General features: G+C 44.8%; 105 protein-coding genes, 1 tRNA gene and 1 pseudogene (1 of these 107 running past the window's edge). 62 read left to right on the top strand and 45 right to left on the bottom strand.

Features of this window, described 5'->3' with window-relative positions; all coding sequences use genetic code 11:
• Positions 1 to 450 carry the 3' end of an N-acetylglucosamine-specific PTS transporter subunit IIBC gene (nagE, locus tag R7Q41_RS18770; RefSeq protein ID WP_318144626.1) on the top strand. The gene continues 1044 nt to the left of window position 1, outside the view, so 450 of the gene's 1494 nt are visible here — the last part of the coding sequence; the start codon falls outside the window, past its left edge; its stop codon occupies positions 448 to 450.
• A gap of 276 nt (positions 451 to 726) precedes the next feature.
• A complete protein-coding gene (glnS, locus tag R7Q41_RS18765; RefSeq protein WP_005382124.1) occupies positions 727 to 2397 on the top strand; it encodes a glutamine--tRNA ligase in 1671 nt (556 codons plus the stop codon).
• 222 nt (positions 2398 to 2619) lie between these two features.
• On the opposite strand, the gene fcrX is transcribed toward glnS, so the two are convergent.
• Positions 2620 to 3069 carry a ferric iron uptake transcriptional regulator FcrX gene (gene fcrX, locus R7Q41_RS18760; protein WP_005382141.1) on the bottom strand — a complete coding sequence of 150 codons (450 nt, stop codon included), beginning with the start codon at positions 3067 to 3069 and terminating at the stop codon, positions 2620 to 2622.
• A 200-nt stretch (positions 3070 to 3269) separates the two neighbouring features.
• Between fcrX and R7Q41_RS18755 the strand changes: the two genes are divergently transcribed.
• The gene (locus R7Q41_RS18755) at positions 3270 to 3773 is read left to right on the top strand and encodes a DUF4442 domain-containing protein (protein WP_047102889.1); all 504 of its coding nucleotides are present in this window, start codon (positions 3270 to 3272) and stop codon (positions 3771 to 3773) included.
• A 52-nt stretch (positions 3774 to 3825) separates the two neighbouring features.
• Here R7Q41_RS18755 and fldA read toward each other — a convergent pair whose 3' ends face one another.
• From fldA to R7Q41_RS18740, 3 genes are all read right to left on the bottom strand, one after another.
• Positions 3826 to 4359: a flavodoxin FldA gene (fldA, locus tag R7Q41_RS18750; protein ID WP_005382146.1), complete on the bottom strand. Its 534-nt coding sequence runs from the start codon at positions 4357 to 4359 to the stop codon at positions 3826 to 3828.
• A gap of 48 nt (positions 4360 to 4407) precedes the next feature.
• Entirely contained in the window at positions 4408 to 4629 is a 222-nt protein-coding gene (locus R7Q41_RS18745; RefSeq protein WP_005393038.1) for a DUF2788 domain-containing protein, read from the bottom strand.
• Positions 4630 to 4741: 112 nt separating this feature from the next.
• Complete coding sequence (locus tag R7Q41_RS18740; protein WP_017819953.1) at positions 4742 to 5509, bottom strand: alpha/beta fold hydrolase; 768 nt, start codon at positions 5507 to 5509, stop codon at positions 4742 to 4744.
• Positions 5510 to 5601: 92 nt separating this feature from the next.
• Here R7Q41_RS18740 and seqA point away from each other — a divergent pair, with 92 nt between their 5' ends.
• Positions 5602 to 6144: a replication initiation negative regulator SeqA gene (seqA, locus tag R7Q41_RS18735; protein ID WP_005382149.1), complete on the top strand. Its 543-nt coding sequence runs from the start codon at positions 5602 to 5604 to the stop codon at positions 6142 to 6144.
• A 92-nt stretch (positions 6145 to 6236) separates the two neighbouring features.
• Positions 6237 to 7883 carry a phosphoglucomutase (alpha-D-glucose-1,6-bisphosphate-dependent) gene (gene pgm, locus R7Q41_RS18730; protein ID WP_318144625.1) on the top strand — a complete coding sequence of 549 codons (1647 nt, stop codon included), beginning with the start codon at positions 6237 to 6239 and terminating at the stop codon, positions 7881 to 7883.
• 61 nt (positions 7884 to 7944) lie between these two features.
• Here the strand turns inward: pgm and R7Q41_RS18725 are convergent, their stop codons facing one another.
• Positions 7945 to 8718 (bottom strand): DUF1853 family protein, encoded by a 774-nt coding sequence (locus tag R7Q41_RS18725; RefSeq protein ID WP_047102887.1) that lies wholly within the window; start codon positions 8716 to 8718, stop codon positions 7945 to 7947.
• A gap of 232 nt (positions 8719 to 8950) precedes the next feature.
• Here R7Q41_RS18725 and R7Q41_RS18720 point away from each other — a divergent pair, with 232 nt between their 5' ends.
• Entirely contained in the window at positions 8951 to 9709 is a 759-nt protein-coding gene (locus R7Q41_RS18720) for a Nif3-like dinuclear metal center hexameric protein (protein ID WP_005382162.1), read from the top strand.
• A gap of 92 nt (positions 9710 to 9801) precedes the next feature.
• Here R7Q41_RS18720 and R7Q41_RS18715 read toward each other — a convergent pair whose 3' ends face one another.
• On the bottom strand, positions 9802 to 11091 hold the full coding sequence (locus R7Q41_RS18715) for a citrate synthase (RefSeq protein WP_005382163.1): 1290 nt from the start codon (positions 11089 to 11091) through the stop codon (positions 9802 to 9804).
• Between the two features lie 396 nt (positions 11092 to 11487).
• Here R7Q41_RS18715 and sdhC point away from each other — a divergent pair, with 396 nt between their 5' ends.
• The 8 genes from sdhC (at position 11488) to sucD (ending at position 21197) form a co-directional block, all read left to right on the top strand.
• A complete protein-coding gene (sdhC, locus tag R7Q41_RS18710) occupies positions 11488 to 11880 on the top strand; it encodes a succinate dehydrogenase cytochrome b556 subunit (protein ID WP_017634811.1) in 393 nt (130 codons plus the stop codon).
• Positions 11874 to 12218 (top strand): succinate dehydrogenase, hydrophobic membrane anchor protein, encoded by a 345-nt coding sequence (sdhD, locus tag R7Q41_RS18705; protein WP_005382169.1) that lies wholly within the window; start codon positions 11874 to 11876, stop codon positions 12216 to 12218. Before sdhC ends, sdhD begins: the two co-directional genes overlap by 7 nt.
• A complete protein-coding gene (gene sdhA, locus R7Q41_RS18700) occupies positions 12219 to 13985 on the top strand; it encodes a succinate dehydrogenase flavoprotein subunit (protein WP_005382172.1) in 1767 nt (588 codons plus the stop codon).
• A 15-nt stretch (positions 13986 to 14000) separates the two neighbouring features.
• On the top strand, positions 14001 to 14711 hold the full coding sequence (locus tag R7Q41_RS18695) for a succinate dehydrogenase iron-sulfur subunit (RefSeq protein ID WP_005382174.1): 711 nt from the start codon (positions 14001 to 14003) through the stop codon (positions 14709 to 14711).
• Between the two features lie 171 nt (positions 14712 to 14882).
• A complete protein-coding gene (gene sucA / locus R7Q41_RS18690) occupies positions 14883 to 17708 on the top strand; it encodes a 2-oxoglutarate dehydrogenase E1 component (RefSeq protein ID WP_005382176.1) in 2826 nt (941 codons plus the stop codon).
• A 28-nt stretch (positions 17709 to 17736) separates the two neighbouring features.
• Positions 17737 to 18945, top strand: coding sequence for a 2-oxoglutarate dehydrogenase complex dihydrolipoyllysine-residue succinyltransferase (odhB, locus tag R7Q41_RS18685; RefSeq protein ID WP_005382177.1), 1209 nt, complete (start codon positions 17737 to 17739; stop codon positions 18943 to 18945).
• Between the two features lie 213 nt (positions 18946 to 19158).
• Positions 19159 to 20325 carry an ADP-forming succinate--CoA ligase subunit beta gene (sucC, locus tag R7Q41_RS18680; protein WP_005382179.1) on the top strand — a complete coding sequence of 389 codons (1167 nt, stop codon included), beginning with the start codon at positions 19159 to 19161 and terminating at the stop codon, positions 20323 to 20325.
• Entirely contained in the window at positions 20325 to 21197 is an 873-nt protein-coding gene (gene sucD, locus R7Q41_RS18675; protein WP_005382181.1) for a succinate--CoA ligase subunit alpha, read from the top strand. Before sucC ends, sucD begins: the two co-directional genes overlap by 1 nt.
• 119 nt (positions 21198 to 21316) lie before the next feature.
• Here the strand turns inward: sucD and znuB are convergent, their stop codons facing one another.
• Together znuB and znuC are read right to left on the bottom strand one after the other, a co-directional pair.
• Positions 21317 to 22102 (bottom strand): zinc ABC transporter permease subunit ZnuB, encoded by a 786-nt coding sequence (gene znuB, locus R7Q41_RS18670; RefSeq protein WP_169628604.1) that lies wholly within the window; start codon positions 22100 to 22102, stop codon positions 21317 to 21319.
• A complete protein-coding gene (znuC, locus tag R7Q41_RS18665) occupies positions 22095 to 22883 on the bottom strand; it encodes a zinc ABC transporter ATP-binding protein ZnuC (RefSeq protein WP_005382185.1) in 789 nt (262 codons plus the stop codon). Before znuC ends, znuB begins: the two co-directional genes overlap by 8 nt.
• A gap of 78 nt (positions 22884 to 22961) precedes the next feature.
• Here znuC and znuA point away from each other — a divergent pair, with 78 nt between their 5' ends.
• The 5 genes from znuA (at position 22962) to R7Q41_RS18640 (ending at position 30993) form a co-directional block, all read left to right on the top strand.
• Positions 22962 to 23849: a zinc ABC transporter substrate-binding protein ZnuA gene (znuA, locus tag R7Q41_RS18660; RefSeq protein WP_065274261.1), complete on the top strand. Its 888-nt coding sequence runs from the start codon at positions 22962 to 22964 to the stop codon at positions 23847 to 23849.
• A 202-nt stretch (positions 23850 to 24051) separates the two neighbouring features.
• Entirely contained in the window at positions 24052 to 27429 is a 3378-nt protein-coding gene (locus R7Q41_RS18655; protein WP_258514612.1) for an AraC family transcriptional regulator, read from the top strand.
• 833 nt (positions 27430 to 28262) lie between these two features.
• Positions 28263 to 28490, top strand: a complete 228-nt coding sequence (locus R7Q41_RS18650) for a FeoA family protein (RefSeq protein ID WP_318144624.1) — start codon at positions 28263 to 28265, stop codon at positions 28488 to 28490.
• Entirely contained in the window at positions 28490 to 30766 is a 2277-nt protein-coding gene (gene feoB / locus R7Q41_RS18645) for a Fe(2+) transporter permease subunit FeoB (protein ID WP_318144623.1), read from the top strand. Before R7Q41_RS18650 ends, feoB begins: the two co-directional genes overlap by 1 nt.
• Positions 30763 to 30993, top strand: coding sequence for a FeoC-like transcriptional regulator (locus R7Q41_RS18640; protein WP_005382192.1), 231 nt, complete (start codon positions 30763 to 30765; stop codon positions 30991 to 30993). Before feoB ends, R7Q41_RS18640 begins: the two co-directional genes overlap by 4 nt.
• A gap of 108 nt (positions 30994 to 31101) precedes the next feature.
• Here the strand turns inward: R7Q41_RS18640 and R7Q41_RS18635 are convergent, their stop codons facing one another.
• From R7Q41_RS18635 to argS, 3 genes are all read right to left on the bottom strand, one after another.
• Positions 31102 to 31623, bottom strand: a complete 522-nt coding sequence (locus R7Q41_RS18635; RefSeq protein WP_042523163.1) for a YqhA family protein — start codon at positions 31621 to 31623, stop codon at positions 31102 to 31104.
• A gap of 150 nt (positions 31624 to 31773) precedes the next feature.
• Positions 31774 to 32202: an HIT family protein gene (locus R7Q41_RS18630; RefSeq protein WP_039841466.1), complete on the bottom strand. Its 429-nt coding sequence runs from the start codon at positions 32200 to 32202 to the stop codon at positions 31774 to 31776.
• Between the two features lie 146 nt (positions 32203 to 32348).
• On the bottom strand, positions 32349 to 34082 hold the full coding sequence (gene argS, locus R7Q41_RS18625) for an arginine--tRNA ligase (RefSeq protein WP_025517318.1): 1734 nt from the start codon (positions 34080 to 34082) through the stop codon (positions 32349 to 32351).
• Positions 34083 to 34302: 220 nt separating this feature from the next.
• On the opposite strand from argS, the gene R7Q41_RS18620 reads away from it, so the two are divergent.
• Complete coding sequence (locus tag R7Q41_RS18620) at positions 34303 to 34899, top strand: VOC family protein (protein ID WP_213893645.1); 597 nt, start codon at positions 34303 to 34305, stop codon at positions 34897 to 34899.
• Between the two features lie 71 nt (positions 34900 to 34970).
• Here R7Q41_RS18620 and R7Q41_RS18615 read toward each other — a convergent pair whose 3' ends face one another.
• The 3 genes from R7Q41_RS18615 to purU all read right to left on the bottom strand — a co-directional run bounded on the left by R7Q41_RS18615 (position 34971) and on the right by purU (position 38004).
• Positions 34971 to 35339, bottom strand: a complete 369-nt coding sequence (locus R7Q41_RS18615) for a hypothetical protein (RefSeq protein ID WP_005382200.1) — start codon at positions 35337 to 35339, stop codon at positions 34971 to 34973.
• Positions 35340 to 35343: 4 nt separating this feature from the next.
• Positions 35344 to 36963 (bottom strand): serine protease, encoded by a 1620-nt coding sequence (locus R7Q41_RS18610; protein ID WP_318144622.1) that lies wholly within the window; start codon positions 36961 to 36963, stop codon positions 35344 to 35346.
• 207 nt (positions 36964 to 37170) lie between these two features.
• Positions 37171 to 38004: a formyltetrahydrofolate deformylase gene (gene purU / locus R7Q41_RS18605; protein WP_005382206.1), complete on the bottom strand. Its 834-nt coding sequence runs from the start codon at positions 38002 to 38004 to the stop codon at positions 37171 to 37173.
• A gap of 218 nt (positions 38005 to 38222) precedes the next feature.
• Between purU and R7Q41_RS18600 the strand changes: the two genes are divergently transcribed.
• From R7Q41_RS18600 to rnd, 7 genes are all read left to right on the top strand, one after another.
• On the top strand, positions 38223 to 40163 hold the full coding sequence (locus R7Q41_RS18600; RefSeq protein WP_005382210.1) for an ATP-dependent DNA helicase: 1941 nt from the start codon (positions 38223 to 38225) through the stop codon (positions 40161 to 40163).
• A 29-nt stretch (positions 40164 to 40192) separates the two neighbouring features.
• Complete coding sequence (gene tsaB / locus R7Q41_RS18595) at positions 40193 to 40894, top strand: tRNA (adenosine(37)-N6)-threonylcarbamoyltransferase complex dimerization subunit type 1 TsaB (RefSeq protein WP_017819943.1); 702 nt, start codon at positions 40193 to 40195, stop codon at positions 40892 to 40894.
• A 60-nt stretch (positions 40895 to 40954) separates the two neighbouring features.
• Positions 40955 to 41260 carry a hypothetical protein gene (locus R7Q41_RS18590; RefSeq protein ID WP_017819942.1) on the top strand — a complete coding sequence of 102 codons (306 nt, stop codon included), beginning with the start codon at positions 40955 to 40957 and terminating at the stop codon, positions 41258 to 41260.
• A 41-nt stretch (positions 41261 to 41301) separates the two neighbouring features.
• On the top strand, positions 41302 to 41859 hold the full coding sequence (locus tag R7Q41_RS18585; RefSeq protein ID WP_005382214.1) for a Slp family lipoprotein: 558 nt from the start codon (positions 41302 to 41304) through the stop codon (positions 41857 to 41859).
• 6 nt (positions 41860 to 41865) lie between these two features.
• Complete coding sequence (locus tag R7Q41_RS18580; RefSeq protein ID WP_238958909.1) at positions 41866 to 42720, top strand: alpha/beta fold hydrolase; 855 nt, start codon at positions 41866 to 41868, stop codon at positions 42718 to 42720.
• Positions 42721 to 42826: 106 nt separating this feature from the next.
• A complete protein-coding gene (fadD, locus tag R7Q41_RS18575; protein ID WP_005382216.1) occupies positions 42827 to 44518 on the top strand; it encodes a long-chain-fatty-acid--CoA ligase FadD in 1692 nt (563 codons plus the stop codon).
• A gap of 78 nt (positions 44519 to 44596) precedes the next feature.
• Positions 44597 to 45715, top strand: coding sequence for a ribonuclease D (gene rnd / locus R7Q41_RS18570; RefSeq protein ID WP_031777213.1), 1119 nt, complete (start codon positions 44597 to 44599; stop codon positions 45713 to 45715).
• Positions 45716 to 45792: 77 nt separating this feature from the next.
• On the opposite strand, the gene minE is transcribed toward rnd, so the two are convergent.
• The 3 genes from minE to minC are packed head-to-tail and all read right to left on the bottom strand — an operon-like array spanning position 45793 to position 47551.
• Positions 45793 to 46056 carry a cell division topological specificity factor MinE gene (gene minE / locus R7Q41_RS18565; RefSeq protein ID WP_005388332.1) on the bottom strand — a complete coding sequence of 88 codons (264 nt, stop codon included), beginning with the start codon at positions 46054 to 46056 and terminating at the stop codon, positions 45793 to 45795.
• Positions 46057 to 46058: 2 nt separating this feature from the next.
• On the bottom strand, positions 46059 to 46871 hold the full coding sequence (minD, locus tag R7Q41_RS18560) for a septum site-determining protein MinD (RefSeq protein ID WP_005388331.1): 813 nt from the start codon (positions 46869 to 46871) through the stop codon (positions 46059 to 46061).
• 17 nt (positions 46872 to 46888) lie between these two features.
• Complete coding sequence (gene minC, locus R7Q41_RS18555) at positions 46889 to 47551, bottom strand: septum site-determining protein MinC (protein ID WP_005382304.1); 663 nt, start codon at positions 47549 to 47551, stop codon at positions 46889 to 46891.
• Between the two features lie 197 nt (positions 47552 to 47748).
• Here minC and R7Q41_RS18550 point away from each other — a divergent pair, with 197 nt between their 5' ends.
• The 4 genes from R7Q41_RS18550 to R7Q41_RS18535 all read left to right on the top strand — a co-directional run bounded on the left by R7Q41_RS18550 (position 47749) and on the right by R7Q41_RS18535 (position 51540).
• Positions 47749 to 48030, top strand: a complete 282-nt coding sequence (locus R7Q41_RS18550; RefSeq protein ID WP_005382303.1) for a YcgL domain-containing protein — start codon at positions 47749 to 47751, stop codon at positions 48028 to 48030.
• Positions 48031 to 48078: 48 nt separating this feature from the next.
• The gene (locus R7Q41_RS18545; RefSeq protein ID WP_005388330.1) at positions 48079 to 49050 is read left to right on the top strand and encodes a lytic transglycosylase domain-containing protein; all 972 of its coding nucleotides are present in this window, start codon (positions 48079 to 48081) and stop codon (positions 49048 to 49050) included.
• Positions 49051 to 49138: 88 nt separating this feature from the next.
• Complete coding sequence (locus tag R7Q41_RS18540; RefSeq protein ID WP_017634801.1) at positions 49139 to 50083, top strand: LysR family transcriptional regulator; 945 nt, start codon at positions 49139 to 49141, stop codon at positions 50081 to 50083.
• A gap of 257 nt (positions 50084 to 50340) precedes the next feature.
• Positions 50341 to 51540: a NupC/NupG family nucleoside CNT transporter gene (locus R7Q41_RS18535; protein WP_005382298.1), complete on the top strand. Its 1200-nt coding sequence runs from the start codon at positions 50341 to 50343 to the stop codon at positions 51538 to 51540.
• A 68-nt stretch (positions 51541 to 51608) separates the two neighbouring features.
• On the opposite strand, the gene folD is transcribed toward R7Q41_RS18535, so the two are convergent.
• On the bottom strand, positions 51609 to 52469 hold the full coding sequence (folD, locus tag R7Q41_RS18530; protein WP_005382297.1) for a bifunctional methylenetetrahydrofolate dehydrogenase/methenyltetrahydrofolate cyclohydrolase FolD: 861 nt from the start codon (positions 52467 to 52469) through the stop codon (positions 51609 to 51611).
• A gap of 203 nt (positions 52470 to 52672) precedes the next feature.
• On the opposite strand from folD, the gene R7Q41_RS18525 reads away from it, so the two are divergent.
• Positions 52673 to 52749, top strand: a tRNA-Arg gene (locus R7Q41_RS18525).
• A gap of 185 nt (positions 52750 to 52934) precedes the next feature.
• Here R7Q41_RS18525 and R7Q41_RS18520 read toward each other — a convergent pair.
• The 17 genes from R7Q41_RS18520 to R7Q41_RS18440 are packed head-to-tail and all read right to left on the bottom strand — an operon-like array spanning position 52935 to position 68149.
• Positions 52935 to 54158 carry a beta-ketoacyl-ACP synthase gene (locus R7Q41_RS18520; RefSeq protein ID WP_318109085.1) on the bottom strand — a complete coding sequence of 408 codons (1224 nt, stop codon included), beginning with the start codon at positions 54156 to 54158 and terminating at the stop codon, positions 52935 to 52937.
• Positions 54155 to 54880: a 3-oxoacyl-ACP reductase FabG gene (gene fabG / locus R7Q41_RS18515; RefSeq protein WP_318109088.1), complete on the bottom strand. Its 726-nt coding sequence runs from the start codon at positions 54878 to 54880 to the stop codon at positions 54155 to 54157. The genes R7Q41_RS18520 and fabG overlap by 4 nt, the downstream gene beginning before the upstream one ends.
• Positions 54877 to 55341, bottom strand: coding sequence for a hotdog family protein (locus R7Q41_RS18510; RefSeq protein WP_025507259.1), 465 nt, complete (start codon positions 55339 to 55341; stop codon positions 54877 to 54879). The genes fabG and R7Q41_RS18510 overlap by 4 nt, the downstream gene beginning before the upstream one ends.
• Complete coding sequence (locus tag R7Q41_RS18505; RefSeq protein WP_318109091.1) at positions 55334 to 56521, bottom strand: beta-ketoacyl-[acyl-carrier-protein] synthase family protein; 1188 nt, start codon at positions 56519 to 56521, stop codon at positions 55334 to 55336. The genes R7Q41_RS18510 and R7Q41_RS18505 overlap by 8 nt, the downstream gene beginning before the upstream one ends.
• A 20-nt stretch (positions 56522 to 56541) precedes the next feature.
• A complete protein-coding gene (locus tag R7Q41_RS18500; protein WP_213903593.1) occupies positions 56542 to 57153 on the bottom strand; it encodes a DUF3261 domain-containing protein in 612 nt (203 codons plus the stop codon).
• A complete protein-coding gene (locus R7Q41_RS18495) occupies positions 57150 to 59492 on the bottom strand; it encodes an MMPL family transporter (RefSeq protein WP_318109093.1) in 2343 nt (780 codons plus the stop codon). Before R7Q41_RS18495 ends, R7Q41_RS18500 begins: the two co-directional genes overlap by 4 nt.
• Positions 59464 to 60084, bottom strand: a complete 621-nt coding sequence (locus tag R7Q41_RS18490) for a LolA family protein (protein WP_017634795.1) — start codon at positions 60082 to 60084, stop codon at positions 59464 to 59466. The genes R7Q41_RS18495 and R7Q41_RS18490 overlap by 29 nt, the downstream gene beginning before the upstream one ends.
• Positions 60084 to 60530, bottom strand: a complete 447-nt coding sequence (locus tag R7Q41_RS18485; RefSeq protein ID WP_005388315.1) for an acyl-CoA thioesterase — start codon at positions 60528 to 60530, stop codon at positions 60084 to 60086. Before R7Q41_RS18485 ends, R7Q41_RS18490 begins: the two co-directional genes overlap by 1 nt.
• Complete coding sequence (gene hutH / locus R7Q41_RS18480) at positions 60530 to 62083, bottom strand: histidine ammonia-lyase (RefSeq protein ID WP_258480462.1); 1554 nt, start codon at positions 62081 to 62083, stop codon at positions 60530 to 60532. The genes R7Q41_RS18485 and hutH overlap by 1 nt, the downstream gene beginning before the upstream one ends.
• Positions 62067 to 63773 carry a glycosyltransferase family 2 protein gene (locus R7Q41_RS18475; RefSeq protein WP_318109097.1) on the bottom strand — a complete coding sequence of 569 codons (1707 nt, stop codon included), beginning with the start codon at positions 63771 to 63773 and terminating at the stop codon, positions 62067 to 62069. Before R7Q41_RS18475 ends, hutH begins: the two co-directional genes overlap by 17 nt.
• The gene (locus R7Q41_RS18470; protein WP_206959866.1) at positions 63766 to 64134 is read right to left on the bottom strand and encodes a 3-hydroxyacyl-ACP dehydratase; all 369 of its coding nucleotides are present in this window, start codon (positions 64132 to 64134) and stop codon (positions 63766 to 63768) included. Before R7Q41_RS18470 ends, R7Q41_RS18475 begins: the two co-directional genes overlap by 8 nt.
• A gap of 10 nt (positions 64135 to 64144) precedes the next feature.
• Complete coding sequence (locus R7Q41_RS18465) at positions 64145 to 65545, bottom strand: AMP-binding protein (protein WP_206959867.1); 1401 nt, start codon at positions 65543 to 65545, stop codon at positions 64145 to 64147.
• A gap of 4 nt (positions 65546 to 65549) precedes the next feature.
• The gene (locus R7Q41_RS18460; RefSeq protein ID WP_025766967.1) at positions 65550 to 66110 is read right to left on the bottom strand and encodes a hypothetical protein; all 561 of its coding nucleotides are present in this window, start codon (positions 66108 to 66110) and stop codon (positions 65550 to 65552) included.
• Positions 66110 to 66367 (bottom strand): acyl carrier protein, encoded by a 258-nt coding sequence (locus R7Q41_RS18455; protein WP_005382279.1) that lies wholly within the window; start codon positions 66365 to 66367, stop codon positions 66110 to 66112. The genes R7Q41_RS18460 and R7Q41_RS18455 overlap by 1 nt, the downstream gene beginning before the upstream one ends.
• Before the next feature lie 15 nt (positions 66368 to 66382).
• Entirely contained in the window at positions 66383 to 66643 is a 261-nt protein-coding gene (locus tag R7Q41_RS18450) for a phosphopantetheine-binding protein (RefSeq protein ID WP_005382278.1), read from the bottom strand.
• Between the two features lie 13 nt (positions 66644 to 66656).
• The gene (locus tag R7Q41_RS18445; protein WP_005388305.1) at positions 66657 to 67424 is read right to left on the bottom strand and encodes a lysophospholipid acyltransferase family protein; all 768 of its coding nucleotides are present in this window, start codon (positions 67422 to 67424) and stop codon (positions 66657 to 66659) included.
• A complete protein-coding gene (locus R7Q41_RS18440; RefSeq protein WP_017819930.1) occupies positions 67421 to 68149 on the bottom strand; it encodes a beta-ketoacyl synthase chain length factor in 729 nt (242 codons plus the stop codon). The genes R7Q41_RS18445 and R7Q41_RS18440 overlap by 4 nt, the downstream gene beginning before the upstream one ends.
• Before the next feature lie 76 nt (positions 68150 to 68225).
• On the opposite strand from R7Q41_RS18440, the gene R7Q41_RS18435 reads away from it, so the two are divergent.
• The 13 genes from R7Q41_RS18435 to R7Q41_RS18375 all read left to right on the top strand — a co-directional run bounded on the left by R7Q41_RS18435 (position 68226) and on the right by R7Q41_RS18375 (position 84804).
• Entirely contained in the window at positions 68226 to 68624 is a 399-nt protein-coding gene (locus R7Q41_RS18435; RefSeq protein WP_205390764.1) for a hypothetical protein, read from the top strand.
• A gap of 27 nt (positions 68625 to 68651) precedes the next feature.
• Positions 68652 to 69719 carry a class I SAM-dependent methyltransferase gene (locus R7Q41_RS18430; RefSeq protein ID WP_005388297.1) on the top strand — a complete coding sequence of 356 codons (1068 nt, stop codon included), beginning with the start codon at positions 68652 to 68654 and terminating at the stop codon, positions 69717 to 69719.
• Positions 69720 to 69726: 7 nt separating this feature from the next.
• Positions 69727 to 70971, top strand: coding sequence for an NAD(P)/FAD-dependent oxidoreductase (locus tag R7Q41_RS18425; RefSeq protein ID WP_025766964.1), 1245 nt, complete (start codon positions 69727 to 69729; stop codon positions 70969 to 70971).
• 210 nt (positions 70972 to 71181) lie between these two features.
• Positions 71182 to 71922 carry a transglycosylase SLT domain-containing protein gene (locus R7Q41_RS18420; protein WP_017634789.1) on the top strand — a complete coding sequence of 247 codons (741 nt, stop codon included), beginning with the start codon at positions 71182 to 71184 and terminating at the stop codon, positions 71920 to 71922.
• 99 nt (positions 71923 to 72021) lie between these two features.
• On the top strand, positions 72022 to 73230 hold the full coding sequence (locus R7Q41_RS18415; protein WP_206959869.1) for a DEAD/DEAH box helicase: 1209 nt from the start codon (positions 72022 to 72024) through the stop codon (positions 73228 to 73230).
• A gap of 250 nt (positions 73231 to 73480) precedes the next feature.
• Entirely contained in the window at positions 73481 to 74143 is a 663-nt protein-coding gene (locus tag R7Q41_RS18410) for a potassium channel family protein (RefSeq protein WP_005388291.1), read from the top strand.
• Positions 74140 to 75507 (top strand): TrkH family potassium uptake protein, encoded by a 1368-nt coding sequence (locus tag R7Q41_RS18405; protein WP_206959871.1) that lies wholly within the window; start codon positions 74140 to 74142, stop codon positions 75505 to 75507. The genes R7Q41_RS18410 and R7Q41_RS18405 overlap by 4 nt, the downstream gene beginning before the upstream one ends.
• Before the next feature lie 360 nt (positions 75508 to 75867).
• Positions 75868 to 78852 carry a M6 family metalloprotease domain-containing protein gene (locus R7Q41_RS18400; RefSeq protein WP_206959873.1) on the top strand — a complete coding sequence of 995 codons (2985 nt, stop codon included), beginning with the start codon at positions 75868 to 75870 and terminating at the stop codon, positions 78850 to 78852.
• A gap of 172 nt (positions 78853 to 79024) precedes the next feature.
• The gene (locus R7Q41_RS18395; RefSeq protein WP_171344882.1) at positions 79025 to 79837 is read left to right on the top strand and encodes a sugar transporter; all 813 of its coding nucleotides are present in this window, start codon (positions 79025 to 79027) and stop codon (positions 79835 to 79837) included.
• Between the two features lie 176 nt (positions 79838 to 80013).
• Positions 80014 to 81483: a protein adenylyltransferase SelO gene (locus R7Q41_RS18390; RefSeq protein ID WP_206970935.1), complete on the top strand. Its 1470-nt coding sequence runs from the start codon at positions 80014 to 80016 to the stop codon at positions 81481 to 81483.
• Positions 81484 to 81695: 212 nt separating this feature from the next.
• A complete protein-coding gene (locus R7Q41_RS18385) occupies positions 81696 to 82694 on the top strand; it encodes a TRAP transporter substrate-binding protein (protein WP_017634784.1) in 999 nt (332 codons plus the stop codon).
• 70 nt (positions 82695 to 82764) lie between these two features.
• Positions 82765 to 83439: a TRAP transporter small permease gene (locus tag R7Q41_RS18380; RefSeq protein WP_005382256.1), complete on the top strand. Its 675-nt coding sequence runs from the start codon at positions 82765 to 82767 to the stop codon at positions 83437 to 83439.
• 3 nt (positions 83440 to 83442) lie between these two features.
• Positions 83443 to 84804 (top strand): TRAP transporter large permease, encoded by a 1362-nt coding sequence (locus tag R7Q41_RS18375; RefSeq protein ID WP_005382255.1) that lies wholly within the window; start codon positions 83443 to 83445, stop codon positions 84802 to 84804.
• A 33-nt stretch (positions 84805 to 84837) separates the two neighbouring features.
• Here the strand turns inward: R7Q41_RS18375 and R7Q41_RS18370 are convergent, their stop codons facing one another.
• The 3 genes from R7Q41_RS18370 to R7Q41_RS18360 all read right to left on the bottom strand — a co-directional run bounded on the left by R7Q41_RS18370 (position 84838) and on the right by R7Q41_RS18360 (position 88246).
• The gene (locus R7Q41_RS18370) at positions 84838 to 85020 is read right to left on the bottom strand and encodes a hypothetical protein (RefSeq protein WP_021034161.1); all 183 of its coding nucleotides are present in this window, start codon (positions 85018 to 85020) and stop codon (positions 84838 to 84840) included.
• 78 nt (positions 85021 to 85098) lie between these two features.
• A complete protein-coding gene (locus tag R7Q41_RS18365) occupies positions 85099 to 86436 on the bottom strand; it encodes a sigma-54-dependent transcriptional regulator (protein ID WP_005382254.1) in 1338 nt (445 codons plus the stop codon).
• Positions 86437 to 86440: 4 nt separating this feature from the next.
• On the bottom strand, positions 86441 to 88246 hold the full coding sequence (locus tag R7Q41_RS18360) for a sensor histidine kinase (protein WP_137281803.1): 1806 nt from the start codon (positions 88244 to 88246) through the stop codon (positions 86441 to 86443).
• 39 nt (positions 88247 to 88285) lie between these two features.
• Here R7Q41_RS18360 and R7Q41_RS18355 point away from each other — a divergent pair.
• From R7Q41_RS18355 to R7Q41_RS18320, 8 genes and pseudogenes are all read left to right on the top strand, one after another.
• Positions 88286 to 88498: pseudogene (locus R7Q41_RS18355) on the top strand (hypothetical protein).
• Positions 88499 to 88772: 274 nt separating this feature from the next.
• Positions 88773 to 90080: a trigger factor gene (tig, locus tag R7Q41_RS18350; RefSeq protein WP_005382251.1), complete on the top strand. Its 1308-nt coding sequence runs from the start codon at positions 88773 to 88775 to the stop codon at positions 90078 to 90080.
• Between the two features lie 105 nt (positions 90081 to 90185).
• On the top strand, positions 90186 to 90812 hold the full coding sequence (gene clpP / locus R7Q41_RS18345) for an ATP-dependent Clp endopeptidase proteolytic subunit ClpP (protein ID WP_005382347.1): 627 nt from the start codon (positions 90186 to 90188) through the stop codon (positions 90810 to 90812).
• 70 nt (positions 90813 to 90882) lie between these two features.
• Complete coding sequence (clpX, locus tag R7Q41_RS18340; protein WP_005382345.1) at positions 90883 to 92163, top strand: ATP-dependent protease ATP-binding subunit ClpX; 1281 nt, start codon at positions 90883 to 90885, stop codon at positions 92161 to 92163.
• A 130-nt stretch (positions 92164 to 92293) separates the two neighbouring features.
• Positions 92294 to 94645, top strand: a complete 2352-nt coding sequence (gene lon, locus R7Q41_RS18335) for an endopeptidase La (RefSeq protein WP_005382343.1) — start codon at positions 92294 to 92296, stop codon at positions 94643 to 94645.
• 191 nt (positions 94646 to 94836) lie between these two features.
• Complete coding sequence (locus tag R7Q41_RS18330; RefSeq protein WP_005382341.1) at positions 94837 to 95109, top strand: HU family DNA-binding protein; 273 nt, start codon at positions 94837 to 94839, stop codon at positions 95107 to 95109.
• Between the two features lie 201 nt (positions 95110 to 95310).
• Positions 95311 to 97170: a peptidylprolyl isomerase gene (ppiD, locus tag R7Q41_RS18325; RefSeq protein ID WP_318109100.1), complete on the top strand. Its 1860-nt coding sequence runs from the start codon at positions 95311 to 95313 to the stop codon at positions 97168 to 97170.
• A 255-nt stretch (positions 97171 to 97425) separates the two neighbouring features.
• Positions 97426 to 97710, top strand: a complete 285-nt coding sequence (locus tag R7Q41_RS18320; RefSeq protein WP_031777211.1) for a ComEA family DNA-binding protein — start codon at positions 97426 to 97428, stop codon at positions 97708 to 97710.
• A 98-nt stretch (positions 97711 to 97808) separates the two neighbouring features.
• Here R7Q41_RS18320 and rrtA read toward each other — a convergent pair whose 3' ends face one another.
• The gene (gene rrtA / locus R7Q41_RS18315) at positions 97809 to 98360 is read right to left on the bottom strand and encodes a rhombosortase (RefSeq protein ID WP_005382331.1); all 552 of its coding nucleotides are present in this window, start codon (positions 98358 to 98360) and stop codon (positions 97809 to 97811) included.
• Between the two features lie 3 nt (positions 98361 to 98363).
• Here rrtA and R7Q41_RS18310 point away from each other — a divergent pair, with 3 nt between their 5' ends.
• On the top strand, positions 98364 to 98978 hold the full coding sequence (locus R7Q41_RS18310; RefSeq protein WP_054575199.1) for a tRNA-uridine aminocarboxypropyltransferase: 615 nt from the start codon (positions 98364 to 98366) through the stop codon (positions 98976 to 98978).
• Between the two features lie 6 nt (positions 98979 to 98984).
• Here R7Q41_RS18310 and R7Q41_RS18305 read toward each other — a convergent pair whose 3' ends face one another.
• The 3 genes from R7Q41_RS18305 to R7Q41_RS18295 all read right to left on the bottom strand — a co-directional run bounded on the left by R7Q41_RS18305 (position 98985) and on the right by R7Q41_RS18295 (position 102212).
• Positions 98985 to 100307, bottom strand: a complete 1323-nt coding sequence (locus tag R7Q41_RS18305) for an anti-phage deoxyguanosine triphosphatase (protein ID WP_062730722.1) — start codon at positions 100305 to 100307, stop codon at positions 98985 to 98987.
• Between the two features lie 15 nt (positions 100308 to 100322).
• Positions 100323 to 100907 carry a 5'-deoxynucleotidase gene (yfbR, locus tag R7Q41_RS18300; RefSeq protein WP_062730721.1) on the bottom strand — a complete coding sequence of 195 codons (585 nt, stop codon included), beginning with the start codon at positions 100905 to 100907 and terminating at the stop codon, positions 100323 to 100325.
• Between the two features lie 90 nt (positions 100908 to 100997).
• Positions 100998 to 102212: a pyridoxal phosphate-dependent aminotransferase gene (locus R7Q41_RS18295; protein ID WP_005384283.1), complete on the bottom strand. Its 1215-nt coding sequence runs from the start codon at positions 102210 to 102212 to the stop codon at positions 100998 to 101000.
• A gap of 217 nt (positions 102213 to 102429) precedes the next feature.
• Between R7Q41_RS18295 and R7Q41_RS18290 the strand changes: the two genes are divergently transcribed.
• The 7 genes from R7Q41_RS18290 to R7Q41_RS18260 all read left to right on the top strand — a co-directional run bounded on the left by R7Q41_RS18290 (position 102430) and on the right by R7Q41_RS18260 (position 109941).
• Positions 102430 to 103737 carry an isochorismate synthase MenF gene (locus tag R7Q41_RS18290; RefSeq protein WP_171344887.1) on the top strand — a complete coding sequence of 436 codons (1308 nt, stop codon included), beginning with the start codon at positions 102430 to 102432 and terminating at the stop codon, positions 103735 to 103737.
• The gene (menD, locus tag R7Q41_RS18285) at positions 103734 to 105452 is read left to right on the top strand and encodes a 2-succinyl-5-enolpyruvyl-6-hydroxy-3-cyclohexene-1-carboxylic-acid synthase (protein WP_318109104.1); all 1719 of its coding nucleotides are present in this window, start codon (positions 103734 to 103736) and stop codon (positions 105450 to 105452) included. The genes R7Q41_RS18290 and menD overlap by 4 nt, the downstream gene beginning before the upstream one ends.
• A complete protein-coding gene (gene menH, locus R7Q41_RS18280) occupies positions 105439 to 106266 on the top strand; it encodes a 2-succinyl-6-hydroxy-2,4-cyclohexadiene-1-carboxylate synthase (RefSeq protein ID WP_262639364.1) in 828 nt (275 codons plus the stop codon). Before menD ends, menH begins: the two co-directional genes overlap by 14 nt.
• Positions 106259 to 107125 (top strand): 1,4-dihydroxy-2-naphthoyl-CoA synthase, encoded by an 867-nt coding sequence (gene menB, locus R7Q41_RS18275; RefSeq protein ID WP_137281811.1) that lies wholly within the window; start codon positions 106259 to 106261, stop codon positions 107123 to 107125. Before menH ends, menB begins: the two co-directional genes overlap by 8 nt.
• Before the next feature lie 125 nt (positions 107126 to 107250).
• The gene (gene menC / locus R7Q41_RS18270) at positions 107251 to 108240 is read left to right on the top strand and encodes an o-succinylbenzoate synthase (RefSeq protein ID WP_053350471.1); all 990 of its coding nucleotides are present in this window, start codon (positions 107251 to 107253) and stop codon (positions 108238 to 108240) included.
• Entirely contained in the window at positions 108225 to 109652 is a 1428-nt protein-coding gene (gene menE, locus R7Q41_RS18265) for an o-succinylbenzoate--CoA ligase (protein ID WP_053350472.1), read from the top strand. The genes menC and menE overlap by 16 nt, the downstream gene beginning before the upstream one ends.
• Positions 109653 to 109752: 100 nt before the next feature.
• Positions 109753 to 109941, top strand: a complete 189-nt coding sequence (locus R7Q41_RS18260; protein ID WP_017819996.1) for a hypothetical protein — start codon at positions 109753 to 109755, stop codon at positions 109939 to 109941.
• On the opposite strand, the gene R7Q41_RS18255 is transcribed toward R7Q41_RS18260, so the two are convergent.
• The 3 genes from R7Q41_RS18255 to R7Q41_RS18245 form a co-directional block, all read right to left on the bottom strand.
• Positions 109938 to 110867 (bottom strand): YeiH family protein, encoded by a 930-nt coding sequence (locus R7Q41_RS18255; RefSeq protein ID WP_017819997.1) that lies wholly within the window; start codon positions 110865 to 110867, stop codon positions 109938 to 109940. The two genes, R7Q41_RS18260 and R7Q41_RS18255, sit on opposite strands and share 4 nt — an antisense overlap.
• Positions 110868 to 110981: 114 nt before the next feature.
• On the bottom strand, positions 110982 to 112856 hold the full coding sequence (locus tag R7Q41_RS18250) for an MFS transporter (RefSeq protein WP_005384269.1): 1875 nt from the start codon (positions 112854 to 112856) through the stop codon (positions 110982 to 110984).
• 13 nt (positions 112857 to 112869) lie between these two features.
• A complete protein-coding gene (locus R7Q41_RS18245; RefSeq protein ID WP_213874662.1) occupies positions 112870 to 113460 on the bottom strand; it encodes a TetR/AcrR family transcriptional regulator in 591 nt (196 codons plus the stop codon).
• A gap of 392 nt (positions 113461 to 113852) precedes the next feature.
• On the opposite strand from R7Q41_RS18245, the gene R7Q41_RS18240 reads away from it, so the two are divergent.
• Positions 113853 to 114725: a Tim44 domain-containing protein gene (locus R7Q41_RS18240; RefSeq protein WP_005384268.1), complete on the top strand. Its 873-nt coding sequence runs from the start codon at positions 113853 to 113855 to the stop codon at positions 114723 to 114725.
• Positions 114726 to 115343: the final 618 nt, after the last annotated feature.

Here is a 115343-nt window from a genome sequence, read left to right as displayed (position 1 = left end):
GTATTGTCAACTCGTAACCCGCTAGCGGTAAACTGGTACATGCTCATTGTACAAGGTCTTGGTTTCTTTGCGGTTTACTACTTCGTGTTCCGTACCGTGATTGTTAAGTTTGGCCTTAAAACACCGGGACGTGAAGATGATGAAGAAGCTTCATCTAACGTGGCTGGATCAAGCAATTCTTCAGAGCTTGCTCGTCAGTACTTGAAAGCACTTGGCGGTCATGACAACCTAAGTTCTATCGATGCCTGTATTACTCGTTTGCGCCTTTCTGTGAAAGATATGAGCATTATCAATGAGAAAACTCTGAAAGATCTTGGAGCTATGGGAGTTGTGAAGCTAGGTACAAACAACCTACAAGTTATCCTTGGTCCACTAGCAGAGATTGTTGCTGGTGAGATGAAGAATGTATCTAAAGATGAAGACTTAAGTGGTGTTCAGTTACCAGCTTAACTGTTTAATAGTGGTGCGATTGTTTGTTATTGGTATTGCAAACAATTGATACTACAACATCGCAAAAGGCCTCCGCAGGAGGCCTTTTTTCGTTTAGGCCCTTTGAATCTGCTTTGCTTTCACGCCAACTCGATAAATATTGTCGTTTTAGAGCGAGTTCTTGTTGTCTAATTGCTTAGAATTGTGGATCATTAGGAACAATGTACTCTGTGAAACCATACTTGGATACAGGGTTCCGTTTTCTCTGACAATACTAATATTTTTGAGGTGCTATAGATGAGTGAAGCTGATGCTCGTCCATCAAACTTTATTCGCCAGATCATTGATAAAGATCTAGCGGATGGTAAACACACTAGCGTGCATACTCGATTCCCGCCGGAGCCAAATGGCTACCTGCATATCGGTCATGCTAAGTCTATCTGTTTGAACTTCGGTATTGCTCAGGACTACCAGGGTCAATGTAATCTGCGTTTCGACGATACAAACCCTGAAAAAGAAGACATCGAATACGTTGAGTCTATCAAGAAAGATGTAAACTGGTTGGGCTTTGAGTGGAGTGGTGAAGTATGTTACTCATCAAACTACTTCGATAAGCTTTACGAATATGCAATTGAATTGATTAACAAAGGCTTAGCGTACGTAGATGAGCTAAGTCCAGAGCAAATTCGTGAATACCGCGGCACACTAAAGGCGCCAGGTAAACCAAGTCCATACCGTGACCGTTCTGTTGAAGAGAACTTGGCGTTGTTTGAAAAAATGCGCGCTGGTGAATTTGAAGAAGGTAAAGCGTGTCTTCGTGCTAAAATCGACATGGGTTCTTCATTCATGGTCATGCGCGATCCAGTTTTATACCGTGTGCGTTTTGCTACGCACCACCAAACTGGTGATAAGTGGTGCATTTACCCAATGTACGACTTTACGCACTGTATTTCTGATGCATTAGAAGGCATTACGCACTCTATTTGTACGCTTGAATTCATGGATAACCGTCGTCTGTACGATTGGGTTCTAGACAACATCACGATCGAAAGCCGTCCACATCAATACGAGTTCAGTCGTTTAAACCTTGAATACACAGTGATGTCTAAGCGTAAGCTTAACCAGCTAGTTACTGAAAAACTGGTTAATGGTTGGGATGATCCACGTATGCCGACTGTCTCAGGTCTGCGTCGTCGTGGCTTCACACCTGCATCTATTCGTGAGTTTTGTAAGCGTATTGGTGTAACGAAGCAAGAAAATATGATCGAGTTTAGTTCATTAGAATCTTGTATTCGTGATGACCTAAACGAGAACGCTCCGCGTGCAATGGCTGTACTGGATCCTGTTAAAGTTGTTATCGAAAACTTTGAAGCAGGCGCAGTAGAAAACTTGACAGTTGCCAACCACCCAAATAAACCTGAAATGGGCGTGCGTGAAGTGCCATTCACGCGTGAATTGTGGATTGAGCGTGAAGACTTCCGTGAAGAAGCGAACAAAAAGTACAAGCGTTTAGTGCTAGGTAAAGAAGTTCGTTTACGTGGTGCTTACGTGATCAAAGCTGAGCGCGTTGAAAAAGATGCCGAAGGCAACATCACAACGATCTTCTGTTCTTACGATGCAGATACGCTAGGTAAAAACCCAGCAGATGGTCGTAAAGTGAAAGGCGTTATTCATTGGGTGTCAGCTGATAAAGCTCTTCCAGCGGAAATTCGTCTGTACGATCGTTTATTTACGGTGCCAAACCCAGGCGCAGCGGAAGATTTTGCTTCTACTATCAACCCTGAATCATTAGTTGTGATCAATGGCTTCGTCGAGCCTAGCCTAGCTTCTGCAGAAGCAGAAAAAGGTTACCAGTTTGAACGTATGGGTTACTTCTGTGCAGACTCTAAAGACTCTTCAGCAGATAATCTAGTATTCAACCGCACGGTTGGTCTACGTGATACCTGGGCAAAAATTGAGAATCAATAATCTCAATTAATGCTGAGAACGATGAAAAAATGCCAGCAAACGCTGGCATTTTTTATACCTAATCCCACAGAGTGCTATATAGATGTGCAAAACTGTGGAGAAAAAAGATGGGTGTTTAGTAGCTTTTGTTCTGTAACCAAAGTACTGACGTCTAAGGTACTGACTTCTAGAAACAAAAAACGCCAGCATGTGCTGACGTTTACTTTTTAAATTAACAAACCCTTATTTTTTCGGTTTGTGTGCATCTGGATTGTCTTTACAACCACCATCGCTACACTTGCCGTACAAGTATAAGCTGTGGTTTGTTAGTGTGACATTGTACTTAGCTGCAATCTCTTTTTGACGTTCTTCAATAAGATCGTCAGAAAATTCAATTACCTCACCACAGTCTAGGCACACTAGGTGGTCGTGGTGATGTTGAGTCGATAATTCGAAGACTGACTTTCCACCTTCAAAGTGGTGACGAGTTACAATACCAGCATCGTCGAACTGGTTTAGAACTCGGTAAACAGTTGCTAGGCCAATTTCTTCACCTAGATCAATCAACTTTTTGTACAAATCTTCAGCACTGATGTGCTGGCAGTCTGGCTGCTGAAGTACTTCTAGAATTTTTAGCCTCGGAAGGGTTACTTTTAAACCCGCATCCTTCAGCGCCTGATTATTATCTGACATATACTTTCCCGTTGGATCATCTGCAGCGATTTAACAGAATTCAATCTTCCTACCATTATAGGATAAGCGTTCGGAACATTAAACCACGAACTTCAAAGGGTTAATAGAATCTTTTTGTAAATTAGAAACAGGTCCATTATATTACAGCTCTGACCAGTTACAATTGTGTAACATTAAGCTTGGAGAGGGCAGGGATAGCGATGAATAGGCGACTAGCGAAGATATACAAACCAGGAATTGTAAAGTTCGCACTCAATATTTGGCCTCCTTTTTGGGGGGCGGGTATTAAAATCTTACATATTTCTCAAGACTTCCGTACTGTAAAGGTACGTTTAAAGCTTCGCTGGTGGAATAAAAATGCCAATCGCACCCAATATGGCGGCAGTATTTTCTCTTTAACTGATCCTATTTACTCGTTGATGCTGATGGGGATTCTACGAGAGGAATATTATGTGTGGGATAAAGAGGCAAGCATTAACTTTATTAAGCCGGGGCAAAGTGATTTGTTTGCAGAATTTGAGGTCACTGAAGGGATGCTGGAAAACATTTATCAAATGACACGGAATGGAGAAAAGTGCTTTCCTGAGTTTATTACTCATGTAAAAGATAAACAGGGGAATGTGGTTTCAGAGGTTCAACGCAAGCTTTATGTAAGAAAGAAACCTCAGTATCGCGAAAAGGAAGTACTTACCGATGCTGTGTGACAATACATACAAAAAGACCTCCAAGTGGAGGTCTTTGCATCATTCAATTTGATTAGCCTTCTAGCTCAGCTAAACACATCTCTTCATAGATCTGTTTAACCCAGCTTTCAACACGCTCGTCAGTCAATTCTGGTTGGCGGTCTTCATCAATACATAGACCTACGAATTGGCTTTCGTCACCTTCAACAAGTGCTTTAGACGCTTCAAATTCGTAGCCTTCTGTCGAGGTATGGCCAAGAATTGTGCCGCCTTTAGATTCAACGATATCACGGACTGTGCCCATCGCGTCACAGAAGTATTCTGCGTAGTCTTCTTGGTCGCCACAGCCAAAGATAGCCACTAGCTTAGTAGAGAAGTCGATTTGCTCAAGTTCAGGGAAGAAGTCATCCCAATCACATTGTGCTTCGCCGTAGTACCAAGTTGGGATACCTAGAAGAAGAAGATCGAAGTTATCAATGTCTTCTTTGCTGCTTTTCGCGATGTCTTGAACGTGAACTAGATGTTTACCTAGTTGCTTTTGAATCATCTTTGCAACGGCTTCAGTATTACCTGTGTCGCTACCGAAGAAGATACCTACACTTGCCATAGAGTCTATACCTTTACATTGTTTGTTATTGGCGATGCTACTAAGGGTTTAACCTAACCCTGAGCCTTCCCAAGTTAGCTGAATTACACCTTTTGCAATAAAGCCAGCACAGCCTAGGAAAAGGACTAACCACACAATACGACGACCAAAAACAGGTACATTGCCTTGCTTTAGCACATCTTTTATCGCCATCCCGATGAAAAAAAAGATAGCAGCAAAAAGAAGATCGAGTCCAATAGACTCGAGCATATCCATATAGTCGTAAAGCATTTTAGCCCTTCATGCCGAAAAATCTTGGGCGCACTATACCACTGTTAAACGGTAAAGTTAATGCACTACAAGAAGGGTTATTTCAATAATCTAGTGTTGCTTTTCGAATTTGTTAACTCGAAATGTATTTTCGAATGACTCTCATTACTTCTGTCGGTTTCTCGGCGTGTAACCAGTGACCAGTGCCAGCGATAATGTGTGCTTTAGCATGGTTAAATTGTCGCTTCACTGCTGGCTGATGTTCTGGCATTAAGTAGTCAGAGTCGCCGCCTTTGATAAACAAAGTTGGGATATCTGTTGGTGTGATTTCTTGCCAGCCAATAATTTGGTCATAATTCTCAAAAAGGCTCGGTACATTAAACCGCCAATCCATCTTATCGCCATTTTTGTACAGTGATTTAGAGAGAAATTGTCTTACACCATCGAGTTCAATATGTTGAGCTAGGATATCCATGGCTTGCTGTCGATTTGCTGGTTTTTCATTAATAACAGCATGTAAGCCGTTAAAAACATTATCGTGACGGTTCGTAGTGTAGGCAACAGGCGCCATGTCGAGAACCACTAACTGCTTGACTACATTTGGCGCAATGTCCACAAGAGCCATCGCGACTTTTCCGCCCATGGAGTGACCAATAACAATAGATGGCTCAACGTTTAAGTGCTGAAGGAGCTGAGCCACATCTTTTGCCATATCGGTATAGTTATGGACTTCGGAGTGGAAAGAGAGGCCGTGATTTCTCAGATCAATACTGATCACCGTGTGATCTTTAATAAGATCGCGGGCGAGTAGACCCAGATTACTTAAACTACCAAACAATCCGTGAATCAAAACAACTGTTTGGCCTTGGCCTTCCTGCTTATAGTTGAGTAATGCTGACATTTTATCTTATTCGTGATGGGTTTAACGTGGAGTATCCGCGTGGATCTCGTTATAATCCCCCAGAGTTTAAACATTGAGAATGTGAAAAGCGAATGAAAACAATTGAGGTTGATGAGGATCTATACCGTTATATAGCTAGTCAAACTAAGCATATCGGTGAAAGCGCCTCGGATATTTTGCGACGCCTTTTAAACCTTGATGGTCAGTTGCAGGAAGCTAAAGCCGCGCCTGTAGTAGAGAAGCCACAAGGGATTGTAGTAAGTAAAGATGCGGGTAAAACGGAATCTGTTGATGTAGTGAAAGAAATGCGTTCGCTGCTTATTTCTGATGAGTTTGCCGGTCTAAAAAAAGCGATTGATCGCTTTATGTTGGTATTATCGACCTTACATAAATTGAATCCAGAAGGTTTCGCCCAGGCTACGAATGTAAAAGGACGCAAACGCGTGTACTTTGCAGATAATGAAGAAACCTTGCTAGCAAACGGTAATACGACCAAGCCAAAAGCCATTCCTGGCACACCGTTTTGGGTTATCACGAATAACAATACAAGTCGTAAAAGACAGATGGTTGAACAAGTGATGGCACACATGGGGTTCCAACCTGACTTAATAGAAAAAGTAACAGGTTCAATCTAAGAAACCTGATAGAAGCCTCATAATGCGTCGCAGTGAGCGGATATTATGAGGCTTTTTTAATTTTATTTGTATTGAAAGAAAGGATGTCAAACATGGCTATGCACCCTCGTGCTGGGCAAAAAGCGCAGCAGGAAGATCTTCACAATATCCCAGCACTCGTTGCTAACTACTTCTTACTTCAACCAGACGCGGCAAACGCAGAACACAAAGTTCAATTTGGTACTTCTGGCCACCGCGGTACTGCAGACAAGTACACTTTTAACGAAAACCACATTTTAGCGATCGCTCAAGCGGTAGCAGAAGTTCGTTCTGAGCAAGGCACAATTGGCCCGTTGTTTGTGGGTAAAGACACTCATGCGCTATCTGAGCCTGCTTTCTCAAGTGTGATTGAAGTACTGATTGCAAACGGTGTGAAAGTGATTGTCCAACAAGACAACGGTTACACGCCAACACCGGGTATTTCACACGCGATTCTGACTTACAACATCAAACACGATGAAAAAGCAGACGGTATCGTTATTACCCCATCACATAACCCACCACAAGACGGCGGTATCAAATACAATCCGACACATGGTGGTCCTGCAGAAGCTGAGTTGACTCAAGCTATCGAAGATCGTGCGAACGAATTGATTGCTGGAGGTTTACAAGGTGTTAAACGCCTACCACTAGCAGAAGCAAAAGCATCGGATCTGTTTGTAGAGATGGACTTGGTGAAGCCATACATCGATGACCTGGTGAACGTTATTGATATGGAAGCAATCCAAAAAGCGAACCTGAAGATTGGTGTAGATCCATTGGGTGGCAGCGGTATCGATTACTGGCGTCAAATTGGTCAGGCATACAACCTAGACCTAACGCTAGTAAGTGAATCGATCGATCCTTCTTTCCAATTCATGTCGCTAGATAAAGACGGCGTTGTGCGTATGGACTGTTCTTCTCCTTACGCAATGGCGGGTCTATTGGCACTGAAAGACGAATACGATTTAGCATTTGGTAACGATCCTGACTACGACCGTCACGGTATCGTTACGCCAAAAGGTTTGATGAACCCGAACCACTTCTTAGCCGTTTGTATTGACTACTTGTACCGTCATCGTGACGCGTGGGGTAAAGATGTCGCTGTTGGTAAAACACTAGTTTCAAGTGCGCTGATTGACCGTGTTGTTGCGGATCTAGGTCGTGAGCTATGTGAAGTGCCTGTTGGTTTCAAATGGTTTGTAGACGGTCTGTACACTGGTAAGTTTGGTTTCGGCGGCGAAGAAAGTGCTGGTGCGTCTTTCCTTCGTAAAGATGGCACGCCTTGGTCAACAGACAAAGATGGCATCTTGCTATGCCTTCTAGCAGCAGAGATCACTGCGGTAACGGGTAAGAACCCACAAGATTACTATGAAGAGCTAGCGGCGAAGCACGGTGAGTCGAAGTACAACCGTATTCAAGCTGTAGCAAATGGCCCACAAAAAGACGTATTGAAGAAGTTGTCACCAGAAATGGTTGCGGCTGAAACTCTAGCAGGTGATGAGATCACTGCTCGTCTAACGCATGCACCAGGCAATGGTGCTGCGATTGGTGGCCTTAAAGTAACGACAGCTAACGGTTGGTTCGCTGCTCGTCCATCAGGCACAGAGGACATCTACAAGATTTACTGTGAAAGCTTCAAAGGTGAAGAGCACCTAAAACAAATCGAAGCAGAAGCACAAGAGATCGTTAATCAAGTGTTTGCAGCCGCTGGTTTGTAAAACATCCAATGGTCAATGTATCTAGCAAAGGGTTGATGTGAAAACATCAACCCTTTCATGTTTAAGTGCCCCGAACAGCTTTATCTCCGGGCCATGAATCTGGTACCACAAACCAGAATTGACCGTCTTCCGTTTGTGCGTGTATGAATCGATCTAAAGGCTTTTCAATAGGTTGAGAGAAATCGTCTGTACCGGTCGCCCAGCATGGTTTATGTAAATGATAAAGGGGTTTACTAATTAAATCCCATTGACTTTGATAGCACCAGTAACCACTAATCTGACTTGGATTTAATTCATAACCCAAGCACTCCTTAGGAGTTGGCTCTGGAGTAAACGGATTAATATAGAGTCGTCCTTGCATCATTAGGCGCTCTTCTGGAGAGTCGTTTAAAGGAATTATTTTTTGAAATTCCGGGCGATCGCTCATTTTCAGTTGATGCGTGAGCATTCTATCCAATTTCGCATGTAACTGGTCGTGAGCATTCGGGCCATACCAAATGCCGTTGTAAAGAAGATAAAACTTAATCGCCACTTCCCAATGTTCTATCTGATTTGATTCTGTATTCCGCAACACCAAATCTATAGCACCAATGGTCTTACCTTCGATGTCGTTTAACTGAACCTCTTCCGCGATAACCTGATATCGTTCTGAACTAGAGAGAACTGCAGTGCATAAGTGCTGATATAAAAAGCCCAATCTTGGATTACCATTGTATTGCTCAGTGTTCTTTAAAGGCGTTACCGTAAGATCCTCTAAGGTTGCAAACGGAGGGCGTAACTTGAAAAGCGGAGGTGAAGTGGCGATCCATTGGTAAAAGCGTTGCAGTTGGTTCATCCGTATCCCTAAATTTATGGTGAGGCGACAAGCTTTGTTATTGTAACTAAATTTGCTTTTGAGGGTAGGGTGGCTAGCATCGATATTAGGGTTCGAGATACACTTTAAAGACCTAAATGATATCAAGGTGCCAGATGTCAAAAACGTTGTTGTATCAACTAGGTTGCACTCTTTCGTCTGATTCCATCGAGAGGTTATTTAGGTTTACATGCGCTAGAAATTGGAAGTAATAATGAATAACTTAAAGCTAGAACAGATTCTTAATGACAAACTGTCACCGCAGTTAATTAAAGATTACGCGCCAAATGGGTTACAGGTAGAAGGGAAATCAGCGGTAAAGCGTGTTATCACTGGCGTAACCGCCTCTCAAGCCTTAATCGATAAAGCGATTGAGCTTAATGCAGACGCATTGCTTGTTCATCATGGCTATTTTTGGAAAGGTGAGCCTGAGCCAATTCGTGGCATGAAAGGTAAACGAATTCGTAGCCTGATCAAAAATGATATCAACTTATATGGTTATCACCTTCCTCTAGATATTCATCCAGAGCTAGGCAACAACGCTGAATTAGCTCGCTTACTTGAAATCGAAGTAGAAGGTGGGCTTGAAGGGCACCCTCAGTCAGTTGCTATGTTTGGGCGCTTGAAAAAGCCGATGTCTGGTGTTGAATTTGCGAGTAAGATCAACCAAGTTCTTGAAAGAGAGCCTCTGCATATCGCTCCAGAGAATACTGATAAGATGATTGAGACAGTCGGCTGGTGTACTGGTGGAGGGCAGGATTTCATTGAACTTGCTGTACAGCACGGGCTGGATGCATTTATCTCTGGAGAAATTTCAGAGCGCACCACTTATACTGCTCGTGAAATGGACATTCATTACTTTGCTGCAGGTCATCATGCTACTGAGCGTTATGGTGTTCAGGCCTTAGGCAAATGGCTAGCGGATGAATATGGCCTACATGTGGAGTTTATCGATATTGATAATCCGGTTTAGCGTTCTCCATTAATAACGTTAAACGCAAAAAAGAAAAAAGGGTTGAGACGAAAATCTCAACCCTTTTGTTTGTCTATCTTCGTACTAAAAGATCATTCACGTTCGTGAAGTGGAGAAAACTCACGTTGTGTTTCGCCAGTGTATAGCTGACGAGGACGACCGATGCGGTTCAGTGGATCGCTGTGCATTTCGTTCCAGTGAGCAATCCAGCCGATGGTACGAGAAATCGCGAAGATAACCGTAAACATAGAAACTGGAATACCAATCGCTTTAAGAATGATACCTGAGTAGAAGTCTACGTTCGGGTACAGCTTCTTAGACACGAAGTACTCATCAGAAAGTGCAATGCGCTCAAGTTCCATTGCAACGTCTAGCAGAGGGTCTTGAATGTTTAGCTCTTTGAGAACTTCATGACACGTTTCGCGCATTACTGTCGCACGTGGGTCGTAGTTCTTGTAAACGCGGTGACCAAAGCCCATTAAGCGGAATGGGTCATCTTTGTCTTTCGCGCGGTCTACATATTCAGGGATGTTATCGACGCTGCCAATCTCTTCTAGCATTCTCAAGCAGGCTTCGTTTGCGCCACCGTGAGCAGGCCCCCAAAGGGATGCAATACCAGCGGCAATACATGCAAATGGGTTCGCACCAGAAGAGCCAGCTAGGCGAACAGTTGATGTCGACGCATTCTGTTCGTGATCCGCGTGTAGAGTGAAAATCTTATCCATCGCACGGGCAACCACAGGATTTACTTCATACTCTTCGCAAGGGTTTGCGAACATCATATGCAAGAAGTTCTCTGCGTAGCTAAGGTCGTTACGAGGGTAAATAAATGGCTGACCGATAGAGTATTTGTAACACATCGCCGCCAGTGTTGGCATTTTTGACAGCAGACGGTACGCTGCAATTTCGCGGTGTTCGTCGTTGTTAATGTCAAGAGAGTCGTGATAGAAGGCTGCAAGTGCTCCAACTACACCACACATTACCGCCATTGGATGAGCATCGCGTCGGAAGCCATGGAAAAAGCTTGCGATTTGCTCGTGTACCATTGTGTGACGAGTAACGGTCGTTTTGAATTGCTCGTATTGTTCTCGGGTAGGGGCTTCACCATAAAGAAGGATGTAACATACTTCTAAGTAATCTGCGTTATTGGCTAATTGATCAATCGGGAAACCGCGGTGCAAAAGAATACCTTTGCCGCCATCGATGTACGTGATTGATGATTCACAAGATGCAGTGGCAAGAAAACCTGGGTCAAAAGTAAAGTAACCATTGGCTCCCAGCTTACGAACGTCAATTACAGGTGTACCTAGCGTACCGTCCATAATTGGCAGTTCGATTGGCGCTTGACCTTCAACATGAAGGGTCGCTTTCTTATCCGCCATAACAATCTCCTTTGTTTATTATTTAATCCGTCCAGGATGTTTATGTGCCATTTTTGTACTGTTGTTAAAGCTTAAAGTCAATTTTTCTCCATCTTTGTGTGCACTTGTTATGATTTTTCTCATGAAAATCGTTAAAAATCTGTTCTATGTAGCATAATTTGTTACACCAATTGTATTAGAATGTTGCTCGCCGTATATTGGCAAAGAAAATTTTAGTTAAATCCTTATAAATTCGGGGCTAGAAACAAAGAGTGAGGTTTGTTGCTGGATTCCGTTTGTTAACAACTTGTTTACAATTATCTGAGTGGTTACTCGCGATATTTGTTAAATAGATGTTAACTTTTGTACGTTTGGAAGCTGAAATTGGTTATAACAATAAATGCTCAATGGAGCTGAGTGAGCAAGCCCGTGAAAGAAAGAAAGTCAAGACCTGTTAATTTAGATTTACAGACCATCCACTTTCCTATCACAGCAATCGCATCCATCCTACACCGTGTGTCTGGGGTAATTACGTTTGTTGCGGTGGGTATATTACTGTGGTTACTATCCATTTCTCTGTCATCCCCAATGGGTTTTATGGAAGCCGCTGACATCGTCGATAGCTTCTTCGTAAAATTCATCCTGTGGGGAATTCTTACTGCACTTGCCTACCACATCGCAGGTGGTATCCGTCACTTATTGATGGATCTAGGTCACTTTGAAGAACTAGATTCAGGCACGATGAGCGCTAAAGTCGCGTTTGGTGCAACAGCAGTATTATCATTATTGGCGGGGATCTTGGTATGGTAAAACACGTATCTTCATTTGGTCGTAATGGTGTACACGATTTCCTACTAATTCGTGCAACTGCAATCATTATGACGCTATACACGATTTATCTGATTAGCTTCTGTGCATTTTCAGATATCTCTTACGCATCTTGGACCCAATTCTTTGGTGGTACCTTCACTAAAGTATTCACCATGTTGGCACTTGTCTCGATCCTGATTCACGCTTGGGTTGGTTTGTGGCAAGTATTAACTGATTACATTAAGTGCGCGAAACTACGTGGCGCACTACAACTTGGTGTTATTGCCGTGCTATTCGGCTATGTCTTCTCTGGTCTATTTATTCTGTGGGGTGCGTAAGTGTCTATTCCAGTTCGTGAGTTTGATGCCGTAGTAATCGGCGCTGGTGGTGCAGGTATGCGCGCTGCACTACAAATTTCAGAGCAAGGCCTATCATGTGCTTTGTTGTCAAAAGTATTTCCAACACGTTCTCATACTGTGTCTGCACAGGGCGGCATTACCGTTGCTCTGGGTAACTCGCACAAAGACGATTGGCAATGGCACATGTACGATACCGTTAAAGGTTCCGACTACATCGGTGACCAGAACGCGATTGAATACATGTGTAAAAATGGTCCTGAGTCAGTTATCGAGCTTGAAAAAATGGGTCTTCCATTCTCTCGTTTTGATAACGGTACCATATACCAGCGTCCATTCGGTGGCCAATCTAAAGAGTTTGGTGGTGAGCAGGCTGCTCGTACAGCCGCTGCTGCAGACCGTACTGGTCACGCACTTCTTCACACGCTTTACCAGCAAAACGTAAAACACAAAACAACCATCTTCTCGGAGTGGTACGCTTTGGATCTTGTGAAAAACCAAGACGGCGCAATCATGGGTTGTACTGCGATTTGTATGGAAACGGGTGAAATCTGTTACTTCAAATCGAAAGCAACCATTCTAGCTACAGGTGGTGCAGGTCGTATTTACGCATCGACCACTAACGCGCACATCAACACGGGTGATGGCGTTGGTATGGCACTTCGCGCAGGCGTTCCAATGCAAGACATGGAAATGTGGCAGTTCCACCCAACAGGTATTGCTGGCGCGGGTGTTCTAGTGACGGAAGGTTGTCGTGGTGAAGGTGGTTACCTTCTAAATAAAGATGGTGAACGCTTCATGGAGCGCTACGCACCAAACGCGAAAGACCTTGCTGGTCGTGACGTGGTTGCTCGTTCAATGATGATTGAAATTCGTGAAGGCCGCGGCTGTGATGGTCCTTGGGGTCCACATATCAAGTTGAAACTTGATCACCTTGGTAAAGAAGTACTTGAATCACGTCTACCAGGTATCTGTGAACTGTCTCGTACATTTGCACACGTTGACCCAGTGAAAGAGCCAATTCCAGTAATTCCAACTTGTCACTACATGATGGGTGGTGTACCTACTCAAGTCTCTGGCCAAGCAATTAAGCAGAAGGCCGACGGTAGCGAGATGGAAGTACAAGGCCTTTACGCATGTGGTGAGATTGCTTCTGTATCGGTACACGGTGCTAACCGTCTGGGCGGCAACTCATTACTAGACTTGGTCGTATTTGGTCGTGCTACTGGCTTGCACCTTGGCGAAACGCTAGCAGCGCAAGCAGAAGCTCGTCCTGCAACAGAATCTGATATTGAAGCGTCTCTAGCGCGTACTATGCGTTGGGAAAACAGCACTGGTGGTGAAGATCCAGTTCAGATTCGTAAAGACCTACAAGCATGCATGCAAAACAGCTTCTCGGTATTCCGTGAAGGCGATGCGATGGCAACCGGTCTAGAAGAGTTGAAAGTGATTCGCGAACGTTTGAAAGACGCGCATCTAGCGGACAAGTCTTCAGAGTTCAACACGCAGCGTATCGAGTGTCTAGAACTTGATAACCTGATGGAAACCGCGTTTTCAACTGCCGTTGCAGCGAACTACCGTACAGAGAGTCGTGGCGCACATGCTCGTTTCGATTTCCCTGAGCGTGATGATGAGAACTGGCTATGCCACTCTATCTACAATCCGGAAACAGAAGCGATGACTAAGCGTGATGTGAACATGACGCCAACGCATCGTGAAGCTTTCCCGCCGAAAGTACGTACATACTAAAGGGAGGATACGACTATGAAATTAAACTTCTCTTTATACCGTTACAATCCGGATGTGGATACTAAGCCTTACATGAAAGAGTATACCCTTGAGGTAGACGAAGGCTCAGACATGATGGTGCTTGATGCATTGATTCTGCTAAAAGAGCAAGATCCAAGCATCGCGTTCCGTCGCTCATGCCGTGAAGGGGTATGTGGTTCTGATGGTTTGAATATGAATGGTAAAAACGGCCTAGCGTGTATCACACCGTTATCTGCTCTACAAGGCGATAAGATAGTTATTCGTCCACTACCAGGGTTACCTGTCGTGCGCGATCTTATCGTTGACATGACGCAGTTCTATGATAACTATGCGAAAGTTAAACCATTCTTGATTGATGATGGTGCATTACCACCATCACGTGAGAATCTACAATCGCCTGATGACCGTGCGCATTTAGATGGATTGTACGAATGTATCATGTGTGCATGTTGTACAACGTCTTGCCCATCATTCTGGTGGAACCCTGATAAATTCATCGGCCCAGCTGGTCTTCTCGCAGCGTACCGTTGGCTAATTGATAGCCGCGATACGGCAACAGATGAACGTTTGTCTGATCTTGATGATGCATTTAGCGTTTTTCGTTGCCATGGCATCATGAATTGTGTAAGTGTTTGTCCTAAGGGATTAAATCCGACGAAAGCCATCGGTCACATTAAGTCGATGTTGGTTAATCGTTCGGTTTAATTTACTCGCTCTTAGGAATGTCGCAGTGTTGCGGATCACCCGATATGACCGCTTCACTGCTTCAGTAATATTCGAGTAAAGAATACAAAAATTGCCGACCGTATTTTTAGTCGGCTCTTATAGCTCGGCAAAGACCGAAGCAAACGTGAAAACTACTGGTTAAGGGAAAATATGCACAACGGCGTGATGAAGGCATGGCTCGAGTCTTCACACTTGGCTGGCGCCAATGCAACGTATGTAGAGGACCTCTACGAACTGTATCTAAGTGATCCCGATCTGGTAAGTGAGGAGTGGAAACGTGTTTTTGAAGGCTTGCCTAAGCCATCAGAAGAAGTGGCAGAACAACCACATTCACGTGTCCGTGACTACTTCCGACGACTCGCTAGAGAAACAAAGCATTACAATGTCCAAGTTAGTGACCCAGATGTCGATGCAAAACAAGTAAAAGTTCTACAGCTAATCAACGCATACCGTTTCCGCGGGCATGAAGCTGCAGAATTAGACCCACTAGGTCTATGGCAACGCCCAACCGTGGCGGAGTTAGACCCTGCTTTTCATAATCTTACCGAAGATGACTTCGAAGAAACTTTCAACGTAGGTTCTTTTGCTGTTGGGCAAGAAACCATGAAGTTGAAAGATATCTATGAAGCCCTCAACAAAACTTATTGCGGTTCCATCGGTGCTGAATACATGCACATGACTGACACAGAGCAAAAGCGTTGGATTCAGCAACGCCTTGAGTCTGTCGTAGGCCAGCCATCATTCAACAAAGATGAGAAGCGCACATTCCTAGAAGAGCTAACAGCCGCTGAAGGTTTGGAGCGTTACCTCGGGGCGAAATTCCCAGGTGCAAAACGTTTCTCTTTAGAAGGTGGTGATGCGCTGATTCCGATGACGAAAGAGTTGATCCGTCATGCGGGTACAAGTGGAATGCGTGAAGTGGTTATCGGTATGGCTCACCGCGGTCGTTTGAACATGCTGGTGAACGTACTTGGTAAGAAACCTCAAGACCTGTTTGATGAGTTCGCAGGTAAACACGACGAAACTTGGGGTACGGGTGATGTGAAATATCACCAAGGTTTCTCTGCTGATTTTGCGACTCCAGGCGGTGATGTTCACTTAGCACTTGCATTTAACCCGTCGCACCTAGAAATCGTAAACCCGGTAGTCATGGGCTCAGTTCGAGCACGTCAAGACCGCTTGGGTGATAATCAAGGTAGCAAAGTGCTTCCTATCACCATCCATGGTGATTCAGCAATCGCTGGTCAGGGTGTGGTTGCCGAAACGTTCAATATGTCTCTTGCTCGTGGGTTCCAAGTTGGTGGTACGGTACGCATCGTCATCAACAACCAAGTAGGCTTTACGACGTCTAATCCTCGTGACACGCGTTCTACGATGTACTGTACCGATATCGCGAAGATGGTGCAGGCGCCAATTTTCCATGTAAATGCAGATGACCCAGAAGCAGTTGCTTTTGTTACTCGCATTGCATTGGATTACCGTAACGAGTTCAAGCGCGATGTCGTGATCGATCTTGTATGTTACCGTCGCCACGGCCACAATGAGGCGGATGAGCCAAATGCGACTCAGCCTTTGATGTACCAGAAAATCAAAAAGCATCCTACACCACGCAAATTGTATGCAGATGTTCTGATCGACAAAAATGAGTCAGATATCGAGACGGCGACTCAGTTAGTCAATGAGTATCGCGATGCATTAGATCGCGGTGAAGTGGTTGTTAAAGAATGGCGTCCAATGGCGTTGCACTCTGTAGACTGGTCCCCTTACTTAGGGCACGAATGGGATATGGAGTGGGATTCAAAATACGACAAGACACGCCTTATTGAGCTAGGCAATCGTCTGTGTCAGTACCCAGAAAGCCATAAACTGCAAAGCCGTGTTAATAAGCTATACAACGATCGTCTAGCAATGATGACCGGTGAAAAAGCTATTGACTGGGGTATGGCTGAAACATTGGCGTATGCTACATTGGTTGACGATGGCAAGCGTATTCGTCTTTCTGGTCAGGACTCGGGGCGTGGTACTTTCTTCCACCGTCACTCGGTTCTTCATAACCAAACCGATGCAAGCACTTACATTCCATTAGCGAATATTCATGACAACCAAGGGCCATTCCAAGTCTTTGACTCAGTATTGTCAGAAGAAGCTGTGTTGGCGTTTGAATACGGTTACGCAACAGCCGAACCAGGTGGTTTAACTATCTGGGAAGCACAGTTTGGTGATTTTGCCAACGGTGCACAAGTTGTTATCGACCAGTTTATCTCGTCAGGCGAGCAAAAGTGGGCGCGTTTGTGCGGTCTTACTATGCTTCTACCTCATGGTTATGAAGGTCAAGGTCCTGAGCACTCATCTGCACGTTTAGAGCGTTACCTTCAGCTTTGTGCTGAGCAAAATATGCAGGTTGTGGTTCCTTCAACACCGGCTCAGGTGTACCACATGATTCGTCGTCAGGTTGTACGCCCAATGCGTCGACCTCTCATTGTAATGTCGCCGAAATCTTTGCTGCGCCACCCTCTATGTACTTCAACGATTGAAGACTTGGCGGATGGTACATTCCAATCTGCAATTCCAGAAGTAGATGATTTAGAACCAAGCAAAGTGAAACGTGTCGTGTTCTGTGCTGGTAAGGTTTACTTTGACCTACTAGAGCAGCGCCGTAACAACGAGCAAGACGATGTTGCTATCGTGCGTATTGAACAGCTTTACCCATTCCCAATGGAAGAAGTACAAGCAGCAATTGCTCAATACACTAACGTTGAAGACTTCGTGTGGTGTCAGGAAGAACCTCAGAACCAAGGTGCTTGGTACTGTAGCCAACATAACTTCCGTGCCGCTATTCCTGCAGGTGCAAATCTTAAATACGCAGGTCGCCCAGCTTCTGCTTCGCCAGCAGTTGGCTACATGTCGGTGCACTTGAAACAACAAAAAGCGTTGGTTGAAGACGCTCTGAACGTGAACTCAAAAACTTCGAATTAAGAACTAGAAGTTAAAGGAAGAAACAGATATGACAATTGAAATTCTGGTTCCAGATTTACCTGAATCAGTTGCTGATGCAACCGTAGCGACATGGCACAAACAACCAGGCGACGCAGTAGAGCGTGACGAGGTTTTGGTTGACATCGAAACAGACAAAGTTGTGCTAGAAGTTCCAGCTCCGGAAGCTGGCGTTTTAGAAGCTATTGTTGAAGCAGAAGGTGCGACAGTACTTTCTAAACAAATCATTGCTAAATTGAAGCCAGGCGCAGTTGCAGGTGAACCAACTGCAGACAAAACAGAAGGTACTGAAGCATCTCCTGATAAGCGTCACAAAGCTGCGCTTAGCGAAGAAAGTAATGACGCATTAAGCCCAGCAGTGCGCCGTTTATTGGCTGAACATGGCTTAGAAGCAAGCCAAGTGAAAGGTACTGGTGTTGGTGGTCGTATTACGCGCGAAGATATTGAAGCGCATCTTGCGAACGCTAAATCTGCGTCAAAAGAAGACTCGCCAGCAGTGGTTGACGTGCCGGCAGCGGCTCGCAGTCAGAAGCGTGTTCCAATGACTCGCCTTCGTAAGACAGTCGCTAACCGTCTGCTAGAAGCGAAGAACAACACGGCAATGCTAACGACGTTTAACGAAGTGAACATGAAACCAATCATGGACCTTCGTAAGCAGTACAAAGATCAGTTCGAAGAGCGTCACGGTATTCGTTTGGGCTTCATGTCTTTTTACGTGAAAGCAGTAACAGAAGCGCTTAAGCGTTACCCAGAAGTAAATGCTTCGATTGATGGCGATGACATTGTTTACCACAACTACTTCGACATTAGCATGGCGGTATCAACGCCACGTGGTCTAGTTACACCTGTCCTAAAAGACTGTGACAAGCTTGGTTTCGCTGATGTTGAAAAAGGCATCAAAGAGCTGGCTATTAAAGGTCGTGATGGCAAGCTAACGGTAGACGAGCTAATGGGCGGTAACTTCACTATCACAAACGGCGGTGTGTTCGGTTCACTAATGTCTACACCAATCATCAACCCACCTCAATCAGCGATTCTTGGTATGCATAAGATCCAAGAGCGTCCGATGGCAGTGGATGGCAAAGTTGAAATCTTGCCGATGATGTACCTAGCGTTATCTTACGATCACCGCCTAATTGATGGTCGTGAATCAGTTGGCTTCCTAGTAACGATTAAAGAGTTACTAGAGGACCCAGCACGTCTCCTATTAGACGTTTAATATCGCTAAAACGTCTAGTTATCGTAGGTAGCTAGACGTTAAAAATTTCAATGGCTAGACTAGCTCAACGTTTGGCCTTCATTTGAATCCTTCAGTATGAGAACTCATGATGAAGGATTGATTTGAGAAGACCCTACAGACGTACAAGCAGCCAAGACTGCAGCGTTATGGAAATAATAAATCCCTTAAGGGAAAAACAAACGGAATATCGAAATGAATTTGCATGAATACCAAGCCAAACAGCTGTTTGCAGAATTCGGTTTGCCTGTGCCAGAAGGCTACGCGTGTGATACACCACAAGAAGCTTTTGAAGCCGCAGGCCGTATTAGTACAGCCAAGAAAGTAGTTAAATGTCAGGTTCACGCTGGTGGCCGTGGTAAAGCGGGTGGCGTAGAGCTACACGATACAAAAGAAGGCGTTAAAGAGTTTGCACAGAAGTGGTTAGGTAAAAACCTAGTGACTTACCAAACTGACGCTAACGGTCAGCCAGTAACAAAAATCCTTGTTGAAGAAGCTTCAAATATTGCGAACGAACTATACCTAGGTGCGGTAGTTGACCGTGCTAGCCGTAAGATCGTTTTCATGGCTTCTACCGAAGGTGGTGTGGAAATTGAAAAAGTTGCGGAAGAAACGCCGGAACTCATCCACAAAGCAGCAATTGACCCACTAGTAGGTCCACAAGCTTACCAAGGTCGTGAGCTAGCGTTCAAACTTGGTCTTGAAGGCGACCAAATCAAACAATTCGTTAAGATCTTTATGGGTCTTGGCACTATGTTTTCTCAGTACGATCTTGCTCTGCTAGAGATCAACCCACTTGTGATTACTGGTGAAGGCAACTTGCTATGTCTTGACGGTAAGATCAACATCGACTCAAACGCACTGTATCGTCAGCCTAAGCTTCGTGAAATGCACGATCCTTCACAAGAAGATGAGCGTGAAGCACACGCAGCTCAGTGGGAGCTGAACTACGTAGCACTAGACGGTAACGTTGGCTGTATGGTTAACGGTGCAGGCCTAGCAATGGGTACGATGGATATCGTAAACCTACACGGCGGCAAACCAGCTAACTTCTTAGATGTAGGTGGCGGCGCGACGAAAGAGCGTGTTGCTGAAGCATTCAAGATCATCCTATCTGATGACAATGTGAAAGCGGTACTTGTTAACATCTTCGGTGGTATTGTACGTTGTGACATGATCGCAGAAGGTATTATCGGTGCGGTTAAAGAGGTAGGCGTAAGCGTACCTGTTGTTGTTCGTCTTGAAGGTACTAACGCTGACCTAGGTCGCGAAGTTCTTGCTAATTCTGATGTTGATATCATTGCTGCTGAGTCGCTAACTGATGCTGCTCAGAAAGTTGTTGCTGCTGCGGAGGCTAAATAATGTCTGTATTAATTAACAAAGACACTAAAGTAATCTGTCAGGGGTTCACTGGTGGTCAAGGTACTTTCCACTCAGAGCAAGCTATCGCATACGGTACGCAAATGGTTGGTGGTGTGTCTCCAGGTAAAGGCGGCCAAACTCACCTAGGTCTTCCTGTATTCAACACAGTTCGTGAAGCAGTAGAAGCGACTGGTGCAACAGCGACAGTCATCTACGTACCAGCACCTTTCTGTAAAGATGCAATCCTAGAAGCGATTGACGCGGGTATCGAGCTAATCGTAACGATTACTGAAGGTATCCCTACTACAGATATGATCGACGTGAAAGTGAAGCTAGAAGAAACTGGCGTTCGCATGATCGGTCCTAACTGTCCGGGTGTTATCACTCCTGATGAGTGTAAGATCGGTATCATGCCTGGTCACATCCACAAGAAAGGCAAAGTAGGTATTGTATCTCGTAGCGGTACTCTAACTTACGAAGCAGTTAAACAAACCACTGACGAAGGTTTCGGCCAGTCTACTTGTGTTGGTATCGGTGGTGACCCAATCCCGGGTTCAAACTTCATTGATATCCTAAAACTGTTCCAAGAAGACCCTGAGACAGAAGCGATCGTTATGATCGGTGAGATCGGTGGTACTGCAGAAGAAGAAGCAGCAGCATACATTAAAGAAAATGTAACGAAGCCAGTGGTTTCTTACATTGCTGGTGTAACTGCACCTCCTGGTAAGCGTATGGGCCATGCTGGTGCGATTATCTCTGGTGGTAAAGGTACTGCTGAAGACAAATTTGCTGCACTAGAAGCGGCTGGCGTTAAAACTGTGAAATCTCTAGCAGAGATCGGCCAAGGTCTACGTGAAGTGACGGGTTGGTAATCGACCACACTACTTAATAAGTATTAAAAAGCCTGCGACTTCGCAGGCTTTTCTTTTTCCGTTCCCGTGGGTTTATGTTTGTTGTTAGCAAGGTCTTTCGCGTTTAATACTCAATGCGATTATGCTTTGCTTTTAATCAGCTGGCTCAGCATAAATAAGGATGTTGCGCTGATCACTACGGAAGGGCCGGCCGGTGTATCGAAGTGCCATGATAGGCTAAGCCCCATCAGTACTGCCACTGAGCCAATAATGGATGCGAACAATGCCATTTGCTCTGGTGATGAAGAGACTTTACGTGCTGTTGCTGCTGGGATAATTAGGAGCGAAGTCATGATCAACGCGCCAACGAACTTCATACCTACTGCGATTACTACACCCACCATTAGCATTAACACCAATCTAACTAAGTCTGTATTCACGCCCTCAACAGCGGCAAGTTCTTCACTAACAGTGCTAGAAAGCAGTGGGCGCCAGAAGACGTACAAACACGCACTTACCGCAACAACACCTGCGTAAATAAACATCAGATCTTGTGGAGAGACGGCAAGTAAGTCCCCAAATAGGTAGCTCATTAAATCGACGCGCACGTTTTCCAAAAAGCTAACCGATACTAAACCGATAGAGAGTGCACTGTGTGCCAAGATACCTAACAACGTGTCTGTAGCCACAAGTTGTTGCTTTTGCAGAGTGACAAGCAAAACGGCCAGAGCTAAACAGCAGACGAGTAGCGCAAGGTAGAGATTTACGTCGAGCAAGAAGCCCAGCGCTAGGCCCATTAACGATGCATGAGCTAGGGTATCTCCGAAGTAAGCCATTTTACGCCAAACGACAAATGACCCAAGTGGACCGGCAATGATCGCGATACCAATACCAGCAAGAATAGAAGGTAGGAGAAACTCAATCATGATGGTGATGTCCGTGTTTATGGTGGGAGCATGATGTCGCATCACCGCTTACTGGCGTTCCGGATAAATCGTGATGATGGTGCTCATGGTCGTGATGATAAAACGCGAGAGACTCTCTCGCAGCATTGCCAAATAGTGCGATGTAAGAAGGGTGCTGAGTAATAGTGGCAGGTGAACCTGAGCAGCAAACATGGTGATGCAGACAAATAACATCGTCCGTTTTCGCCATCACTAAATGTAAGTCATGCGACACCATAAATACGCCACAATCAAAGCGGTGACGAATGCTCTCAATTAAGTCATAGAGATCGATTTGACCTTGGATATCCACACCCTGAGCTGGTTCGTCTAATACTAACAGCTGAGGACGCTGAAGCAGAGCGCGAGCCAGTAACACTCGTTGGTTCTCACCACCGGATAAGCGATGCATATTACTATTAAGTAAATGTTCAGCGCCAACAAGCCGTAATGCATCAATGCACTCCTGCTTACTGTATTTTCCTGCTAAATTTAGAAAGCGGGTTACATTCAATGGAAGGGAGTCATTGAGCTTCAACTTTTGAGGAACGTAACCAATTTTCAGTTTTCTTTGTCGGTTCAACTTGCCGCTAGTTGGCTTTTGAAGACCTAAGATAACTTTGACTAACGTTGATTTTCCCGCTCCATTGGGACCAATTAGGGTAGTTATTTTGCCCTTTTCTAATTCCATACTAATGTTATCGAGAACTCTGCGGCCATCGAACTCGACGCATAACTGCTCAAGATGGACTAAGGAAGACATGAATGAAACTCATTTGCAAATCAATAATGTTATAATGTAACATTATCTCACTTTCCACGCCATATCCCAAGTAAAACTATGAAAAGAGCATTAATTCTTGCTGCCTCAGCAATGTTAACACTGCCAGCACAGGCGGTAACGGTACTGACGAGTATCAAACCTATTCAGTTGTTAGTAACAGAGCTTACTCAAGGAGTAACTTCACCAGACGTGTTATTGCAGTCTAACACATCACCCCATGACTACGCTTTGCGTCCATCGGATGTTAAAAAGGTCGCTTCGGCTGATTTGGTTATCTGGTACGGACATGATCTTGAACCGTTTCTAGAGAAAGTTGTTTCGGATAGATCGAATACTTTGACTATTAGTCAAATTCCAAATCTAGAATTGCGTGAATTTGATAGTGAGCACAACCATGACCATGATGGGCACGATCATGGCTCACATGATCCGCACTTTTGGCTAGGTGTAAGCCAAGCACAACAAGTGGCCAAGGCTGTTGTGAATCAACTTGTATCACTTGATCCGGAAAATGCAGCTCAATATCAAGCGAACCTCAAAAAGTTTGAACTCGAGCTAAAAGACACTGACCAACAGATAAAGCAGAAGCTGGCACCAGTAAAAAACAAAGGTTACTTTGTATTCCATGATGCTTACGGTTATTTCGAAGATCGTTATGAACTAAATCAAATGGGGCATTTTACTGTGAGCCCGGAACGCAAGCCAGGAGCGAAGACCTTAATTCAAATTCGTCAAAAGCTAAGTGGTGGAGATGTGGCTTGTGTATTTTCTGAACCTCAGTTTACCCCGGCTGTCGTTCAGAGCGTAATGAGAGGCAGTGATGTCACTAAAGGCGAGCTTGACCCGTTAGGGAGTACAATTGAAGCAAAACCTGGCAGTTACTTTACTTTTCTCAACAATATGGCGAATAGTTTTGAGCAATGCTTGAACAAAAAGTCAGATTAAGTGCTGTCGTAATGTAGGAGTAGTCTTTTTAACGTGATCCAGTAGTAAGAATTACAACCTTTGGTAAGGCGAGCCTTTTCTCAGAAAGTAATTGAGATATCATTACCAATAATTATCAGCTCAAAATAACCGTATCAATCCATGTTTTACAAACGATGAACGGTCACTTTCAGAGCACAAATTGATACAAAAGGTTTTCGTCTTGCTACGCCAATTAGCCCTTGCTCTGTTGGGCTTTGTCTTATCCTACCAAGCATTTGCGCTTCATAATGCAAATGCAATCTTTTACCCTTTGCCAACTCAGGCAAAGGGTACTTTTATCGCGGCTAAAAAGTTGTTCTTGGGTGAAAAGGGCGGTTTGTGGATTCATGACGTACACGGACGAGTCCTGTTTTACGATGGTCAAACTATATTGCCTAAATCAGGTAGCTTCCTACAAACGTCGGCCAAGCAGTTGGCTTATCATAAAGGTGCTTTTTGGACCTTTATTGAAAATGAGGTCTATCGAACCTATCCAAATCAGGAACGACGTTTAGTCTTTAGTTTAAATCCAGGCTCACAAATAAGAAAAATAGGGTCTTCAAAGAACTATATTTGGGTGAGTGATGGCGCGCATTTCTATACCTACAATATCGACACTAGCGAGTTAAACTCTTTCTCTCTATTGCAGCTCTATCAACATAGTAATAATAGCTACGTTTACATTAATGATGCGGTGCTAGTTGAAACCAAGTGGGCACTAGCAACGACTTCCGGCTTCTATCTTTCTGAAGGTGATAAGTTTGACCATGTCGCTGCCTCAGGTCAAAACTACATTGAGAAAGTCTATTATTCACACACGCGAAGAGAAATTCTGATAGGTACATTGCGTGGCGCTTTAATTTTCAACATTTACCAGCCTGATAAAGAAGTGATTAGAATTGGCGGCTCACATGTTTTGACATTCGCAGAGACAAATCAAGACTATTGGGTGGGGACCGAGCATGGTCTTTATTTGTACTCATTTTTTTCAGGTGAGGTCACCGAAGTCGCGCCTGCAAGTTTTCTTGAGTTAGAGTTAGATAACACGAAGATTTATTCGTTGTTGAGCGACAATATGGGAGGGATGTGGATTGCGACTAACCAAGGTATTCGTTATTACTCGCTATTTAGTAAAAAATTTGAACGAGTGACCTTTAGTAGTTATGACTCACACACCCTATCAGGACGAATTCGGCAAACTATTGAAGGTCCTGATGGTGCGCTTTGGTTTGCTGATGACCGAAAGATTTATCGTTCAGGAAAGAGTGGGATTAACCAAGTCTTAGAGTTGGAGTCGCAGATCAATGAATTTGCGTTTCAAAACGGTATGCTTTGGCTTGCGACCTCAAAAGGGCTGGAAATATTTGAGCTAAATGGTCTCAACAAGATTACATATCCTTATTTACAGGTTATGGCCGGACATGCCGTAGAGCATGTGACCGTTGATGGTGATGACCGTCTTTGGGTATCAAGCGGATACCATCTTTACAATGTTGATACTGCTGCACGAAGCGTACGAAACTTTGGAAGTGAGTGGCTAGTAAGTCAGTATTTGCCTGCTAAGGTTACGCGCCTATATGATACTGAAGATGCCCTATTAATAGGCACCGATCATGGCGTATACCAATACAGTAATGACAACATCCAGTTTATCCGTTTTTCAGAAAAGTTTGGTGAATCATTAGACATGACCACGGCGGTTGATGGCAGCCAGTGGTTTGCTTCATCTTATGGTGTGTTTAAAACTGATACACGAAGCGATGAAAAACGTGTTGTTGAAATGAGTGAGCCCAACGCCAGACCTGCTTGCTTGATCAGAGACAGGCAAGGTGTATGGTTAGCTTCCTCTGTCGGTTTAAGCTATTACCACCTTTCGGGTGAGTTAGTGAAACATTACTCATCGTCATCAGGCTTAATGAACAATGAGTTCCTCCCTGGTATTTGTAGCGTTATACAGCAGACAGAAATTGGTGAGCGAGAGCTTGTTCTGGGGTCGAAGTACGGACTCGTAAAAGCAGAAGCATCCAAGCTGCTTGTATCTAATCCCCCAGAGTCTAAGTTTATTGTTAGCCAAGTTGTGCTTGAAAATGAAGTTCTGCAAGTTGGTAGTGCCGATCTGAATGGGCTCACACTGCCATATGGATCTTCGCTGAGTTTTTTATTCGGTGTGATGCCAAAACCAGACAGTCAAAATTTGTACTATCGATTGAACAACGATGACCCATGGCAAACGTTAGAGGGGGGCCAACTGACACTCGAGCACCTTAGTTCCGGTGAATATCACTTGCAGGTCAGTAATGAGTCTCAAGTTGCCACTGGAGTCGTTGGTTTAGAATCTCACTTTATCGTCCTTCATCCTTGGTATCTATCGCGATTTGCTATTTTAGGCTTTGTCGTAGCTAGTATTGCGGTCGTCGCATTACTTGTTTTCTGGCGCTCTCGCTACGTTGTACAGGCTAACCGTGATCTAGCAGCTCAAGTGACTCTCAAAACGAATCAGTTAAGACATCAAAGTAGAGTGTTGCTTACGAGCAACCAGCAATTACGTAAACAGATTCAAGTTAGAAACCTACTCGTAGACCATGTAGCTCTATCCATAAAATCAAGCGTCGACTTTATTGTGGCGAAACTACCTATGCCTCTGGATACTGCGACGGAGGATCATTTGGCTAAAACGAATTGGCAGTTAAATGAACTCAAAAGCGTTCCAAGTGATGTAAGTGGTGGGAGTCAGAACTACAACTTGAGTCAGATAACTCAGTCAGTGGTTGATGTATGGCAAGATGACTTTGCAAAAGCGGGTATTTTGGTAGAGCTAGAAGATGAGAGTAAGCAGAGCCGGGTTGCTCTGGAAAGCTTTAATCTTGATGTTATTTTCAATAGCATTTTTGCCAATATCATCAAGCGCTCTTTCCGGGGTCAAACGGTTAGAATTATGCTAGAAAAGGGGCATGATATTGTGTCATTGAGCTTTCTTGATTACGGGACGCAATTACCTAATAAAGTCGCGACTGGGCTTCCATCTAACTTAAATCACTCTGAGTTGAGTATTGACCACCTTGCCCAACTAGTGACAACGAGTGGTGGTTATTTGGCTGTCTTCTCTTCTGATGCTCAAAACAAAGTCGAGATTACATGGCCATCTGCGAAGGAAAGGAGTTATCTGGATGAACCGCAGCAAGAACTCAATCCTGTAACTATTGCAGAAGATCAAGTCACACCAGAGAAAGAGTGGTTGCAAAAAGTCTATCAATTAGTGGCAGAGCATTACCATGATCCTGAATTTGGCACTGCGTCAGCCGCTAAAATGCTGTATATGTCTGAACGCTCTTTGCAGAGACGTTTTAAATCTGCCTCGTCAAGAACGTTAAAAGACTATGTCACAGAGGTTCGTTTAGAAACGGCGTGTGAACAGTTATTGGCGGGTGAGAAAATCAGTGAAGTCGCCTTTAACTGTGGCTTTAATGATCCATCTTACTTTAGCCAAAAGTTTAAGCTACATTTTGGTTTGCCCCCTTCCAAGTTTGCTTTGACTCAAGAAAGCCAAGAAATTAACTAGAAAACCTTCATTATAAGCTCCCTAGTTAATAGTTAAGATGCTGGGGAGCTGCATACAGTGCTCTATTATTGCTGCAGTTGCTAACGCAGTGAGTTTCATTGTTTCTTCATCACATCTAGCCTACAAATCCATTCTCAACACGTAAGCACGATCACGTTCTATCTGTTAGTCGCGATGTTCATAGCAATAAGCATAAATGGCTTCAAGAGAATGATTTACTAATAGTTGCAACAAATAAATGACAGTTGTATTGCTGTATCAAAAGAGCGTGGTTCATTTGGGTGAATGATGGTGTGCGACATTCGTGAAAACGAAAACTGTGTTGAAAAGATGAATAAGGTAAAGAAGTTTTGAAAGAGGTGAAAAAAAATATCGTGGTATAGCCGGGGGGACTATACCACGGGTGTCAAGGACACCTTCGCTTGCTGCCGGAGTGACATGTTGCCATGCCACCTCTGGAATTTATTAGAGAGGTTGCCCTCTCGATGGAGTAACTATACGAGAGGTTACTTATTTTTCTTATAAAAATAACGCCATGTTTATATGAGAAAAGCGACAACGTTTTGTTTTTTAATTAACCCACTGTTTTAATTTGCATTTTTTGTTTTCTATCTTGGTTTGTGACATTTTTGTTTCGTTAGGTGTCATTTTTAATTGTTAATTTTGACGTAAATAACGAGAGGAAATTTACGAAGTTAACGTTTGAAAGCGTGAAAACATTTACGGAATCTTTGATTTCACACAAGGATTGAAGGGGTATAGGGGAGTAATATTGGCAACCTAAACTTATTAAATAATAATATTTCTCATTAGCAATACTCTTAAGGGCCACTATGAAGTTATCAGAGATTAATCCTGGCGATACGGTGACGGTTCGGTTGTTAGATGGTCTTTCATCAGATATCAGAAAGAAACTCATGGTAATGGGGCTGCTTCCCAATACAGAAGTCAAAGTGATTCGACGTGCGCCAATGGGCGATCCTTTACAAGTCGAAGTCCGTGGTGTGTCTGTCGCATTGCGAGAAACAATTGCTCAGAAAATTGAAGTGGAGCGAGCGTAATGCAATATCAAGTGCTAACCGTAGGTAACCCTAATAGTGGTAAAACGACGCTATTTAATGGCTTAACTGGCGCAAAACAGCAAGTTGGTAACTGGGCAGGCGTCACGGTTGAAAAGAAAACAGGACAATTCAAGCATGCTGGGGATGAGTTTTTGCTCACTGACCTTCCGGGTATTTACTCATTAGACAGTGGTAATGATAGTAATAGTATTGATGAATCCATCGCATCGCGTGCGGTTCTAACTCATCCTGCTGATCTCATTATTAACGTGGTGGATGCTACAAGTTTAGAGCGCAGCTTATATATGACGCTGCAACTTCGCGAACTTGGTCGCCCTATGATTGTTGTCCTCAACAAGATGGATGCGCTAAAGCGTGAACGTCAGATGATTAACGTTGCAGAGCTTGAGAAAACGTTAGGTTGTCCGGTTGTCAGTTTATCTGCAACCAATAAAACTCAAGTGGCAGAGTTTAAAGAAAAGCTCCATAAATCCATCGTTCAAGGAGTGCCACTTAAAGAATTGTCTTTGCATTACGGTGAGAAGATGGAGTCGGCAATTCAAACGGTTTCCGCACTTTTTAACGACCAAAACGTCGCTCATCGTGCACTAGCGATTCGTGCGCTTGAAAAAGACACAATGGTGCTCAATAGTCTTTCTGATATTGATAGAAGCAAAGTCTTGGAAGTCATTACGACGTTAGATTTGGATATCGATTTGCATGTCGCGGATACTAAGTACACGCATCTGCATGAACAGTGTAAAAAAGTTCGCCGAAGCGAAGGCAAGTTAAGTCGCAGCGTGACTGAAAAGCTAGACCAATTCATTTTGAACAAGTGGGTGGGCATCCCATTCTTCTTTGTTGTGATGTACCTAATGTTCATGTTCTCTATCAACATTGGTAGTGCGTTCATCGACTTCTTCGATATTGGTGTTGGTGCTCTGTTGGTTGATGGTGGTCACCACTTGTTAGACGGTCATTTACCTGTTTGGTTAGTGACGGTTCTTGCTGATGGTATCGGTGGTGGTATCCAGACGGTTGCAACCTTCATTCCGGTTATCGCGTGTTTGTACCTGTTCCTAGCAGTACTTGAGAGCTCAGGTTACATGGCTCGCGCAGCATTCGTACTAGATAAAGTGATGCAGAAGATCGGTCTACCGGGCAAAGCATTTGTACCGTTGGTTCTTGGTTTTGGCTGTAACGTTCCGTCAATCATGGCAACTCGTACTCTAGACCAAGAACGTGAGCGTAAACTGGCTGCATCTATGGCGCCATTTATGTCATGCGGTGCTCGTTTGCCTGTCTACGCGCTATTCGCTGCGGCATTCTTCCCTGGTTCTGGTCAGAACATTGTATTCGCACTTTACTTACTTGGTATTGTGGCAGCGATCTTCACAGGTCTTTTCCTTAAGCACACGCTTTACCCGGGTAGCAGCGATAGCCTAGTGATGGGAATGCCAGATTACGAGCTTCCGACGCTACAAAACGTGGTGATCAAAACTTGGCAAAAGCTAAAGCGCTTCGTACTTGGTGCAGGTAAAACCATCGTTATCGTTGTTGCTATTCTGAGTTTCTTCAACTCATTGGGTACTGATGGCAGTTTTGGTAACGAAGACAGCGAAAACTCGGTGCTTTCTAAAGCTGCGCAAGTTGTTACTCCAGTATTCGCGCCAATCGGTGTTCAAGAAGATAACTGGCCAGCGACGGTTGGTATCATTACCGGTATCTTCGCAAAAGAGGCGGTAGTTGGTACGCTTAACAGCCTATACACCACGCCAAGCGACGGTGAAGACGCAGAATTTGATCTAATGGGCAGCCTAGAAGAGGCAGTAATGAGTATCCCTGAAAACCTAGCCGGTTTGAGCTACTCAGATCCACTAGGCATTGAAGTGGGTGACTTAACTGACTCAAATGCCGTTGCCGAAGAACAAGAAGTCGATGCTTCTATCTTCGGTAACATTAAATCGCAGTTTGCTTCTGGCAATGCCGCATTTGCTTACCTAATCTTTATCCTACTGTACACACCTTGTGTGGCGGCGATGGGGGCTTACGTACGTGAGTTTGGTCATAAGTTCGCACGCTTTATCGCGGTTTGGACAATGGGCTTGGCTTACCTATGTGCGACGTTCTACAACCAATTGACGCATTTCGCAGATAGCCCAGTGACAAGTGGCATTTGGATGGCAGTGATCGTAGCTATCTTCTTTGGCACATACCGTGTGTTCAAACGAGTTGGTAAGAAACAAAACGGTGCATTAGAGGCGCAAATAGCATGATTTTAAAAGAGCTTTATCAATACATTGCAGACAAAGGAACCGTCTCCCAGTCAGATCTGGCTAAGCAGTTTGGGATGAGTGAAGATGGCGCCGACGCGATGTTAAACGTGTGGATTAAGAAGGGCAAAATTAGCCGCCTAGTCGACACTAATAAAGCTCATGACGTGACTCGTGTTCGCTACTCAGTGACTAAACAAGATGGTTTGTCTCTGACAGTCACCATGTAGCGACTATCAAAATTAGTCACCTAAAAATTATCACATAAAAACGACAAAGCCGCATCAGCAATGATGCGGCTTTTATTTTGCTGGTTATTGTTTGTGAATACAGCGAAATTAATGTTCTTCAGAGTGTTTAGTCGCGCCTAACCCTAGGAACTTCAAACCAAGACTTAAAACTAAAATCGAAATAGGTAATGTTAAGATCGTCCAATCTAAGCTGTCGAAGTTAATCAGCACGAGCTCTAAGAATTTCACAAACAAGATCACGATGATGACTTCAGCCAAAATGTTTTTTAGATGGCCGATGTTTGGGGTTCTGATCCAATGCAAAACCGACTGCTCTTGTGTTTTCGCTTTAGCTTTGTTGGAAATAAATAGTGTGTAGATGCCGTGAGCAAAGATGAACAAAACTAGTGCGACAAGAAACGTATCCAGTGACTTGATCAAATAAGCGATCGCGATGTCTGCTTTATCTAAATGTGCGAGTGCTTCTGGAGGTGTTTGATTAAGAATGAAGACCGCAAATGCTGAATAGGTTTTTGCTGCACCCATAAGAAAAAGCAAGAATGAAGCAGCCATAGAACAGATGATGGCGATCCAGCTGACGTATCGGAATGTGTTGAAGACTTGTTTCATGATGACCCTCTCTAACTGAGCTGGTAGTCTAAACAAGTTTTATTTTAGTGATAATCCCAGAAAAATGAGAAAGATTGTTACAAATACGTATTAATCTTTCTCTGTCTATTTTAGCCGTATTCAAAGGCGAATTATTTTCGCTTACAGTGCTTATGCTTTTTGGAAAATAGAGCTCAGTGATAACACGTTCTTAATACGACCAAGCAATTCGTTTTGCTCTTCTTCTGTACGGAATTCACCTTTGGTATTACCCCAAACCGGTCCCGGCCATGCTATGTCATCTTTGAAGCGAGCGATATGGTGAATGTGCAGTTGCGGCACCATGTTACCTAGTGCACCGAGGTTTAACTTGTCTGGACGGAATGTTGCTTCCAGTGCTTGGCTTACCGCTTGAGACTCTAGCAAAAACTGTTGCTGTTCTTTCATTGGCAAGTGGTGAAGCTCTTTTAGGTTTGCACGTTTAGGTACCAAAATAACCCATGGCACGGCATTGTCTTTATGCAGAAGTGCCACACACAGTGGGAAGTGACCGATAACGGTAGTGTCTTTTGCCAATTGAGGGTGCAGTTCAAAACTCATTATATTATCCGATTTGAATTGAATGACATCAGTATACGCCAGATAAAACAAAAGGTTGACGCTTTCACGCCAACCTTTCTAAATCGTCTCGATTCTCGATTCTCGATTCTCGATTCTCGATTCTCGATTCTCGATTCTCGAATCGTTTACATGCGCTCTAGAGTATCAATACCTAGTAGAGACAGACCTTGCTTGATGGTCTTCGCTGTTAGCGCTGCTAGTTTCAGACGGCTTTGTTTCACTGCTTCGTCTTCAGCAACTAGGATAGGGCACGCTTCGTAGAAGCTAGAGAACTGACCTGCTAGTTCGAATAGGTAGCTACACATGATGTGTGGTTGACCCTCGCGAGCGACAGATTGAACCGCTTCTTCGAACTGCATAAGCTTAGCAATAAGTGCTTTCTCTTTCTCATCAGTGATTTTGATGTCACCTTGGAGAGCGTCCATAGCAACACCAGCTTTAGCGAAAATAGAAGCTACGCGAGTGTATGCATATTGCATGTATGGTGCTGTGTTACCTTCAAACGCTAACATGTTGTCCCAATCGAACACGTAGTCAGTCGTACGGTGTTTAGATAAGTCAGAGTATTTAACCGCTGCCATTGCAACTGTTTTAGAGATCTTCTCTTTTTCTTCCGCATCTAGTTCAGGGTTTTTAGATTCGATCAGTTGTGCTGCACGAACTTCTGCTTCATCTAGAAGGTCGGCAAGACGAACGGTACCACCCGCACGAGTTTTGAATGGCTTACCATCTTTACCAAGCATCATGCCGAACGCGTGGTGCTCAAGAGATACTGACTCAGGTACGTAGCCTGCCTTACGAACAATTGTCCAAGCTTGCATTAGGTGCTGGTGTTGACGTGAGTCGATGAAGTAAAGCACACGGTCTGCGCTTAGCTCTTCATAACGATATTTTGCACATGCGATGTCTGTTGTTGTGTATAGGAAACCGCCATCGCGTTTTTGAACGATAACGCCCATTGGTTCGCCATCTTTGTTCTTGTATTCATCTAGGAATACAACTTGCGCGCCATCATCTTCAACGGCAAGACCTTGTTCTTTTAGGTCAGCAACGATCTTAGGAAGCATGTCGTTGTACATGCTCTCGCCCATCACGTCGTCACGAGTCAGTGACACGTTTAGACGGTCGTAGTTGCGCTGGTTTTGGATCATGGTTACATCAACGAGTTTTTTCCACATTTCTGCACAGTACTCGTCACCGCTTTGCAGTTTCACAACGTAGTTTCGCGCTTTCACTGCGAATTCTTCGTCTTCGTCGTACAGTTTCTTAGACTCACGGTAGAAGCCTTCAAGGTCAGCCAGTTCCATAGAAACTTCGCCAGACTCTTGTTGTACACGCTCAAGGTTTGCGATAAGCATACCGAACTGAGTACCCCAGTCACCGATGTGGTTCGCACGGATCACTTTGTGACCTAGGAACTCAAGAGTACGTACTACTGCATCACCGATGATGGTTGAACGTAGGTGACCAACGTGCATTTCTTTAGCAACGTTTGGTGCAGAGTAGTCAGCAACGATAGTTTGAGCTTCGTCTGCTGCAACGCCAAGACGTGAGTCAGCCAGTGCTGCTTCCGCTTGTTTTGCTAGGAACTCTTCGCTTAGGAAAATGTTGATGAAACCAGGACCAGCGATTTCTGTCTTGCTCGCAATACCATCTAGGTCTAGAACATCCAGTACTTTCTGTGCAAATTCTCGTGGGTTAGTACCCAGTTTTTTAGCAACGCCCATTACGCCGTTTGCTTGGTAGTCACCAAATTGTGGCTTTGCTGATTGGCGTACCGCCGCAGGACTGCCTGCAGGTGCGCCAGCGGCTTCTAGAGCCTGAGATACTTTGTCATTAATAAGTGCTTGGATATTCACACGCGTTTCCTTCAATTCAAGGACGAAGAACTCGGCGAAGTAAGTGCCAAGTTCTGCTGGAGTTCACAAAAATGGGGCTAATGATAACAACTTTATTGCTTTTCATACAGAGAGGAATTGGGGAAATTTATACTTTTTCGATTGAATGGAAATGAGGCTTGGTTTGCGTTTACTATTGCGCTCAGAGTAATGAGATAAATAGCCCCAAAAGAGAGCCACAATGACGACTCAACTAGTTGAAAAACGCCTAGCGCCTGAATTGATGATCCAAGATTTGGATGCATTTATGGCGAAGATTGAAGAGTTTGCATCCCTGTTAAAACTGGATGTGAGCTTTGCTCAAGCTGACCATATTGCGTTGCGTATTAACGATACTGATACCGCAAAAGCTGCGCATGAGGCTTGGAGTCAATACGGAAAGGTGATTTCACAAGCGAAAATCAACGGTCGCCCAATTATTGTTATTGAGTTCGATAAAGCGTTGGAAAGCCGTGGCTGGAAGATTGAGTGTCTGGAGCTGCCATACCCTGCGGAAGGCAAAATCTACCCAACTGAAAGCTGGGAACATGTGGAGTTTGTGATTCCGTCTCATGCCGAAACCGCAGATGAGTTTCTTGCTGATTTGAAACACACTTATCCAGCGTTTGGCGCACGCTTTAATGAGTTAGAAGAGCTGGGTGTGAAGATCAAACTATCGAGCCCGAAAGGGGAAGGCGAACGCTTGAATAACCCAACGGTGGCGTTTAAGTATCAAGGCATTTGTATCAAGCTGCACCCGCATTCACTCAAGCGTATTGTTGAGTCTGAGCAGTCGTAAACGCTAGAGTGAGGATTGCTTAGTTGTTGGAAGTAAAAAGGGAGCCGAGACTCCCTTTCGTAAGCGAATCACTATTTAGCCAGTGACTTGCTTTTTGGGTTGGTAATGGAAAGTTTTTTGCCTTTCAACTCTTCATCTAAAGGCAGTGTAAAAGTTTTGGCAAACGGCATTCGTTTACAATGATCCGCCTTGTCTCTAACGATAGTAATAAGAGCTTCTGTCTGTGAGCTTTGCTCTATTTTTAGGCTAAAATCATCGTTCTTACTGCAGCCGTTAGACTCTGTGATAAATGAAATTTGACTCTCACTTGTCCTATAAGTCTCTACCATCATTGCTTGGTGCTCAGACGTCTGGTTTGTTTGCAGTCCTGCGTTTGCTGAACATGCAGTTAAACTGATAGTGCCCAAACCAAGTAGGAATATCTTGAGTCTATGTTTCATCTCGTTACCTTTTTTTGCGTCGTACGAATGAACCTGCAGCCATTAACACCAGTAGGCCAATAGATAAACTGCCGCCTGAACTAGACTTTTTATTAACGTCGTTACCAGCATCGCCCGTATTATCTGTGCTGACTGACATATTTATGTTGCGAACAAATGCTTGCGCGCCGTAAATGCCACTTGAAAACGGGTGTTGGACGTATTCAAACGTTATCGTATTAGATGCTTTGTAAAGATCGATCTGGATCTCTTTATAATCGAGGAGTTGGTTGGTGCTATCGTAAATTTCACCATTAACTAAGATGAACAAGTAATCAAAACCATCGGACATTACTTTGAGATCCATGGTAAGTTTGCCCTTCGGAAGATCGGTCAAAACCAGCTCAGATACACCAGGATAAGCTCCCATATCCGCTGATTGCAGTTCACCATTTTCAGCCGTCCAAGCGTTTTGACCGGTATAAACATTTGCGTCTGCTAGCGGAATGGCATTACGCACTGATCTGCTTGCTTTATCTACACCTGAATACTCGAAAGTTGTTGTGAGTCTGGACAGTTTCGGATGATCGGTAAAGAGCTCTATCGTTGTTTCTGATCCCGAATAGCTAGGTTGGTAGCCGACGGTAATTTGACAGCTTTGCGAAGGCTTTAAGGTACCAGTACAAGTGCTTTTCTCGATGGTACTTCCGTATGATATTGTGCTTTGGTAGATGTTGAATGGGATAGTATCGTCATTACGAATAGTAAAGGTCTCTTGCTGCGCTTTTCGCTCAACGAAACGAAGATCTCGGTACTTAGTGAAGCTGATAGTATTGCGATGGCTATCTATCCATCCATTGTGTTGAAAATGAGCGACGTTGGCGTAAACACCATAAGCGTTTGGTTGAGCACATCCATCCCCCCAGCTGACCACGCCTAGCAATTTGTTGATACCGTTATCATCAACGATGAGTGGACCGCCGCTATCTCCTTGGCAGCTATCTTTACCTCCCCAATAGTATCCGGCGCAAATACCGTCATCTGATACATTAGAGTAGTTTCCTGGTAGGTTTTGGCAGGTAGCTCGATCTACGTATTCCAAATCTACTTGTTGTAAAATGGTTGGGTATATTCGGTCTGTCGTGGACGTATTTCCCCATCCAGCCACGTGCAACTTGTCTCCTACGCGTACGCTATCTAAAAGTTCTGGCGTTGCCAGGTCAATAGTTGCGCTATCGATATTGCGTTCTAATTCAATAAGAGCGATGTCATTGTTCGTTGTTATGTTGTTATATTCATCATGTGAATAGATATTTTTAATGGCGATGCGCTGTGCTTGAGACTCTCTGTTTTTGTCATAAAGACCAAGAACGATATCCAGATCGTCCGCATTAAGACCTTCCACACAGTGCGCAGCAGTTAATACGTATTTTCCACCTAGGAAACTGCCACCACAAAAGTGACCAATAGATGTAGGTTGTCCTTTACGTACCAGTGAAGCAATAAATTTCCAGTCGGAAGTGTTGGCAGGTTCGCCGCCGATAATGCGAGTGGATACATCATTCTGAACAGGCTCAAGAGTATCTGCGATTGTGGTTGCTGGTAAAGTCAGCCCAATCAGAAAAGCCACTAACGTTTTTTTCATTTTAATTCCGTAATATTAACGTGGTTTATTATAAGGAGGGCAAATGATAAACGGAATCATTCTCTCAGTAAATAGTTGTGGAGAAATGAAAAATTATAACGTATCGGTTTAACTTTGATGGTTAGAATTGGAGGGGGGGATCTTCTGAAAAGATGAAACCCGCCAAGTTGGACGGGTTTCACTATCGTTGTAACTAGTACGGAGGGATTACAGGATCACTGTCTTATTCCCATAAACAAAGACGTGGTCATTGATCACTTTATTCAAAGCCTTACTCAATACGTTCTTCTCTACATCGCGTCCCGCTTGCGCCATATCTTGGGCATTGAATGTATGGTCGACAGGAATTACGTCTTGCTTGATGATCGGCCCTTCATCTAAATCATTAGTCACGAAGTGTGCTGTTGCACCGATGATTTTCACACCGCGATCGTAAGCTTGTTGATATGGCTTCGCGCCAATAAAAGCAGGTAAGAAGCTGTGATGAATATTAATGATTTTGTGGTGATATTTCTCAACAAACGTCGGCGTTAATACGCGCATGTATTTAGCTAGCACCAAAAAGTCAGCATCGTATTGATCGATCACTTCTAGCATCTTCTGCTCGTGTTCTTCACGGCTAAGGTTTTCATGGGTCACATGGTGGTAAGGAATGTCGAAGCGTTCAGTGAGAGTTTGCAGTTTGTCGTAATTCCCCACCACAGCGGCGATCTCAACATCTAGGCTTCCATCGTAGGTTTTCATCAGAATATCGCCTAAACAATGCGCTTCTTTTGTGACGAGAATGACGATGCGCTTACGGCGAGAGCCAACCAATTTACGCTTAGCACCTTGCGGGAGAGCTTGGTCCAAGTCGGCAAGAAACGTTTGATCGTTGAAGTACCCCTCCAACTCCGTTCTCATGAAAAAGTGGCCACTGGTATTATCAACAAATTCGTTATTGTGAACGATGTTGAGTTGGTGCTTGTAACAGATATTAGTAATTTTCGAGATGAGACCCGGGGCGTCAGAACAGTGGGTCAACAGTGTTTTCTTTTCCATAAATCAGGTACTTCCATGCATTAATATTTTAGCGTACGAATTTGTTATTATTCCCTGGCGGGTGTAACTGTACTGCCATGTTTCACCATAAATAATCTATTCTTACGTTGGTTTCAACAAAATATCCGCGTGTCGCCGCAAGCTGGTCAGATTGTGGGCTGATGTCACTCCTATTCCTCTGATATACTCTCGATAATTTTTCAAACTCAATACCAAGCATGATCGCAAAAACTTTTTCCTCTGATGGCGCGTTAGGTAAGGCCATTCCTGGCTTTCAAGCTCGTCAGCCACAAATCGATATGGCGGAAGCCGTCAGCAGTGCGATCAAAGATCAAACCCAGTTGGTGGTGGAGGCAGGAACCGGAACCGGTAAGACCTTCGCCTACTTAGTCCCTGCGCTGTTAAGCGGTAAAAAAGTGATCATCAGTACAGGCTCGAAAAACTTGCAAGAGCAGTTGTACCATCGTGACTTACCGCTCATGGTCAATGCGCTTGGTTTTTATGGCCAAGTGGCGTTATTAAAAGGGCGTTCTAATTATCTGTGTTTGGATCGTTTGAGCCGCCAAATGGTCGAAAGCCACACTAATGAATCTGACCCGACGTTATTAACTCAACTGGTTAAAGTGCGTGCTTGGTCATCAGAAACCAAAACAGGTGACCTTGGTGATTGTGATGATCTGCCAGAAGACAGCATGATCATTCCGACTATCACCTCAACCAATGATAACTGTTTAGGTAAAGAATGTCCGAGCTACACTGATTGCTTTGTATTGAAAGCGCGTAAGCGAGCCATGGATTCCGACATTGTTGTAGTGAACCATCACTTGTTTCTTGCTGATTTAGCGATCAAAGAAACAGGATTCGGTGAACTGATTCCAGAAGCCGATGTGTTTATTTTTGATGAAGCTCATCAGTTGCCAGATATTGCGAGCGAATATTTCGGCCAGTCAGTTTCAAGCCGCCAAATTCACGATCTTGCCAAAGACATTGAAATAGCCTATCGCACCGAAGCCAAAGATATGCGTCAATTGCAAAAAGTGGGCGACAAACTCATGCAAAGCGCAATGGACATGCGGATTGTATTGGGTGAGCCAGGCTTTCGTGGCAACTGGCGTGAGGCGTTGCAATCAGGTTCTATTAAGCGAGAATTATTGCGCTTAACTGACAGCCTCGAATTGGCGATTGATGTACTCAAAATAGCCTTAGGGCGCAGTCAATTACTGGATACCGCCTTTGAACGAGCAAATTTGATCAAAGGCCGTATCGACCGGGTATGTGATGTCGATATTACCGGTTACTCATACTGGTACGATACCTCGCCTCGTCATTTCGCTCTGCACATTACGCCTCTTTCTGTCGCGGACAAGTTCCATGAGCAAATAGAGATTAAACAAGGCGCTTGGATTTTCACGTCAGCAACCCTAGCCGTATCGGGCGATTTCAAGCACTTTACTGAGCGCCTTGGCCTCAAGCCTACAAAGCAATTTTCTCTGCCGTCCCCCTTTGATTATCAAAAGCAAGCGCGCCTTTGTGTGCCAAGGTATTTGCCAGAGCCAAACAGTAACGGCTTAGCGGATAAGTTAGTCCGAATGCTTGCTCCGGTGATTGAAGAAAATGATGGTCGCTGCTTCTTTTTATGTACCTCGCACAGCATGATGCGTGAACTAGGTGAGAAGTTCCGAGAAGTACTTGAGCTGCCTGTGTTAATGCAAGGGGAGATGAGTAAGCAGAAAACCTTGGCGGAGTTTATGGAACTGGGTAACGCTTTACTCGTGGCGACGGGCGCTTTCTGGGAAGGGATTGATGTTAGAGGTGATGCGCTGAGCTGTGTTATTATCGACAAATTACCGTTTACCGCCCCTGACGATCCGTTACTCAAAGCCCGTATCGAGGATTGTCGATTACGTGGCGGTGAACCATTTGCTGAAGTACAAATCCCGGATGCAGTGATTACGTTAAAGCAGGGAGTCGGGCGATTAATTCGAGATCAGAAGGATCACGGTGCGTTGATCATTTGTGATAATCGCCTCGTCACGCGAGACTATGGTGGTATTTTCCTCGGAAGTCTACCACCTATCCCAAGGACGCGAGACTTAGATGGAATCAAAGCATTCCTGAAAGCAGAACAATCTGTCACAGACGCAAGTGCTGAGGCATAACCCAATAAATGAGAGTTGTAGAGAGTTAAATGAGCGCAAAAATTCTTGCTATCGATACAGCGACTGAAAACTGTTCAGTTGCGTTGTTGGCTAATGATCAAGTGATTTCACGTAGCGCGGTTGCACCACGCGATCACACCAAAAAAGTACTGCCAATGGTTGATGAAGTACTCAAAGAAGCTGGCCTGACTCTACAAGAGCTGGATGCGTTAGCGTTTGGACGTGGTCCAGGTAGCTTTACTGGCGTTCGTATCGGTATTGGTATCGCACAAGGTTTGGCGTTCGGTGCTGACTTACCTATGATCGGCGTTTCAACGCTGGCTGCAATGGCTCAAGGTAGCTATCGCTTACATGGTGTGACCGATGTCGCTGTGGCTATTGACGCACGTATGGGTGAAGTTTACTGGGCACGTTACACTCGCCAAGCAAACGGTGAGTGGGCAGAGATGGATGCAGAGTGCGTAATTCCACCAGCACGTCTCGTTGAAGAAGCACAAGCAGACGACAAAACGTGGACGACAGCAGGTACTGGTTGGGATGCTTACCAAGAAGTATTAGCAGACCTACCGTTTAATTTGACGCATAGTGACGTTCTGTACCCTGATTCACAAGACATCGTGATTCTTGCTGAACAAGAATTTAAAAAGGGTAATACCGTGCCGGTCGAAGATTCGAGCCCTGTTTATTTACGTGATAATGTGACATGGAAAAAACTTCCTGGTCGCGAATAGTCCGTTTTTCATTAACCTGACAAAAAGCAGGGCGTTTGCCCTGTATTTTTATGGAGTGCTATGGCGTCGATTAATGGCTTGCCTCCTTCTTTGATTCCCGGTGCAAATCGCACTCATAAAGCCAGTCAAAAGAAGCAGGTAAATAAATCACAAACAAAGCAGCCTGTAGGTCAGCCTTCAAAGGTTGCTAACGCCGTGGCGCACTCCATAAAACACGTGGATGAGTCCCAAATTCACCGAGCTCAAGTGCAATATGACCTTCCTGAAGGGGGCGCACGTAAAGCAATGGAGCAGTACATGGATGTCATGAATCGAGCTAAAAAAGAGGAACTGGCTCAATTACTTGGTGTCGATATTTACGTGTGAGATCTCCCCAGCTTGGGGTTACAAATATTGAAAGGTGGTTTATGAAGGTTTTTGGACGGTTTTTTCTCGCATTATTTGCTACGGTTGGTTTGTCTGCGTGTAGCTCGTTGCCAGAGGAGCTAAATGCAAGCACAGAATTGGTCGTTACAGACTATAAAGCTTTTGCTGAGTCTCAGGGGCAAGTGAGTGAAGATGTTCGCCTTGGTGGAATCATCGCTAAAGTGGATAACTTTAAAGATAAAACGCGTCTAGAGATTGTAAACCTTCCTATCAGTAAGTCTGGTAAACCTGATATTGATGAAGAGCCTACGGGGCGTTTTGTCGCCTATTTTGATGGCTATTTAGAGCCTGTCGCCTTTAGTGAAGGCCGTTTGGTGACGGTTGTAGGCAAAGGAGCAGGGGAAGAAGAAGGAAAGATCGGTGAGCACGGTTACATCTTCCCAGTAATTAAGGGGGAAGGGTACCGTTTATGGAAAATTGAAGAACGTGTACGCATGTATGACTCGCCAACCTACTTTTACCCATGTTACTCGATTAACTGCCGCATGTGGCGTAATGATTTCCCGCAAGACGGTAAAGTGATAAAACAGGTCAAATAATCTGCGATGCATGAGCGTCAATTCGAGCTTCCTGCCGGCAAAATGGCAGCCCTTGAGATAGGGAACGAGAAAACGGCTGACTTGTCAGTCGTTTTTCTTCATGGGTGGTTAGATAATGCGGGCAGCTTTAAAGCGCTCATGGAGCAGTTGAATCAACTTAATCCTCACTTACACCTCCTCGCCATCGATCATTTTGGTCACGGTTTATCGAGTCATAAATCTCACGATAATTATTACCCCTTTCACGACTATATTGCCGATTTATATCAGCTGTTGGACGAATTATCACCAAACAGACTGATATTAGTAGGGCATTCACTTGGTGCTTTAATCGCAAGTTGCTATAGTGCTGCGTTTCCAGAGCAGGTCGAAGCTCTTGTGCAAATTGAGGGAGCAGGACCTCTTACTGAAGATCCTACTAACAGTTTGCCTCGTCTTCGCGATGGCGTTTTAAGTCGAATAAGACAGCAAAACAAGCCAGAGCGAAGCATTGCCTCCTTCGATCTGGCGTTAAAATTACGCATGCAAGCCAACCAATTAACCGCTGAGCAGCTTCTGCCGATAGTCGAGCGAGGAACGGAGCAGCGAGGAGATAAATGGTATTGGCGGCATGATGCCAAGTTAAAATGTGCGTCGCTTTACCGAATGGCGCAAGCGCATGCTAACTCGATTACCAGCCAAATACGTTGTCCTCATTTGATCGTATTAGGCGATCAAGGATTTCAGAATTTACCATCTAACCAAGCTGATTGGGGAGAGAACCCACCGCAAGTGGTTTCTGTCAAGGGTGGTCATCACTGTCATTTAGAGCAAATACTCGAGGTCGCAACGCGAATTCTTGGTGTAGTTAACAAAATTTAAACAAGTGTTTGAGAGTTGCGTGCTCAAGCACGTTCGCTGTGCTGTAATAGCTTTCAAAATAAAAAGGACGCTATTTTTTAGCCAGTTATAAACGAGGAGTAACATCGTGGATAAACCATGGCTTTCACGTTATCCAAGTGACGTACCTGAAACCATTAATCCAGAGCAATATGAGTCTTTGGTAGAAATGTTTGAACAGTCTGTACAAAAATATGCAGACCAACCAGCATTCATGAACATGGGCTCGGTTATGACCTTCCGTAAATTGGAAGAGCGTAGTCGCGCATTCGCAGCGTATCTGCAAAACGAGTTAAAACTGCAAAAGGGTGACCGCGTTGCTCTGATGATGCCAAACTTACTGCAATACCCAGTAGCATTATTTGGTATTTTGCGTGCAGGTTGTATCGCCGTAAACGTTAACCCACTTTACACTCCTCGTGAACTTGAACACCAATTGAATGACTCAGGTGCGACGACGATTGTGATTGTGTCTAACTTTGCGAATACGCTAGAACAAATCGTCGATAAAACACCAGTCAAACACGTAGTGTTAACCAGTCTTGGTCAAATGCTGCCACGAGCGAAAGGTACGATTGTCGATTTCGTGGTGAAGTACGTTAAGGGCATGGTGCCTAAGTACGATTTACCTGGTGCAATCTCAATGCGTCAGGCTCTACGTAAAGGTCGTCGTCTACAATACGTTAAACCGTTTATGTCTGGGGATGACATTGCATTCCTGCAATATACGGGGGGGACGACAGGTGTCGCGAAAGGCGCGATTCTGACTCACCGCAACATGATTGCGAACGTTCTACAGGCAAAAGGCGCGTACGGACCGGTTTTATCTCCGGGGCGTGAATTAGTCGTGACAGCATTACCGCTGTATCACGTATTTGCTCTTACCGTAAACTGTCTGCTGTTTGTTGAAATGGGTGGTCGTAACTTACTTATTACCAACCCTAGAGATATTCCAGGGTTCGTGAAAGAGCTACAAAAGCATCCGTTTACTGCGATTACGGGCGTGAATACCTTATTTAATGCATTGGTCAATAATGAAGATTTCCACGAGTTGGATTTCAGTAATCTACGTTTAGCCGTTGGCGGCGGCATGGCAGTGCAGCGCTCAGTGGCAGAAAGATGGCAAAAGACCACGGGTTGTTATTTGCTCGAAGGTTACGGTCTAACAGAGTGTTCTCCGTTGGTGGCGGCATATCCGCATGATCTTGTTGAATACAATGGCTCTATTGGTCTGCCGGTACCATCAACAGAAGTTCGTATCGTGGACGAAGAAGGTAACGCTCTTGCGAATACTGAAACTGGCGAACTTCAAGTTCGTGGTCCTCAGGTTATGCAAGGTTACTGGCAACGACCTGAAGCAACGAAAGATACGATTAACGAAGACGGCTGGCTATCAACCGGCGACATCGTTAAGTTCGATGACGAAGGCTTCCTGCATATCGTTGACCGTAAGAAAGACATGATCTTAGTATCAGGCTTTAATGTTTACCCGAACGAAATCGAAGACGTTGTAGCACTTCACGGCAAAGTACTTGAAGTTGCTGCTATTGGTCAGCCGCATGAAGTGTCTGGTGAATTAGTGAAGATTTATGTCGTGAAACGCGATCCGAGCTTGACCAAAGACGAAGTGATCGCGCATTGTCGAGAACACTTAACTGGCTACAAAGTTCCGAAGTTGGTTGAGTTCCGCGAAGACTTACCTAAAACCAATGTCGGTAAGATCTTGCGTCGTGTTTTACGCGAAGAGAATGACGCTGAACTTGCGAAGAAAAGCGCATAAGCCGATTTCGTCGAGTCGAGAGATTTAAAAAATGATAGAATGCCAGCGTTTTGCTGGCATTTTTATAGCGAGAAGTATGTGAACTATCAAATTATTACTAAAAACAAAGACCTAGAAGAGGTTTGCACTCATGCCCGAGAGGCAGACGTAGTGATGCTGGATACCGAATTCGTTCGTATTCGCACTTTCTACCCGCAGTTAGGTCTGATTCAGCTTTTCGATGGTAATCGCCTCTCGCTGATTGATCCGACTGAATTAACGGATATGACGCCGTTTGTAGCGCTATTAAAAGATACTTCTGTGCTAAAAGTGCTGCACGCATGTGGTGAAGATTTAGAAGTTTTCCAAAACGCTTTTGGTTGTACACCATTCCCTATGGTGGATACGCAGCTGATGGCCGCTTTTCTCGGTCACGGCCTATCGACAGGCTTCGCATCGCTGGTGGAAGAATATTTAGGCGTAGAGCTCGACAAAAGTGAATCACGTACCGACTGGATGGCTCGTCCACTGACACAAAAGCAATTAGATTATGCTGCCGCAGATGTTCATTACTTGTTACCGTTATACGAAAAGCTGTTCGATAAGGTGACGCAAGCAGGTTGGTGGGAAGCTGTACAGCAAGAAAGTGATTTACTCGTTTCGAAACGTATTCGCGTAACCAATGAAGAGAATGCCTACCTTGATATTAAGGGCGCTTGGCAATTAAAACCTTCTGAGCTGGCTATTTTAAAGCCATTGGCGACGTGGCGTTATCGTGAAGCAATCAAACGAGATTTAGCGCTGAACTTTATCTTCAAAGAAGGTGATCTATTAACGGTCGCTCGTCTTGGTTTAACGAACTTTAAGAAGATGGAAGCAGAAGATATTGATATCCGAGCGATTAACCGCCATGGCGCGAAGATTGCCGCGATTGTTAAGCAAGCGAAGCAAACACCTTCTGAAGAGTATCCTGCGAAAATTGAGCGTTTAATGGACTATCCGGGTTACAAGCAGGTCTTCAAAAATATGAAAGACTTGGTGAAATCGGCTTCGCAGAAGTCAGGTTTAGCCACGGAGTTCCTTGCCTCTAAAAAGCAGATCAATCAGTTGATCAGTTGGGTTTGGAAAAAAGATCGTGACCCAGAAGTATTGCCTGATTTGATGCAAGGGTGGCGTTTGGATTTACTCGGCGACAAGATGAATAAAGCATTAAAGTAATGAAAGATGAAAAAGGTTGGCCTCGATGCCAACCTTTTTCGTTCTAATTAGAGCATTCGTCTGGCGAGAGAAACTGATTACTTTTCTTCGTCTGGTAGCTTCACATTCAGCTCAAGAACTGAGATATCGTCGTCTTTGTGCTCAAATGTTAAGTCAACCATATTTGGATCAATTGCCACGTACTTGCTGATCACCTTCAAGATGTCTTCTTTTAATTGAGGCAAGTAAGACGGCGCAGGATCATTTTGGCTGCGGCGCTCTGCGACAATGATTTGCAAACGCTCTTTAGCTAGATTCGCAGAAGTTTTCTTCTGTGGACGGAAAAATTCTAATAATGACATGTCTAGCCTCCAAAGAGTCGTTTAAAGAGTCCTTTCTTCTCCTCAGTAAGGAAACGAAATTCAACCTGATTGCCTAATAAGCGATCAACGGTGTCAGAATAAGCCATACCCGCATCGGTGTTATCGTCAAAAGTGACTGGCACACCTTTGTTTGACGCGTTAAGCACGGCTTGGCTTTCTGGAATCACGCCCAGTAGTGGAATATGTAAGATCTCCTCTACGTCTTCAACGCTTAGCATTTCGCCTTGAGTGACGCGAGATGGGTTGTAGCGAGTCAGTAGAAGGTGCTGTTTTACTGGCTCTAGCCCTTGTTCTGCACGCAGTGACTTGGAATCTAAAATACCGAGAATGCGGTCAGAGTCACGCACAGAAGAGACTTCTGGGTTCGTTGTGACAATGGCTTCATCGGCATAGTACAAGGCCATTAACGCGCCTTGCTCGATACCTGCTGGTGAATCACAAATAATGAAATCAAAGCCCATTTCATCAAGTTCGCCGAATACGCGCTGAACACCATCTTTTGTCAGTGCGTCTTTATCACGAGTTTGAGAAGCAGGAAGAATAAATAGGTTGTCCGTGCGCTTATCTTTGATCAGCGCTTGGTTTAATGTCGCTTCGCCGTTAATGACGTTCACAAAGTCATACACGACGCGGCGCTCACAGCCCATGATTAGATCGAGGTTACGCAAACCGATGTCAAAATCGATCACCGCTGTCTTTTTTCCCTTAAGAGCTAGACCAGAGGCGATGGCTGCGCTTGAAGTGGTTTTACCAACGCCACCTTTACCAGACGTTACTACAATAATGCGTGCCATTTTTTTTCCTTTTTAGATTAAATCGCGAGAACTTCTAAATGTAATGATTCATCGGCTTTACTGATCATTACTTTCTTTTGCCAGTACTCGCTTTCAATTTGATCGCTTAACCAGTAGTCACCCGCAATGGATACCAGTTCTGCTTGTAAATCGTGGCAAATAATACGCGCTTCCTGCTGACCACTTGCTCCTGCAATCGCACGACCTCGAAGTGTGCCATGGATATGAATAGAGCCGTCAGCAATGACTTCAGCACCTGCACTTACGTGCGCTAGCACCACCAAATCACCATCTTTTGCGTAGATCTGTTGTCCTGAGCGGACAGGCGTACGAACTACTTTCGTTGGTGCCATTTTGGCAGGTGCTTGGCTTGGCGATTTGCTCGCCGACATAATGGCGAAGCCAGCTTCGGAAGCAAGGTTTTGTACACGCTTGTCTTTACAGCCCGTTACACCGACCGGAATAAAACCGGCATCTGAGATGCCTTGTTTAAGCTTAGGGAAATCAATGTCGCCTTGTACTTTTGCTATATTGATTACCAAAGGCGCGGATGCAAAAAAAGAAGGTGCTTGAGAAACTTTTTCTTGCAAAAATTCGACAGTCTTTGCGATCTCATTGTCAGAAAGGTGTAAAACTGACAATGTAAAACTGCTACCTTTAAGGTCTGGTGAATGGGTCATCGTGGACTTCTTGCCTTTATTGAAAGAGCGTTGCCTTAAACTAGGTATGTCATGTTATATTTCATCCTTTGACGCAGCAAGTTCTCTCGTGGGCAAATAGGTGAATTAATCTCAAATTTGCTATTAAGTTTGCGAGAATTTGACGTTTTCAACCTAATCCGCACTCAACGCGGCTAAATCAGCATAAAAGGCGTGTCATGCTTTGTTCTATTTATAAAAGCTCGAAAAAAGAAGGTACTTATCTCTATATTCCGAAAAAGGATGATTTTTCACAGGTTCCTGACACCTTAATGCAGATGTTCGGTAAGCCTATCGCTGTCATGACGATTAAACTTGATGGCCGTAAATTGGCACAAGTTGATATCGAAAAAGTGAAGGCTTCATTACAAAATGATGGCTTCTTTCTTCAGGTTCCACCGCCGCCGGAGAACCTATTAGAAAAGTACAAAGAACAAAAAGCCCAGCAGAAAGGCGAATAACGTCATCGTTTTTCATCTGGGATTTCTGCCTTGCTCAAGGAGGGCAATATGAAAAAGATACTGGCTACCATGCTTAGCGTTGGTATGTGTACCTCGGCTTTTGCAAGTAGCGAGGGTTTTGATGAATACTTGAATAAGCTGCGTGCTGAAGCTCGTGATAAAGGTATCTCAGAGCAGGTCATTAGTGCTGCTTTTGCTAATGTTGAGTACAAGCCCCGAGCAGTAAAAGCGGACCGAAACCAACCAGAAAAGAAACTGACATTGGATGAGTACATTCCTCGCGCGGTGCCTGAATGGAAGGTGAAGCAAGCCAGACAACTCTACAAAGAGCATTACACCGAGCTAAAGCGTATAGGCGATGAGTACGGTGTCCACCCGCGCTTTATTGTGGCACTTTGGGGAGTTGAAAGTAACTTTGGTAAGTTTACCGGCAACTTTAAAGTGATTGATGCACTATCCACAATGGCATTTGAAGGCCGTCGTGAAGAGTTTTTCCGTAAAGAGACTATGTCGGCACTGCAGATCCTCGATCAAGGCCATATTGAGCTAGAGAACTTTAAAGGCTCATGGGCTGGTGCTATGGGTCAATGCCAGTTTATGCCAAGCTCTTTCCTTCGTTTTGCTGCTGACGGCAACGGGGATGGTAAAAAAGACATATGGCAATCTGAAGCGGACGTGTTTGCATCAACCGCTAACTATTTGAGCAAGTCTGGTTGGGATGATAAATATACCTGGGGTCGCCAAGTTAAGGTTCCTAAAAATATTGATCGCAGCCTAGAAGGGCGCACGGCTGAAAAAGGCAAATACCTTCAAGAGTGGAGCCAATTAGGTATCACAAAATATGACGGTAGCCCGTTGCCAAAACTGGATGAAGACATCAAAGCATGGTTGATCATGCCGGACGACGAGAATGGTCGTACGTATCTGGTTTACAATAACTATAACGTATTGATGAAGTGGAACCGCTCTTACTACTTCGCACTTGCTGTGAGTCACTTGGCTGACCGCATTAAATACTGATCTGCCATCAAACAATTTGGCATCCAGTCTTCAATACAAGGGCTCTTCGGAGCCCTTTGTTTTTTCTATAACCAAATCGAGGTAAAGCGTGTTATCTGAACGTGCCGCACAAATGGTGATTTTCTCCGCTCTTCTTAAACACAAAAGCTTCACAGCTGCTGCAAAGAGCTTAGGCGTGTCGGTGTCTCATGTGAGTAAACAGTTAAGTCAGTTAGAAGCGTCTCTTGGTATCAAGCTTGTTCAACGCACTACGCGAAGCTTTACGCCGACTGAGGCAGGGAAAACCTTTTTTCATCACTGTGAGCAAGTGGTACAAGCGGTGAGCAGCGCCACATTAGAGATGGAAACCCAGCGGGATGAAGTAGCAGGTTTGGTACGTCTTGGGTTGTCGCAATCATTTGGTACCTTACACATTATTCCAGCGATTCAAGAGTTACGCGAACTGTATCCTCAACTTCAAGTGGAAGTACATCTGTTTGACTATAAGGTCGATATGTTAGCCGAAGGGCTCGATTTATGGGTAACCAACAACGAGCATTTGCCTGAAGGTTACATTGCGCAGCGTTTGACGGATTGCCAGTTTGTTGTTGCGGCATCGCCAGATTACTTATTGAAACATGACACGCCAACAGAACCGGATGACCTATCTGCTCACAACTGCCTCATATACAGAAGCTGGGAGCGTGACTATACGGGGTGGGCGTTTACCAAAGATCAGCAAGAATTGAACGTAAAAGTCTCGGGTAACTATTCAGTGGATCTGGCAGAAGCCGTCCGGGATGCGGCTATTGCAGGTTGGGGTATTGCCTACCTTGCCACTTACTTGCTGGGTGATGAGTTCAGAACGGGTAAGTTAATACAGCTGTTACCTGACTGGAAAGCTAGCCAGTCGATGCCGTTTTATGCGGTATACCCAAGCCGCCAACATATGCCAAAAAAAATATCCGCAGTGATTAACTTTATCAAACAGAAGATCGGCAACCCTTGTCATTGGGACCAACGTTTGGCGCCTTACATCTCTATTCCTAAATAACAGGATCAATGACGTTGTAGAACGACACATAAGGTGATTCACTTCACAAAAATTTTTCCTGAATCAGAAACATATTTTCCATATGGAAATAATTAAAATAAGCAAACGTTTATCTTTAATAAATTCAATTGGTTATTTTGTTGGTCAGTTATTGGTCGCTTAAACTTTTCACACTGTTAACATCCTCAACTTGCAGCATTTTGAGTCCGCTATACAATCCGGTGCCTTCCATATCCCCCTTCTGTCGGATTCATTTTATGAACTCAATTATTGGTATCGTAGCCATACTATTCCTAGCATGGCTACTTTCTACAAATAGAAAAAATATAAAGCTGAGAACGGTGTCGTTTGCGTTTGCTTTGCAGGTACTGTTTGCGTTGTTGGTTTTATATGTACCAGCAGGACGAGATGCGCTGAATTCAGTGAGCAGTGTTGTGTCGAATTTGATCAACTATGGTCAAGAGGGCATTGCGTTTTTATTCGGTAATTTGGCTACAGGGGGCTTCACCTTTGCGATCAATGTTCTGGGTATCATCGTTTTCTTCTCCTCTCTTATCTCAGGTCTTTATCACATTGGTGTGATGCCAAAAATCATTAACTTTATCGGTGGTGGTATTCAAAAGCTGCTGGGTATCGGTCGTGCTGAGTCTTTGTCTGCTACGGCGAATATCTTTGTTGGCACCATTGAAGCACCATTAATGGTAAAGCCTTACCTAAAACACATGACTGACTCGCAGTTCTTTGCAGTTATGACCGGTGGTTTAGCGTCAGTTGCTGGCGGAACGTTGGTTGGTTACGCATCACTGGGTGTCGACCTCAACTATCTTATTGCTGCTGCATTTATGTCAGCACCTGCCGGCTTGTTGATGGCAAAAATTTTAATGCCAGAAGATACGGATAAAGCAGCAGATATCGACATTAGCCAAGTTGAAATTCCACGTGCAACCAACGTAGTAGAAGCATTAGCCGATGGTGCCATGGCGGGTGTACGCATTGCTGTATCGGTCGGTGGTACGTTACTGGCGTTTATTAGTGTCATTGCAATGCTAAACGGCATGTTAGGCTGGATAGGTGATCTTATTGGGACCCCCTTAAGTTTTGAGCTCATCCTAGGTTTTGTGTTTGCGCCAGTCGCTTGGTTGTTGGGTATACCATGGCAAGAGGCAACCACAGCAGGCTCGCTGATTGGTAACAAGATTGTGGTGAATGAGTTCGTCGCTTTCATCCAGCTTGCAGAAGTGAAGTCTCAACTTAGTGAACACTCACAAGCAATCGTGACGTTTGCTTTGTGTGGCTTTGCAAACATCTCAAGCATGGCGATGCTGATTGGTGGGTTGGGCTCATTGGTACCAGAAAAGCGTGCATTTGTTTCTAAGCATGGTTTCCGTGCGATTATCGCTGGTGTCATGGCGAACTTAATGAGCGCTTCGATTGCGGGCGTGATTTTAAGTCTGTAATTGAAATAGATATCAACAATTAGCAAAAAGGCTCCTTGCGGAGCCTTTTTCGTATCTGAAGTTTTACGTTATTTGTCTGTGTGGAACTGTTCGCAAGCGAGCATCGTGTTCTCAATTAAACTTGCGACGGTCATTGGGCCAACGCCACCAGGAACAGGAGTAATAAAGCTCGCACTTTCACGTGCTTTGTCGTATTCCACGTCGCCAACTAGTTTGCCTGAATCAAGACGGTTAATACCGACATCGACCACCACTGCGCCTTTTTTAATCCACTCACCAGGGATGAAGTTAGGCTTACCAACCGCCACCACGACAACGTCAGCTTGACGCACATGACTCTCTAGGTCTTTGGTAAAACGGTGACATGTTGTTGTTGTGCAGCCCGCAAGCAGCAGCTCAAGTGTCATTGGACGACCAACAATGTTTGATGCACCAACCACAACCGCATGTTTACCACGTAGCTCAATGTTGTAACGGTCGAGTAGGGTAATTATGCCCTTTGGCGTGCAAGAGCGAAGCTTTGGAATACGCTGCGCAAGACGACCAACGTTGTAAGGATGGAAGCCATCCACGTCCTTCTCTGGGTGAATGCGCTCTAAAACATGTGTTGTGTCTATGCCTGCAGGAAGGGGTAATTGCACTAGAATGCCGTCAATTTCATCATCGTTGTTTAATTCATCAATCAGAGCTAGTAACTCTTCTTCTGAGCTAGACGCAGGAAGGTCAAAAGACTTAGAAACAAACCCAACTTCTTCACATGCGCGGCGTTTGCTACCGACATAAACCTGAGAAGCAGGATCTTCACCAACTAGAACCACTGCTAAACCAGGAGCACGTAGCCCAGCTTCAACACGTGCTTTAACACGTGCAGCCACTTCGGATCGAACAGTTTGGGAAATGAGAGTTCCGTCTATATTTTGAGCAGTCATGACTTTCCTTATAAATTAAGAAGGCAGATTATCTGCGGCGCATTGTCGCAGAATTTCTTATTAACATCCATACGCAAACGTTTGCTTTGTGGTGTTTTTGAACATTAAGCGTTTTAATGGACTTTTTTTAGGCATTCAGATCAGAATGTTATGAAAACCCGTTGATTTACCCGTTTGAACTCGTATAATCCTGTCCCTGTAGCGCGCCCTTAGCTCAGCTGGATAGAGCACGTCCCTTCTAAGGATGTGGTCATAGGTTCGAATCCTATAGGGCGTGCCATTTATTCAAAAGCCTCGATAACTCTTTGAGTTGTCGGGGCTTTGTCGTTTTTAGGTTTTTGGCTGTAATTGCCACTCTATCTACAACTTTTGAATGGCATTCTAGCCATTGCAATTTCTAGCAATCTGGATAGCCACCAACAAAAAAGCGCTGGTTAACCAGCGCTTTTGCATTTACTAAGGGCATTACACCTTTTTAAAGATGATGGAGGTGTTGATGCCGCCAAAGGCGAAGTTGTTACTCATCAAATATTTCACGTCCAGTTCTCGGCCTTGTCCGGCGATGTAGTCTAAATCGCCACATTGCTCGTCGAGGTTTTCTAGGTTGAGCGTTGGGTTAAACCAACCTGTGTGCATCATTTCTAAACCTAGCCACGCTTCAATCGCGCCACAGGCGCCTAGTGTGTGGCCAAAGTAGCTCTTGAGTGAACTTATTGGCACTTTGCCCAGAGCATTCGCTGTTGCGTTGCTTTCCGCAATATCGCCGCGGTCGGTGGCAGTGCCGTGAGCAGATACATAGTCGATCTTCTCAGCAGGAATGCTCGCGTTTTGCAAAGCCATTTCCATACAGATTTGCATGGTTTCCATCTGTGGTTGAGTGACGTGTGCGGCATCACAGTTGCTGGCAAAACCGATGATTTCTGCATAGATTTTCGCGCCACGAGCGACGGCGTGTTCGTACTCTTCCAGAACTAGCGTTCCCGCACCTTCACCAATCACCAAACCATCGCGATCGGAGTCATAAGGTCTTGGTGTGCTTTTCGGGTCTTCATTCTTTAGACTGGTGGCAAAAAGGGTATCGAAGACAGCGGATTCCGTTGGGCACAATTCTTCAGCGCCACCAGCAACCATGACCGTTTGGTAGCCGTGCTTGATCGCTTCGTAGGCGTAGCCGATTGCTTGGCTGCCAGAGGTACATGCACTGCTGGTTGGGATCACTCGGCCTTTCAAACCGAAAAATAGACCAACGTTCACTGCCGTGGTATGCGGCATCATCTGTACGTAAGTCGTTGCGGTGATCGCTTTAGTGGTTTTCTCATTCAGCATGACACCAAATGCACCGATTGCGTCAGTACTGCCTGTTGATGAGCCGTATGCGATACCCGTTTGACCATTGGTGAGTACGCCGTTACCAATCAAACCTGCTTGGCTCAGTGCGTTTTCTGTTGCGACGGTCGCTAATTTGGAAACACGGCCCATGCCGCGTACTTGCTTGCGCTTGTAGTGCTTTGGCAGTTCAAAATCTAAAATCGGTGCTGCGAGCTTGGTGTTCAAACCATCATACTGTTCGTAAGAAGGCATGTATTGCGTCGCGTTCTGGCAGTCACGCAGTTTTGGTTCGACAGATTGCCAATCGTTACCAAACGCAGTCACGCCTGACATTCCGGTTACAACAACTCGACGGCTCATACTAGGCCTCCGTTTACCGAAATGACTTGGCGAGTTACATAGCCTGCGATGTCAGACATAAGGTAACTGACTAAACCAGCAACTTCTTCTGGCTCTCCCATGCGGCGCAAAGGAATTTGCGGCATCGCATGTTCTTTCACGTGTTCGTCTACCATGCCTGTGTCGATAAGTCCCGGTGCAACGCAGTTGACGGTGATTTTGCGTTTTGCCAGTTCAAGCGCGAGTGATTTTGTTGCACCAATTACGCCCGCTTTCGCTGCGCTGTAGTTAGTTTGACCACGATTCCCCATTAGGCCAGAGACTGATGCAAGCGTAACAATTCGGCCGCCTTTGCGCTTTTGCACCATTGGCATAACACAAGGGTGAAGAACGTTGTAGAAGCTATCTAAGTTGGTATGAATCACACCATCCCATTCTTCTTCGGTCATCGCAGGGAAAGCGGTATCTTTTGTGATGCCAGCGTTGTTTACGACGCCATAGTAAGCGCCGTGTTCGGCGATATCGGCTTCTAGCTTCTCACGACAATCTGTACGGTCACTGATGTCGAATTGGATAAGACGACCGTTACCCCCATGCTGTTCGATGGTGTCTAGGGTATCTTGCGCGCCTTGTTGATCGCCCATGTAATGGACAATGACTTGGAAACCATCTTTGGCTAATTGAACGGCAATGGCTTTACCGATGCCTTTGCTGGCACCTGTAACGAGGACTTGGCGGGTCATTGTTGACTCCTGATTTTCATTTCTTGTAATTTTTCTTCTGATGGAACGTAAACGTTCAATTGGCAAGTCGCTACAACAGTTCCTTGTAGCTCAATACGGGCAGAAAATACCGCCATACCGTTATCTTCCATGACTTTTTCGGCATACACATCGAGCACTTGTCCGCGAGAAAACGCATCGCATTCAGACGTGTATCGACGGCTACCAAGCAAAAAGCCAATTGGTGGCGCTTGTTCTTTCATTAATGCGTGGTAACCAGACCACGCCGCGACAGATTGCGCCATAAACTCAATGCCAACGTAAGCAGGCACGGTTTGAGAGGCCGAGTCGAAGAACGGGTTGTGTTCTGCGATATCAACCTGGCAGTGAATCGTATCTTGTTGAACATCCAAAGCACGATCAACCAAGATCATTGGTTTGTCGTGTGGCAAAAGTTGTTCGATGGGAGGAAGTTTAGTCATGAGCGTAACCAAAAATAAGACTAATATTATTGCCACCAAAAGCAAAAGAGTTGCTGAGAATCGCTTTGTTACCCAGTTTGGTTGGCGTCTCAACTAACGATATATGGATATCGTCTGCTTTGGTTTCGCAGTGTTGTATTGGCAAATCAAGGTTGTACTTGAGAATATGCCAAGCGATCGCGGCTTCCGTTGCACTTGCTGCACCTAATGTGTGTCCGGTAAGTGGCTTTGTCGAGCTTACGGGAACGGAGTCTCCAAAGCAGCGATGAATAGCTTTGCTTTCCATCGCATCGTTTAACGGCGTTGCTGTGCCATGCGCGTTGATGTAACCAATGTCTTGCGCTGTAAGTCCTGCATTGGCCAACGCTTTTTTCATCGCTTCTTCTGCGCCTAACCCTTCTGGATGTGGTGCGGAAATATGGTGTGCGTCTGAGCTGTCGCCAGCTCCGAGAAGAGCGACGGGCGCAGGTGTTTTGCTTAGCAACATTAATGCTGCGGCTTCGCCGATACTGATGCCGTTGCGATGTTGATCAAACGGCTTACAAAGGCTATTGGATAGAGCTTCTAGACCGTTAAAGCCGTTTAGTGTTAGGCGACAAATGGTATCTACACCACCCACAATAACCGCATCAACAATGCCAGAGCGAATCAGGCGTTGCGCGGTTAAAAAGACACGACCACTAGAAGAACAGGCGGTTGAAACTGAGTAATGTGGGCCGCTCAAATCAAAGTAGGCGGCAATAAAATCGCTGCAGTTGCCAAGCTCTTGTTTGGTGTAATGGTAGTCGGCAGGAAAATTACCCTTTGCCAGCTTTTCACCAAATGCGATTTCGCCATCTGAAATGCCAGATGTGCTGGTGCCGATCACGACTGCGATACGGTCACGGCCATATTTAGCAATGGCGTCACGCACGTCGCCTTCGATTTGCTGCAAAGCCGAAAGTGCGAGGCGGTTGTTTCTCGTATCAAACTGGCTGAGTGCGGGTGGTAATTGCGGTAACGTCTGTGCGATTCGACCGATTACTGTTTGGCGGCCTGAATTTAAAATATCTCGGTCAACCACCATGTTGGATGGCTTCGCTCCTGATAAACACTGGTGGATGAGCGCATCATCTTGTCCCATGGCAGAGTGAAAGCCACAGGCCTGAATATACAAAGGTTGAGAAGAGCGAATAGGCATATTGTTATTCTAAATTGTTCTTAATTAATCTGATGTTGCAGTGTTTGAATAGAAATTGAAAACTGATGCTTGAGGTGGTGAAAATCAATCTTACCCTCTAACTTGTTAGAAGAGCTGTATTGAATCTCAATGATCTTTTCACCGCCGCTATCAAAGATGGCGCGAGAATTATTTTTATCAATAATTCGCCACCTTACCTCATTTAACGATCCTTCCCAAGCGGAACTCGGCCAGAGCGTGATCATCAAGTTAAATAATACCTGTTCTGGCTGCGGTAGCGAACCTTGTAAACCGTTGAGCACTTCGGTTTGAATTTGTTCTCCATCGTAAGACAGTGAGAGTACTCTCGTCCCCCAGGATGAGAAGCCTGCCAGCACCACTTCGTTGTTGATCACTTGCAGTTGTACCGGAAGTTGCTCAGATTTGGTTTTACCATCTATTGCCCAAGAAGCCGTAATTAACTGACTGGCAGACAACTGATAGCCCAAGCTTGCGGGAGTGGGTAAGCTAACTTGGGTGTGCTCGTCAATGTCGACCTGAGGCGTCGATTGGTGAGGGACCAAGCTGCATGCACTTAAAAACAGGCTCAGTGCGAATAACGTCGCGCAGCGAAAGGCGTGATTGAAAATCATGACGTCGTTTCCTCTGTTTTAATTGCAATCGGAGAGAGCAGCCAAGCGACAAAAATACCACTTAACACCGTAATGCCAAAACTGTGAATCGCGTGAGTTTGGCTGAGTGACAGCAATCCAAATGACAACACAGTGGTCATTGCCGAAAGGGTGATCGCCAATAGTGTGCTCACACTGCGGGCTTTCTCGGCAAAGAACAGAGTATAATCGATCCCTATACCAAGAATGAGCACCAAGCCAAGCAAGTTGAACAGGTTTAATGTTGTTCCCATCGCGACAGCAGTTGCCAGACCGCACGCGCAAGCAATCAATGATGGCAGTAAAACTCGCCAACTGTGTTGCAGACCGTACCGCTTGATTAACACCAGAAAGATCACAGCACTGGCGGCTACCAATAGCTCCATGATTTTGATTCGGTATTCACCAAATAGGGCGGAGATTTCTTCTGCTTTGTTTAGGTAGACAACATCAGACTGTGATTTAGCAAATGCCTTAACAACAGCGGAGTCTTGCAATTGGTTTAACACCACAACCGTTGCCGATTTTCCTTTGATCTTACCCAAATGAAGAAAACGTACAGGCGCTGATACCGGGTTTTGCAAGTACTGCTCAACCGTAACAGGGATAAAGTCGGCGTCCATTTTGGGCTTTTTACTTAAGCCCAGCCCGGATGCAAGTGGGCTGGATTGTGTCGCGTAAAGATCGCGAATCAATTGATAGTCTTGTTGCTGACGTTCCACTGAGCTCAAGTAGCGGCTCAGGCTCTGGTAGCTTTCGATGGTGCTTTCCGCTTTCCACGCTTCTAAAGTTGGTGTCAAAGACTCCAGCTTTTTCATTAGGCTTTCGTCATCGTCGGCGGTAACGACCAACATTTGCTGCGAAGATTGCATGCCACTGAGCGTCGTAATCAAGGTTTCTTGCTGCTTGAGATCTTTCGGCATCGTTTGCAGCAGACGAATGTCGTCATCGTAGTTCAATTGCAGCAAGAAAAAGCCACTCGCAACCACACATAACATCGGTAATCCGACTTTAATTCGAGGTTGATTCCAAAGCGTTAACCATTTCGCCAACAGTGATTGTCCTGGTAAGTTCGAAATGGATCGCGATGGGTTACGAGCCAGTATCGGATACCAAGCCACCACGGTGATGTAAGCAGCAATCAGACCAATGGATGAAAACAGCGCAAGCTGCTGCAAACCTGGAAACGGTGCCACTAACATGCCCAAATAGCCGATCAAACTGGTGATTAAGCCAAGTGTGATAGCTATGAAAATATGCTTTAATCCTTGCTCGCTATCCCATTCATTTCCCGCCGCAAGACGTTCGGTTAGGTAGTGGAATGCGTAGTCGATAGACACGCCGATTAAACTTGCGCCAAACACTAAACTGAACAGATGGACTTTTCCAAAAATCCACGTCGTAACGGACAAAGCAACGAGCAAACCAATGGTGATGGAAAGCAGTGCCAGAGACAGTGGCATCACACTACGAAAGACCAACACGAGCAATGCAATGATACCGAGCAGAGAGAACACACCGATGGTACTGATCTCCGATTTGGCACTTTGCGTACCAAAGTCGGCGTAAAATAGAACGCCAGTATGTGCCACTTTAGCGCCATATTTCTGCGCGACGCTTTGCTCTAGCGCTTGAATGTCAGGGACGGCAAGCTGCCCAGTTAGGCTATAAGGCGAGTCTTTTAGCTCAGCAGTAATAAGCAAGTATTGAGCACCGTCTTTTTCGACGGACAGATAGCCGTTATCCAATCGGAAAGAGGACGATTGCTGGGTAACTTGGCTTAAATAATCACGAAATAGCAAGAAAGGATCATTTTGTAACTCTTGCCCAGTCACTCCAGAAAACGGGTTGTACAGAGACTGAATCACATGCTGCACTTGCTGTTCTGGATTTTTGCTTAAACGCTCTCGTTGTTCAGGCGTCAGCAATTGGAAACGGTGCTTAAAGTAGTAACTCGCCCAAGCTTGCTGCTCTTGAGGTGAGATTTTTCCCACCACATCGCGAAAATGATTACTTTGTCGTAACCCCTTATCAAATTCAGTGGCCGCTGCAAAAAGGGCATTTTTGTCCGGCGCTGTGATCACGAAAATGACTTTGTCGCTCATACTTGCCGAGACCGACTCAAAGGCTTGCTCAGCCACTGGGTTTTGTTGGTTCTTCGGCAACAGTTTTAAAATGTTGGTCTCAATCGGAGATTCTGCGCTCCAAACCCATTGTTTGAGTAGCAACGCGCCCGCTAAAACAACGAGATTGAGCCAAACCAGAGCAAAGGTATGAGTGCCAAGACTGAGCTTAGAAACGGAATTGAGCGTCTTCGGCATCCGTGAGTTCCTGAGGTAGAGAGGTCTGGTTCGTAAACGTGATTTCGGTCTTATCGCCACGCAGCTCTTGTAGGGTTAGGCGATCAATGTGCGTTTTACCGGAAAGAGTGATGGATTGAAACACCGCATTTAATGGCGACTGTTTTGGCACTAAAACGAGCTGCCATTGATTGTTCTCAACTGAAAAATCGAGTGTGAATTGTTCTTGCAGTGCAGAAGTATCCCCGTGGAACACGGATAAAAACACATGGCTAAAGTAGAACGCCATTGGGTTTTCTTCAGCAGAAATCGTTTTCGGAGCTTGGTCGGCAAAAGTCTGACGAAGTTTGTTTTCCGTCAATACCAAATTGACTGCGAAAGGTTCAGTTTGTTGCCACAACAAGCCATGTGTTTTGCTCAGTGTGAACTGACCTTTAGAGGTTAAAGGTTGACTAAACATTTCCAGATGACGCTGCTGCGTAAAATCTCCGCGTACGATTTCATGCTGAGACAACTGCTGTTGAAGCGATGCCAAATCCGTTACGTTTGCTGTCGGTGTGGCCAGTGCTGGAACAGAAAATATCAACAAAAAAGAGAGTAACCACTTTTGCATTAGTTCAGGCTCCCATGGTTGTGCCATTGCTCTACTTTATCTAAAAAGACTGCTGGAGAAACAAAGCACATCTCTTGCTTTTCAATGGATACGGCGACTTGCGTTGTATGCGCTTTGCACATACGTTGATTCGTTTCGGCGTCGTAAATCACGTAATCCACACGCAAGCGGTTTTCCCACTCCGTGAGTTGCGCGGTAATGCGAATGGTGTGATTAAACGGAATCGCCTTGACGTATTTAACGCGCGTGTCGATGATCGGCCACATATACCCAGAGTCTTGCATATCGCGATAGCTGTATTGGATCTTCTCCATCAGCACACGACGCGCTTCTTCAAAATACCGAAAGAAGTTGCCGTGATATATCACGCCCATCGGGTCAGCATCTTGGAATGAGGTGACCATAGTCACCTCCGCTTCTAATGGGTAGAGAACCTGCTCTTGCATTATACCTCCGCGTAGAGTGGCCAATGACGTTGCTGAATGCGTTCAATGAAATGACGCAAATCTTGTTCCAATGGGCGATCTTCAATCACAAACTCAAACTCGCTCAGCACGGCGTCACGAATTACTCGCAAACTCTGACTCATGTGGTGTTCGTCCAATTCGTTATGACGACGACGAATCTCAACCGCTTGAACGCTTGCTAGGAGTGAAGCCGCAGCAACTTGCTCTGTTAACTCAAGTACGCGTAGGCAGTCACGAGCCGCAATGGTGCCCATGCTCACTTTGTCTTGGTTGTGACATTCGGTTGAGCGAGAAAAAACGCTCGCTGGCATGGTGTTTTTCAACGCTTCTGCCGTCCAAGCTGAGATACCAATCTGAACCGCTTTAAAGCCGTGGTTGATCGGTTTACGCTCGCCTTCTGCACCGGTTAAGTTAAACGGCAGGCCGTTATTGAACTTGTAATCCATCAGTTGCGCCATCTGACGGTCCAGCAAATCAGCCAAGTTGGCAATGTTCACTTTCAACGTATCCATCGCCATTGCGATATGACCACCGTAGAAGTGACCGCCGTGGAGAACGCGCTCGTTGTCGCCATCGATAATTGGATTGTCGTTGGCACTATTTAGTTCATTCTCAATCAATTGACGTAGCCAAGGCAGTGAGTCTTGCACCATGCCAATTACGTGTGGCGCACAACGCAGCGAGTAACGATCTTGCAGTCGGTCGCTATTGCGTGGCGGACGTTCAGCATTGAGATCATCACGCAGCCAAGCCGCAACTTGCTGTTGACCAGGGTGAGGTTTTACCGCAAACAACGCTTCATCAAAGTGGAAATCGTTACCTTGCATACCCACAGAGACCATTGCGGTAATCTTGGTGCACAGCTGCGCTAGGTATTCTGCGCGTTTGTAGGCAAGACAGGCGAGAGCAGTCATCACGGATGTACCGTTCATTAACGCCAAACCTTCTTTTGGTTTTAGGCGAATTGGCTCAATGCCCAGCTCTGAAAACACTTCTTGTGTTGATCGCACATCGCCTTTGTAAAGTACTTCACGCTCGCCAATCAAGGTCGCCGCTAGGTACGACAGAGGCGTTAAATCGCCACTTGCGCCCACCGAGCCTTCCTGTGGAATACGCGGCGCAATGTCGTGGTTGATAAGCGTAACGATTTGGTTCAACAGATCGTGAGACACGCCAGATACGCCTTGCGACAATGAACATAAACGTGTTGCTAGCACCGCACGAGCTTGCTCATGAGAAAGGATTTGACCTAAGCCACAACCATGGAAGCGTGTAAGGTGCAACGGAAGTTCATCCACAAGAGCGGGTGGAATCGCCACAGTACATGAATCGCCGTAACCCGTGGTCACGCCGTAAATAACGCCTTCTTCCTTCAGTAATCGTTCCAGAAACGCCACGCCACGATCAATTTTCGCGGTAAATTCTGGCGAGGTGTTCATGTGTGCCTTTGCACCTTGAGCAATGGCAACGACATCTTCGATGGTTAAAGATTGGGCACCAAAAGTGATGTTGTGATTATTGTTGTTTGTCATGTGGCTGATTACTTAAAGTCCAGAAGTTAAAAAAGTTGTACCACTGTAACGGCGCTTGCAGTGTGTGGTGTTCTAATCTTTGTGCGTACTTTTGAACAACGCGTTCTAGTGCCTGCTGACGCTCCTTGCGTGGTAGCGTGACTTGGTCACTAAAGTGTTCAAAGTACACATTAAAATGCGGAGTGTTTGCTTCGTCGTCGCGTAGGCCGAAGAGTAGATAGACCGGCGCTTTTAATACCGAGGCTAGCATGAATGGGCCTTGCGGGAATGGGGCAGGTTTACCAAGAAAATCTGCCCAAACGACACGATTTTCTTTGCTGGTGGAAGTGCGATCGCCAACGATCACCACCCATTCGCCTTGCTCGATTTTTTGTTGAAGCAGAATCGCGGTGTCTGGTCCCATTGAGCTGACTTGGATCAGATTCAGTTCCGAATTTGGGTTTACCGCCTTCATTACCGCATTAAATTGTTCAGCGTGTTGGGTAAATACCAAGGCATTGATTTTGACATGAGAGTGTCGACGACCAAGCGCACGGCAGAGTTCGATATTGCCAAGGTGCGAGCCTAAAATGAGCACGCCTTGTTTTTTCTGCGCCATCTCTTCGAAATGATGCTGGCCGTGAATGGTTAGGTTGTCGACATTAAAGTCACCTTGCCATGCTGCCAGTTTGTCGAGCATGGTTCGCCCAAAAGAAAGCAGATGATGATAGCTGTCCAACTGTTTTGGTAGTGCGATGTTCTGCTGCGCTGCGTAGTACTGTAAGTTTTGCAGGTAAATCTCAGACGCTTCGCGGGCAGATTTACCCGTGAAGTGGTAGTAGCGCATGACTAACTTCAAAATCAGGTCGAACGTTTTTCTGCCGAACAAGCGGTAAACTGCGAGTAAGGTTTTGATGCCTAAAATTGTGCCTTGTTCTTTTCGTTTCGACCAGTGGGCATTGCTGTCGTCTGTATGACGGCGCTTTCTGGCGAGTAGTGAAGGAATGCGCGGCAACATGCCAAAAAATAGGCGAGTGTGCATCCAGCTTATCTTGACGTTATCCCACAATGCATCGAAGTGGGAAATGCCACCTTCAGGGTAGAAAACGCGCGTTGGAACAAAATCAATATCGACGCCTTCCCAGTACATTCGCACCAGAATTTCGATATCAAAATCCATGCGTTTGCCGATGTTGTACTTGTTCAACACGGCGACCGTTTTCGCCACTGGGTAGGCGCGGAAACCGCACATGCTGTCTTTGATAGACAGTGACAAGGTTTCTATCCACACCCAAATGTGCGTAGCGTAGCGACCATACAGACGGGCTTTAGGTACGTTCTCGTCGTATATCGGTTGGCCAGAAATCAGGTTATCTGGTTTTGTTTCGCTGGCGCTGAGCAATTTCGGCAATGCTTCTAGGTCGTGTTGACCGTCTGCGTCGATTTGAATGGTGTGCGTAAAACCAAGCTGGTGAGCTTGATGTAGGCCAGCCATCACCGCTCCACCTTTGCCTTGGTTTTCACTCAAACTAATCAGTTTTATCAGCCCTTGCTCACTCAACGCTGAAAGCGCTTGTTTGGTGTCTTCATTACTGCCGTCGTCCACGACCAGCACTGGCAAATCGAAAGAGGATAACGACGCAACTACGTCTGCAATTGTGCTGCCGTGGTTGTAGCAAGGAATTAAAAAGCAGGGACGGTAATCACTCACGTGACTCACCCAGTTTCATTTTGCCTGAAGAGTGAGTCACCAAGGTTTCACCGCTTTTCGATGTGTACTTAAAGGTCAATTTCTCACGCTCATTGTCCCAAGAGAGTGAGAGGCAAACGTCGGCGTTTGGCAGAATCGGCTCTTGAAATTTGATGACTTCCATTCCTTTAAATACCTTGGGAGTATTCAAATGTTGAACGGCGTAGAACAGCGCCCAATCAATTTGAGTGACGCCGGGTAAAAGAGGGAAGTGATTGAAATGACCTTGGAAATCTAAGATGTCAGCATCCACTCGCAGCGACAGCTCCGCGGTATGGTCACTCACTTCAATATTCTGAATAGTTGGTTTTCTTTTATCCATGTTACTAGCTTTATTGGAATAGTTTTTCAATTTCAGCAACTTGGCGTTTGCCTTGGCTGTTCAATGGAATTTCGTCGACCACTCGGAATTTTCTCGGGATAGCGATCGGTTCTAGCCAATTGCGCAGTGCCTTGCGAAGCTCAAGCCAAAATTTGCCTTTACCAAGTTCATTAAGCACATCGCTGCCTTGATCGTTAAGTACGATGATCGAGACTAACGTGAGGCGACCAGATTCTTCCATTGGGATCACCACGCTTTCTTGAATCCACGGCAATTGCTCTAAACGTTTTTCCACTTCGACAAGGGAAATACGCTTTTCTTCGACTTTGACGATTCGGTCAGTGCGTCCACGCAATTCAAAAGAAATACTATCATGGAAATAGCATTCATCCGCAGTTTGGTACCAAGTGTTTTCATCAATGTGTGGCGAGCGGAGCTTTAAACAATTTTCATGGTTAAGCTCGGCTTCAACACCAGGGAATAACGTCCAGGGAGTACTGGCTTCGTGCTGCTGACGGTAAGCAATGCCGCCGGTTTCTGTGCTGCCAAAAACTTCAATAGGAAGTGACCCAAACAACTGCTGGCTGTGCTGCGCCGCTTGGTTTGGCAAGGGACCACCAGAAGAAAATACGCACCGAATCGCAACCGGATTGTGCTCTTCACTGAGTCGTTTTAGTAACGCAGGGCTGCTTACTAGCGTGGTGTCAGCATCAGCGTGATGGACAATTTGCTCTGGGAACTCAAGGTTGTGTGCTGAAAATGGACGTGCAGAGCACAAAGGCCACAATACGCGGAACAGCAAGCCGTAAATGTGTTGATGAGAAACGGTGCTTTCAATGCGTGTGCTGGCAACCGTGTCGCCCCATAGGTTATCTAGAATAGAAACTTCGATATCGAGCTGTTTCAGCGTTTTTGCAATGGCTTTTGGTGTGCCGCTTGAACCCGAAGTGAATAGCGTTACCGGTATTTCCGCCAGGTTTAATTCACGCCAAAAATAAGGTTGTTTGGCCTCTGGCTCGTTAATCACGGTGGTTTCTAGCAATGATTGAGCTTCGATCAAAAGCGAGCTCACGAGTTCTGGAGCCGAGACATCGGCATCATGCAGCAACAAATCGTAGTGCTCACTGAGCTCTTTGAGTGCTTCTGGTTGGTAATTACCAGGTAATACAATGGATTTTCCTGCATAACAACAAGCAAAAAAGCCAACGGCAAACAGGTAGCTGTTGCCAAAACACAACGCAATGTTTTGCGTTGGTTGGGTTTCTAACTGCTGAGCAAGTGTTGCGACGTGCTGCTGGAAATCACCCCACGTGATAACCGTGTCGCGATCGTAAGAGACTGGGGATTGCTCAGACCTCTCTGCGATGAACAAGGTCGCTAGGGAGGTAAAGCTCGAATACGTTGTATTCATACGATTAGTGTTCCTTTCGAACAAATTGACGCACGATCCATTCTCCAGCGAACAAGCCACCAGCAAGTAAGTAGCTGATGAGGCCGTTATAAAGCGTCCATATTTTTACTGGTAGGAAACAGGTATAGAGTGCAACGGCAGCGTTGAGCGTAAAAAAGGCGCACCAAACCATCGTCACTTTGCGAGTGTAAGCCACGCCACTAGCCGGAAGGTCGGGTTCTTGCAAGCGAGCAAGCCTCTCTATGATCGATTGCGGCTGTTTTAAGCTAAGTCCAAATACGCACAGCATACATACATTGACAACGACAGGGTAAAACTGAAGCCACCCATGTTGTTTAAACACCATGCCAAGCGTAATTAGGACAATGCCAACAGCGCCCGTAACGAGCGCCAAGAACTTAAACTCTTTTAGTGGGGTCTTATTTGCGACGAAAACACGCAAAAGTAACGCAGCAATTAACAAGCCCCCAACTAAGTTCAAGCCAAATTTATCTATACCGAAATAGACGGCGAAGGGGTAGGCAAACAGTACAATTGCAGACAGACCAGTCAGCAATTGGCGCATTAACTTTCCTTCAATAACTCAGTGACAGCGTTAACCACATCGTCAACGGTTCTTACTGCACTAAACTCTGCTGGCTTGATTTTTTTGCCAGTGACATTCTGTAGGTGTACGACCAAATCAACGGCGTCAATGCTATCAAGATCGAGATCTTGGTATAAGTGCGCATCTGATTGAATGTCGGCTGCGTCAATTTCGAACAGCTCAACAAGCGCATCTTTAACTTGTTCAAATACTTGATCTTTATTTACATCAGTCATGAATATACCTACAACTTATTCATTAGTTTGAGAAGAAACGTATTTCGCTAGATTTGCTACAGACGCAAAGTGTTCGCGCGTATTTGAGTCGTCGGCATCAATAACGATGTTGTATTGTTTTTTTATTGCGAGTCCAAGCTCAAGCGCGTCGATAGAATCTAAGCCAAGTCCATCACCAAAAAGTGGTGCATCCGTTTCAATATCATCTACGGTTAAATCTTCAAGGTTTAAAGCATCAATAATAAGTTGCTTAATGTCGTTGTGTAACTGTTCCACTGGGACCTGCTTATTAATAAAAGTTTTCTGGAAAAATGTTTTCAGCTAGGTGCTGTTGTAAGCGTCGCGCCGCTATTGTCGGCGACGTAGTTTGCTTTATAAAGGGGGTAATCTCAACTTTATCCTTAACTTCAACCCTGAAAAAGGGCTTTGTTGCCGGTACTTGATACCATTTTTTCTCTTTTGTGAGGAAACTTGGCGTTACCGTAATATGGACAACTCTTAAATCTCGTTCTGTTCTTACCGCAATTTGTGCTGCACCGCGTTGTAATTTCGGCTCTACACCTGGTGTTGTTCTTGTTCCTTCAGGAAATATAAGCAACACGTTGCCTTTGTTAAATCGTTCATCACAAAGTGCTAATAAATCATCCGGTGCTTCATTGGGAATATATCCGGCTGCTTTTACGATGTGCTTCATAAAAGGATTCGACCATATTGCCGATTTTACTAAACAGTCGCAGCGATTTAATTGTGAAGCAATGAGAACGTAATCGATTAAACTAGGGTGGTTGGCAACAATTAAACAATTACGATCTTGTTGAAGAATATCGGCACCAATAATTTGATAATCGATTGCGCCACTTAGCTTCATCAATTTACAAAATGTGTTGAATGAATATCGAATCGCACCCTGAACTTTATATTCGCGTTCCGTTTGGTCTGAAACAAAAATACGAATGGTCGGAATAACAATGAAACTCAGTACTAAACCACCTAACCCAAATACTGAAAAACAAAATCCTGTTGCTAGCACACGCCAATACTGATTTAAGCGAGTCATTTTTTGTGCCATTCCCAAGCTTGTTGCGGAGCGAAAATAGTCCACTGGCTTTTATCTAACAAGTATTGTTGCAAAAATACTAAACCTTGAGGAAGAGGATGACCGGAACGTTCTGCGTTTATGGAGCTTTGTATCGCGAACTTGTCTCCATGAGAAAGTATTAAGCCAAGTCCAAACCCTTGGTATTGTTGGTTTTCATATTCTAAATAAGAGTCAGGCATAGGCTCATCAAAATCAACAAGCAGTACTTTTTTGTCAGGATTGTCGGACAAAAACAGCCATGCTTCTAATATTGCGCTTTGGAATGTGTTTTCTGCCGCAGCGATAGAAGTTAGGGGAATGGGTTGTTTAGTTGCGATAGTGGCAAGCCCTGCGGCGGTATTGTGCACCGATTGAGAAAAAGCCATCGGAGACGCCTCTTCTCCATTAATTATATCTTCAACTAGTGCGACGCTGCGATGCAGTTCACCATGACGGCTTGAAAATACAAGGTAATCAACTTGATGTTGATTAAGCATTTCGATTGCAGTTTGTACCGCCAGTTTACTGAGTGGGCTCATTCTTCTGCGCATCATCGCAGGAATATTTGCAACATTGATTTTGCCATCTTCTGGCCATTTTATCTCTGTTGCCCATTGTTTCCATTCATTGGATTCGGATAAACCGAATGAATTCGCTGTCCACGCATCAATATTGAACGAAATGTTGATCTTCGAGTTTGGCATATTGGGTTAAATTGTTTATTTTACAGCTCGATACAAATTGGGGTTGACCCAAATTCACAATAAAAAGGAAATTATCATGTCGCGTTTTAAGCTGTATGTCTCGTTATTATTAACTTTGCTTCTTGTTGGTTGTGGACGAGTACAACCTGTAATGAATGTGGAGGATACTCCAGTTGCTTATGATCTTCAAAATAAACAAGTAAAAATGGCCATAGTGCAATCAGCAACTAACCGAGGCTGGACGATCGAAGAAGTAAGCCCTGGTGTTCTTATTGCAAAAATCCACGTTCGTAACCACTCTGCAGAAGTAAAAATCCCATACAATAATAAATATTACTCAATTATTTATCTCAACTCAGTAAATCTCAAAGCAAGTGATGGCAAAATCCACCGCAATTACAATCGTTGGGTAAACAACTTGAATGTTGATATTCAGCGAGCTATTGCATTGTTGGGCAATCAATCTCAACAATAAAACTATTAATTGCAGTTAGGTTTTTCCGTGTTAAATCAAAATAATGACCCTTTTAATGCTTTTGAAGCGAAGACAGAAGCTCAGAAGTTATCTTTTGCACCAATCGTGTTCCAGACCGCCAAAACGCTTCGAGATTTAGGTATTTTAGCCGCTTTAGACAGCGCTGGCGCTCAAGGCATGAGTGCCACAGATATTGCCGAGAAAACGGGAGTATCAGAATATGGTGTTAAAGTACTGTTGGATATGGCGATTAGTGCGCATATTGTTTTATGGGAACGACCTAACTATTCGCTTGCAAACCTTGGTTTTTACCTTCTTCATGATGGTATGACGAATGCAAACATGGATTTTACGGCAGATGTTTGTTACGCCGCGATGATGCATTTGACGGAAGCAATTCAAGAAGGTAAACCGTCAGGTTTGAAAGAGTTGGGCAATTGGGAGACCATTTATCAAGGTCTATCGACGTTACCAGAACAAGCCAAACAGAGCTGGTTTAAGTTCGATCATTTCTATTCGGATCGCTCGTTCCCACTTCTGCTTAAAGAAGTATTTGCAAGCAAGCCAAAGCATCTTGTGGATATTGGCGGAAATACGGGAAAATGGGCGATTCAGTGTTGTAAACATGACCCTGACGTTCAAGTGACGATTGTTGATTTACCACAGCAATTAGAAGTAGCGATGAAGAATGTTTCAGAAAACCAGTTCGTCGAGCGTGTACGTCCATACCCTGCAAACATGCTGGATAAAGCACAAACATTGCCTGGACACGCTGACGTATGGTGGATGAGCCAGTTCTTGGATTGCTTTTCCCCAATTGAGATCCTCAATATCCTTAAAAAAGTTAAAGCCCAGTTAACGAAGGGAGATACTATTTACGTATTGGAGCTGTTTTGGGATGCTCAAAAATACGCGGGAGCTTCCTATAGCCTTAATGCCACTTCTCTTTATTTTACCTGTTTAGCTAACGGTAATAGTCGCTTTTATCGCAGTGATGATTTCTTAGAAATTGTCGAAGCGGCAGGTTTATCTGTCGTTGAAAGAACCGACAATATTGGCCTTGGTCATACCTTATTAAAACTACAAGCAAACTAAATTCAGAATGAAAACAGAGCTCAAGCAAGTTGTTGTCGTAGGAGCGGGGCCATCAGGTTCAACCGTTTCTGCCTTATTAAAATCGCGTGGCATAGATGTTGTTGTCTTAGAAAAAGCGACTTTTCCACGTTTTTCCATAGGAGAAAGCCTACTCCCTGCATGTATGGAAGTTGTTGAACAAGCAGGAATGACCAATGCAGTAAAGCAGTTTGGCTTCCAGTATAAAGATGGTGCTGCATTTCGTCGTAATGGCGTATACACCCAGTTCGACTTTACAAACAAATACACGCCAGGACCGGGCACGACGTTTCAGGTTCAACGTGCCAGCTTTGATAAAGTATTGGCAGATAGCGCTGAAGAGCAAGGCGTAGAGATTCGCTATCAGCATGAACTGCTCAATCTAGTGTTTGAAGGGAAAAAGTCTCGATTAGAAGTGCTCGACTCAAATAAGAAGGCTTATCAAATCGAAGCAGATTTTGTGTTGGATGCCAGTGGCTTTGGGCGTGTTTTGCCACGCTTGTTGGAGCTAGAAGAACCTTCTTGTCTTCCGCCTAGAAAAGCGATCTTTACCCATATCGAAGATCATATCTCTCCCCAAGAGCCGGAATACGATCGCAACAAAATTTTAATTTCAGTTCATCCTGAAAATCACGACGTATGGTACTGGCTAATCCCATTCTCTAATGGTACTTGTTCGTTTGGTGTGGTGGGTGAGCCAGAATTTTTCGAACAATACCCAGAAGATAAGATTGCAGCGTTGCAGCAGTTAGCCAATGAAGAGCCGGGTTTGGCTTCTTTGTTGCGAAATGCGAATTACCCGAATCCAGCAGGCGAGTTGGGTGGCTATTCTGCTAACGTCAAACGTTTAGCGACAGAGCACTACGCGTTGCTTGGTAATGCAGGTGAGTTTCTTGATCCTGTATTTTCATCGGGTGTCACTATCGCCATGAAATCGGCAGAGTTTGCAGCGGACTGCGTGGTTCGTCAGCTGAATGGTGAAAAGGTTGGTTGGCAAGAAGAGTACTCGCAACGCTTAATGGTGGGAGTGAACACATTCCGCACTTATGTGGAAGGCTGGTACAACGGCACGTTGCAAGATGTGATTTTCTATCAAAACCCGAACCCACGTATTAAACAGATGATTAGTGCGATTTTGGCTGGATATGCTTGGGATACGAATAATCCTTACGTAAAACAAAGTGAGCAGCGTTTGTCGACGCTTGCAGAACTGGTTCGGGAAGCTGAACTGTAAGAATATACATTCGCTTATCCGAGAATCAGTAAACCTAGGTCTTACCAAAAAATTGGTAAGACCTTTTTAATGCCTCTTTACTTTTACTTCTAGCGTGTTGGAGACACATTGACCACTTACATCGGTGTGTATCGAATTTGAGAATTTTTATGGTGACATTGATCACATCTAGAATTCCTGTTGCTGATATTTATATTAAATTTGTAGGAAATGGATTACATTCTGGGAGTGTTCCCTACATCTGGCTTCGTTGTGAAAACGGTTTATAAGCAACTGTATAAGTTAGTAAAGTTCCAAAAACTACACCAAAAAAAAGACAAGTTTCTTACCAAATCAATTCGCTTGGTGAGTTCGAGCCATCGACTACGCCAAACGCTTCCTCTACTTTCTAAAATTGTCGAAGAACATGACGCATCAACGGTCTCTTCGATTGCAGATCCCGAGAACGCGGTAGCGTGGGGAGGCAAAGTTTCTCCAGAGTTCAAATCTAAAGTCATCCGTATTAGTAAAGAGCTAAAGATCAATCCTAATCATCTTATGGCGTGCATGGCATTTGAAACTGCTGAAACTTTCAGTCCAAGCATCAAAAATGGTTCCGGAAGCGGGGCTACAGGGTTAATTCAATTTATGCCCTCTACCGCAGAGTCATTAGGAGTGAACACAAAGACTCTTGCGAGAATGAGCGCGCTTGAACAACTTGACTATGTGAAAGCGTACTATTGGCCCTATCGAAATAAAATTAATAGCTTAGAAGATGCTTACATGGCCATTCTCTACCCTGCTGCGATTGGTAAACCGCCGTCTTTCGTTTTGTTCAGACAAGGCTCAATTGCCTATCGACAGAATGCAGGTATCGACCGCCACAAAACGGGGAAAATCACGCTTAATGATGTTTCCTACAAAGTGAGGAAAAAATTAGAAAAAGGTTTGCAGCCCAATTTCCTGGGCTAAGATTGTGTCATGTTCCTAGTTTTTCGCGCATGAATCCTTCTGTTACTTCACGGGGATTCTGATACACTACGCGCCCATTTCCTCTGTTGAGACCTTTCTATGCCATTTTCTAAGCTTGGTTTAAGCGCATCGATTGCTGATGCAGTAAAAGCGCTAGGTTATGAAAAACCCACTTCTATCCAACAAAAAGCCATTCCAATCGTATTGCGTGGCCGCAATTTAATTGCAGCAGCGCAAACGGGCACAGGTAAAACGGCCAGTTTTGTTCTGCCAATCTTAGAAAAGCTTAGTCGAGGCGAAACGCAACGTAAAAAACGCGCTCGTGCGATTATCCTAACGCCAACACGCGAACTTGCGCTTCAGGTTCATCAAAGTATTGAAGCTTATGGTAAAAACTTACCATTACGCTCAATGGCGATGTTTGGTGGTGTGGATTATGCACCACAAAAACAAGCCTTGATCGAGGGTGTCGATATTGTGGTAAGCACGCCTGGGCGCTTGATTGATCTGTACGGTCAACGCGCGATTCACTTTGATGAAGTGGAAATGCTAGTGCTTGATGAAGCCGACAAAATGTTGGATATGGGATTCATCGAAGCGATCGACAAAATCGTCGACTGTATGCCAGAACATGTGCAAAGTTTGCTGTTCTCTGCGACGTTATCTAACCCTGTTCGTGACTTGGCGAAAAATGCGATTATTGATCCTGAAGAGATCACGATTGCAAAGCACAGTGCCTCAAAATCAAATATTAAACAGTGGATCACGACCGTCGATAAAGACATGAAGTCGTCGCTGCTAAGTCACTTGCTTAAAGAAAATGACTGGTCGCAAGTACTGGTATTTATTGAAACTAAACACGGCGCAGCCAAACTGGTAAGCCAACTTGAGAAACGTGGCATTGTGGCAGAAGCATTCCACAGTGGCCGTAATCAGCGTGTTCGCCAGGAATTAATAGAAAAGTTTAAAGCGGGTGAAATCCAGTACTTAGTCGCAACCGGCGTTGCTGCGCGCGGTATTGATATTGATAATCTGCCAGTTGTCATCAACTACGATTTACCTTACCCAGCGGATGAGTATGTACATCGTATTGGTCGTACAGGTCGTGCTGGCGCGAAAGGTGAGGCGATATCACTGGTTTCAAAAGACGACTTTAAGAACCTCTGCATGATTGAAAGTCGTTTAGGGCACTTGCTAGAGCGAGTGGAAATTGAAGGTTTTGCGCCAAGAAAGCCAGTACCAATTTCAATTTTAAATTACGTGCCTAAGAATAAACGTAAACCGCACGATAAGCGCGAATCAAAATAGCCAGTTTATCCCATGATCTAAAAGCCGCATTCTTGCGGCTTTTTGCGTTTTAAGGCATCCAATAATGTAGCCATCGCGACGGTTTCTATTCGGTAATGAGGAAAAAAGTTAATCAGTGTCATACGCTTAACACGTAAAGTGAATCAAGGTGCGTTAAGCTTTTGTCAATTATCTGTCCGCAGGTTTGCACAAGGTAAGGAATGGGCGCAAACTTTTTTGCTTGCTAATGAATGCATAAGATGGGGCACAAATGAAAACAGGTGATAAGCAATTCGCCGTTATTGGTCTTGGCCGATTTGGTTTGGCAGTGTGTAAAGAGTTACAAGATTCAGGCGCTCAAGTTTTAGCCGTTGACATCAACGAAGACAGAGTTAAAGAAGCCGCCAGTTTTGTTAGTCAGGCGGTTGTGGCTAACTGTACTCACGAAGAGACGGTTGCTGAGCTCAAACTTGATGATTACGACATGGTGATGATTGCCATCGGAGCGGATGTCAATGCCAGTATTCTTGCGACATTGATTGCTAAAGAGGCGGGAGTAAAGTCAGTATGGGTTAAAGCCAACGATCGCTTCCAAGCTCGTGTTCTGCAAAAAATTGGCGCAGACCACATTATCATGCCTGAGCGTGACATGGGGATACGTGTCGCGCGTAAAATGCTCGATAAACGGGTTCTTGAGTTCCACCCATTAGGCAGTGGCTTAGCTATGACGGAGTTTGTGATTGGCTCTCGTTGGATGGGTAAGACACTAAGTGATTTGGCTCTGTGCAAAGTCGATGGCGTGCAAGTGCTAGGGTTTAAACGGGGCCCAGAAATTACCAAGGCACCTGACCTTAATACCACACTAGAAATTGGTGACCTAATTATTGTGGTCGGCCCTCAAGATGCGCTCGCAAATAAATTAAAATCGCTATGACGTATTTTCATCAAAAAGGTGTTTTTTACGCACCAGATGGTAAACAAGAGAAAGCGAAAGGCAACGAACCGCGAATTATATTGCTCAGTTTTCTCGGTGTTTTACTGCCTTCTGCGGTATTGCTAACCTTGCCAGTTTTTTCTGTTACGGGCTTGTCGATAACGGATGCTTTGTTTACTGCAACGTCCGCTATTAGTGTGACAGGGCTTGGTGTTGTCGATACTGGGCAACACTTTACGCTTGCGGGTAAAATCTTGCTGATGTTTTTAATGCAAATCGGTGGGTTGGGGCAGATGACTTTGTCGGCGGTCTTACTCTATATGTTCGGCGTGCGTTTGAGTTTGCGTCAACAAGCGCTGGCGAAAGAAGCATTAGGGCAAGATCGGCAAGTCAATCTAAACCGACTAGTAAAGCGGATTGTTGTTTTCGCGCTTGTTGCAGAAACGGTCGGGTTTATTTTTCTCTCTATCCGCTGGGTCCCTGAAATGGGCTGGCAGACTGGTATGTTTTACGCCTTGTTTCATGCAATTTCTGCATTTAACAACGCTGGGTTCGCGCTGTTTTCTGACAGTATGATGAGCTTTGTGAATGATCCGTTGGTTATCTTTACACTGGCGGGGCTATTCATTTTTGGCGGGCTTGGTTTTACTGTTGTGGGTGACATCTGGCTAAACTGGCGCAAAGGTTTCCACTTTTTGCATCTTCACACCAAAATCATGCTGATTGCGACACCGATATTGCTCTTAGTCGGAACGATGATGTTTTGGTTACTTGAGCGAAGCAACCCAAACACAATGGCGTCTTTACCTGCAACAGGGCAATGGTTGGCGGCATTCTTTCAATCTGCGAGTGCGCGAACGGCAGGGTTTAATAGTGTTGACTTGGCGTTGTTTACCCAGCCGGCCTTACTGGTCATGATTGTTCTGATGTTAATTGGAGCGGGTTCCACCTCAACGGGGGGCGGTATTAAAGTTTCCACATTTGCTGTTGCGTTTATGGCTACGTGGACCTTTTTACGCCAAAAGAAACATGTGGTTATGTTTAAGCGAACCATAAATTGGCAAACTGTGACTAAGTCATTGGCAATTATCGTTGTGAGCGGAGCCATCCTGACAAGCGCAATGTTTTTATTGATGCTTACCGAGAAGGCCAGCTTTGATAAAGTTATGTTTGAAACCATTTCCGCATTTGCCACAGTGGGGCTCACCGCCGGCTTGACTGCGGAACTTTCTGAACCTGGTAAATACATTATGATCGTGGTGATGATCATTGGTCGTATTGGGCCGCTCACGCTTGTCTACATGTTGGCACGTCCTGAACCTACCTTGGTCAAATACCCAGAAGACGCCGTTCTTACAGGTTAATATAGCGTTCAACAATGGCCGCGCGACCATTACGAGCATTGATTAATAGCAGTGCTCGTACATTTATAGAATATGTGGAATGTTGCCCAGTTTTACCTACAAATTCGTAGAAGTTCATTTCTTCTTCCTTTCGTTTCGATACTATTCATTCACTCAATTTATATTCTCAGAAGCTACGCTCATAACAGCGTTTTGGAATCCGACGCTTTTGTAGTGTGACACCAAACTACGTCGTGTTATCTGAGCGAATTGATACCAGCCTTCGTCAATAGTCACTCAGTCTTACTCTATGCCCATAGGGTTACTTTGTGTTTGTTGTGCTTGGTATTAATTAACGAATCGAAAAGATGGAGTCGTACTTTGAAATTCAACACACTCGCCATAGCTATGCTAACTGCGCTTCTTGCAGGGAAGAGCATGGCAACTACTCCGCCATCACCGGTTTGGCATACTATTGCGTTGAGCGATGGTAGCTCCAGTGAGGCAATTCTACGTGGAACGGCAGATTTCCACTGGTTTGAAGATAAGCAGGGCAATGCCTTACTTCAGGAAGACGGCGTTTGGTTTTTCGCGCGGATTCAGCGCGAGTCAGACACGCCAATATTGATCTCGACAGGTGTGGTGAAAACGCAGTCGAGTGAGCCACCTGAGTCGGCGAGGTTTCGCCCGGATTTACAAGTTAAACCGCAATTATCTTCTCTAAAAACCATTGAACCGATGGCACGAAAAAACCTACTGCGTTCGGCGCAAGGTTACCAGGCGATGAGCAGTTCAACGGTGAAGCAGCAGCCCCTATTGGTTGTGCAAGTTTCGTTTGATGACCAAGCAATGGTGCATGATTTTGAGCAACGCGTATTTAATACCAATGGTCAAAGCGTTGTGGATTACTTTGATAAAAACTCTCAAGGTAAATTCAAAGTTGTTCCTGCACTTGAGAGTTACGGCACCGCCAATGACGGTGTGATAGATGTGACTGTGGCACAAAGCCACCCTAACTGTCACTCTAGTTCGACTGATAAGACATGCACCGCCAAGTTGAATGCGGTTTTCACCGAGGCTTATCAAAAACTGGATCCATACTTTAATCTTTCGGCCTACGACAGCAATCAAAATGGTACCGTAGAACCGTCAGAACTCTCTGTCATGTTTATTTTTGCGGGGGGCGATCGTTCAACAGGGGTTCTCAACCGTCCTGCGATTTGGCCGCACAAATTCTCTCACGATGATGTCACACTAGATGGTAAAAAGATCACAGACTATTGTGTGTTCGCTGACTATCAAGTTGATCATCAAGCGACGTTGGGCGTGATCGTACACGAGCTTGGTCACTTAATGCTTGGCTTACCGGATTTGTACGCAAGGAACAGTGATGCCTCGATTGGCTCTTGGGGCGTGATGGGTGGCGGTTCATGGGCGCAGAAACCGGGAGATTCATACGCTGGCGACACTCCGGTGAACATGAGTGCATGGAGCAAACACGCTGCTGGTTTTGTTGTACCAACGGTAACTCATGAAAGTCCAGCGCCTATTTCTGTGAACAACGACGATGTCAAGCTGGTGTATCTCGACCCGTATTTGAAAGAGTTTGGTCCACGTATTTACTTGGAAAATCGCACCTTTAGCGGTTACGACCGAGCATTGGCGGCTGAAGGTATTCTAGCGACGTCGGTTAATGTCCAGAACCGCTTTAATGATGTTGGCGCGATGCAGGTTCAAATCATGCAGGCTGATGGTCTGAATGAGTTAGAAAATGATGGTAGGAGTGACGCTGACGATTTATATCCTAATGGTGGCGATGTCATTTCAGATACATCGACCCCGGGTCTGAGAGCGATCACAGGGTTTGATACTGGGGTTCGTATTTCCAACATTGCCAGCAACACCAACGGTGGTAGTTTTTCTCTTGAACATACAAACGAACCAAATAAATCAGCATGGCTGAACTCTCTTCACCAAGGTTATGTGTACGCGAGTGGGAGTAACACTCTGGCGGTGTCACTGGACTTGAATAGTGATACAGAGCTTGATGGCCTTCAACTTTACGCGCAAAGAGATAGCGCTCAAAGTGACATGACTTATCGAGTTTGGCGATTCCCATTTTCGGGAAACATTGGCTATCGATTAATATTGAATCAAAACAACGCTGAGCTTTTACAGCAAGGTAACTTCCAAAAGTCATCTCGAATTTTATTCCCTCAATCAAGCCAATTGAGTGCGGGTCAGCATTTATTGGTCGTTGAATTGGAAGGCGGTCAATTTGATGCAAACTTTGACTTCGGCCGCTTGCTAAAAACTGAAAAAGCCTCCCTACCTGTAATGTGGACTGGTGATTACAGTGAGATTGGCACGTTTGGTCTAGAAAAAGCCGGGTTCTCTTATATTCCGTTTGCAGCATTATTAAATGTGGATGCGAGCAACTTGGTTGAAGCGAAATCTGATTCGTTACAAACCAATAAAAATACGCCAATCAAACTGAACCTGATGGACAATGATTTCATGGCGGTAGGGTATCAGTTCAATGTGGACATTGTGCAGAAGCCTGAGCACGGCACCATCTCTGGCAACCAGTACCAACCTGAAGCTAACTTCGTTGGTCTGGACACTTTCCAATATCGTTTGTTGTCGGTTGATGGTGCGTACTCATCTTCAATCGTGAATGTGCAGGTGGAAGTGCTTGGCAGCAACGAAGCGCCAGTGGCCGTGATTGATGTTGATAATAAAGACATGACGGTTGGGCAGCGAGTCACGTTGTCTGCGTTAAATAGTACGGATGCTGATGGTGATGTGTTGAGTTATAAATGGGAGCAGTTGGCTGGCACTTCAGTTTCTCTTGGCAATGCAACCAGTGTTAGCACAAGCTTTACGGTGCCTCAAGGTGCAAAAGCGGGTGAGGTTCTGACATTCCGTTTAACCGTGACTGATCCTAGTAATGAAGCGTCCAGTGCTACCGTCGATTTAACCATGAAAAACGCAGCGCCACTTACGCTTGCAGATACGGCGACCGTTGCCGTTGGTGAAAGTATTCTGATTGATGCAGCGAGCAATGATTCGGATGTGAACGGCGATAAACTGGTTGTAGAAAGCGTACAGAACGTAACTGGTGTGGGAAGTGCGAGTGTAGAGAATGGCAAAATCCGTTTTCAAGCACCGGATAGCCCTACTGACGGCATCAAGCTGCAATATACGGTTTCAGATGGTCATGGTGCCACTGCTACGGGGGAAGTTATCGTGACGGTTGTTGCTTCTTTGAAGACAACGACATTCAAGAACTCAGAAGGTAGCGGCAGTGTTTCTTATTGGGCTTTGATGTTACTTGCAACATTAGGCTGGCGACGTCGCGTCTAAAACGGTATTGAATTGCGGTATAAGCCACTCACATTGAGTGGCTTATTTTTTATCTGATCTATTTTGGTTTCGTTCTCATTGTCTTATGAGATGTGTTTCTCATTATTTTTAAAGCGATTTTTCTACTCTGCGGTTACCCTAGGGGCCGATTTTTATGAACTAAGGATGTTATATGTCTACCGAGGCCTTTTCTGTTTCGGAAATATGCCGAGAAGCGGCAGTGATGGTCAGAAGGAATCTACTCGCAATTGTTATTGCTTGTATTCCGTTGATTATCGTGCACTCAATTTTTGCTTTTATGTATCCTGAAATGACGGGGCAAGATCAAGCGAACGTTCAAGAAGGCAATGTCGCAGGATTTTATTTCGTCACAATTATTTTGTACCCACTTGTTGCCGCTATGGCGGCTGTGCGTGTGCATCGAATTTATTTAGCCGGCGATTACATGCACTCTGCGTTGGATGTATTTCGTTTGTCAGCTCGAGAATTCCGTTTCATAGGCTGGTGGATACTGTTTGGACTGATGATGATGCTCGTTATTGGTATCCCGATCTTTGTGTTGTCGTTTATCTACATTGCAGAAAGTGGTGAAGCCGACTTTGTTGCTATGGCTATTATCACAACGATTGCAAGCATTCCTGGCTATTGGGTAATGGCGCGATGGTCATTTGTGTTGCCAGCGACAGCAATGGATCATCAGCCGCGCAGTTTGCGTCGTTCGTGGAACCAGAGCAGACCATACAACAAACAAGTATTCATTTTGATGGGACTAATTCCATTGGGTGCGGGCTTGCTCAGTCAGCTGATCTTTAGCCACTTTACGAATCTCTTTATGTTGAGCCTCGTCGGTGTGGCCTATGGTATTTTTGGTGCGTACCAGCTGGCATTGTTATCGTTGAGCTATAAAACGGTAGTGGATATCGAACGCGCTCGTTTTGATACGCCATCACAGCCACCAAAAACGGGTGAAGAATTTTCCGCTTAACCCTTTGATCGTTTTTACATGCTACCTCCGTTTAGGAGACGGTCTGCGGCAGGTTGATACCTTCCTGCCGCCTTCGCGTTATTCACGCAAAATACCCATGCCCATTTCATGGCTGAATGACAGGGACATTCACACGTATACTCACAACAGTACTTCTTTTTATTAAGGAACCCTACATGTCCATTTGGCAACGGGTCAATTTCACCCATCGCTTTAGTCAATTACCGTCAGCGTTCTATACGTTGGTCGAGCCACAACCCTTGGATAACACTCGCTGGGTCGCTTGGAATGGTGAGTTTGCACAGCAGTTTGGTTTACCAGCAGAGCAAAACGATGAGTTATTGGCGGTTTTTTCTGGGCTAAGTGAATTCGAACAATTTCGTCCTCTTGCGATGAAATATGCAGGCCATCAGTTTGGCGTTTACAACCCAGATTTGGGCGATGGACGTGGATTACTGTTGGCAGAAATTGAGCATCAGGATGGTACTTGGTTTGATCTTCACCTCAAAGGTGCAGGGCTAACGCCTTACTCGCGAATGGGAGATGGGCGAGCGGTATTACGCTCAACTATCCGTGAGTACCTGTGCAGTGAAGCCATGGCGGGCCTTGGGGTTCCCACGACACGTGCTCTCGGTATGATGGTCAGTGATACACCTGTTTATCGAGAAAAAACGGAATCGGGCGCTTTGTTACTTCGAATGGCTGAAACCCATGTTCGATTCGGTCACTTTGAGCATTTCTTTTACACCAACCAGTTAGCAGAGCAGAAGCTGTTGGCGGATAAGGTGATTGAGTGGCACTTTGCTGATTGTGCATCGGCGGAGAAACCATATGCCGCGATGTTTGACGCCATCGTGACTAAAACAGCCGAGATGATCGCATATTGGCAAGCTTTTGGTTTTGCGCATGGTGTGATGAATACCGATAACATGTCAATTCTTGGGCAAACTTTTGATTATGGTCCGTTTGGCTTTCTTGATGATTATGAGCCGGGATACATTTGTAATCATTCAGACTACCAGGGTCGTTACGCATTTGATCAACAGCCTAGAATTGCGCTTTGGAACCTGTCAGCACTGGCGCATGCGTTATCGCCACTCGTTGAACGAGAAGATTTAGAATCGTCGTTGAGTCAATTTGAAGTTCATTTAAGCCAGCAGTTCAGCCGCCTCATGCGTGAGAAGTTGGGCTTAAAAACTAAGATAGCGGAAGACGGGCGTTTGTTTGAAGCTATGTTTGAGCTTCTTCACCAGAACAAAACGGACTACACTCGCTTCTTCAGAACACTCTCAAACCTTGATAATGCGCCTTCCCAAGCCGTAATCGATTTATTTCTCGACCGAGAAGCTGCGCGAGCTTGGCTTGATCTGTACTTAGCTCGGTGTGAGCTAGAGGTTGATGAACTAGGGGGCCTGATTTCAACCGAACAGCGTTGCAAACAGATGCGTCAAGCCAATCCCAAATACATCTTGCGTAACTACTTGGCTCAGTTGGCGATTGATAAAGCGGAAGAAGGGGACTTTAGCGAATTACACCGATTGGCCGAACTGTTAAAACGCCCATTTGATGAGCAACCCGAGTTTGATGATTATGCGAAATTGCCGCCGGAATGGGGGAAGAAAATGGAGATAAGCTGTTCTTCATAAATGGGTCATTTCCCACCCATTTATATCTTTTTCTTGGGTGGAATTCACTCGTTACACTTCGGATTCATGTTAACGGGCTTTGTTAATTTATTGAAATATATATAAATTTTAACATGGTCCATTAATTGCTCTTTGTTGAACATCCGTACCCATCGCCTAACACCTAGTTACTCATGGACGGGATGGGATGTGATTCAACAAGGAGAATAATAATGTTTAAGCCTCTAACTCTACTATCTGTCTCTGCACTTGCTGTTACCAGTTTTAATGCTGCCGCAAATTGTGACCCGGGTGAAACGGTCATCAAGTTTAGCCATGTAACGAATGCGGACAAACACCCTAAAGGCATCGCGGCTTCGTTACTTGAAAAGCGCGTCAACGAAGAGATGAACGGTAAAGTCTGTATGCAGGTGTTTCCTAACTCAACTCTTTATGATGATGACAAAGTGTTGGAAGCGCTACTGAATGGTGATGTTCAACTCGCTGCTCCTTCTCTTTCTAAGTTTGAGAAATTCACCAAGAAGTACCGCCTTTTCGATCTCCCTTTCTTGTTCGATGATGTCGACGCGGTTGACCGTTTCCAAAACTCGGAAGCGGGTGAAAAGCTGAAAAACTCAATGAAACGTCGTGGCCTACAAGGCATTGCGTTTTGGCATAACGGCATGAAGCAAATGTCAGCCAACAAGCCGCTCATTTCTCCAACTGATGCTGAAGGACTTAAGTTCCGTGTTCAAGCGTCTGATGTACTCGTTGCTCAGTTTGAGCAGCTAGGTGCTAACCCACAAAAAATGTCGTTCAAAGAAGTTTACGGCGGCTTGCAAACTAAGGTTATTGATGGTCAAGAAAATACTTGGTCAAACATTTACGGCAAAAAATTCTTCGAAGTTCAAGATGGCATTACGGAAACGAACCACGGAATTCTGGATTACTTAGTTGTGACGTCAAACGACTTCTGGAAAAACCTACCAGATGATCAGCGCGAGCAGTTAAATACCATTATTCAAGAGGTAACTGCGCAGCGTAATGCTGAGTCAACCAAAGTAAACCTTGCGAATAAGAACAATATCATCGAAGCCGGTGGTGTGGTTCGTACTCTAACGCCAGAACAGCGCCAAGAGTGGGTCACTGCACTTCAACCAGTATGGAAGAAGTTCGAAAAAGACATTGGTTCTGACCTAATCGAAGCCGCTTTGGCGTCTAACCAAAAATAATAACACCTAGCACATTTAGCCCTCTCAAACTGAGGGGGCTCTTTCCCCCTACAGACGACGTGATGTAATTATGGAACAGACTTTTTTTGCCAAGGCTGGACGAATCACTGATGCCATTGAAGAGACTTTGATTGCTTTCTTCTTGGGTGCCATGACCTTGCTGACCTTTGCCAATGTCATCTTTCGTTATGTCTTTAACGACAATATTCTTTGGGCGCTTGAGCTCACCGTTTTCATGTTCGCATGGATGGTGTTGGTTGGCGCATCTTATGGTGTGAAAAAACACTTTCATATTGGTGTCGATGTCATTATTAACATCGTTCCGGAAGGTAAACGAAAAGCCCTGGCGCTTTTTGCAGCAATGTGTTGCTTAGCCTTCTCTATTTTGCTGTTAATTGGCGCTTGGAACTACTGGTATCCGTTCGCTACTGACCGAGCGTGGTATGAAACGGACGATATTCCGATGCCTGAAATGCTCCAGTTCATGGCCGACTGGTTAAATGAGGGAGAGCGTTATGAAAAGCTGCCACGTTTTATTCCTTACTTCGCTTTGCCACTTGGAATGGCGCTACTAACGTTTAGATTTGTTCAAGTCACGTGGCAAATCGCTACTGGTAAGCTCGATCGCTTGATTGCAGGACATGAAGCGGAGGAAGAGCTCGAATCTCTTAAAGCTGAGATGAGTGACGCTGAAGACGTAATGGCTCCAAAGGCCTCGCAAGACGCTAAAAACAAGGAGCAATAAGCCATGGATATCTTATTTCTATTTTTGATGGTAATTGGCTTTATGCTGGTTGGCGTGCCAATTGCTATTTCGCTGGGCCTTTCCAGTGTTCTTTTCCTTTTAATGCATTCGGATGCCTCTTTAGCGTCAGTTGCTCAAACGCTGTTTAATGCATTCGCGGGCCACTACACGCTATTGGCTATTCCATTCTTTATATTGGCTTCAAGCTTTATGTCGACGGGTGGCGTAGCAAAGCGGATCATTCGTTTCGCCATTGCCATTGTAGGCTGGTTCCGCGGCGGTTTGGCGATGGCTTCGGTTGTAGCGTGTATGATGTTTGCCGCGTTGTCAGGTTCCTCACCTGCAACGGTTGTTGCCATAGGTAGTATTGTTATCGCAGGTATGATCAAAAACGGTTACTCAAAAGAGTTTGCCTCTGGGGTAATTTGTAACGCAGGTACGCTAGGGATTTTGATCCCACCCTCGATTGTGATGGTGGTGTATGCAGCCGCAACGGATGTGTCAGTTGGACGTATGTTCCTTGGTGGTGTGATTCCCGGTTTGCTGGCGGGTGTCATGTTGATGATCGCGATTTACATTGCCGCGAGAATCAAGAACCTTCCAAAGCAACCTTTTGTCGGTTGGAAAGAAACTTTTGATGCCGCCAAGGATGCAAGCTGGGGCTTGTTGTTGGTCGTCATCATTCTTGGTGGTATCTATGGCGGTATCTTTACGCCGACAGAAGCCGCTGCGGTTGCTGCAGTGTACTCATTCTTTATTGCTAACTTTGTATACAAAGACATGGGGCCATTTGCAGACAAGAAAAACACTAAACCTGCGCTCGTTAAAATCTTCCAAACCTTTGTTCATAAAGACACCAAACACACCCTGTATGAAGCGGGCAAACTCACCATCATGCTGCTGTTCATCATTGCTAATGCCTTAATTTTGAAGCATGTTTTAACGGAAGAACGCATCCCGCAAATGATCACCGAGTCGATGCTCTCGGCTGGTCTCGGACCCATCACTTTCTTGATTGTGGTGAACGTCTTGTTGTTGATTGGTGGTCAGTTCATGGAGCCATCAGGCTTGTTGATCATTGTTGCGCCGCTCGTGTTCCCAATTGCGATTGCATTAGGCATAGACCCAATTCATTTGGGCATAATGATGGTGGTGAATATGGAGATAGGAATGATAACGCCGCCCGTGGGTCTTAACTTATTTGTGACCGCTGGTGTTGCCAAAATGTCGATGATGAACGTAGTGAAGGCAGCATTACCCTGGGTTGGAGTGATGTTCTTATTCCTAATTATCGTCACATATGTACCATGGGTATCGACTTGGTTGCCTACTACTTTGATGGGGCCGGAGATCATTACCAAGTAATGGAAGCCAGAAAGTAGAAAGAGGTGTGAGAATTCACACCTCTTCGTCTATTGACTTGTAACAAGTTTTGCGCGGGTCTGAATTAATTCGACGTTCATAGTGTCGCCACCTCTTTTTATTTTTACGACGCTCTTCACCGAATCTTCTCTCTTCTTGATAGCAACCGTCTACGAGCACGGTATCTGTAACAATCGGTATTCTCACTTTTTCGTTCATATCTATAACAACCATGATAAACCCGTTGTTAAAAATTATGATTCAAGTTGAATATAATGCCAGCTATTTGAACGTGTTTTATTTGTAAAGGTCTTTATTTATTTGGTAGCGCTGCATCTTGTCGTAAAGGGTTTTTCTTGGCACATTCAATTGGCACATTGTCTGTTTAATACTACCGTTGTTTTCTAATAAAGCGCCTTCAATGGCTGCTCTCTCAAACTCCGCCACTTGCTCTGCAAGGCTTGAGGAAGACTTAGCGACTGGGTTCGATTCTCCCAACTGAATTAACTTACCCAATAGCACAAAACGCTCTGCAGCATTTCTGAGTTCTCGAACATTGCCAGGCCAGTCATGGCTCATCAGTTGCGCTAGATCTTGGGGTGACAAGCTAGGTGAGCTTTTGCCATAACGTGAAGCTGCTACCAACAGAAAGTGGTGAAAGAGGGCGGGAATGTCTTCTTTTCGTTCGCGTAGTGGCGGGAGATCCAGGGTCACGACATTGAGCCGATAATAGAGATCCTGACGGAAAGTACCTTCTTCAGCTGCGTGTTTTAAATCGACCTTTGTTGCGGCAATCACTCGAATATCTAAAGGCAATAATTCATTGGAACCGACACGCTCAATCACGCGCTCTTGTAATACCCTCAATAAACGAATTTGGGCTTGGATAGGCATCGACTCGATCTCATCCAAGAAAAGTGTGCCGCCTTGTGCAAACTCAAATTTACCGATACGACGGCTTTCGGCGCCAGTGAATGCGCCTTTTTCATGGCCGTAGAGTTCACTCTCAATTAAGTTCTCTGGAACCGCTCCACAATTTACGGCGACAAAGTTTTGGTTCCGGCGAGAGCTTTGCTCATGTAAAGAACGAGCGATTAACTCTTTCCCTGTACCGGTTTCACCAAACAATAAAATATCGGCGTCGGTATCGGCGATTTGGGTGATGGTCTCTCGTAATATTTGGATGCTAGAGGTTTCACCAATAACTCGTGGACCAAGGGTTTTACTGGCTTTAAGTGACAGGCGCAGTTTTTCATTTTCATTGGTTAGTTTGCGCTTCTCAATCGCCCGCTTAACCGTTTCAACCAAATGTTCTGGCGCAAAAGGTTTCTCAATAAAGTCGTAAGCGCCTTGATGAAGGGCTTGCACAGCCATGGAAATATCACCGTGTCCAGTGATCATGATGACGGGTAAGTTTGCATCGCGTTGAGTCAAAGTTGTCAGCATATCCATACCAGAAATGCCCGGCAAACAGATATCAGTGACCACGACGCCAGCTTCTTCTCCTTGCTGCATCGCTATTAAAGCCGATTCTGCATCCACAAAAAACTTGGCGTCGATATCCGCCAGTTCAAAGGTCTGTTCTATAGCGATTCTGAGATCGGCCTCATCATCAATAAAAAACACCTGACACATGATCTTATCCTTTTGATGGTTCAGTGTTGTAAGAAGTGATAGGTAAACACAATGAGAATCGAGCGCCGCCTTGTTCTCGATTATGGGCACATAATTTTCCATTCATACTGGCTAAGATTTGTTGCGAGATAGAGAGACCCAAACCTAAACCGTTCAGTTTAGTGGTTAGAAACGGTTCACATAAATCAGAAAGTGAGAAAGAGCCAAGCCCTGGGCCATTATCATCAACATGAATCCAAACCAAATCAGTGTGCTCATCGTGTTCTACAGATAATTCTACCTGTTTGTCTTGTTGCTCTTTGAGTGCTTCTATCGCATTAGTCAGTAAATTGACCAACACTTGCTCCAGTTGAATAATATTGATCTGCACTTCAACATCATGCTCTGGCAAATTTGTTTCTAACGTGACGCGCCCTGATTTAAATGCGGGCTTCATCAGTTCTTTTACAGAGGCAATAACAGGGAACAGTCGAGATTGAGCCAACTCGTCACCACTGGTTTTTTTGGCGAAAGAGCGAAGTTGCTGACTGATATTTGCCATACGGTCAGTGAGAGCAGAAATGCGAGTGAGATTATCTTCCACTCGCTCATATTTTTCTTTTTTTAGAAACAGCTTGCCGTTCTCCGCAAAGCTACGAATTGCCGCAAGTGGATTATTCAGTTCATGGCTGATACTGGCCGACATTTGTCCTAACACCGCGAGTTTCGCTGCTTGCACCAATTCGTCTTGAGTAACGCGTAAAGTTTGTTCGGTATCGATACGCTGTGCGATCTCCGCTTGCAACTCGGCAGTCCGTGCCATGACTTGATATTCCAACTTTTGATTGGCTTCTTGTTGAATTCGTTCAATTTGCAAGTGACGCTGTTGACGGTGATAAATAAGCTGACCAATTAAAAACAAAACCATGAATGCTAGAGTGAGTACAAAGATGTAACCCATGGTGAACCAAACGATCGACTGTTTAGGAGACAGCACACGAATTGTCAGTTTGAGTTCGGGAAGGGGCAGCGAAGAGACCACCAAGGTTCCTTTATTGTATGGGTAACCCTGTTTAAGCTCAGAATGCACCTCGTCCAAACTACCCACTAATCCGAGCGTTTCAATTGGCGCATCAAGATATTGTTGGCTTGCCCAAACTTGCTTTTTCTCTTTTTTTGTCAGTGGTTGTAAGCTTTTGAGTAGCCATTCACTTCGGCTACTCATGAAAACAATTCCGTATGGGTCGCTGGCGACAAAAACACTGTTAGGTTGCTGCCAGTTGTCCTCTATCTTACTTAGGTCCATCTTCACCACGACGACACCAAGTACACCGCCAGCGTATACGATGGGATAAGAATAGTAGTAGCCACGTTTACCAGATGTTGAGCCCAGTGCGTAGTATTGGCTTCTTTTGCCTACAATGGCTTGTTTGAAATAAGGGCGAAATGCAAAATTTCGCCCGATAAAGGAGCGCTCTTTACGCCAGTTGCTGGCTGCGATCGTTGTACCCCATTGATCGATTAAGTACGTATCCGCTGCTTCAATCACGCCATTAACGGATTCTAAATACCGATTAGTGATTTCCAGTTGCGCACTGTTGTTGGGGTGCAGAAGCGCTTGATAAAGAGGATCATCTTTAGCGAGAAGATTTGGGATATGGGCGTACTTATCGAGTTTATTTTTTATATGGCCAGAAAACTGCTCCAGCTGTGATTGGTGTTTATCAAGTAGAGATTGATAACTGGTCTGCCAAACCCAATGGCCACCGATAATTGCGCACAGGAAATAGAAAGCAAAAAATGTCAGCAGAATCCGTTTTTTTTGCGACATCCTTACACTCCTTACAACTTCCTTTGGTCACGTAAGAAAATGTTAATAGTTTGTAGGAAGGATTAGGGATTTAGTTTTCAACTCTGTGGAGTAAAACAAGAGCAAGATCTCTTTTTAGGCTTTTCGATAAAAAAACCGGTCGATTCTCTTGAAAAAGTCGCTATTGTCCCCATTCTAGATATGCTGGCGATGCTTAGACGGTGTCTGAATCGCATTTTTGAAGAAAAAATGGGTCAGCATTCGAGAATTTAGCGCAGACAATGTCCACATAGTGGCTATTGGCTCGACAGGGTTGCGACAGATCGCTAGAATGTCGCGTCTAAAAATTCTGTCCTGAGGCTAATAGGAGATACCTTTGGTTATTTTATCGAAGATATCACTGATTAGTCCGGTACTGACAACCAGTATCGATACTCGATTTTAAATTAGGTGTTCGGACAGAACACTACACAAGGATGAAGCGTAAGCTCCTCTGAGTTTCGCTCATACGCTCGGAAAACCGAGCCACTTTAGAGGTTTATATATAATGCAAGTTACTGTTGAAACGCTAGAGGGCCTAGAGCGCCGTCTAAACATTACTGTTCCAGCTGCAAACATCGAAGACGCTGTAACAGCTGAACTACGCAACATCGCTAAAAACCGTCGTTTCGATGGTTTCCGTAAGGGTAAAGTGCCTCTAAAAATGGTTGCTAAGATGTACGGCAAAGCAGTACGTCAAGACGTTCTTGGTGAAGTAATGCAACGCCACTTCATCGAAGCTATCGTTAAAGAGAAAATCAACCCAGCTGGCGCTCCAACTTTCGCTCCTGTAGAGAACAAAGAAGGTTCAGACCTAGTTTTCACTGCAACTTTTGAAGTTTACCCAGAAGTTGAGCTTAAAGGCCTAGAGAGCATCACTGTTGAAAAACCACTAACAGAAGTTAAAGATGCAGACGTAGAAGAGATGATCGATACTCTACGTAAGCAACAAGCAACTTGGGTTGAAGTTGAAGAAGCAGCAGAAGATGGCAAACGCGTAAGCATCGACTTCGTTGGTTCTATCGACGGTGAAGAGTTCGAAGGCGGTAAAGCTGAGAACTTCCCTCTAGAAATGGGTGCTGGTCGCATGATCCCTGGTTTCGAAGACGGTATCGCAGGTAAAACTGCTGGTATGGAATTCGACATCGACGTGACTTTCCCAGAAGATTACCACGCTGAAAACCTAAAAGGTAAAGCAGCTAAGTTCGCAATCAAAGTGAACAAAGTTGAAGCTCGTGAACTTCCAGAACTAAACGACGAGTTCGTTGCTAAGTTCGGTGTTGTTGAAGGTGGTGTTGAAGCACTTAAAGCTGAAGTTCGTAAGAACATGGAACGCGAACTTAAGCAAGCTGTTAAGAACCGCATCAAAGAGCAAGCGATTGACGGTCTAGTTGAGCAAAACGACATCAACGTACCATCAGCGCTTATCGAGCAAGAAATCCAAGTTCTACGTCAACAAGCTGCACAACGCTTCGGTGGTAACCCAGAAGCTGCTGCTCAGCTTCCACGTGAACTGTTCGAAGAACAAGCTAAACGTCGCGTAGTTGTTGGTCTTCTACTAGGTGAAGTAATCAAATCTGAAGAGCTAAAAGCGGACGACGAGAAAGTTAAAGCTCTAATCGAAGAAATGGCTACTGCATACGAAGATCCATCAGAAGTTATTGCTTACTACGAGCAAAACGAAGAAATGATGAACAACATGCGCAACGTAGCTCTAGAAGAGCAAGCAATCGACGCGATCATCGCTAAAGCACAGGTTTCTGAGAAAGAAGTAGGCTTCAACGAGCTACTTAACCAACAACAACCTGCTGCTTAATAAGCAATATCTTGCGTAGAAGGTTGACTTAACGTTAACTATTCTGCTAACAATGGTCCGTATGATAGTCATCATCCGGGCCATTTATTTTAGGGACATAAGAATATGAGCTACCAAGAAAAAAATGCAATGTCGCCAATTATGGACGCGCTAGTACCAATGGTGGTTGAACAAACTTCCCGAGGCGAACGCTCTTACGACATCTACTCACGTCTGCTGAAAGAGCGCGTGATTTTTTTAACGGGTCAAGTGGAAGACCACATGGCAAACCTTGTCGTGGCTCAGCTACTTTTCCTAGAATCTGAAAATCCAGATAAAGATATTTTCCTATACATCAACTCGCCAGGCGGCAGCGTAACAGCTGGTATGTCTATTTACGATACCATGCAGTTCATTAAGCCAAATGTCAGCACTGTGTGTATGGGTCAAGCATGTTCAATGGGTGCCTTCCTGCTTGCAGGTGGTGCGCCAGGTAAGCGTTACGTACTGCCTAACTCTCGTGTAATGATCCACCAACCATTGGGTGGTTTCCAGGGTCAAGCTTCTGATATCCAAATCCATGCTCAGGAAATCCTGACGATTAAACAGAAGCTAAACAAGTTGTTAGCAGAACATACAGGCCAACCTCTTGAAGTCATTGAGCGCGATACTGATCGTGATAACTTCATGTCATCAGAGCAGGCTGTGGAATACGGTATCGTGGATGCAGTGTTAAGCCACCGTGGCGAGTAATTAGCCAGCGCATTTTGGCAAAAATTGATATACACTCATTCATGAAGAGTAAAGGCTAAGAGGTTAGCGAATGACAGATAAAAGCAAAGAAAGTGGCAGCGGTAAATTGCTGTACTGTTCTTTCTGCGGCAAAAGTCAGCACGAAGTTCGCAAGCTAATCGCAGGTCCGTCAGTGTACATTTGCGACGAGTGTGTCGACTTATGTAACGATATTATTCGCGAAGAAATCAAGGATGTTCTCCCTAAGAAAGAATCTGAAGCGTTACCAACGCCAAAACAGATCCGTGAACACCTTGATGACTATGTGATCGGGCAAGATTACGCGAAAAAAGTGCTCGCAGTTGCGGTATATAACCACTACAAGCGTTTACGCAATGGTGATACAACGAGCGAAGGTGTGGAGCTTGGTAAGAGTAACATCCTTCTAATTGGTCCTACAGGTAGCGGTAAAACACTACTTGCGGAGACATTAGCTCGATTCTTGGATGTGCCATTTACAATGGCAGACGCGACGACACTAACCGAAGCCGGTTACGTAGGTGAAGACGTTGAAAACATCATCCAAAAGCTTCTGCAAAAATGTGATTACGATGTAGCTAAAGCGGAACGCGGCATCGTTTACATTGATGAAATTGATAAGATTTCACGCAAAGCTGAAAACCCATCTATTACGCGTGACGTATCTGGTGAAGGTGTTCAGCAGGCGCTACTAAAACTTATCGAAGGTACGGTTGCATCGGTTCCACCTCAAGGTGGTCGTAAGCATCCTCAGCAAGAATTCCTACAAGTGGACACATCTAAGATCCTGTTCATCTGTGGTGGTGCTTTTGCTGGCTTAGACAAAGTGATTGAGCAGCGTGTTGCAACAGGTACAGGTATTGGCTTTGGTGCTGAAGTTCGTTCGAAGAATGAATCGAAGACAGTAGGTGAGCTATTTACTCAAGTTGAACCTGAAGACTTAGTGAAGTACGGCCTCATTCCAGAATTCATTGGTCGTCTACCTGTAACAACAACACTGACTGAGCTTGATGAAGAAGCGTTGATTCAGATCCTATGTGAACCGAAGAACGCACTGACCAAGCAATATGCAGCATTGTTTGAGCTAGAAAACGCCGAACTTGAATTCCGCGAAGATGCGCTGCGCGCTATCGCGAAAAAAGCAATGGAGCGTAAAACAGGTGCTCGTGGCTTACGCTCGATTCTTGAAGGCGTGCTACTTGAAACCATGTACGAATTACCATCTGCAACAGACGTTAGTAAAGTCGTGATTGATGAGTCCGTCATTAATGGCGAGTCAGAGCCACTGCTTATTTACAGTAACGCAGACAATCAGGCAGCTGGAGCAGAGTAAATTCAGCCATAATGAAAAAGGAGGTAAGTAATTACCTCCTTTTTTTATTTCTCTTATTGAATCCAAACAATTAGCCCCCATATACTGCCTTAAGTAATACGTTAAACGTGAAAGCGGAAGAGAGAATTATATGAACTTGGAACGTTCCGAGCGTATCGAGATCCCGGTACTACCTCTACGTGACGTAGTGGTCTACCCACACATGGTTATTCCATTGTTTGTTGGTCGTGAGAAATCGATTAGCTGTCTAGAAACGGCGATGGAAACCAACAAACAAGTTCTTCTTGTGGCACAAAAGCAAGCGGATACTGACGAGCCTACGGTTGACGACCTATTTGACGTAGGTACGGTAGCCACCATTCTCCAGCTCTTGAAGCTTCCGGATGGCACAGTAAAAGTATTGGTCGAAGGCCAGCAGCGAGCAAAAATCAATCACTTTAAAGAGAGTGACTTCTTCCTAGCGGAAGCTGAATTTGTTGTTACGCCAGAATTGGATGAGCGTGAGCAAGAAGTGATTGTTCGCAGCGCGATTAATCAGTTTGAAGGGTTCATTAAGCTAAACAAGAAGATTCCACCAGAAGTGTTAACGTCACTTAATGGTATCGACGAAGCCGCACGCTTAGCGGATACCATTGCGGCTCATATGCCGTTAAAGTTGGTGGATAAGCAGCAAGTGCTTGAAATTGTTGACGTCACTGAGCGTCTGGAATTCCTGATGGGCCAGATGGAATCAGAGATCGACTTGCTGCAAGTTGAAAAACGAATTCGTGGTCGCGTTAAAAAGCAAATGGAAAAATCTCAGCGTGAGTATTATCTGAATGAGCAAATGAAAGCGATTCAGAAAGAACTTGGTGAGATGGAAGACGCACCAGACGAGTTCGAAACGCTACAGAAGAAGATTGACGAATCAAAAATGCCTCAAGAGGCACGTGAAAAGACAGAGCAAGAGCTGCAAAAGCTTAAGATGATGTCTCCAATGTCTGCTGAAGCAACAGTGGTTCGTAGCTACATCGATTGGATGGTCAGCGTTCCTTGGGCTAAGCGCTCAAAAGTTAAGAAAAACTTAGCGAAAGCAGAAGAGGTTCTTAATGAAGATCACTACGGTCTAGAACGCGTCAAAGAACGTATCCTTGAATACCTGGCGGTTCAAAACCGTATCAACAAGCTAAAAGGTCCTATTCTTTGTCTTGTTGGTCCTCCTGGTGTAGGTAAAACGTCTCTTGGTCGTTCAATTGCTTCAGCTACAGGCCGTAAGTATGTTCGTATGGCGTTGGGTGGTGTGCGTGATGAAGCGGAAATTCGTGGTCATCGTCGTACTTATATCGGCTCATTACCAGGTAAATTGATCCAGAAGATGTCGAAAGTTGGTGTGAAGAACCCGCTGTTCTTATTGGATGAAATCGACAAAATGTCTTCAGATATGCGTGGTGATCCGGCATCGGCTCTACTAGAAGTACTGGACCCTGAACAGAATAACTCGTTCAACGATCACTACCTAGAAGTGGATTACGATCTCTCTGACGTTATGTTTGTTGCGACATCGAACTCGATGAACATCCCGGGTCCGTTGTTAGACCGTATGGAAGTTATTCGTTTATCTGGTTACACCGAAGACGAGAAGCTGAACATTGCAAAACGTCACCTTGTTGATAAACAGGTGAAGCGTAATGGCTTGAAAGCGGATGAGATCGTCATTGAAGATTCTGCGATTATTGGCATCATTCGTTACTACACGCGTGAAGCGGGTGTCCGTAACTTAGAGCGTGAGATTTCTAAGATCTGCCGTAAAGCGGTGAAGAACATCTTGCTGGATAAGGACATCAAGTCAGTAACGGTAACGATGGACAACCTAAAAGAGTACTTAGGTGTTCAACGTTTCGATTACGGTAAAGCGGATGAAAGTAACCGAATTGGTCAAGTAACTGGCCTAGCTTGGACAGAAGTGGGTGGCGATCTATTAACGATTGAAACTCAATCAATGCCAGGTAAAGGTAAGCTGACACAAACGGGTTCTCTTGGTGATGTGATGCAAGAGTCTATCCAAGCAGCAATGACAGTGGTTCGCTCTCGTGCAGAAAAGCTAGGTATCAATACTGACTTCTACGAGAAGAAAGATATTCACGTACACGTACCGGAAGGCGCGACACCAAAAGATGGCCCAAGTGCGGGTACAGCAATGTGTACGGCATTGGTTTCTTCTCTGACAGGCAACCCTGTGAAAGCAGAAGTAGCGATGACGGGTGAAATCACACTGCGTGGTGAGGTTCTACCTATCGGCGGCCTAAAAGAGAAGTTACTTGCGGCACACCGTGGTGGCATTAAGACAGTGCTAATTCCAAAAGATAACGAGCGTGATTTGGAAGAGATTCCTGATAATGTTATCGCTGATCTGGAAGTTATCCCTGTACAGTGGATTGATGAAGTACTGAAAGTCGCACTAGAGCGAGACCCGACGGGCGTTGAGTTTGAGTCTCAAAAATAGTGATGTGTAGCAAAAATAAGTAAAAGTTTACGCTGATAAGCCCAAAAAGGCTTGTCAGCGTTTTTTTTGGGCGCTAAGTTAGTTTCGATAGCTGCCAGCCCTTGATGAATAAGGGGTGGAGCATATTTTCTTAACAATGGAACGAAAGTCATCACAAAAATAATCACAGATGACACAAAGGGGAAATTACAGTGAATAAAACTCAGTTAGTAGAACAAATCGCAGAAAATGCAGATATTTCTAAAGCGTCAGCGGGTCGTGCTCTAGATGCATTCATCGAAGCAGTAAGCGGAACTCTTCAATCTGGTGATCAAGTCGCTCTAGTTGGCTTTGGTACATTCAGCGTTCGTACTCGTGCTGCACGTACTGGTCGTAACCCAAAAACTGGTGAAGAAATCCAAATCGCAGAAGCAAAAGTACCAGCTTTCAAAGCTGGTAAAGCACTGAAAGACGCTTGTAATTAATCACGGCGTTATTTCTGTAACCGGCCATTTGCTTAACTTTTGCTCAAACAATAAGTTTCGAACAAAAATTTACAAACTTCGAGCCGAACTTTCTTAAATTATGCGCATCATACTGATGCGCATTTCTTTTTCTGATATTATTGCGCCATTATTTCTATTAGATAGAAGCAGTAGGCTTCAATTGTGGAGAGCAGTTAAATTATGATGGATCGACTACGCGAAGGCGTGAATAGCATCGCGGTCAAAATTATCCTTGGACTTATCATCCTGTCTTTCGTATTTGCAGGTGTAGGTAGCTACATCGTTGGTGGTAGCAACAACTCTGCAGCGAAAGTCGGTAACACTGAGATTCCTCGTGGTGAGTTCGAGATGGCATACCAAAATGAGCGTAACCGTATGCAAGCTCAGTTGGGTGACTACTTCTCTCAAATGCTGGCTGACCCTGCATATGTTGAATCTTTCCGCAAATCCGTTTTAGATCGAATGATCAATGACGTGTTGCTTGACCAACAAGCTGAAGCTTTAGGTCTGCGAATCAGCGACACTCAAGTGCGTAGCATGATTCTAGACATGCCTCAGTTCCAATCTAATGGTCAGTTTGATCAAGAGATCTATCAAGCTTCTTTGCGTCGTGCAGGCTTTTCGCCAGACTCTTTTGCTGAGTACATGCGTCGTGAATTGGTTCGTGAGCAACTGCTGAATGCGCTACAAAACAGTGAATTTATTCTGCCGGGTGAAGTACAAGCAGAAGGCAAGCTGTTCACTCAAACTCGTGATATTCGCACGATTCAGATCGACTTAGCGGAGTTTGCGAAAAATATTGAATTGACCGACGAAGAAATTCAAGAGTACTACAAAGCAAACCCAGACAACTTTACACGTCCAGAGCAGGTTAAAGTCTCTTACATCGAACTGTCAGCTGAAGCGCTAAAGGAACAAGTTAATGTTTCTGATGCTGAGGTGAAAAAGTACTACGACGAGCACTTAAACAAATACTCTTCAGAAGAGCAACGCCGTGTCGCTCACATTCTTGTAGAAGGGGACGATGAAGCAAAAGCGCAAGCTATCCTAGATGAGCTAAACGCGGGTGCAGACTTTGCGACGCTTGCTCAAGATAAATCTGACGATTTTGGCAGCGCTGAAAACGGTGGTGACTTAGGTTGGATCGAGCGTGATGTGATGGACCCTGCTTTTGAAGAAGCGGCATTCGCACTGAAGAATCCTGGCGATACGTCGGGTCTAGTAAAGTCGGACTTTGGCTATCACATTATCAAGCTTGAAGAGCTAAAAGATTCTGTGGCGAAGCCATTTGAAGAAGTCGCTGCTGAAATCAAACAAGAGATGGTTGACCAACAAGCTATCGATCAATTCTACGAGTTGCAAAATGAGCTTGAGCGCGTAGCGTTTGAATACCCAGACTCATTGTATGATGCTTCTCAAGCGGTTAACCAAGAAGTGAAGACAACAGACTTTATTTCTCAGGTTGATGCACCTGAAGTGCTTCGTAGCCCTGCGGTAATGCAAGCTATCCTAAGCCCTGAAGTTAAAGAAGATGGCCTAAACTCTGAAGCTATCGAAGTTGCGCCTGAGCATATTATCGTTGTTCGTGTTGAAGATGCGCGTGACGAGACAGTTCTTCCACTAGAAGAAGTGAAAGATCAGGTTGTTGCAGAGCTATCTCGTGTTAAAGGTGAGCAAGAAGCGATGGAGCTTGGAACACAAGTCGTTGCGGCATTGAAAGAAGGTAAGACGAACGTGCTTGCTGAAAACAATCTTGCCTTTGGTGAACAAGAGACAGTAGATCGTCGTTCTCCGTTGGCAACAACGGTATTCGGGATGGCAAAACCAGTCGATGGTAAACCAGTATACGGTCAGTCTAAAGATCTTGAAGGTAACATCATTATCATCGAGCTTGATGCTGTAAACGCAGAGCTAGATAGTGAGTTAGAAGATCAAGTTGCGATGCAAATGCAGCGTGCATCTTCTCAGCAAGACTTATCATCTGTACTAGCCGTACTGCGTGCAAATACTGACATTGAGTACTTTGTTGTGAGCAACTAAGCACAATTAGTGTAATTTGTATGTTGAATAAAACGGACCGCATAAGCGGTCCGTTTTATTTTTGTCTTTATGAACTTCAATCATCAATAGGCATTACTTAAATTAGTGCGCGTTTAAGTGATAGCGGCCGTTGTGAATTCCGGGTCATCTCAGTTTGTTAAATGCATAACCATATTGCTTTCCATTGCAAACTTGATAGTGACTCGCTCTCGATGACTGTTTTTAGCCTACTATTTTGGAGATTGTATGTTCAATATGAAATGGATTTTGACATTGTGCTTATTTGTTTTTGCACCTTTTAGCATGGCTGCGGATTCAGCCACTGACAAATATGAAGGAATTGAAATTACTGTAAATATCAACACGGCCACTGCTGAAGAAATTGCGACCATGTTGAAAGGTATAGGTGAGAAGAAAGCGCAGAGTATAGTGGACTACCGCGAGGAACATGGCCCTTTTAAAACGGCAGCAGATTTGAAGAGCGTAAAAGGCATTGGTGAAGCGACAGTTAAGAAAAACGAAGACCGCATTTTACTGTAGCTTGATGTATTGCAGATATTGAGTTTGAATTCAGAACAATATCTGCTTCCCTATTACTGCTTTCCCGAACCAGCACCTCTTTCGTGGTTCGGGATTTTTTATCCGAATAAACGACGGCGAAGGCCTTTTTCCAGTAAAGCCATTACTAACCCACCGAGTGCGCCAAACATATGAGCATCAATAGCAACGTTTGCACCGATAAGCTCAGCAGTACTGCTTGATGGGCCATAGACCTGCTCCCATGCTACTTTGGCGATTAGCCCTCCGACTAACAACACACTGCTTCTTCTACTTTCAAAGACTTCTCTGAGCGCCCAAAATCCAAACAATCCGTGTAATACGCCGGATAAACCCACGTACACCGACATGTTGGTAAACAAATTCAGCGCACCAACACATGCACATAAGATTGAAAAAACGATAAGGAAGTTACGAGTGCTTGGGCGAAAAATAAAAGTAATGATCCACAATCCGGCGAGGTTCATTCCTAAGTGCGCAAAGTTGGTATGTGTGAGATTTCCTGTTACGATTCGCCACCATTCACCATGGCGTATATTGTAGCTGTGCCACTCGGTTAGGCTTGCCATTGGTTCAAATTGAAGTATCAAACAGATCACGCTGATAATACTCAGCAAGGTATAAAGGTTCACTCTATGTCTCGTTATTGTTCTCGTTGTGGAAAATCGCAAAAAGCGTGTATTTGCCAATGGATTGTACCGCTGGCAAGCGAGGTAGAACTTATCATTCTTCAGCACACGAGTGAAGAACATCGTCCGCTTGGTACGGCACGGATTCTCAATTTGAGTTTAGATAACTGTATTTGTTTGATAGGAGAGGACTTTTCTTGTGATGATGTCTTAAATCACTTATTAGCGGATGAGTCATATCAACATTTTGTTCTTTACCCATCAGAAGGGTCACGATGCATTTCTGAAATCACTCAAGCGAGTCATAGTGTATCTAAGAAAATACGTTTGATTTTGCTCGATGGTACGTGGAAAAAAGCGTACAAAATGTGGCAACTCTCAAGCAACTTACATCCACTCCCAACCGTGCAGTTGCCTAAGCAACTACAAGGGCACTACACCATTCGTAAGGCGCCCTCTGAGAATAGCTTATCGACAGTCGAGGCAGGTTATCATTCGCTTCGCTTGCTTGAACCCGAGCGAGACTTTACACCGCTTATGCATGCCTTTGAAAATATGATCGAATTCCAAATCGCCCAGATGCCTCCGGGCGTTTTTGAAAAGAATTATTTGAAAGGTTGAGTGTTACTAAAGAACGATGGAAGAGAAAAGTTGGCGGTGTAGCTTTTGTGCGTGACCATCGGTCATTGCAGAAATGTAATCGGCGATGACCCTCATCTTATTGCTTTCGCTCTTCGCCTGACACCACAGCTCTTTTGTATGAACGGGTAGTAAGCGCTCTGGGTCTGCTGTTAACGCTTCAAAAATATCCATAATAATTTGCTGACCCTTATACTCAACGATCTGGACCTGCGGGACTTGGATAACGAAGGTGCTGACAAAGTGCTTGAGTACGTCAAGTGCACGTGCCATCTGTGGTTCTAAACACGCATTCCAAGAAAGTAAAGGGTTATTAAACGGCTCATCCACCGTTTTGATTGAAATGCTGGTCAGTAGCGCGTTAACCATACCACCGATGGCATCTTTCCGCTCATGGTGCTTACCGCTAAATAGCATCTGTCCGATGGAATCGATATGAGCTTCAAACCACGGGTCGCCACAGTCCGCTAATTGACTTGCTGCGCCTTCTTGCCATTGCTGACGTGTCACCATACCAAGTACGATTGCATCTTCTAAATCATGAACACCGTAGGCGATATCATCTGCTAGCTCCATGATTGAGCAGTCGATTGATTTAAAACGCGTTTTACTGTGCTCAAACTCCGATTCTGGCGTTGAACGCATCAGACTAAGCAATGCCTTGTCGTTGTCAGAAAGCGGTGCAATTACCCAATCAAATAAGTCTTTATCACAATCATAAATGCCTTTAGCTGGGCTCCAATCTTTTGCTTTTAGTTTACGTTGATGCTCGGCTGGTTGAGGCAACTTGACGGAGCGTGTTTGACTAATGAGGGCAGGGTACTTAATCAAACCAAACAGCGTGCGGCGTGATAAATTCATTCCGAAATGCTCGGTATAAGGCTCTAACTTAGTGACGATACGAAAGGTTTGGGCGTTCCCCTCGAAGCCGCCATGTTCGCGCATTACGTAGTTTAGAGCGACTTCTCCCCCATGACCGTATGGAGGATGCCCGATGTCGTGAGCCAAACATAATGAATCAATTAAGCTGTCTGATGGTAATAGTTCACGGAACTCTGGTTGTTTTTTCTTTAACTGGGCGACGATACCGGTCCCGAGTTGCGACGCTTCTAAGGAGTGTGTTAACCGACTGCGGTGAAAGTCTTCCAAGCTATTGCCGTGTACTTGGGTTTTTGCTTGTAGGCGTCGAAATGCAGCCGAGTGAAGAATGCGTGCTCGGTCTCGTTGGTACGGGCTCCGATGGTCGTCTCGACGGATTTTATGCTCATCATCATGGCGCTCTTGCCATTGCGGGTGTAATTCAAACGACACGATTATCTCCGTAAGCTAACTGATTTCATCTAACGATAATTCGAAACTTGGGGCAAAGGTATTGAGAAAGTAATCCATTTCAGGCGTTTTGCGTTCTTGCAAAGTGACGTCTAAGCGTTTTTTTGCCAGAGCGAACTCATGGTTACCGGCGCTTAGTTCTTCAAGACATTTTAAATAGGCACAGATGGAATCGGCTTGCTTAACGATTTTTGCGTCCTCTTCGTGTGCAGAGTGAGAAAGAAGATAGGGAGCAAAATCATCTTGGAACTCTTCCGGTAACATTGAGAGTAATTTTTGCTCCGCTGCTGATTCTATCTTCTTATATTCTTTGGCAATTTCAGGGTTGTAATACTTCACTGGAGTCGGAAGATCACCCGTTAATACTTCACTGGAGTCATGGTACATGGCAAGAATCGCGATGCGCTCTGGATTAAGGTTACCGCCGAACTTTTTGTTTTTAATTAGGGCAAGGGCATGGGCGACAAAAGCAACTTGTAAGCTATGCTCTGAAACGTTTTCTGGTGAGACGGACCGCATTAAAGGCCAGCGTTGGATCAGCTTCATTCGAGCCAGGTGGGCGAAAAAATGGCTTTCTTTCATGGCTTTCTCCGTTTCTGGTGTAAAAAAGGAACTCACTAGGAGTTCCTCTAAGCATATGAGAGATCAGCACTAATTACTACCAGTGATTCATTACTGGCTGTAGGTTGATAGGAATCTTTCAAAACGTCCAATGGCGATTTCTAGATCTTCAACGTGCGGTAGTGTCACGATGCGGAAGTGGTCTGGTTTTGGCCAGTTAAAACCAGAACCTTGCACCAGTAAGACCTTCTCTTGTTTTAAGAAATCTAAAACCATCTGCTGATCGTTCTTGATGTTGTACATTTTAGTGTCGATTTTCGGGAAGAGGTACATCGCACCCTTAGGTTTGACACAAGAAACACCAGGAATTTGATTGATCAGTTCATACGCTCGGTTGCGCTGCTCTAATAAGCGTCCGCCAGGTAAAATCAGTTCATTGATACTCTGGTACCCACCTAACGCGGTTTGAATGGCATGTTGCATTGGTACGTTTGCACATAAACGCATCGATGAAAGCAGCTCCAAGCCATTCACGTACCCTTGAGCCAGATGTTTAGGCCCCGTTAGGAACATCCAGCCACCACGGAAACCACAAACACGGTAGGCTTTTGAAAGGCCATTGAATGTCATGACTAGCACGTCTTCAGTGAGTGTGGCGACTGAGGTATGTGTTGCACCGTCGTACAACACTTTGTCGTAGATCTCATCTGCGAAAATGATCAGTTTGTGCTGGCGTGCTATCTCAATGACTTCAAGTAGGAAGTCACGGCTGTATACCGCACCTGTCGGGTTGTTCGGGTTGATCAGAACAATGCCACGTGTCTTTGGTGTGATTTTCTTTTTGATGTCTTCAAGGTCTGGGTACCAGTCAGCCTCTTCATCACATAGATAATGAACCGGCTTACCACCAGATAGTGCAACTGAAGCTGTCCATAACGGATAGTCTGGTGCTGGGATCAGCATTTCGTCGCCATTGTTTAATAGCGCTTGCATGGCCATTACGATCAACTCAGACACGCCGTTACCTACATACACATCTTCGACATCTAGCGAGCGTATACCTTTACGCTGATAGTGTTGGACCACTGCTTTACGAGCAGAGTAAATACCTTTGGAATCACAATAGCCTTGAGAAGTCGGCAGATTACGAATCACGTCGACTAAAATCTCATCAGGGGCGTCAAAACCAAATGGGGCAGGGTTACCAATGTTTAGCTTTAGGATTTTATGCCCTTCTTCCTCCATGCGCTTAGCATGTTTGAGTACAGGACCCCTAATGTCGTAGCAGACATTGTCGAGTTTTGACGACATCCCGATATTTTGCATTGTTTAATTCCTAAAAATTCGTTAATTTCTTTATTAAAATACAATAATTTGTTTTTTATTAGAATATATATCTGTAAATAATCTGTCTGCTGGTTAAGTTTTGCTCGCTTGCTATCACAGGATTTTGCAAAAGATCGCATACGACCTTGATTTGCTTTGGGTCTAAACTTAGAGTAGCCGTCAGTTACCATTTATCCTCACATACAACGAGGTTGATTTGTCACAGTTCCATCAAGCCGTAAAGAGAATTATCGAGCGAGTTCAGCAATCGGAAGGCAATCAAACACGTCTGGTCGAGCCCCTTAGCGAGAAACCCAATTTCTCATTTATTGATTGGCTTGATGCACAACCACTTTTCCCTAAGTTTTATTGGCAGTCCCGCGATACACGTGAAGAGGTCGTTGCACTAGGGCAATTGCACGCTTTTGTTGAGCCAGGTCCTGCTTATACCATTCTAGGTGAAGGGCAAAGAGTTTGGGGCGGGCGCTCTTTTGATGGGCAGCATGAGAAGAATCGCCGCTGTATGCCTTCTTTTTTCTTTTTGCCTCAAATTGAGTTAATTCGTTTTGACCAACAGTGGTCTCTCGCAGTTAATATTTCAGAAGACAAAGCGCGAACTCTAGCTGGGTTGAATAAACTGGTTTGTGAGGTCGCAACCTTAGCTCCAATTTCGTCTCACATCCGCTCTATTGTTCATACGCCAAGTCAGCCTCAATGGAATGAGTTAGTTCATAAGGTTCTGACTGGTATAGAGAATGATGATTTTAAGAAAGTGGTTTTAGCGCGTCGCTCTACCGTGCAGCTTGATAACACATTAAGTGCTGCACAGCTACTTAAAGCAAGTTACTTAAATAACCATCATAGCTTCCATTTCATGCTGAGCTTAGACAGTAAGCACAGTTTTATGGGGTCTACGCCAGAACGTTTGTATTCTCGCGTAGGGCATGAGCTACATACCGAAGCGTTAGCAGGTACGATTGGTCGGGGAGACAATGCCACTCAAGATATGGAGTTGGCGAATTGGTTATCCCAAGACCAAAAGAACCTCAACGAAAACCAGTATGTGGTGGACGACATCATTGACCGTCTATCACCGCATTCTGAAATGGTTGAAGTGGAAGCTGAACCGAGTTTGGTCAGACTACGAAAAGTGCAGCACCTTAAGCGAAATATTCACGCTAGTCTAAGAGCGGGGATAAATGGTGTTCAGTTGTTATCGGCGCTTCAGCCAACAGCGGCGGTTGCCGGCTTACCCCGCCAAGAGTCCATGCAGTTTATTCTTGATAATGAGCCCTTTGCACGCGGCTGGTACGCGGGGTCAATGGGTTACATAAGCCATGAACGAGCAGAGTTTTGTGTCGCAATCAGAAGCGCGCTTGTGCTCGGTGATCAAGTACAACTGTTTGCGGGCGCAGGGATTGTGCCTGGTTCTGTGGCAGAACATGAGTGGGCAGAACTTGATAAGAAAATGTCGACGTTACTTACGCTGATTTCTGATCATCCGCCATTGGGAGTCGCATCATGAGTCATGACCAAGCGGTGCTCAATCGAGTTTGGTCAGAAACCATATTGATTGAGCTTCAGCGATTTGGCGTTAAGCATGTTTGTATCGCTCCCGGATCTCGTTCTACTCCTTTAACTTTAGAAGCGGCAGAACAGTCCGACTTTTCCATTCATACTCATTTTGATGAGCGTGGACTGGGCTTTATGGCTCTTGGTTTAGCGAAAGCTACTCAGGAGCCAGTGGCAATTATCGTTACCTCTGGTACGGCAGTGGCGAACCTATTACCGTCGGTTGCCGAAGCCAAACTTACTGGTGAAAAGCTGGTGCTGCTGACAGCAGATCGTCCAGTAGAACTTGTCGGCTGTGGTGCAAACCAAGCGATAAATCAATTGGGTATTTTTTCACATCATGTTTCGGCCAGTTTGAATTTACCAAGCCCAAATTTAGCAACGTCGCTTAACTGGTTGCTGACCTCTGTTGACGAAGTGATGTTTACTCAGCAATTGCAGGGTAGTGCTGTTCATATTAATTGTGCATTTCCAGAGCCTTTGTATTCCAACGGCGCAAAAGCGGATTATCAAACCTACTTAGATTCGGTCGCCGGATGGCGAAAAGGAAGCGGCACTTATACTCAGCGTTTTAGCCATTTGTCACAGGCGAACATCCCGCCTTTTTCGGACAAAAAAGGCTTGGTTGTGATTGGCAGCTTACCGCTTGAACAAGCGAAGTCGGCGCAGGCATTTGCACAAAAGATGGGATGGCCAGTACTTGCAGACCCGCAAAGTGGTCTCAGTTCGGATTGGGCGTATTACGATGTATGGCTTCAACTTCCCGAGTTCGCAAACGAGCTTGAATCTTGTGAACTTATTATCCAATTTGGTAGCCGAATCATCTCCAAACGTTTGAACCAATGGATTGATAAACAAGTATCGAAAAATCAACAAAGTAAAGACGTTCAGTATTGGTATGTCTCACCTTGTATGGACCGGAATAACCAAAATCATCTGGCGCAAATGCACTGGGTTGAGCCTCCTAAAACGTGGGTTTCTCGCATTAGTTTTGAGAAGTCAATATTTGCTGGGTGGGCTGATAGGTTAGCGAATGACGTTAAGCGAGTTCATCAACGTATCGAAGAAGCCTTCCTATCTGATTCAGCGTCTGCCATTGACGAAATTGCGTTGGCAGCAGACATCAACGAGCGCACAAAGGACGTAGATGTTTTCTTGGGTAATAGCTTGTTTGTTCGGCTTGTTGATATGTACGGAAAATTGGATGGTGTAGAGGTTTTCACTAATCGAGGCGCGTCAGGGATTGACGGTTTGTTTGCTGCAGCATCAGGCGTGCAACGGGCAAGAGGTAATCCGTTACTGATGTATATCGGTGACACAGCAGCACTTTATGATCTCAATTCTCTGGCGCTATTTTCTCACAATAAACTGCCGGCGGTACTTGTTGTTACCAATAATGACGGCGGTGCGATTTTTGATATGTTGCCAGTACCACCAGAGCGCAGGACGACATATTATCAAATGCCTCATGGTTATCAGTTTGAACACGCGGCAAAGCAGTTTGGTTTGGCGTATTTGCATGTTTCTACACTGGAGCAATTCCAATCATCTGTAAAAGAGCATTTATGTCACGGCCAAGGAACGTTGCTGGTCGAGGTTCAAACCCCATCTAACCAAGCTGCTGAGACACTCAAGGCATTTAATAAGAGTCTGAATGCTTTACTTTGAACGTTTCCCTGTATTAGAAAAGCACCAAAGTATTACTTTGCCTACTCTGGTGTTTTTGCATGGTTTACTTGGTAGCGGTGAAGATTGGCAATCGTGTATCAACGCGTTACCCGAGTATGAACGTGTTACGGTTGACCTCCCTGGTCATGGGCATAGCCAATCTATTTCTTGCTGCGATCTGAATGATTGCTGCAAATTACTCAATTCCACACTATCTTTATTACTTCCCTCACAACAACCACTTATTTTGATTGGTTACTCTATGGGCGGCCGCATTACGATGCATGGTATTGCCCATCAATGCTTTCCAGATCTCAATATTGCGGGCGCGATTATTGAAGGGGGAAACTTCGGGCTTCAAACTGAGTCAGAGAAACAGGTGAGATTAGAGAATGATGCTCGCTGGGCAATGCGTTTCAAAACTGAACCACTTGAACGTGTTTTGAACGATTGGTACCAACAAGCGGTGTTTTCTTCACTAAACCATGAGCAAAGACAAACATTCATTGCGAAGCGAAGTGATAATCTTGGCTCAGCGGTGGCGAATATGTTGATGGCGACATCGTTAGCCAAACAGGCATATTTGTTACCCTCACTGCAAAAGCAGAACATACCAGTGTATTACTTGTGTGGTGAGAAAGACCAAAAATTTAGCCAACTGGCACAACGTAGCGGGTTGGCGTATCGACAAGTTGAAAGCGCTGGTCATAACGTCCATCAAGAGCAGCCCAAACAGTTTGCGATACATACCAAGCAAATAATTCAGTCTCACTTTGGTGAGAGTAACGAGAACAATGGGAATCACCATGGCTAAAACAGTAGGCATTTCTGAAGAAGAACTTTACGCTCCGGTTCAATGGAAAGATTGCGGCGAGAGATACGAGGACATTCATTACCATAAGTCTGAAGATGGTATCGCGAAAATCACCATTGCGCGTCCTCAAGTGCGTAACGCGTTTCGTCCTCAAACGGTAAAAGAGATGATTGATGCGTTGGCAGATGCGCGTTACGACTCTGGTGTTGGCGTGATCATTCTGACAGGTCTAGGTGAAGACGCATTCTGTTCTGGCGGTGACCAGAAGATCCGTGGCGACTACGGCGGCTACAAAGATGACCAAGGTACGCACCACCTAAACGTATTGGACTTCCAACGTGATATTCGTACTTGTCCAAAACCAGTGATCGCATCGGTAGCTGGTTGGGCTGTGGGCGGTGGTCATGTTCTGCACATGATGTGTGACCTCACGATTGCAGCTGACAACGCTCAATTTGGTCAAACAGGCCCTAAAGTGGGTTCATTTGATGGCGGTTGGGGTGCATCTTACATGGCTCGCATCGTAGGCCAAAAGAAAGCTCGCGAAATTTGGTTCCTATGTCGTTTCTACAATGCTCAAGAAGCAGTAGACATGGGCCTAGTAAACACAGTTGTACCACTAGCGGATCTAGAGAAAGAAACCGTTCGTTGGTGTCGTGAAGTACTACAGCACAGCCCAATGGCACTGCGTTGCTTAAAAGCTGCATTAAACGCGGACTGTGATGGCCAAGCGGGTCTGCAAGAGCTAGCGGGTAACGCAACGATGATGTTCTACATGACTGATGAAGGCCAAGAAGGTCGTAATGCCTTTAACGAGAAGCGTCGCCCAGACTTCGATAAATTCCCTCGCAACCCATAATCCGTCTAAATGAGGAGCGTGTTAGCTCCTCTGTTCCTTTTTTCCTGAGCGCCTTGCCCTCTGGGAGGCTGGTGGGATTGCTCGTCAGAACGCTCAAATATACGGCATTACATAGGACTTGAATTATGCGTGAAGCGAAAATTTATCGTTATAGCTTGCCCATGGATAGTGGTGTCATCCTACGTGACAACAAGCTAACCGAACGTGTTGGTTATGTTGTTGCGCTTTCCGAAGATGGTAAAACAGGGCTTGGAGAAGTCGCTCCTCTTCCTGGTTTTAGCTTAGAGAGCACCGAAGATGCGGGTGTTCAGCTACAAGAACAGGCGGAGCGTTGGGTAGCAGAGTTGGATGTGGATTATGCCAAGATGTACCCGTCGGTTGCGTTTGGTTTATCGATGGCACAGCTTGAATTAGCTGGTGGCTTACCACAACAAGGTAAATACCAAACAGCGCCACTATGCACTGGCGACCCAGATGAGCTCATTCCAAAGCTGAACGAGATGGAAGGTGAGAAAGTCGCTAAGGTGAAAGTTGGACTTTATGAGCCAATTCGCGATGGCATGCTTGTGAACCTTTTTCTTGAATCAATCCCTCAATTAACGCTTCGACTCGATGCCAATCGCGCTTGGACACCAGAAAAAGCGCAGCAGTTCGCTAAGTACATTGCTCCGTCTCAGCGTCAACGAATCACGTTTCTAGAAGAGCCGTGCCGCTCTCCTGGCGATAGTCTCTCTTTTGCGATTAATACTGGTATTGCTATCGCTTGGGATGAAACATTGCAAGATGCGGTTCGTCGTGAAGATTTCCGTCTTGAAGATCTAACTGGTGTGAAAACGATCATCATCAAACCCACACTCATTGGTTCAGTGGATTTTTGTATTACACTGATAGAGAAAGCGAAGTCACTGGGGATGAAAGCAGTGATTAGCTCGAGCATTGAATCCAGTCTCGGTTTAACTCAATTAGCGCGCTTTGCCCAATGGCAGCTGCCTGATGAAGTTCCAGGTTTGGATACGATTGGCTTATTCAAGGCTCAGCTAGAGCAGGGCTGGCCTAAGTGTGAACTTCCCGTTCTTCCTCTAAAAGACCAGGAGATTGTGTGGCATTCTGCGTAGACAATATTGCGAAGGCACCATGGAAATATTGGGCTCAAACGAGCCCTTTTTCTATTGCACTCAAGACATCAACAGAAGTATTAAACTGGCAACAACTCTCGAAGCGTATTGACCAATACACTCACTATTTGAATGACTTGGGTGTAACTCGGGGGGATGTGCTGACTTTGGTTGGCAAGAACCAAGTAGAAACACTGTTGTTTTATCTTGCCTCCAAACAGTTGGGTGCGCTCGCTGCGCTGACCATGGAACAACCACTAGATAAGTTGCAGGGTAAGCTTGCTACACTTTACAGGCCTGATCAAACTCGGTTTATCTGGTTTTCTCAGGAGTGCGCTTCGACCTTTTCTGAACATGATATACAAAAACTCAAGGCAACATTGCTTTCACCTCCTGTAGTATCACAGCAAGAGAGTGATTCGTTGACTGAAGATAGCTATCATCATGACCGGCTAGCTTCAGTAGTATTTACTTCTGGCTCTACAGGGGAGCCTAAAGCTGTGGTTCATACACATCGACAGCATCTTGCGTCTGCAGAGGGCTTGTTGCAGGAGTTCATTTTCACTCAGCAAGATGCTTGGCTGTTATCGCTTCCGCTGTATCACGTCTCTGGATTAGCGATTGTCTATCGTTGGCTATATGTCGGAGCAACACTAAAAGTCGGTTCAGGGAAACTTGTTGATGATGTTCAGGGCGTATCACACGCTTCTTTGGTTGCGACTCAGCTCAAACGGTTATTGGATGATGATGCACATTTGTCATTGACACATGTGCTACTGGGCGGCAGCCACGTTGATCACGAATTGGCACTACGAGCAACAAGGCAAGGCATTGAGACATGGTTAGGTTATGGGATGACGGAGGCGGCCTCTACCGTTACCGCAAAGAGAATTGACAGCACCAGTAATGCTGGACATGTATTGAAGCACCGTAAGATAAAATTAGTTGACCAACGCATTTTTATTGGCGGTAAGACATTAGCGGCAGGGTATTTCCATCAAGGACATGTTACCCCATTTCTGGATGAGAAAGGCTGGTTTGACAGCAAGGATCTTGGCGAGTGGCAAGGTGATGAATTAAAGATAATCGGCCGTGCCGACAATCAGTTTATCTCTGGTGGTGAGAATATCCATTGTGAAGAGATTGAAGCCGCTTTGAACCAAATTGATGGTGTAGTGCAGAGTATAGTGGTTCCAGTCGAAGACGCGGAGTTTGGTCATAGACCAGTAGCTGTGATTCAGACCAATGGATTGCGCAGCAAGTCGGAGTATGACCAGCACTTGCAATCAAAGTTAGAGAAGTTTAAATGGCCAGTGGAATACCATGTAATGCCACTAACTCTATTAGAAGGTGGGATCAAAATTTCACGTAAGGCCGTGAAAGAGTGGCTATTGTCATCACTTCAGCATTAGTCAATTTTGCTATGTATTAGTCATAAAGAGAATTTCGTATCCTTATAACTCTGAATCATAATTATGCTTCTTCGTGGAGAGAAAATGCATAAGGTTCAGGATGGCAAAGCTAGTTTTAATTGCGGCAGTAGCACTACAAATTAGTATCGCGATAAGTAGTGAAGGGCTAGCCCGCTCTCTTGCAGAGCTAACGGTATTTTTGAACGCTATTGCGTTGGTCGTTATATACAAAAATAGCAAACGGGAAATACCGTCCCCTCAACGCGATAAGCAGACCACCAATATCTAAAACAGTAACCAACTTAGAGAAGTGGTCGAAATTAACACCCACAGAGTCACACCAAACAACAGTGGCTTAGCTCCAGCAGACTTTAGTTTTGAAATTGAAATGCTACAACCTATCAAGAATAGACATACAACCAACGCTTGCTTTGCTCCAATGAAAATGCCGTGATAGACCATTTCAAATTGAGGAAAGAAGTCGCTAAACGCGATAGCTGCACAGTACCAAAAAATGAAATAAGGGATAGCTAGTTTTTTCTTTCCATACTCTTTTTGGCCTCTTGAAAAGATGACGGCACTGATCAAAGCAACAGGAATGATCCATAAAGCGCGCGCGAGTTTCAATGTTGTTGCCGTAGTTAGCGCTTCTTCCCCATAGGCCGAGGCAGCCCCGACAACAGAAGATGTGTCATGAATGGCAATTGCAGCCCATGTGCCAAACGTGTGTTGATCTAGCCCTAAAGCATGTCCAATCACAGGAAACACAAAGAGTGCAATGGAGTTCAGGACAAATACCGTTGCCAGTGCTAATCCAATCTGCTCGTCTTTCGCTTTAATCGCCGGTGCCACAGCAGCAATTGCGCTACCACCACAAATTGCAGTACCTGATGAGATTAAGTAAGCGGTTACTCGCTCCAATTTAAGTACCCTGGCAATGAGAGTACCCATGATCAGTGTGCCTGTAATAGTGGCGATGATCAGGCCGATACCATCCGATGTGACTGTAAGCGCTTGCTCGAAGTTGATGCCAAAGCCTAAGCCAATAATCGAGTAAGACAGCAGCTTTTTAGTAAAAGAAGCGATGGGCAGCTCGGAAGGCACAAAACCAAAACTTGCGAGTAGAAAACCGATAACTAGAGCAATGGGAGAGGAGGCAAGAGGGGTTAGACAAAAAAGTAACGCCAATCCAAACAGGAGGTAGTTTCTATTCAAGGTTTTTATTCGCTGTTGTGAATGAAAGGGAGAGTATATCGCACTGGGTGTGGTCAGTTTGTCTTAATGATTTGAACACATGTTCAGTTATCCTAAACATGTGTTCAAGTGTATTTATCGCCAGTCGCCTCTAAGTTGATGCACTTTATCGAACATTGTTTTTGCCGTTGCCTCGTTTGGTGGCACCGGTTGTCCTGCCTCTATTTCTAGCTTTGACCAAAATCGAGTCGGTAAGCCACAGCATGCGCGACCTTTTGCGCGGCTGAAATAGCTTCCCCATAAGCCTTTAAGTGCAACAGGTATGACAGGTACTGGACTACGACGTAGGATTATATCAATACCGCGCATGAATTCATTCATTTCACCATCTGAAGTTAATCTTCCTTCAGGGAAAATACAGACGATATGACCTTCGCTTAGCGCAGCTTCCACATCGTTAAATGCACGTCTGATAGAGCTTCTGTTACTCGCTGAAATTGGAATTACCCCAGTTCGACGTAAAAAGCGCCTTAATGGAGGTAGGTTGGCGTAATCTTCCTCCATCACAAAACGAATCAACCTTGGGCATACTGCACTAAGTAGCAATGCATCCATGTAGCTTACATGATTACATACAATCAATGCCCCACCATGCTCGGGTAGGTTGTGTAGATTCTTATGCTTAACTCGATAGATGGTGTGCGTAAGCATCCACATGACAAAGCGAACTACAAAAATAGGAATTTGCAAAAAGATGTAAGCGGCGACTAAGAAATTTAAAATGGCTAACAATGCAAACAGCTGAGGAATTGTCATCTTGATTACACTTAGGCACACAATACCTAAGACAGCGCTGCCGACCATAAACAGAGAGTTAAAAATGTTGAGCCCTGCGATGACTTGAGCACGTTCGGTTTCCTTTGCTCGATGCTGCATTAATGCGTAAAGAGGCACGATAAACAAACCGCCCGAAGCGCCAATCATCAATAGGTAGAAAAATAATGGCCAAAAAGGCTCATATCTAAAGAAGTCTACAAAGTTATGGAAAGTAGGTAGATCATTGGGAATGGAAGTGGCCATTAGGTACCCAAATACCGTAATGCCAAAGGCACCAATTGGCACAATACCGACTTCGATACGATGGTTTGAGATCCAATTGCAAAGTAGCGACCCTAGCGCGATACCAATGGAAAATAGAGCGAGCAAGAAAGACACCGCACTCTCGGTGCCATTTAGGTAAATCTTAGTGAAATTCGGGAATTGTGTTAGATATGCGGCGCCTAAAAACCAAAACCAGCTTATTGCCATTATGCATTGAAAAACAACTCGATCGGATTTGGCGATAGAGAGCGTGTGTTTGGTTTGCTTATATGGTTGCCAACGAAAAGAGAGATTGGGTGCGCTGGCTGCAGCAAAGGGGATTGAGCGGCTCGACAAGTAGCCTAACAATGCGAAGATCACGACACAAAATGCGGCAAGGTATTTTGCGTTGTCTGCAGAGGCTATAATCCCAGCGCCTAAGGTGCCAATAAGGATGGCGATAAAGGTACCAGCTTCAACAAGAGCGTTGCCGGGCACTAACTCTTTAGCATTTAACTTTTGAGGCAAAAGGGCATATTTAACTGGGCCAAAAAATGCTGACTGTGTACCCATTAAAAACAGTAGCAATAAAAGCACACCATAACTTTCGGTTATGAATCCGATGGCACCCAACAGCATGATGGCTATTTCAAATAGTTTGACCTTACGAATAAACCATGACTTTTCATATTTGTCGGCTAATACGCCAGCGGAAGCAGAGAACAGAAAGAACGGTAGAATAAACAAGCCTGCCGCAAGGTTGATGAACAAATTGCTCGAAATAGGCAGTGCACTGGAGCCAGCGAATGCGACAAACAACAGCAAAACGTTTTTAAAAATATTGTCGTTGAAAGCGCCAAAAAATTGAGTAATGAAATAGGGCAGGAATTTTCTCTGCGTAAGTAAGGACGGCTGTCTGTCGGATGACATGGATAATCCTTTGTTACCAGTTCGTGAGGTAGTTGGAAAGAAGATTACTGATCAATTCTTTACCATCAATCGGTTCACTAGAGAAAAACTTATCATCGACACTGAGTAAAGTAATGCCATGTACGCCAGACCAAAGGACTCGACTCGCTTGAATCACTTCGGATTCAGTACGATGTGGTGCGATTTGAGCCAATAGTGACTCTAGCATTCCCGTCATACCATCGATACGTTTGGCATGCCATTCCGGAAGTTCTGCTCCATTCATGTTGTGTTCGAACACTAACTGCCAACGGTGTGGGTGTTTTTGAGCAAAATCGTGGTAGCAATAAGCGAGTTCAAAAAGCGCTTGATGGGAGTCTTTGCTGTCATTAGTCGCTTTGCGTGCTTCTTGAGATAACTCATCTAAAGTTTGAGCGACAACATGAAGCAGTAGCAAATTATAATTACCAAAAACATTTACCAATGTGCTTGGCACGTAACCAATCATGTTAGCGATTTTACGAAGACTGAGTTCGTGGTAAGAATTCTCATCTAAAAAGTTTTTGACCGTTGTTAACGTCAAATTCACTAACTCTTCTCGGGTGTGATCGTTTCTGCGCGCCATACTCTCAAACTACTTTATTGAACATCGTTCAATATGATAGTCAGCTACCTATTAACCGTCAACAAGGCAATGTGTCCAAGTGCCCTCAAGGTGTAGGATTCTGAGCTGTGTCACTGATTCTAATTCAAGTAAAACAATCTGGAGTATTAGTGAACTTATTCCATACTTTTTTTACATTGATCAAGCGCCTTCAGGTGAATTGTAAGCAGTGTGAGCAGTCTGCATTTTTGGCAATATTCTGATACATGTCAGCTTCTATAAGCTATTTTCATCAATCGGTATACAGAGTATGATGACTTAAAAATCATCTTTGGCGTGCTACTGTTTGAAACAACGATTGTTTCGTCTTGAAAATGGGGCACTATCTTAGATAGCTAACTTTAAGGATAACGATGAAACGTTTATTTTCTATTGTTGCTTTGTTGATGTTTACCGTTGCTGTAACGCCTATCGCGGAAGCGAAGAAGTTTGGTGGCAGTAAGTCTTTCGGTAAGAGCTACAAAACCGCACCAGCACCGAAACAACAGCAACAAAATACCAATACGGTCGGCAAAGATCAGACGACAAAGTCTTCAAGTAAGAAAGGCCTTATGGGTGGTCTGCTAGGCGGACTTCTTGCTGGTGGTCTACTTGCTGCATTCTTTGGCGGTGCTTTTGAAGGTATCCAGTTTATGGATATCCTAATTATTGGTTTGATTGCCTTTGTCATCTTTAAACTAATGCGCGGTATGCTAGGTGCGAAGCAGGGCAGTATGAACCAGCATCGTCAACAGCCTGCATTTGGTGGCAACGCATCTAAGTTTGAGCAACCAAACATGCAAAACTTTGAGCAACAACCAAACACAAATAATGGTGGCTTTGGTGGTTTTGGCGCTCAAACAGACGTACCACATAACTACCCACCGGGTTTTGACCAAGCAGCGTTCATTAATGGTTCTCGTGAACACTATCGAATCCTGCAAGGTGCGTGGAATCACAACCAGCTAGAAACTATTGAAGAGTATGTTTCTCCAAGCTTGTTTGAAGACCTAAAAGCAGAGCGCGCGAAGCTCGACGGTGAGCAGCATACTGACGTAATGTACGTTGATGCGGAGATCGTCCGTGCTGATTACGATGCAAATAAAGCACAGCTTAGTCTGCAGTTTAGCGGTCGTTACCGTGACACAGTAGAAGGTGTTGAAGAAGAAATCGAAGATATCTGGCACCTAGAGCGTGACTTGACTGCGCCTAATGCGCCATGGTTAATCGTTGGTATTCAAGGCTAGTCACCTTTAAACCAATTTAGCCACTAGTAAAAATCCCGCATCCCCTGCGGGATTTTTTGTATCTATCATTTATATCTCTTGTACGTGTTTTTATACAAACATCACTAATTGAGTCCGTTTGGTAATTTTGCGAGCCCACTTTTTCTAGTAAGTACTCAAGTGTTTTCCTAGTTATATTGAACATTTATATTAAGGCCATACGAACTAACAAAATCAAAATAGCTAGTACATTGTTTGTAGGGTAAAGATCTGCTCCTCAGCCTTTTGTTTGTGGAGTTTCACATGGGGTTGGTTGCTTTAGTGAGATTGAGTATAGGTTATACCAATCGTAGTAAATAACTGGTCATTCTAGCTTGTTAAAATACTCGATAACTGCGCCTTGTTCTCAAGCATTTTCCCTACGCTATTTCTGATCACTTATTTACTGTGATAGGTATTCAATCGAGCAGAGTTTCGGTTAGGAGTGAAAGGTTCGTTGTAGTAGGACTATGCTATCAAGATCCTGAAACGAAAAAAGCCAGCTCAATGAGCTGGCTTCTTCAATATGGTGGAGGGGGACGGATTCGAACCATCGAAGGCAGTGCCGGCAGATTTACAGTCTGCTCCCTTTGGCCACTC

This window comes from Vibrio sp. 2096 (assembly GCF_033339595.1).
Taxonomy (GTDB): domain Bacteria; phylum Pseudomonadota; class Gammaproteobacteria; order Enterobacterales; family Vibrionaceae; genus Vibrio; species Vibrio alginolyticus.
The sequence above is the reverse complement of the archived record's forward strand: the minus strand, read 5'-3'. Positions and strand labels throughout refer to the sequence as shown.

Excerpts from the sequence above, each read along its gene's own strand:
- menH (WP_262639364.1), top strand. The coding sequence starts at position 105,439 with ATGCTTTACTTTGAACGTTTCCCTGTATTAGAAAAGCACCAAAGTATT.
- minE (WP_005388332.1), bottom strand. The coding sequence starts at position 46,056 with ATGTCATTATTAGAATTTTTCCGTCCACAGAAGAAAACTTCTGCGAAT.
- ppiD (WP_318109100.1), top strand. The coding sequence starts at position 95,311 with ATGATGGATCGACTACGCGAAGGCGTGAATAGCATCGCGGTCAAAATT.
- folD (WP_005382297.1), bottom strand. The coding sequence starts at position 52,469 with ATGACTGCTCAAAATATAGACGGAACTCTCATTTCCCAAACTGTTCGA.
- R7Q41_RS18380 (WP_005382256.1), top strand. The coding sequence starts at position 82,765 with ATGGAACAGACTTTTTTTGCCAAGGCTGGACGAATCACTGATGCCATT.
- lon (WP_005382343.1), top strand. The coding sequence starts at position 92,294 with ATGAACTTGGAACGTTCCGAGCGTATCGAGATCCCGGTACTACCTCTA.
- tig (WP_005382251.1), top strand. The coding sequence starts at position 88,773 with ATGCAAGTTACTGTTGAAACGCTAGAGGGCCTAGAGCGCCGTCTAAAC.
- R7Q41_RS18550 (WP_005382303.1), top strand. The coding sequence starts at position 47,749 with ATGCTTTGTTCTATTTATAAAAGCTCGAAAAAAGAAGGTACTTATCTC.
- R7Q41_RS18465 (WP_206959867.1), bottom strand. The coding sequence starts at position 65,545 with ATGAATACAACGTATTCGAGCTTTACCTCCCTAGCGACCTTGTTCATC.
- R7Q41_RS18435 (WP_205390764.1), top strand. The coding sequence starts at position 68,226 with ATGTCGCGTTTTAAGCTGTATGTCTCGTTATTATTAACTTTGCTTCTT.
- R7Q41_RS18415 (WP_206959869.1), top strand. The coding sequence starts at position 72,022 with ATGCCATTTTCTAAGCTTGGTTTAAGCGCATCGATTGCTGATGCAGTA.
- R7Q41_RS18445 (WP_005388305.1), bottom strand. The coding sequence starts at position 67,424 with ATGACTCGCTTAAATCAGTATTGGCGTGTGCTAGCAACAGGATTTTGT.
- znuC (WP_005382185.1), bottom strand. The coding sequence starts at position 22,883 with ATGTCTTCCTTAGTCCATCTTGAGCAGTTATGCGTCGAGTTCGATGGC.
- R7Q41_RS18600 (WP_005382210.1), top strand. The coding sequence starts at position 38,223 with ATGATCGCAAAAACTTTTTCCTCTGATGGCGCGTTAGGTAAGGCCATT.
- R7Q41_RS18640 (WP_005382192.1), top strand. The coding sequence starts at position 30,763 with ATGATTTTAAAAGAGCTTTATCAATACATTGCAGACAAAGGAACCGTC.
- R7Q41_RS18650 (WP_318144624.1), top strand. The coding sequence starts at position 28,263 with ATGAAGTTATCAGAGATTAATCCTGGCGATACGGTGACGGTTCGGTTG.
- R7Q41_RS18545 (WP_005388330.1), top strand. The coding sequence starts at position 48,079 with ATGAAAAAGATACTGGCTACCATGCTTAGCGTTGGTATGTGTACCTCG.
- R7Q41_RS18615 (WP_005382200.1), bottom strand. The coding sequence starts at position 35,339 with ATGAAACATAGACTCAAGATATTCCTACTTGGTTTGGGCACTATCAGT.
- R7Q41_RS18535 (WP_005382298.1), top strand. The coding sequence starts at position 50,341 with ATGAACTCAATTATTGGTATCGTAGCCATACTATTCCTAGCATGGCTA.
- sucD (WP_005382181.1), top strand. The coding sequence starts at position 20,325 with ATGTCTGTATTAATTAACAAAGACACTAAAGTAATCTGTCAGGGGTTC.
- R7Q41_RS18260 (WP_017819996.1), top strand. The coding sequence starts at position 109,753 with ATGGCAAAGCTAGTTTTAATTGCGGCAGTAGCACTACAAATTAGTATC.
- R7Q41_RS18495 (WP_318109093.1), bottom strand. The coding sequence starts at position 59,492 with ATGCCGAAGACGCTCAATTCCGTTTCTAAGCTCAGTCTTGGCACTCAT.
- sucC (WP_005382179.1), top strand. The coding sequence starts at position 19,159 with ATGAATTTGCATGAATACCAAGCCAAACAGCTGTTTGCAGAATTCGGT.
- menD (WP_318109104.1), top strand. The coding sequence starts at position 103,734 with ATGAGTCATGACCAAGCGGTGCTCAATCGAGTTTGGTCAGAAACCATA.
- R7Q41_RS18725 (WP_047102887.1), bottom strand. The coding sequence starts at position 8,718 with ATGAACCAACTGCAACGCTTTTACCAATGGATCGCCACTTCACCTCCG.
- R7Q41_RS18375 (WP_005382255.1), top strand. The coding sequence starts at position 83,443 with ATGGATATCTTATTTCTATTTTTGATGGTAATTGGCTTTATGCTGGTT.
- R7Q41_RS18410 (WP_005388291.1), top strand. The coding sequence starts at position 73,481 with ATGAAAACAGGTGATAAGCAATTCGCCGTTATTGGTCTTGGCCGATTT.
- seqA (WP_005382149.1), top strand. The coding sequence starts at position 5,602 with ATGAAAACAATTGAGGTTGATGAGGATCTATACCGTTATATAGCTAGT.
- R7Q41_RS18620 (WP_213893645.1), top strand. The coding sequence starts at position 34,303 with ATGACGACTCAACTAGTTGAAAAACGCCTAGCGCCTGAATTGATGATC.
- R7Q41_RS18360 (WP_137281803.1), bottom strand. The coding sequence starts at position 88,246 with ATGTCGCAAAAAAAACGGATTCTGCTGACATTTTTTGCTTTCTATTTC.
- R7Q41_RS18505 (WP_318109091.1), bottom strand. The coding sequence starts at position 56,521 with ATGCCTATTCGCTCTTCTCAACCTTTGTATATTCAGGCCTGTGGCTTT.
- clpP (WP_005382347.1), top strand. The coding sequence starts at position 90,186 with ATGAGCTACCAAGAAAAAAATGCAATGTCGCCAATTATGGACGCGCTA.
- R7Q41_RS18385 (WP_017634784.1), top strand. The coding sequence starts at position 81,696 with ATGTTTAAGCCTCTAACTCTACTATCTGTCTCTGCACTTGCTGTTACC.
- R7Q41_RS18490 (WP_017634795.1), bottom strand. The coding sequence starts at position 60,084 with ATGCAAAAGTGGTTACTCTCTTTTTTGTTGATATTTTCTGTTCCAGCA.
- R7Q41_RS18745 (WP_005393038.1), bottom strand. The coding sequence starts at position 4,629 with ATGCTTTACGACTATATGGATATGCTCGAGTCTATTGGACTCGATCTT.
- R7Q41_RS18630 (WP_039841466.1), bottom strand. The coding sequence starts at position 32,202 with ATGAGTTTTGAACTGCACCCTCAATTGGCAAAAGACACTACCGTTATC.
- R7Q41_RS18580 (WP_238958909.1), top strand. The coding sequence starts at position 41,866 with ATGCATGAGCGTCAATTCGAGCTTCCTGCCGGCAAAATGGCAGCCCTT.
- R7Q41_RS18695 (WP_005382174.1), top strand. The coding sequence starts at position 14,001 with ATGAAATTAAACTTCTCTTTATACCGTTACAATCCGGATGTGGATACT.
- purU (WP_005382206.1), bottom strand. The coding sequence starts at position 38,004 with ATGGAAAAGAAAACACTGTTGACCCACTGTTCTGACGCCCCGGGTCTC.
- R7Q41_RS18420 (WP_017634789.1), top strand. The coding sequence starts at position 71,182 with ATGGATTACATTCTGGGAGTGTTCCCTACATCTGGCTTCGTTGTGAAA.
- R7Q41_RS18755 (WP_047102889.1), top strand. The coding sequence starts at position 3,270 with ATGAATAGGCGACTAGCGAAGATATACAAACCAGGAATTGTAAAGTTC.
- R7Q41_RS18740 (WP_017819953.1), bottom strand. The coding sequence starts at position 5,509 with ATGTCAGCATTACTCAACTATAAGCAGGAAGGCCAAGGCCAAACAGTT.
- fldA (WP_005382146.1), bottom strand. The coding sequence starts at position 4,359 with ATGGCAAGTGTAGGTATCTTCTTCGGTAGCGACACAGGTAATACTGAA.
- R7Q41_RS18510 (WP_025507259.1), bottom strand. The coding sequence starts at position 55,341 with ATGACTAAACTTCCTCCCATCGAACAACTTTTGCCACACGACAAACCA.
- znuB (WP_169628604.1), bottom strand. The coding sequence starts at position 22,102 with ATGATTGAGTTTCTCCTACCTTCTATTCTTGCTGGTATTGGTATCGCG.
- odhB (WP_005382177.1), top strand. The coding sequence starts at position 17,737 with ATGACAATTGAAATTCTGGTTCCAGATTTACCTGAATCAGTTGCTGAT.
- minC (WP_005382304.1), bottom strand. The coding sequence starts at position 47,551 with ATGACCCATTCACCAGACCTTAAAGGTAGCAGTTTTACATTGTCAGTT.
- znuA (WP_065274261.1), top strand. The coding sequence starts at position 22,962 with ATGAAAAGAGCATTAATTCTTGCTGCCTCAGCAATGTTAACACTGCCA.
- R7Q41_RS18370 (WP_021034161.1), bottom strand. The coding sequence starts at position 85,020 with ATGAACGAAAAAGTGAGAATACCGATTGTTACAGATACCGTGCTCGTA.
- R7Q41_RS18455 (WP_005382279.1), bottom strand. The coding sequence starts at position 66,367 with ATGACTGATGTAAATAAAGATCAAGTATTTGAACAAGTTAAAGATGCG.
- R7Q41_RS18500 (WP_213903593.1), bottom strand. The coding sequence starts at position 57,153 with ATGATTTTCAATCACGCCTTTCGCTGCGCGACGTTATTCGCACTGAGC.
- R7Q41_RS18460 (WP_025766967.1), bottom strand. The coding sequence starts at position 66,110 with ATGCGCCAATTGCTGACTGGTCTGTCTGCAATTGTACTGTTTGCCTAC.
- R7Q41_RS18320 (WP_031777211.1), top strand. The coding sequence starts at position 97,426 with ATGAAATGGATTTTGACATTGTGCTTATTTGTTTTTGCACCTTTTAGC.
- R7Q41_RS18715 (WP_005382163.1), bottom strand. The coding sequence starts at position 11,091 with ATGGCGGATAAGAAAGCGACCCTTCATGTTGAAGGTCAAGCGCCAATC.
- sdhD (WP_005382169.1), top strand. The coding sequence starts at position 11,874 with ATGGTAAAACACGTATCTTCATTTGGTCGTAATGGTGTACACGATTTC.
- R7Q41_RS18250 (WP_005384269.1), bottom strand. The coding sequence starts at position 112,856 with ATGTCATCCGACAGACAGCCGTCCTTACTTACGCAGAGAAAATTCCTG.
- R7Q41_RS18365 (WP_005382254.1), bottom strand. The coding sequence starts at position 86,436 with ATGTGTCAGGTGTTTTTTATTGATGATGAGGCCGATCTCAGAATCGCT.
- R7Q41_RS18585 (WP_005382214.1), top strand. The coding sequence starts at position 41,302 with ATGAAGGTTTTTGGACGGTTTTTTCTCGCATTATTTGCTACGGTTGGT.
- hutH (WP_258480462.1), bottom strand. The coding sequence starts at position 62,083 with ATGACAAACAACAATAATCACAACATCACTTTTGGTGCCCAATCTTTA.
- R7Q41_RS18470 (WP_206959866.1), bottom strand. The coding sequence starts at position 64,134 with ATGGATAAAAGAAAACCAACTATTCAGAATATTGAAGTGAGTGACCAT.
- pgm (WP_318144625.1), top strand. The coding sequence starts at position 6,237 with ATGGCTATGCACCCTCGTGCTGGGCAAAAAGCGCAGCAGGAAGATCTT.
- R7Q41_RS18440 (WP_017819930.1), bottom strand. The coding sequence starts at position 68,149 with ATGCCAAACTCGAAGATCAACATTTCGTTCAATATTGATGCGTGGACA.
- glnS (WP_005382124.1), top strand. The coding sequence starts at position 727 with ATGAGTGAAGCTGATGCTCGTCCATCAAACTTTATTCGCCAGATCATT.
- menC (WP_053350471.1), top strand. The coding sequence starts at position 107,251 with ATGCGTGAAGCGAAAATTTATCGTTATAGCTTGCCCATGGATAGTGGT.
- R7Q41_RS18485 (WP_005388315.1), bottom strand. The coding sequence starts at position 60,530 with ATGCAAGAGCAGGTTCTCTACCCATTAGAAGCGGAGGTGACTATGGTC.
- menB (WP_137281811.1), top strand. The coding sequence starts at position 106,259 with ATGGCTAAAACAGTAGGCATTTCTGAAGAAGAACTTTACGCTCCGGTT.
- clpX (WP_005382345.1), top strand. The coding sequence starts at position 90,883 with ATGACAGATAAAAGCAAAGAAAGTGGCAGCGGTAAATTGCTGTACTGT.
- R7Q41_RS18425 (WP_025766964.1), top strand. The coding sequence starts at position 69,727 with ATGAAAACAGAGCTCAAGCAAGTTGTTGTCGTAGGAGCGGGGCCATCA.
- R7Q41_RS18390 (WP_206970935.1), top strand. The coding sequence starts at position 80,014 with ATGTCCATTTGGCAACGGGTCAATTTCACCCATCGCTTTAGTCAATTA.
- tsaB (WP_017819943.1), top strand. The coding sequence starts at position 40,193 with ATGAGCGCAAAAATTCTTGCTATCGATACAGCGACTGAAAACTGTTCA.
- R7Q41_RS18590 (WP_017819942.1), top strand. The coding sequence starts at position 40,955 with ATGGCGTCGATTAATGGCTTGCCTCCTTCTTTGATTCCCGGTGCAAAT.
- sucA (WP_005382176.1), top strand. The coding sequence starts at position 14,883 with ATGCACAACGGCGTGATGAAGGCATGGCTCGAGTCTTCACACTTGGCT.
- R7Q41_RS18395 (WP_171344882.1), top strand. The coding sequence starts at position 79,025 with ATGTCTACCGAGGCCTTTTCTGTTTCGGAAATATGCCGAGAAGCGGCA.
- feoB (WP_318144623.1), top strand. The coding sequence starts at position 28,490 with ATGCAATATCAAGTGCTAACCGTAGGTAACCCTAATAGTGGTAAAACG.
- yfbR (WP_062730721.1), bottom strand. The coding sequence starts at position 100,907 with ATGAAAGAAAGCCATTTTTTCGCCCACCTGGCTCGAATGAAGCTGATC.
- fabG (WP_318109088.1), bottom strand. The coding sequence starts at position 54,880 with ATGACCCGCCAAGTCCTCGTTACAGGTGCCAGCAAAGGCATCGGTAAA.
- R7Q41_RS18610 (WP_318144622.1), bottom strand. The coding sequence starts at position 36,963 with ATGAAAAAAACGTTAGTGGCTTTTCTGATTGGGCTGACTTTACCAGCA.
- R7Q41_RS18295 (WP_005384283.1), bottom strand. The coding sequence starts at position 102,212 with ATGCAAAATATCGGGATGTCGTCAAAACTCGACAATGTCTGCTACGAC.
- R7Q41_RS18520 (WP_318109085.1), bottom strand. The coding sequence starts at position 54,158 with ATGAGCCGTCGAGTTGTTGTAACCGGAATGTCAGGCGTGACTGCGTTT.
- R7Q41_RS18405 (WP_206959871.1), top strand. The coding sequence starts at position 74,140 with ATGACGTATTTTCATCAAAAAGGTGTTTTTTACGCACCAGATGGTAAA.
- R7Q41_RS18245 (WP_213874662.1), bottom strand. The coding sequence starts at position 113,460 with ATGGCGCGCAGAAACGATCACACCCGAGAAGAGTTAGTGAATTTGACG.
- fcrX (WP_005382141.1), bottom strand. The coding sequence starts at position 3,069 with ATGTCAGATAATAATCAGGCGCTGAAGGATGCGGGTTTAAAAGTAACC.
- R7Q41_RS18635 (WP_042523163.1), bottom strand. The coding sequence starts at position 31,623 with ATGAAACAAGTCTTCAACACATTCCGATACGTCAGCTGGATCGCCATC.
- R7Q41_RS18310 (WP_054575199.1), top strand. The coding sequence starts at position 98,364 with ATGTCTCGTTATTGTTCTCGTTGTGGAAAATCGCAAAAAGCGTGTATT.
- minD (WP_005388331.1), bottom strand. The coding sequence starts at position 46,871 with ATGGCACGCATTATTGTAGTAACGTCTGGTAAAGGTGGCGTTGGTAAA.
- R7Q41_RS18720 (WP_005382162.1), top strand. The coding sequence starts at position 8,951 with ATGAATAACTTAAAGCTAGAACAGATTCTTAATGACAAACTGTCACCG.
- R7Q41_RS18240 (WP_005384268.1), top strand. The coding sequence starts at position 113,853 with ATGAAACGTTTATTTTCTATTGTTGCTTTGTTGATGTTTACCGTTGCT.